Genomic DNA, 113,540 nt, shown 5'->3' with positions numbered 1-113,540 from the left:
AGCGCGTCCAGCACCTTGGCCAGGCTCCCGTTGAGCTGCTTCAGCTTGTCCAGGTATGTCTCCAGCTGGAGGGCCAGCGCCTTCTCGGCGGCCTCGCGGCGGTGGGCGAGGTAGGCCCGGGCGTACGCGCCGGCGCCGGCGGCGGCGCTGTTGGGGTCGGCCGCGGTGTAGGAGATCTGCAGGACCGAGGTGTTGGGCGGCACGGAGACGTCGACCGGGCCGGGGGCGCTCTTGAGCACGTCCTGGGCCTTCTTCGCGACCACGGCGGACTGGGCGATCTGCGCCTCGGTGTCGAGGTTGAGGGCCTCGCGCTGCCTGCTGGTCACCTGGTTGGTCTGCTCCTGGACGCCGGTCGGGGTCACCAGGACGTAGGCGGTGGAGGTGTAGGACGGCGGGGTGGTCCAGAGCAGGGCGCCGCCGCCGCCGGTCCCGGCGGCGAGGCACAGCAGGATGGTCGGCCAGCGGCGGCGGAACAGCGACGCGTAGTCCGCCAGGTCTCCGCCGGTATGGCGGGCAGGGGGATCCGGCGACAGGCTCATGCGGTGTGGAGTCCCTCTCGGGCTGGGCCTCTCGGGGGGAGGCCGACGCTGGGAACCCTCAGGACTATAGGCCGGAATGCTATTTTCCTGACCGCATACCCAAGATTTTCTTCGCGCAGGCGGTGCCAATCACGCCAAGATAACGACGGTTCATCCGATATTTCCTCGATGCTGTACCGGGGAGGCGGCATGGTCCGGCAAAATCTGCGACGCAGCACGTCCGGCGGGTGGGATGGTGTGACCCGCGGAAGGTAAAGAAATGCGCGGACGGATCATCTGTGAGGGACCGTTGTATCGGACAAAAGCCGATTTAAGGCGAACTTTGAGGATGCCCGTAATCGCCGGTGCCGGTATGGCCCTCGTCCTGGGGGTGAGCGCGTGCGGCCAGGCCGCGGGGGTCTCCTGGGAGACGACGCGGCAGAGCGCGGTCCGCAGCGGCGGGCTGCTGGACCTCGACGCGCCCTCGATGTCGGCCTGCGAGGCCAGCGCCAAGCTCATCCCCTCCTGCGGGGCCTGGTGGGGGGTGGCGCCGGAGGTGTTCACCGGCAGGCGGCCCGACCGGGCGCTGGCGCGAGCCGAGCGGCGCATGGGCCGCAGGGCCGACATCGTGCACGTCTACCACCGCGAGGACGAGCTCTTCCCCACCCCGCAGGAGCTGGCCGCGGCCCGCGACCCCGCCGGGCGCAGGCTGCTGCTGGTCAACTGGAAGCCCTCCTTCGGGCACACCTGGGCGCAGATCGCCGCCGGCGCCCTGGACCAGCGGATCGACCGGCTGGCCGCGCACATCCGCACGACCTTCCCCGAGCGCTTCTTCCTGACCGTGCACCACGAGCCGGAGAACGACGTGCGCCCGGATCCCGGCTCGGGGATGACCGCCCGGGACTACGCGGCGATGTTCCGGCACGTGGTCGAGCGGCTGCGCGCCGGAGGGGTGCGCAACGCGGTCACCGTCATGACCTACATGGGCGCGCCGAACTGGGCCTCGAAGCCCTGGTTCGAGGAGCTCTACCCGGGCGACGACGTGGTCGACTGGGTCGCCATGGACCCGTACGTCGACGACAGGGTGCAGACCTTCGACGGGCTGATCAACAAGACCCGCACGGAGTTCCCCGACTGGCCGGGGTTCTACCGCTGGATGCAATGGCGCTTCCCCGGCAAGCCCATCATGGTCGCCGAGTGGGGCGTGTTCGAGCGGCCGGAGCAGCCGTGGTTCAAGTCGTCCTTCTACGCCTCGGTCCGCCAGGAGCTGCGGCGCTACCCGCAGATCAAGGCGCTGGTCTACTTCGACTCACCGGCCGCCCCGCGCGGAGACACCCGCTTCGACACCACTCCCGGCGGGCGCCGCGCCTTCCGGGAGCTCGCCGGCGACCCCTACCTGCGCGCCACCGCGGTTCCGCAGAAGTGACCAGCCCGCCGCCCCGGCGGCCGTCGCGCCGCCCAGGATCCACAGGGTGGCGGTGTTGCCCACACCGAGCAGCTTGAGCGCCGAGGCGAGCAGCACGACGGCGAGCAGCGCGCGGATGACGCCGCCGGGGGCGCGCGAGGAGATGCGCGCGCCGAGGTAGACGCCGGGGATCGAGCCGACGAGCAGCGAGGTGGTGAGGTCCAGCTGGAAGTCGCCGAAGAGCAGGTGGCCGAGGGCGGCCGAGGCGACCAGCGGGACGGCCTGGACCAGGTCGGTGCCGACGAGCTGGTTGGCGCGCAGGGCGGGGTAGAGCGCGAGCAGCGCCACGATGATGAGCGAGCCGGAGCCGACCGAGGAGATGCCGACCACGACGCCTCCGACCATACCGACCAGTAACGTCGGGATGGGGCGCACGTCGATCTCGTCGAGACCCGCCGAAGAGGGCCCCTCGTGCCGGGCGATCCACGCCTTGGCGACCAGTCCCGCCACGGCCAGCAGCAGCGCGACGCCCAGGGCGTACTTGACCACCTGCTGGACCTGCTCGCCGTCGCCGAAGGCGCGGGCGACGAGCACCCCGCTGAAGGCGGCGGGCACCGAGCCGGCGCACAGCCACCCGACCAGCCGCAGGTTCACCGTGCCCCGGCGCATGTGCACGATCCCGCCCACCGGCTTCATCACCGCCGAGGCGACCAGGTCGCTGGAGACCGCCGCGAGCGGCGGCACGTTGAAGAACAGCATCATCATGGGCGTCATCAGCGCGCCGCCGCCCATGCCGGTCAGGCCGACGACGACCGCGACCAGGAACGACCCCGCGACCAGGGGGAGATCGATGCTCATCAGGCGTTCACCATCCCTCATCCGCCGCGCGGGCGGTCCGTCTCCGGCCGGACGTGCCGCTCACCGCACCCAGCCCCCCGCCACGAGCGGGTCCAGCACGGCGGCCACGGCGCTCTCGACGGAGATTCCCGTCGTGTCGATCACCAGGTCGGCGTCGTCGGGCTCCTCGTAGGGGGAGGAGACGCCGGTGAACTCGGGGATCAGCCCGGCCCGGGCCTTGGCGTACAGGCCCTTGCGGTCGCGCCGCTCGCACTCGGCCAGCGGGGTGGCCACGTGCACGAGCAGGAAGTCGGCGCCCACGGCCTCGACCATCGCCCGGACCTCGGCGCGGGTGGCGGCGAACGGCGCGATGGGGGCGCAGATCGCCAGCCCGCCGTGCCGGGCCGCCTCCGCGGCGACGAAGCCGATCCGCCGGATGTTGAGGTCGCGGTCGGCGCGGGAGAAGCCCAGCCCGGCCGAGAGCAGGTGGCGGACCACGTCGCCGTCGAGGTAGGTCACCGTACGGCCGCCGCGCTCCAGGAGCGCGTCCCGCAGGCCCCGCGCGACGGTGGACTTGCCCGAGCCGGACAGACCGGTGAAGAAGACCACCAGGCCCCGCCGGTGGGGCGGGCCGGGGATGACGACGGGCTCCGGGCCGGCCAGGTGCTCGGCGGCGCCGTAGGCCTCGGCCACCCGCTCGCGCAGCTCCAGGTCGACGGCGTGGTCCTCGCGGGGGGCGAGCGGCACCACGGCGACCGCGGCGCCCGCCGCGGAGGTCTCCGCCAGGCGGTCGCGGGCCCTCAGCGCGGCGCGGACCACCGCGGGCCCGGACTCGCCGAAGGCCAGCGGGAGCAGCAGGACGGCGGCGTCCAGCTCGGCGGCGGTCGCCTCGATCTCGGCCAGGTCGTCGAGGGGGCCGCGCATGGTGACGGCGAGGACCGGTCGGCCGGCCAGCTCCTTGCGGACGTCGGCGGGGGCGCGGCGGAGCCGGGCGAACGGCCCGTGCTCGGGTGCGCCCAGCGCCTCCACCGGCCCGGCGGCCAGGCCCTGCGCGCGTTCGGTGACGGTCAGCACGGCCAGCGGGGCGCCCTCGGGGTCGCGGAGCGTGACGCGGTCGCCCGGCGCGGCCGGGTGGTCGCCGGGCAGGGCGAGCGTGACCGGGGCCGGCCACGGCGTGCCGTCGGCGAGCGTGCCGTGCTCGGCGACCGCGTGCGCGTCGGCCGGGCCCATGAAGCCGGTCAGCGGGTGGTACGCGCCGGAGAGCAGCAGCTCCAGGTCGGCCAGCTCACGGGCGTCGGGGGTCCACTCCAAGGGCTCCGTCATCTGCTCCACAATCCCGATCGAATTAGTCGGATATCGTAACTGTAGCCACCCCGGTTCTCTCATATCAACCGGGCCGGCTCAGAGCAGACGGGTGAAATAGTCCTCCGGCTTCCGGATGATCATTGTGATCTCGTCGTGCGAGTCGGGGATCCGGCCGCGGGAGACGGCCGCGATCACCGAGCACGCGGCGCGCACCAGCGGCCGGTCCGCGGCGGGGCTGCTGGTGCCCAGGAACTCGTCGGTGACCACCAGCCCCCGGGTCAGGCAGTAGGCGCGGATGCCCTCCCGTGAGATGGACGGGCCGTACACCTTGGGCAGCGGTCCCGGCGTGCCGTCCGGGACGAGCCTGTGCCACAGCAGCCGCCGCAGGGGGCGTGGGGTCAGCCGGGCGCACGTGCCGTAGGCCGACTCCCGGTCGCGCATCCGCAGCAGCAGCAGCCCGTTCGTGCGGAGCCCGGCGAGCAGCCGGTCCAGCACGAGCTCGGGGTGCTCCAGGCGCTCCAGCAGGAACGGGACGTAGACGACGTCGAAGGCGCGGGGCGGCACCGGCACCGCGCGCAGGTCGCCCAGCGCCCACGAGGTGAGGTCCCCCCGGGCCGAGGTGGTCGCGCGCACCGCCGGGTGGTCCTCGTCGATCCCGACGACCCTGCTCTCCATCTCCAGGTTCAGCGGGTCGGGCCAGCCGCACCCGGCGATCAGGACGTCGAGCCGGCGCCCGCGCCGCTCGGTCCACTGCTCCAGGATCCGGCGCTCGAAGAGGTCGCCTCGGGTGGCGACCGTTCGCATTCCTCTCATGTAACGCAGAGTAGTCGATTTGTTGCCATACGTCACGCACCTGTCATCCGTTCCCGCGCGCCGCTCCGGGCCAAGTAGGCTTGACGGGCAACCCCCGTGTCATCGCCGTCCGGGGGCCTTATCTGTTTGCCGTCGTGGGGCAGTGGGCGATTCTGTTGAGCCTTTCAGGACTTCTTGACCTTGTGATGGCCGAGCCTGCGCTGGCCTCCGCGCTGGAGGACGCGCGCCTGGGCGCCGCCTCCGACACCGCGCTCGTCGGGCCGCCCGCGCTGCGGCCCTTCGCGGTGGCCGCGCTGGCGCGCGCGGGCTCCGCAGGCGGCGCGCCCGCCGGAGACGCGACCGCGCCGCGGACCGTGCTCGCGGTCACCGCGACCGAGCGCGAGGCCGAGGACCTGGCCGCCGCCGTCTCCAGCCTCCTGGACGAGCACGCGGTCGCCGTCTTCCCCGCCTGGGAGACCCTCCCGCACGAGCGCCTGTCACCGCGCAGCGACACCGTCGGCAAGCGCCTGGCCGTGCTGCGCCGGCTGGCCCACCCCGTCGCGGGCGACCCCGCCGCCGGCCCGCTCCGCGTCGTCGTCGCCCCGGTCCGCGCGGTGCTCCAGCCGATCGTGCGCGGCCTCGGCGACCTGGAGCCGGTACGGCTGCGCGCCGGGGACGACGCCGACCTCGACGACGTCGTGCACGCGCTGGTGGCCGCCGGCTACCACCGGGTGGACATGGTGGAGAAACGCGGCGAGGTCGCGGTCCGGGGCGGTCTGCTGGACGTCTTCCCGCCCACCGAGGAGCACCCGCTCCGGCTGGAGTTCTGGGGCGACACGGTCGAGGAGGTCCGCTGGTTCAAGGTGGCCGACCAGCGCTCGCTGGAGGTCGCCGAGGGCGGATTGTTCGCCCCGCCCTGCCGGGAGCTGCTGCTGTCCGGCGAGGTCCGGGCCAGGGCCGCGGAGCTGGCCGCCGAGCACCCGGCGCTGGCCGAGGTCCTCCAGCAGCTGGCCGAGGGCGTCCCGGTCGAGGGCATGGAGGCGTTCGCGCCCGTGCTGGCCGGGGAGATGGACCTGCTCGTCGACCACCTGCCCGCGCGCGCGGCGGTCTTCGTCTGCGACCCCGAGCGCATCCGCAGCCGCGCCGACGAGCTGGTGCGGACCAGCCAGGAGTTCCTGGAGGCCTCCTGGATCACCGCCGCGGCCGGCGGGCAGGCCCCGATCGACCTGGGGGCGGCGGCCTTCCGCACGCTGGAGGAGGTCCGCGAGCACGCCGGCAAGCTCGGGCAGCCGTGGTGGTCGATCGCGCCGTTCGGCGGCGGCGACGACGGGCTCGGCGCCCGCGACGGCGCGCTGGTCCTGGACGCCCGCGAGGCGGAGGCCTACCGGGGCGACACCCAGCGGGCGCTGGCCGACATCAAGGGCTGGCTGGAGGGCGGCAGGGCCGTCGTGCTGGTCAGCGAGGGCCACGGCCCGGCCGAGCGCATGGTCGAGCTGCTCAAGGGCGTCGACCTGCCCGCCCGCCTGGTCCCCGGCGTCGACCGGGCGCCCGACCCGCACGTCGTGCACGTCACCACGGGCCTGGTCGAGCACGGCTTCGTCAGCCCGTCGCTGGCCGTGCTGACCCACCTCGACCTGGTCGGCCAGAAGGCCTCCACCAAGGACATGCGCCGGCTGCCCAGCCGCCGCCGCAACATGGTGGACCCGCTCCAGCTCAAGGTCGGCGACCACGTGGTGCACGAGCAGCACGGCGTGGGCCGCTACGTCGAGATGGTGCAGCGGACCGTGCAGGGCGCCACCCGCGAGTACCTCGTGATCGAGTACGCCAAGGGCGACCGCCTCTACGTGCCGACCGACCAGCTCGACGAGGTCACCCGCTACGTCGGCGGCGAGGCGCCCACGCTCAACCGGATGGGCGGCGCCGACTGGGCCAAGACCAAGACCCGGGCGAAGAAGGCGGTCAAGGAGATCGCCGGGGAGCTCATCCGACTCTACAGCGCGCGCATGGCCTCGCCGGGGCACGCCTTCGGCCCGGACACGCCGTGGCAGCGGGAGATGGAGGACGCCTTCCCGTACGCCGAGACCGGCGACCAGCTGGCGGCCATCGAGGAGGTCAAGCGCGACATGGAGCGCCCGATCCCGATGGACCGGCTGATCTGCGGCGACGTCGGCTACGGCAAGACCGAGATCGCGGTGCGGGCGGCGTTCAAGGCCGTGCAGGACGGCAAGCAGGTCGCGGTGCTGGTGCCCACCACGCTCCTGGTCCAGCAGCACCTGTCCACCTTCACCGAGCGCTTCTCCGGCTTCCCGCTGAACGTGCGGCCGATGTCGCGCTTCCAGAGCGACGCCGAGGTCGCCGAGACCCTGCGCGGCCTGGCCGACGGCTCGGTGGACGTGGTGATCGGCACCCACCGGCTGCTCTCCCCGGAGACCAGGTTCAAGAGCCTCGGGCTGATCATCATCGACGAGGAGCAGCGCTTCGGCGTCGAGCACAAGGAGGCCATGAAGCGCCTGCGCACGCAGGTCGACGTGCTGGCCATGTCCGCCACGCCGATCCCGCGCACGCTGGAGATGGGCCTGACCGGCATCCGCGAGATGTCGACGATCCTCACCCCGCCGGAGGAGCGCCACCCCATCCTCACCTTCGTCGGCCCCTACGACGAGAACCAGATCGCCGCCGCGATCCGCCGCGAGCTGATGCGCGACGGCCAGGTCTTCTTCGTCCACAACCGGGTCGCGAGCATCAACAAGGTGGCGGCCCGCCTGCACGAGCTGGTCCCCGAGGCGCGCATCGCCGTCGCGCACGGCCAGATGAACGAGCAGCAGCTCGAGAAGATCATGGTGGGCTTCTGGGAGCGGGAGTTCGACGTGCTCGTCTCCACCACGATCGTCGAGTCGGGCCTCGACGTGCCGAACGCCAACACGCTGATCGTGGACCGGGCCGACAACTACGGCCTGTCCCAGCTGCACCAGCTCCGCGGCCGGGTGGGCCGGGGCCGCGAGCGCGGCTACGCCTACTTCCTCTACCCGCCGGAGAAGCCGCTCACCGAGACCGCCCACGAGCGGCTGGCCACCATCGCCCAGCACACCGAGATGGGCGCCGGCATGTACGTCGCGATGAAGGACCTGGAGATCCGCGGCGCCGGCAACATCCTGGGCGCCGAGCAGTCGGGCTTCATCGCGGGCGTCGGCTTCGACCTGTACGTGCGGATGATGAGCGAGGCCGTGCAGGAGCAGAAGGCCAAGCTGGACGGGGGCGAGGTCGAGGAGCGGCCGGAGGTCAAGGTCGAGCTGCCCGTCAACGCGCACATCCCGCACGACTACGTCACCTCCGAGCGGCTCCGCCTGGAGGCCTACAAGCGCGTCGCGGCCGTCTGCACCGACGACGACATCGCGGCGGTCCGCGACGAGCTCACCGACCGGTACGGCAGGCCGCCGGTGGAGGTGGAGAACCTGCTGGCCGTGGCGCGCTTCCGGATCCGCGCGCGCAAGGCCGGCCTCACCGACGTCACCCTGCAGGGCCAGCACATCCGCTTCGCCCCGGTGCAGCTGCGCGACTCCCAGCAGGTCAGGCTCCAGCGGCTCTACCCGAAGGCGCTGCTGAAGCAGGCGACCGGTACGTTGCTGGTGCCCGTGCCCAAGACCAAGCCGCTCGGCGGCCAGCCGCTGCGCGACCTGGAGCTGCTCAGGTGGTGCGGCGACCTGGTCGAGGCGATGTTCCTCGAGAGCGTGCCGGTAAAGTGAATCGGCGTTTGTCGTGAAGGGATCGCAAGTGAAGTCGACTCGAGTGCGCGTCATCCTGGCGGCCGTGGCCGCGGGTGCCGCGCTGACCGCCTGCTCCCCGGCGCAGGCGGGAGCCGTCGCCATCGTGGGCGGCGAGAGGATCAGTGCCGGCGAGCTGGACGCCGGCGTCAAGGAGTTCGAGGCGGCGCGGGCCAGGACCGGCGGCGACACGAGCGGGCTGCGCGGCTCGGTCCCGCAGGCCGTGCTGTCGAACCTGATCTCCATCGAGCAGGTCGGCCAGCTCAGCGAGCGCAACGGCGTCACGGTCACCGAGTCGGAGATCGACGGCTTCCTCGCCCAGTACCGCTCCCAGGCCGGTCAGCAGGTCACGGACGAGCAGATCGCCGTCTCCGTGGGCGCGCCCCCGTCGAAGCTGCGCGACCTGGTCCGCATCACCCTCGCCGAGCAGAAGCTGCTGCAGCGCTTCGGCGCCGGGCAGGACGACGCGTCCCGGCAGGCCGCCTCCCAGAAGCTGGCCAAGGAGGCCGAGACCATCAAGATCGTGCGCAACCCCCGCTACGGCGTGGTCAACCCGCAGGCGCAGAGCGGGGCCGACTACTACGTCGACGCCGGCCGCTTCGGCAGGCTCCAGGCCGCCTCCTAGCACCCGCCCGGCATGGCGCTGATCGTCGTCACCACCTCGCCCCGGGTCGCCCCGGGCCTGCTCGGCCACCGCGCCTGGCAGGTCCTGGCGGCCGGCCCGGTGCGCACGGCCTCGCCGGACCACCCGCACCTGCCGTTCCTGGCCGAGGCCGGGATCGGGGTCGAGGTCGCCGAGCCGGACCCGGCCGCCCTGGTCCGCGAGGCCCGGGAGCGGGACGTGGTCTGGCTGGAGGCCGACGAGGCGCTGATGCGCGCGATCGGCCACGCGGCGCTGGCCCTCGAGGACCCGCCGGTGATCGAGGTCGTGCCCGGCTCGTACGACCTGCCCGGCGCGCGCCTGCTCGACCTGGTGGCGGTGATGGACCGGCTCCGCACCCGCTGCCCGTGGGACGCGGAGCAGACCCACGAGTCGCTGGCGCCGTACCTCATCGAGGAGGCCTACGAGGTGCTGGAGACGATCGAGGAGGGCGACCGGGGCGCGCTCCGCGAGGAGCTCGGCGACCTGCTGCTGCAGGTGGCGTTCCACGCGCGCGTCGCGGCCGAGCGCCCCGCCGAGGAGGGCGGGTTCGACGTCGACGACGTGGCGGCGGGCATCGTGGACAAGCTGGTCCGCCGCCACCCGCACGTGTTCGCCTCCGTCGAGGTGGACGGCGCCGAGCAGGTCAGCGACAACTGGGAGGCCATCAAGGCGGCCGAGCGGGCGGCCAAGAGCGGCGGCGACGCCGGGTCCGCCGTGGACGGCGTGCCGATGGGCCAGCCCGCGCTCTCCCTCACCGCGCAGCTGCTGCGCCGCGCCGCCCGGGTGGGCGCCCCCACCGGCCTGCCGGAGGACGTGCCCGCCGACGGCATCGGCGCGCGGCTGTTCGAGCTGGTACGGCAGGCGCAGGCCGAGGGGCTCGACCCGGAGGCCGAACTGCGGGCGGTGGCGCGCGCCTACCGCGACCGGGTCCGCCGGCACGCCTGATCCGGGAGACCGGACACGCCGGAGCGATCACCCGGTGGGGCGGTAGCCGTACTGAGAAGTAAGGGTCGATAGGCTTTTTCAGCAAACTGTCCTGCGACCTTAGGAGCGCTTCGTGGCTTCCATCGAGGGTGTGCACGCCCGCGAGATCCTTGACTCCCGGGGTAACCCGACGGTCGAGGTCGACATCCTGCTGGACGACGGCAGCGAGGGCCGCGCCGCGGTGCCGAGCGGGGCCTCCACCGGCCAGTTCGAGGCCGTCGAGCTGCGCGACGGGGAGGGCCGCTACGGCGGCAAGGGCGTGGAGAAGGCCGTCCTCGGGGTGACCGACGAGATCGCCGACGAGATCCTCGGCTTCGACGCCGCCGAGCAGCGCAGCATCGACCAGGTCATGATCGACCTCGACGGCACGCCGAACAAGGGTCGGCTGGGCGCCAACGCGATCCTGGGCGTCTCGCTGGCCGTCGCCAAGGCCGCCGCCGAGAGCGCCGAGCTGCCGCTCTTCCGCTACCTCGGCGGGCCGAACGCGCACGTGCTCCCGGTCCCGATGATGAACATCCTGAACGGCGGCGCGCACGCCGACACCAACGTCGACATCCAGGAGTTCATGATCGCACCCGTAGGCGCGGAGACGTTCCGCGAGGCGGTGCGGATGGGCACCGAGGTCTACCACGCCCTCAAGTCCGTGCTCAAGGAGAAGGGCTACGCCACCGGCCTGGGCGACGAGGGCGGCTTCGCGCCGAACCTGCCGTCCAACCGCGACGCCCTCGACCTGATCCTGGTCGCGATCGAGAAGGCCGGCTACACGCCGGGCCAGGACGTGGCGCTCGCCCTCGACGTGGCCGCCTCCGAGTTCCACGGCGACGGCGTCTACACCATCGACGGCAAGGGCCTGTCCTCCACCGAGCTGATCTCCTTCTACGAGGACCTGGTCGCGAACTACCCGCTGGTCTCCATCGAGGACCCGCTGGACGAGAGCGACTGGGAGGGCTGGAACGCCATCACCCGCGCCCTCGGCGACAAGGTCCAGCTCGTCGGCGACGACCTGTTCGTGACCAACCCCGAGCGGCTGGCCCGCGGCATCGCCGAGGGCACCGCCAACGCGCTGCTGGTCAAGGTCAACCAGATCGGCACCCTGACCGAGACCCTCGACGCGGTGGACCTGGCCCACCGCAACGGCTACCGCTGCATGATGAGCCACCGCTCCGGCGAGACCGAGGACACCACCATCGCCGACCTCGCCGTGGCCACCAACTGCGGCCAGATCAAGACCGGCGCCCCGGCCCGCTCCGACCGCGTGGCCAAGTACAACCAGCTGCTGCGCATCGAGGAGCTCCTCGACGACGCCGCCCGTTACGCGGGCCGCGCCGCGTTCCCCCGCTTCACGCGGTAGCTTCGCACCTACGGCCCGCGCCCCCGCCGGGCGCGGGCCGTACGGCGGAGCCGCGACGCGCGGCGCCGCCGTCGACCCGAAGGACCCGCGAGGCGGAGCGTCGTCATGAACAGAGTGAAGCGGCCGCAGCTGACGGGCCGGGCCGCGGTGCTCGCGGTCGTGGTGTGCGCGATCGCGATGAGTCTCGCCTACCCGATCAGGGAGTACATCACGCAGCGCCGCAACATCGCCCAGCTGGAGCAGGAGAAGGCCCGGGAGCTGGCGGCGATCAAGGAGCTGGAGGACCGGCGCAGGCAGCTGCAGGACCCCGGTTACATCAAGCGGCAGGCCCGGGAGCGGCTGTTCTACTGCGACCCCGGTCAGAAGTGCTACGTCGTCATGGACGACGAGCCCGCCGGCGGGACGGGCACGGCCGCGCCGAAGAGGACCGCCACGCCGCCGTGGTACCAGACGCTGTGGGAGTCGGTCGAGGCGGCCGACACCGGAACGGGGCGCAGGGCCCGGACCGGCGACGCCGCCGGGAGGGCCGGTGCGCCGCGGCCCGCGGGCTGAGACCGGCGCGGCTCCCGCGCCGCGCGTGGCGGGGCGGGCGGCCGATAGCCTGGTAGCCGTTCTTCCGTGGGGGTGGTGTGATGGTTGACGACCGCGACGTGGCGGCGGTGGCACAGCAGCTCGGCCGGACGCCGAGAGGGCTGCGGGCGGTGGCGCACCGCTGCCCGTGCGGGCTGCCCGACGTGGTGGAGACCGCGCCGCGCCTGCCGGACGGCTCGCCCTTCCCGACGCTGTTCTACCTGACCTGCCCCCGGGCCAACTCCGCCATCGGCACCCTGGAGAGCACGGGGATGATGCGGGAGATGCGCGCCCGCCTCGCCGAGGATCCGGAGCTGGCCGCGGCCTACCGGGCCGCCCACGAGGACTACGTGGCGCGCCGGGACAAGGCGGCCGCCGAGGAAGGACTGGAGCCGCTGCCCCGGGGCATGCAGAGCAGCGGTGGGATGCCGGACCGGGTCAAGTGCCTGCACGCGCTGGTCGCCCACGAGCTGGCGGCGCCGGGGACCAACCCCTTCGGGCGCGAGGCGCTCGACGCGCTCGGCGCGTGGTGGGCCGACGGGCCGTGCTGCCGCGTGGACGGGCCCGGCACGACCGCCACGACCGACACGACCGTTTCCGAGGAGGGCTCCCGGTGACCCGCGTCGCCGCGATCGACTGTGGCACCAACTCCGTCCGCCTGCTGGTCGCGGACGTCCACTCCGACTCGCTGCACGAGGTGGAGCGGCGGATGGAGATCGTCCGGCTCGGGCAGGGCGTGGACGAGACGGGCAGGCTCGCGCCGGAGGCGCTGGAGCGCACCTTCGCCGCGATGCGGGGCTACGCCGCCCTGATCGAGGGCCACGGGGCCACCGCGGTCCGGGTGGTGGCCACCAGCGCGACCCGGGACGCCGCCAACCGGCAGGACTTCGCCGACGGGGTGCGGGAGATCTTCGGGGTCGAGCCGGAGGTGGTGACCGGCGCGGAGGAGGCGGAGCTGTCGTTCACCGGGGCCACCGGAGACCTGGTGAGCCTGTCTCCCGAGACCGGCCTGCCCACTCCCGTCGGCACCCGCCCGCCGTACCTCGTGGTCGACATCGGCGGGGGCTCCACCGAGTTCGTGATCGGCTCGACGCACGCGGAGGCGGCGCTCTCGGTCGACATCGGCTGCGTCCGGCTGACCGAGCGGCATCTGCGCGGAGCGGGCGACCCGCCCGCGGCCGCGGCCGTCGAGGCGATGGCCGCCGACATCGACGACGCGCTCGACCGGGTCGCGGAGGAGGTGCCGGTGGAGCGGGCGCTGACCATGGTCGGCCTCGCGGGCTCGGTGACCACGGTCGCCGGAATCGTTCTTGAACTGGACGAATACGACCCTGAGCAAATCCATCACGCGCGGATTCCGGCGAATCGGGTGCATGAAATATCGCACCGTTTGCTAGAAATGTCCCATTCTGAGCGGGCGGCCATCCCGGTCATGCATCCCGGCCGCGTCGACGTCATCGGGGCCGGTGCGCTCATTCTCGACCGGATTCTGCAGCGGTACGGCTTCGCCGAGGTCGTCGTCAGCGAGTGCGACATCCTCGACGGGATCGCGTGGTCGCTCGGCAAATCATGACAACATCTGGACAAAAGCACCTCTGTTGTCGTATTGAATGATCCATCCGTTTTATGGTTAGGTAAAGAAGCTTTAGCGAGGCTTTGCCGTGGGGCCCGGCACAGCTGGTGTCGGGGCGGCAACCGTCTCCGGAGCGCAACCGCTTCCTAACGAAACGGAGCATCCCCTCATGAAGTCCGGTCTAGCGAGCAAGCTGGCCGCCGTCGGAGCCGGTGCGGCCATGCTGGCGACGATGACGGCGGGTCTGCTGGCCACGCCCGCAGCGGCGGCCAGCGGTCCGAAGACCCACAAGGCGAAGGCCGCCGTATCGGTGGGCACGCCCAAGGTCTCCCTCTCGAACTACCGCGGCGACTGCCCGGTGAAGGTCACGTTCACCACCAAGATCAAGGTGAAGGTCGCCGACGGCAAGACCAAGGTCGCCTACCGGTGGCTGCGTGGCAACGGTTCCGCGAGCTCGGTCAAGAGCTTCACCGTGGGCAAGGGCGTCAAGTACGTCACGGTGAAGGAGACCCACAAGATCGGCAGCGACACCAAGGGCTGGGAGGCGCTGCAGGTCCTGGCCCCGTACAAGAAGACCTCGCAGAAGTCCTACTTCAAGGTCTCCTGTGACGACGGCTACAAGCACGAGATCGAGGACCCGCGCGTCTACACCAAGGCGTGGGTGGACGAGGGCAACTGCAAGGCCCGCCTCGTGGGCCGCATCAGCACCTCCGGCCACCGCTGGGTGCACTACCGCTGGCTCGTCAACGGCCACGTCGTCGACCGCGGCACGGTGAAGGTGCACGGCTCCACCACGGTCAGCCACCTGATCCGCACCCGCGACAGCCTGCGCGGCTGGGCGGTCCTGCAGGTCGTGGACCCGTACCACACCTCCTCCAACAAGGTCGGCTTCAAGATCTGGTGCAAGGACTGGCACAAGCCGGGCAGGGACTGGCACAAGCCGGGCAAGGACTGGCACAGGCCGGGCAAGCCCCACGCGCCGAAGCCTGACGCCCTGGTCAAGGTCGGCCACGTGTCCGTGAACCACACTGCGGCCGAGTGCCCGCAGGCGAACGTGACCGCCGCCGGCAGCATCTACTCCAGCGGCCCGGCCAAGGTCCGCTACGAGTGGGTCGTCAACGGCAAGGCCGTCGGTGGCGGCCACCTGACCTTCGACGGCTCCGGCACCAAGACCGTCTCGTACAGCGGGGCGTCGGACGGCCTGAAGGGTGGCGTCGTCGAGCTGCGGGTCGACGGCGACTCCAAGTCGGGCAGCTACGGCGCGGCCTGCGCCGCGCCCGAGAAGCCCGCGGACAAGACCGAGGACAAGCCGGCTCCGGCCCCGGAGGCCTCCGAGACCAAGGCGCCCGGCGCCTGAGTCCCGCGGGGACGCCTCGGCTGAGGGAGACCTGAGCCGGGGGAGAACGTGAAGGAGGCGGCGCCCGCTCCGTGCGGGCGCCGCCTTCTGCCGTTCCCGGGGCCCTGCGTGCCGTCCTCCGGGGACCCGTCGCCCCGGTCCGCCCGGATCCGCGGCTCCGGCGGTGCGGCGGCGGTGGGGAGCGGCGGCCGGCCGGGACGCGGCCACGCCTGGGAAGCGGGACGGGTCCCGGCCGGGCGGTGGCACGATCGGAGGCATGACCTTCGTTCCTCCGGGGTCCGGCTGGCCGGACGATCCCGCACGGCCCGACACCCCCGTCGCGCACGATCCCGCGCAGGTGCGGGAGCTCGCCGCCGCGAGCCGCACACTCGCCGACCTCACCGCCCGGCAGTCGGTCTGCCGGGCCTGTCCGCGCCTGGTGGAGTGGCGCGAGGAGGTCGCCACGGTCAGGCGGCGGGCGTTCGCCGAGGAGACCTACTGGGGCAGGCCCATCGCCGGCTGGGGGGAGGAGAGGCCGGAGGTGCTGATCGTGGGGCTGGCCCCGGCCGCGCACGGCGGCAACCGCACCGGCCGGATCTTCACCGGCGACCGGAGCGGGGACTGGCTGTTCGCCTCGCTGTACCGGACCGGCCTCGCCGCGCAGGAGACCAGCGTGCGGGCGGGGGACGGGCAGCGGCTGGTCGGCGCGCGGATGGCCGCGGCGGTGCGGTGCGCACCGCCCGCCAACAAGCCGACGCCGCAGGAGCGGGCCGCCTGCTTCCCCTGGCTGGCCCGGGAGATCCGGCTCGTCGCGGAGAGCCTGCGGGTGGTGGTGGCCCTGGGCGGATTCGCCTGGCAGGCCGTCTGGCCCGCGCTGGGGGAGGCGGGGTACGTCCTGCCGCGGCCCCGGCCCGCCTTCGGGCACGGCGCCGAGGTCGAGCTCTCCCGCGACGGAAGTTCGGCGCATCTTCTGGGGTGTTACCACCCCAGCCAGCAGAACACCTTCACCGGCCGGGTGACCGCCGCGATGCTCGACGAGGTCTTCACCAGGGCCAATACGCTGCGTGGCCTGTGAGGTCTATCACAAAAGGGAACAAATCTCGAATTTTCCTCTGTAATGACGATCAAATAGTGCTCTTTACGTAAATTTGGGCGAAGTTGCCAGGGAGGCTCCTGGCGTCCTCGCGACGGCGGACGTATGCTTGTGAAAGCTTTCACAAACCCCCCGACCTAAGGATGGCGCCGAAGTGAATCCCGACTCCAAGCACATCGTGGTCGTCGGTGGGGGCTACGTCGGCCTCTACACCGTGCTGCGGCTGCAGCGCACGCTCCGCCGGGAGCTGCGCGAGGGCCGTGTGCGCATCACCGTCCTGACCCCCGAGTCGCACATGACCTACCAGCCGTTCCTCCCGGAGGCCGCGGCCGGCAACCTCTCGCCCCGCCACGTGGTGGTCCCGCTCCGGCGGGTCCTGCGCAAGGCGACGATCCTCAACGGCAAGGTCGCCAAGGTCGACCACGCCTCCCGCAAGGTGCTCTTCGAGCCGAACGTCGGCACTCCTTACGAGATCGGCTACGACATCGTGGTGATGGCGGCGGGCTCGGTCTCCCGCACGCTGCCCGTCCCGGGGCTGGCGGACTCCGCGATCGGCTTCAAGACGGTGGGGGAGGCGATCGCCCTGCGCAACCGGGTGCTCGGCCTGCTCGACCGGGCGGAGACCAACGAGGACGAGGCCCTGCGCCGCCGGGCGCTGACGTTCGTCGTGGTCGGGGGCGGCTTCGCGGGCATCGAGGCGCTGGCCGAGCTGGAGGACATGGCGCTCGACGCGGTCCGCTACTACCACAACGTCAAGCGTGAGGACCTGCGCTGGGTCCTGGTCGAGGCCACCGACCGGATCCTGCCCGAGGTCGGGCCGGAGATGGGCCGGTGGACCGCCGAGCAGCTCCGGGAGCGTGGCATCGAGGTCAAGATGAACACCCGCCTGGAGTCCTGCGTGGGCGGCCACGTCAAGCTCTCCGACGGCGACGAGTTCGAGGCGGCCACCATCGTGTGGACCGCCGGCGTCAAGCCCAGCCCGGTGGTGAACGCGGGCGACCTGCCGCTCGACGAGCGCGGCCGGATCAAGACGACCACGCGGCTGACCGTGGCAGGGACCACCGGCGCGTTCGCCGCGGGCGACGTGGCCGGGGTGCCCGACGTGACCAACCCGGGCCAGTACTGCGCGCCCAACGCCCAGCACGCGGTCCGCCAGGCCAAGGTGCTGGCCGACAACATCACCCGCCACCTGCGCGGTGAGGAGCTGGCCGACTACCGGCACAAGTACGTCGGATCGGTCGCCGGCCTGGGCCTGCACAAGGGCGTCGCCAACGTCTACGGCGTCAAGCTGCGCGGCCTGCCCGCGTGGTTCATGCACCGCACCTACCACCTGTCGCGGGTGCCGACCCTCAACCGGAAGGTCCGTGTGATGGCGGACTGGACGCTGGCGCTGTTCTTCAAGCGCGAGACGGTCTCGCTCGGGGAGCTGGAGGAGCCGCGCGCCGAGTTCAAGGCCGCCGCGGCGGCCTGAGCCTCCCGCGCCGGGGCCCGCGGCCCGGCCCGGACCTTCCGGGCCGGGCCGCGGGCCCGGCCGGCGGTGAGAGGTGCGACGGATGGGAAGAACGGTTACGCCCGGGTGGTCCGTTACGTATGATTGCGGCGCCCCCGTAGCCCAATGGCAGAGGCACACCCCTTAAAAGGGTCGAGGTGCGGGTTCGAGTCCCGCCGGGGGCACTCGTGCCGGCCGTCCTCCGAGCGCGCGCGGCGCCGCCCTCCCCGGCGGGCCGCAGGCTCCTGTGAGATCGCCGGCGAGGCGGGAACTCGGGAGGGGCACCGGTCGTTGAGAGTGACGGCGGTAGCCGTACGGCCACTCGCGCATGATGATATAAGCACGATACGGCTGTGTGACGACCGATCTAATACGCTGATCGCGTAGGTCGCAGCGTGGAGGCAGCGATGGAGAGCAAGAACCCCGTATTCAAGCGGCAGCCCCAGGGCCACCAGGCCTGGGGCGCGCCGACCCCGACCCCCGAGCAGCTGCAGGGCATGTACGACGCCCCGGCGTACGCGCAGCACGCTCCGCCCGCCTACCGGGCGATGACGATCGACGACGTGGTCGTGCGGGGCTTCATGACCCTCGGCACGCTGGTCGTCGCGGCCGCCGCGGCCTGGGTGCTCAACCTCGGCTGGGGCGCGGCGATCGCCGGTGTGATCGTCGGCCTGATCCTGGCGCTGGTCATCTCGTTCAAGCAGAGCACCAACCCGGCGCTGATCCTCGGCTACTCGGTCGCCTACGGCGTCGCCGTCGGCGTGGTCAGCCACCTGATGGAGAACTTCTTCCCGGGCATCGTCATCCAGGCGGTCCTCGGCACGGCCCTGGCCTTCGGCGCCATGCTGACGGTCTACGCGCTGCGCATCGTCCGGGTGACGCCGAAGTTCACCAAGTTCGTCGTGGCGGCCTCCCTCGGCCTCCTCGGCGCGCTGCTGGTCAACTGGGTCGCGAGCTTCTTCGTCGAGGGCGGCCTCGGCCTCCGCGAGGCCGGCCCGATCGGTTACGCGGTCAGCGCCGCGGCGATCCTGCTGGGCTGCTTCTTCCTGCTCCTCGACTTCAACCAGGTCGAGGAGGGCGTCCGGGCGGGCGTCCCGGCGAAGTACTCCTGGCTGATGGCCTTCGGCCTGACGGTGACCCTGGTCTGGATCTACATGGAGGTCCTGCGCCTGCTGAGCTACTTCAGCAGCAGCGACTGACCGCCGCTCCGTAATAAACGGATAAACCCCGCCGGACAACCTCCGGCGGGGTTTTTTCATGACAAAACGGGCATAACCTGCGTAAAACGCAGTCGGAGGTCGACGGCGTGCAACAGGAGACCCTCCCCAGGTCTTGTAATCCCGGGTGTCGTGAGGCACTGTCAAGCAAAGGAGGCCTTACCCGTGGAGGAATCCATGCCGCTGAACCACTCGATGGAGACGCACCACAAGCTGATCGCCAGGGTCCCGGACATCACGGGGCGTGCGCTCCCCGAGTGGTTCCAAGCTCTCGACAACGGCCCGTCGTTCCTCCGCTGTGAGGAGCGCGCCAACTGGCTCGCCGCCGAGCACGGGCTGACCCACGGCTACGCCGCCGCCATCGTGCACGAGCACGAGCGGCACCGCCGCCAGCACCTGTAAACCATCGGTCCCCGCCCCAGGACTCCGCCGCCACCGGTGGCGGAGTCCTCCCACGCGCGGCGATGATGGGCCCATGGATCTCGACAGGGCACGTGAGTTCATCCGGAGCAACCACCGGGCGGTGATGCTGACCCGGCACGCCGACGGCCGGCCCCAGCTGTCCCCCGTCACGGTGGGGCTGGACGCCCAGGGGCGCCCCGTGATCAGCACGAGGGAGACGGCGGCGAAGGTCCGCAACCTCCGCAGGGACCCGCGGGTGGCGCTCTGCGTGATGACGGACGCCTTCTTCGGCGAGTGGATCCAGATCGAGGGCACGGCCGAGATCGTCTCGCTGCCGGAGGCGATGGACCTCCTGGTCTCCTACTACCGCGACATCTCCGGCGAGCACCCCGACTGGGACGACTACCGGGCGGCGATGGAGCGGGACCGGCGGGTGATCGTGAGGATCGACCTCACCCGCGCCGGTCCCGACGCCCACGGCTGACCGCCTCGGCGGGGGAGGCGGCCGGCGGCGCTTAGGAGAGGCGCTCCAGGACCATGGCCATGCCCTGGCCGCCGCCGACGCACATGGTCTCCAGGCCGATGGTCTTGTCGTGGAAGCGGAGGCTGTTGATCAGCGTGGAGGTGATCCGGGCGCCGGTCATGCCGAACGGGTGGCCCACCGCGATCGCGCCGCCGTTGACGTTGAGCCGGTCGATGTCGACGCCCAGTTCGCGGTAGGACGGGATGACCTGGGCGGCGAAGGCCTCGTTGATCTCCACGAGGTCCACGTCGTCGATGGACATGCCCGCCCGGGCCAGGGCCTGCCTGCTGGCCTCGATCGGGCCCAGGCCCATGATCTCGGGGGACAGGCCGCTCACGCCGGTGGACACGACCCGGGCGAGCGGGGTGATGCCCAGCTCGGCCGCCTTGGTGTCGCTCATCACGATCACGGCGGCGGCGCCGTCGTTCAGCGGGCAGCAGTTGCCCGCGGTGACCGTGCCGTCGGGGCGGAAGACCGGCTTGAGCTGGGAGACCGCCTCGTAGGTGGTGCCGGGGCGGGGGCCGTCGTCCTTGCTGACCACGGTGCCGTCGGGCAGGGTCACCGGCGTGATGTCCTTCTCCCAGAAGCCGTTGGCGAGGGCCTTCTCGGCGAGGTTCTGGGAGCGGACGCCGAACTCGTCCTGCTCGGCGCGGGAGACGCCCTTGAGCGCGGCCACGTTCTCCGCGGTCTGCCCCATCGCGATGTAGATGTCGGGCACCCGCCCGTCCTCGCGGGGGTCGCGCCAGACCGGGGCGCCGCCCTCGGCGGCCTTGGCCGTACGGGCCGTCGCCTCGTCGAACACCGGGTTCTGCGTGCCGGACACCCCGTCGGCGCTGCCCTTGGCGAGGCGGGAGACGCACTCCACGCCCGCCGAGATGAACACGTCGCCCTCGCCCGCCTTGATCGCGTGCAGGGCCATCCGGGTGGTCTGCAGCGAGGACGAGCAGTAGCGGTTGACGGTGGTGCCGGGCACGCCGTCCAGGCCGAGCAGGGTGGAGACGACCTTGGCGATGTTGTAGCCCTGCTCGCCGGCGGGCTGGCCGCAGCCCAGCATCAGGTCGTCGATGGTGGTGGGGTCGAGCTGGGGGACCTTGTCCAGCGCGGCCCTGATGATCTGCGCGGTCAGGTCGTCGGGGCGGATGTCCTTGAGCGACCCCTTGAACGCGCGTCCGATGGGCGAGCGCGCGGTTGCGACGATGACTGCCTCGGGCATGTGGGCTCCCTGTGTCCATGGCGACGCGGCGCGTCGCGGCGAGACGGCCGCCACCGCCCTCCCCCGGCGCGCTCCGTCGCGCTCCGCGGTCCGGCGGCGGACCCTCTCGCGGGTTCTGCAAATCGCTCCTTGAGCGGAGGTTACCCTGCGGTACGCCGGGGGCCACGACCCGGGGTGGCAAGAAACAGAACTTTGTTACGGAATGCCAAACGGGTCCGTTGTTCGAGGGATCCGGGCACAGTCGGCCCGGCCGCCCGCTAGCCGTACATGCCGGGAGCGGTGGCGGTGGCGTCCTGTACGGCGTGCAGGCCGCCCTTCTCGTCCCGCCAGATCCGCCAGCCGTTCTGGCTGCCGGTGAACCATCCGGGAGGGGCTCCGGCGCCGGACGTCCGCTTCCCGGTGGCCAGGTCGAACTGGCACAGCGAGGCCACCGAGTAGAACCCCGGGCTCTGGCCCTTGAGCGCCAGCGGCTTGGGGTCGGTGACGCAGAAGGACCAGCCGCGCTCCTCCTCGACCTCGGCCGGCCGACCGGTGGCCAGGTCGAAGGCGGTGCCGCGCTTGTCGTGCCGGAGGAAGCCGATCCGGTCCATCCGGGCGGGGAAGGCCAGCCACCAGCCCGCGCCGGGCACGTCGGTCGCGGGGATCTGGCCGAGGACCCGGCCGCTCTCGGGGTCCAGCCGGGCGAAGCCGCCGTACTGGCCCTGCTGGTCGACCGGGCGGACCACCGGGGCGACCCCGGGGTTGCCGCTGGGGTAGACGCGCACGACCGAGGGGCGGATCCAGTTGACGGAGCCGTCGGAGAGCTTCACGGAGAAGAGCCCGAAGGAGGAGACCTTCTTGGTCCGGGGGTCGGTGTAGGGGGCGACGTAGCCGACGAGGTTCTCGGCCGTCGCCCCGAACGACCAGCCGCCCGACATGGTGACGCCGGGGCCGAGCGCCTGCTCGATGGGCTGCTGCCAGACGACCTTCCCGGTCCGCAGGTCGTAGGCCTCCAGCAGGGGGTTGCGGGCCAGGCGCAGGAAGACCACGCGGGAGGCGTTCGACCACTCGACCTCGGCGATGCCGGGCAGGCGCCACAGCACCTTCCCGGTGGCCGGGTCGAGCACGACGACCCGGGCGCTGGAGAGCGCGGTGTTCTCCGCCACGCACACGAGGGTCCCGCACTTCTGCGGGCCGAAGGTCGAGTGGACCGGACGGGTCCACCGCGCGGCCCCGGTCCGCGCGTCCCGGCCGACGAGGGCGGCGTTCCACCGCCGCCGCGTGGGCGGGTCGACGGTCACGGCGACGGTCCGGTCCTTGCCGGTCTCGACGACCGCCGGCGCCGGGACGCCCATCCCCGGCAGGCGGCCCGCCATGGTCGCGGGGGCGGCCCACAGCCTCTTGCCCGACTCCAGGTCGAGGGCCACCGTCTCCAGCGTCCCGTCGGGCTTCAGCGACGTCGTCGCGGCCACGCCGCCGGCGATGGTGGTGCGGCTGACCGCGTTCACCTGGGCGTTGTGCCAGGTGGGGTAGCTGGGGGTGGCCGCCTGGCTGCCGGCGCAGCCGGCGGCCAGGGTCAGGGCTCCGGCGAGCACCACGGCTGGTTTCGCGTGAGGCCGGGTCACGGGCATCCACTCCAAAAGGGGGCGAGGCGTGACGACATCGCCGCGGAGGGTGATCGCGCTCAGGCGTCGTGGGGCAGCGCCCCGGGGCGTCGGCGGAGCAGTGTCACCCACCGCCCGTGGGGACCCGTGGCTCGGCCGGCGACCCGGGTCGCGGACACCTCGGCGCCGGGCTCCTCCGCGGCCTTAGCCGCCGCAAGGTAAACCGACTGACCGCGCACGGGCTGCGGCTCGGGCCACAGCTCCAACGCAGTGCAAACAGACGGTAGCACCGCGTAAGCGACTTGGGCGTAGCCTCGGCGAGATGGATGGTAACGGTCGGGTCCGAACATTTCGTGGGGGTTTTTGGCGAACTCCTCCCCCAGGAGGTCGGCGAAGGCCACCGTCCGCCCCCCCGCCTCGATGACCGCGACGGTCTGCGCCGCGGCGAGCTGGCGGCTCCAGCGCCGCGTCACCCACCGCAGCGGCTGGGGGAGCGGCCGGACCGTGCCGAGGTCCGGGCAGGTGCCCACGACCACCTCGGCCCCCGCCTCGCGCAACCGCCGCACGGCCTTCTGCAGATGCCGTACGGCCTGCGCCGGGAACGTCTGGGTGGTGATGTCGTTGGCGCCGATGAAGACGACCGCGATCTCCGGCCGCGCCTCCAGGGCCCGGTCCACCTGCTCGGCGAGGTCGGCGGAGGCCGCACCCGACACGCCCGCCACCGTGAGCCGCACCGGGCGCTCGGCGACGGCGGCCAGGCCGCACGCGATCAGCACGCCGGGGGTGTCGGCGGGGTCGGTCATGCCCAGGCCGACGGAGGTGGAGTCGCCGAGCATCACCATCCGGATCGGCTCGCCGGAGAACGCGCCGTAGACCCCGTCCGAGGGCGGCCCCTCCATGCCGTGCGGGCGGCCGACGATCTTCCGGGCCAGCACGGCCTCGGCGAAGAGGATCCCGTAGGTCGCCGCGCCGAGCAGCGTCAGCCCGCCTCCTCCCACGGCCGCGGCGGCCGCGATGCGCCGTGCGGCCCGCGCCGCTCCGGGTGTCCAGTTCACACGTCCGGGTGTCCAGCTCACGCGCCCTCCGTCCTCCCTGCGCCCGCCGGAGCGCGGGACCGCGGCCGGTGCGCCCCCGCCCGCCCGGGTACGGCGTGCCCGGACCGGAGGAGGGCACCGGCGGCGTCCGCGCGGCCGGTGGTGACCGGTGACCCCGTCGTACCCGCCACGACACGGCGCGTCGCCGCGCGACGGTAGCGTTTGAGGTGAGACACCGGGTCCCGGTCACCCTCTGGGATCTCGGTACCCGACAGAGCAAGCTGACAAAGCTTCGGTATTTCGAGGTGATCATCGCGATGCGCGTACATGACTCGCTTGTGGAGCTGATGGGCGACACCCCGCTCGTCAGGCTGCACAAGGTGACGGCGGGCCTGCCGGCCCAGGTGCTCGCCAAGGTCGAGTACTTCAACCCCGGCGGCTCGGTGAAGGACCGCATCGCGGTGCGCATGGTCGAGGCCGCCGAGAGGTCGGGCGAGCTGCGGCCCGGCGGCACGATCGTGGAACCCACCTCGGGCAACACCGGCGTCGGCCTGGCGATCGTGGCCCAGCAGCGCGGCTACAAGTGCCTGTTCGTGGTGCCGGACAAGGTCGCCCAGGACAAGATCTCGGTGCTGCGGGCCTACGGCGCGGAGGTCGTCGTCTGCCCGACCGCCGTCGCGCCGGACCACCCCGACTCCTACTACTCGGTCTCCGACCGGCTGGCCCGGGAGATCCCGGGCGCCTGGAAGCCCGACCAGTACTCCAACCCCAACAACCCGGACAGCCACTACCACTCCACCGGTCCGGAGATCTGGGAGCAGACCGAGGGCCGGATCACCCACTTCGTCGCGGGCGTCGGCACGGGCGGCACGATCAGCGGCACCGGCCGCTACCTCAAGGAGGTCTCCGGCGGCCGGGTGAAGGTCATCGGAGCCGACCCCGAGGGCTCGGTCTACTCCGGCGGCACCGGCCGGCCGTACCTGGTGGAGGGCGTCGGCGAGGACATCTGGCCGGCGACCTACGACACCACGATCTGCGACGAGATCATCGCGGTCTCCGACAAGGACTCCTTCGGCATGACCCGCCGCCTGGCCCGGGAGGAGGCCCTGCTGGTGGGCGGCTCCTGCGGCATGGCCACGGTCGCGGCGCTGCGCGTGGCCGCCACGGCCGGGCCGGACGACGTGGTCGTCGTGCTGCTGCCCGACGGCGGCCGCGGCTACCTGTCGAAGATCTTCAACGACGAGTGGATGGCCGACTACGGCTTCCTGACCACCTCCTCGGAGGAGGGCCTGGTCAAGGACGTGCTGAACCGCAAGGGCACCAGCCTGCCGGAGTTCGTGCACACGCACCCGCACGAGTCGGTGGACACCGCCATCTCCATCATGCGGGAGTACGGCGTCTCGCAGCTGCCGGTGATGAAGGAGGAGCCGCCGGTCATGGCCGCCGAGGTGGTCGGCTCGATCGTGGAGCGCGACCTGCTGGACGCCCTCTACCGGGGGCGGGTGCGCCCGCAGGACCCGCTGGCCGCCCACATGTCCCCGCCGCTGCCCATGATCGGCGCCGGTGAGCCCGTCTCGCACGCGGTTGACGCCCTGGAGAAGGCCGACGCCGCCGTGGTCCTCGACGACGGCAAGCCCGTCGGCCTGCTCACCCGCCAGGACCTGCTGGCCTTCCTGGTCAACTGACCGCGAACTCCACGAACACCTCCCAGGCCCCCTCGGGGGTGGGGCCGGCGTACATGCGGCCGCCGAGCGCCTCGACGCGCTCGGCCATGCCGACCAGGCCGAAGCCGCCGCCGAGGCGGGAGATCTTGGAGTCGGAGGCCGAGCCGTAGTTCCGCACGCGGAGCCGTACGGCCCCGTCCGCGAGCCGCAGGTCGGCCTCCACCCAGCCGGTGCCGGGCGCGTGGCGGCGGACGTTCGTGAGGGACTCCTGCAGCACGCGGTGGAGGGTGGTCATCACCTCCGGCGGCAGCGTCTCGTCGGTGATGTCCTTGCCGATCTCGAACGCCACCTGGGGGCCGTGGGCCGAGAACCGCTCCACCAGCAGGCGCATGTCGGCCAGGCGGGTGCCGGGGGAGCGGGCGGCCTCGTCCGCCCGCAGGACGCCGACCAGGCGGCGCATCGAGGTCAGCGCGTCGGCGCCGGCGCCCGCGATCGCGTCGAGCGCGGGGGCCACCGCCTCCGGCTTGGCCTCGGCGACGACCTTGGCCGCCTGCGCCTGGACCACGATCCCGGTGATGTGGTGGGCGACGAGGTCGTGCAGCTCCCGGGCGAGCTCCAGGCGCTCGGCCCGCCGTACGGCGTGCACGGCCTCGCGGCGGCGCTCCATCTGGAAGCGGAGGTAGGCACCGATGCCGGCGGCCGTGGACCAGGCGACGAAGAGCATGAACCCCGCGGCCAGGGAGGCCGCGCCCTGCCCGGTCCGGCCGGCGGAGGCCTCCAGCACGAGCATCGCGGCCACGGCGAAGAACGCCGCGTTCCTGACCGGCTCGATCCAGCGCAGCCCGCCGATGGTGAGGATGAGCAGCGCGCCGGTCTCGGCGAAGCCCGGGGTGGAGTCGTCGGACGGCGTCGCCCCGGCGAAGACGGTGGCGGTGAAGGACAGCACCATCAGGATCACGAAGGGGCGGACGCGGTTCCTGCGCCGCCGCCACACGGCGTAGATCCCGTAGCCGCCGGTGCCGAGGACCAGCAGGTGCGTCGGCTCGGTCGAGCTCACCACCACCGCCACGTCCAGCAGGAGCAGCAGGCCCAGCCAGCAGTACATCGCGATCTCGCTGAGCCGCCGGATCCAGTAGACGATGCGATGCGTTTCGCGATGCGTGTCCCCCACGGCCGTCGAGCCTAATCCCGATGACCGATCGGACATATCAGCCGTTCGGCCGAGTCGTCCGGTGCGGGACCGGCTCTTCAGCGGAGGCGGGGGCCCGGGTCCCTGGCGGATGCTTGAAGCGTCGAAGGGGAGAGGGAAATGACCATCATCGGGATCGTGCTGCTGGCCGTCGGACTGGTCGCCGTGGCGTCCCTGGTGCTCGCCGACCCGGTCCTGCTGTCCCGCATCGGCGGGGAGCCCGCCGAGGGGGCGAGCGGCCGCCACGTCCAGGCACCGCCGATCACCAGGGGGGCGGAGGAGCCGTCACCGGTCGCCGGGCGGGTCCCGGCCGGGACGGCACGGGCGGTCGCGGAGCCGGCTCCCGCCGCCGGGCCGGTGCCGGGCGCGGCCGTGGTGCCGCTCCCGCGCCGCCCGGGCGACCACGAGCCGCAGGCCGCGTAGCCGCCCCCGGACGCCCCCGGGCATGCGGGGGCGCCCGGGGTTCCGGGGACGGGCCGGCGGGCGGCGGAGGGGACCGCCGCCCGCGGGCGCCTGCCGGGCCGCGCTCCGGGCGGGCTGCCGGGCCGCGCTCCGGGAGAGCCGCGGGAGGGCGCTCCGGGAGCGCGGCGCTGCGCCGTTCGGGGGGCGGGGCGCGGGCGGAGTAGCGTGTGCCGTATGAGTGAAGGATTCGAGACCCTGGCCATCCACGCCGGTCAGGAGGCCGACCCCCAGACCGGGGCCGTCGTGCCGCCCATCTACGCGGTGTCCACCTACAAGCAGGACGGCGTGGGGGGACTGCGCTCCGGATACGAGTACAGCAGGTCGGCCAACCCGACCAGGACCGCCCTGGAGGAGGCCATGGCCGCCGTCGAGGGCGGCGCCCGCGGTCTGGCCTTCGCCTCCGGGCTGGCGGCCGAGGACACCCTGCTCCGCACGGTCTGCAGGCCCGGCGACCACGTGATCATCCCGAACGACGCCTACGGCGGCACCTACCGGCTCTTCGCCAAGGTGCACGAGCTCTGGGGGCTGCACTACGACCCCGTGCCGCTCGGCGACCTGGCCGCCGTGGCGGCCGCCGTCACCCAGAAGACCAAGGTCATCTGGGTCGAGACGCCCACCAACCCGCTGCTGACCGTGGCCGACATCGCCGCCCTGGCGCAGCTCGCGCACGACTGCGGCGCGCTGCTCGTGGTGGACAACACCTTCGCCTCGCCGTACCTGCAGCAGCCGCTGGCACTGGGCGCGGACGTCGTGGTGCACTCCACCACCAAGTACGTCGGCGGCCACTCCGACGTGGTCGGCGGCGCGCTCGTCGCCCGGGACGCCGAGCTGGGCGAGCGGCTCGCCTACCACCAGAACGCGATGGGCGCGGTGGCCGGGCCGTTCGACGCGTGGCTGACGCTGCGCGGCCTCAAGACGCTCGCGGTGCGGATGGACCGCCACTGCGACAACGCCGAGCGGGTGGTGGACCTGCTGCTGGCGCACCCGCGGGTGACCTCGGTGCTCTACCCGGGCCTGCCCGAGCACCCCGGCCACGAGGTGGCGGCCAAGCAGATGAGGCGCTTCGGCGGCATGGTCTCCTTCCGGGTCGCCGGCGGCGAGGAGGAGGCGGTCGAGGTGTGCAACCGGGCCAGGCTGTTCACCCTGGGCGAGTCGCTGGGCGGCGTGGAGTCGCTGATCGAGCACCCGGGCCGGATGACCCACGCCTCCGCCGCGGGCTCGCCGCTGGAGGTCCCCGGAGACCTCGTCCGCCTCTCGGTCGGCATCGAGACGATCGACGACCTGCTGGCCGACCTCTCCCAGGCCCTGGGCTAGGCGGCGGCACGCGGCGGCCCTGGGCTGGCCGGCCTCTCCCAGGCCCTGGGCTGGGGCGGCGGCACGCGGTGCCGCGCGTGGCGGGGGCCGAGCCCCCGCGGGTCTCCGCGGAGGTCTAAGGGTTGCCCCAGACCATCAGCACCAGGATGACCATCCAGATCAGCGTGATCAGGCCGGAGAGCGTGGCGATCCGGCCGGTCTGCACCTTGGCGTCGTCCTGCGGGTCCTCATTGCTCAGGGCGCGCAGGGCGGCGCGCTGGTCCCGCTCCACGACGGCCAGGAGTACGGCGGCGACGATGAAGAGCGTCATGGAGACCGTCAGGTACGGCCTGCCGAGATACTCCAGGCCGACCAGCACGCCGAACAGGAAGACGCCGACGGAGGCGATGGCGTAGACGCGTGTCGTCGTGTGCAGGTAGCGCAGGACGCCGACGTTCCGCGCGCGGATGAACCGGGGGGTGGACATGGTCACGGCGACGACCGGCCCCAGGGTGAAGATCGCGAAACCGATGTGCAGCCAGAGCAGCAGATCTGTCATACGCCGACATTAACCGTCGGCGATCTCGTCCGGGCGCGGCTCCGGCGCCTTCCGCGGTCCGGGCCGCGCCGCCCTCCGGCGCCGCGGCCCGGGCACCCCCGGGCGGCCCCGCCGGAGTCCCCGCCCGGCGGGAGGACGGCGGCGGATCGTCCCGATTCCGCCCTGAGCACACCGGAGCAGTGAGTAGGATCACTCCGGGCCTGTTTCCCGTGGGAGGCCGGCGGCGCCGAGGCCGCGGCCGTGCCGGGCGGGCGCCGGACCTGATCGTGCACGAAGGCACAAGGGAGTGCCCGCTGTGACTGTGAAGCATGTCGAGCCGTACACCGAGGAGTGGCGGCACCAGCCCGTCTTCTACCTCCGCCAGGTCGTCGAGGCCCTGGGCGCGCAGGTCGAGACCTGGTGGGCGGGGCCCTGCGACCCCCGGGCCGGGACCGTCCGCCTGACCGGCGGGGACGCGCTGGTGTGGGACGAGGAGAGCGGCTGGTGCTGGGGCCGCTTCGTCTCCGGCGGCCCGGGCCGCTGCACCGTGCTGGCGGACCACCGCTATCTCGGCGGCGGCCTGCTGCTCCGCCCCGAGCGGGTGCCCGGCGCCGTCGCCGAGGCCCGGGCGGGTGTGGGCAACAGCACGGCCTGGCGCCCCTGCTACCGCTCCTACCGGCACTACCGCGACGGCTTCGACCTCGCCCTGGACCACTACGCGGCCTCCGCCTGACCCCGGCCGGGCCTGGCCGGGGTCGTCCGCGGCACCGGCCCGGCCGGGCGGCCTCCGTCCGATCCCGGCCGGCCCCGTCCGCCCTTCCCGGCCGCCGGGCCGGGACCGCGGGGTCAGCGCTTGCGGCGGGTGCGCAGGAAGTCGCTGACGACGTACTCGCCGAGGCGGTCGGCGCTGGAGGAGAAGACCCGGCCGCCGTTGCGCCGGGCGACCTCGTCCACGAACTCCTTCAGCCGCTCGTCCTCGGCGAGCATGAACACGTTGAGCGTCGCCCGGCGCCGCGTCATCTTGTCCACCTCGGCGAGCGTCAGCTCCAGCGTCTCGCGGGTGGGCGGCCACTCGAAGGCGTAGGTGCCGTTCCGGCGCAGGTGCGAGGTGGGCTCGCCGTCGGTGACCACGAGCACGACCGGCTCGAAGTCGGGGTGGCGGTCCAGGTGGCGGCCCGCGATCAGCAGGGCGTGGTGCAGGTTCGTGCCCTGGACCATGTCCCACTCCAGCCCGGCCAGCTCGTCCGGCTGCAGCACCCGGGCGTAGTTGGAGAAGCCGATGATCTGCACCGCGTCCTGGGGGAACTTGGAGCTGACCAGCGCCTGCAGGGCCAGCGCCGTCTGCTTGGCCGCCGCCCAGGTGCCGCGCAGGGCCATCGAGTAGGACAGGTCCACCAGCAGGCACACCGCCGCCGCGGTGCGCCGCTCGGTCTCGGCCACCTCGAAGTCGTCCACGGACAGGGCGACGGCGCCCCCGCCGTGACCCCCGCGGCGGACCCCGCCCCGCCGTACGCCGTTGACGACCGTGCGGACCACGTCGATCGGCTGCTCGTCGCCGAACCGCCAGGGCCGGGTGGAGCCGGTGAGCTCCCCGGCGGCGCCCGCGTCGGTCTGGTCGTGGTCGCCGCGGCGGCCCGAGTCGAGGGAGGAGAAGACGCGGCGCAGGGCGGTCTCGCCGAGGCGGCGCACGGCCTTGGGGGTGAGCTCCAGCCGGCCGCGCCTGCGCTGCAGGTAGCCCTGGCGCTCCAGCTCGCGCTCGATCCGCCGGAGCGCGTCGAGGTCGTCGACGGCCGAGCGGCCCAGTGCCCGGCGGATCGCCGCCTCGTCGACGTCGTCCAGCCGGGCGCCCGGATAGTCCTGCCGGAGCGCGGCCTCCAGCCGGGTCAGGTCGGCGAGCTCGTCCAGCGCGGTCACCGCGTCGGCCATGCCCATCGGCGCCTCGCCGGTGAGCCGCTCGGGGGTGTTCCAGGCGAGGTCGGGGCGGCGGGCCCGGAGGGACTCGCCCAGGCGGCGCATCTGCTCGGCCAGCCCGGCGTCCTCCAGCGTCTGGTTGACGAGGTTCGCCAGCTCCTCCCGCTGGGCCGGGGTGAGCGAGGCCAGCAGGCGCGCCGTCGCGGCGGCCCGGCGGGCGAGGGTGTCGACCAGCTCCTCCAGGTTCCGCGGCGACTCGGGGAACATGTCCCCGTACTCCGCCATGAAGCGGTCGAAGTCCTCCTGGGTGTGCTCGCCGCGCGCGTCCCGGTCGAGCATGCCGTTGAGGTCGGCCATCATCCTGCGGACCCGCTCCATCGCGGCCGGGTCGGGGTCGGCCAGCGCCTGCCGCATGCCCCGGAACTGGCTGTCGAGCACCTCCCGGCGGAGCAGGTCGCGCAGCTCGTCGAAGGTCCGCCGGGCCGCGGCCGACCGCCAGTCGTAGGTGCCCAGCGACTGGATCGCGCCGGCCGGGTCGTCCGGCACGCCGTCCAGCAGCGACAGACGCAGTCGCGTCTCGTCGTCGGACGGGTCGGGACTGCGCCCACCCGGGGGAGGACCCCCGGCCCCCCCCAGGAGCTCGGCCCGCTCCTGGCCGATCGCCTTGTCCAGCAGCGCCCGGGCCCGCTCCAGCGTGCCGTCCAGGCGACCGCGCTCGCGCAGCTCGCGGCGGCGGCGCCGTACCTCCCGGAGCAGGTCGTCCAGGCCGCGGCGGTTCTCGGCACCGGGCAGGCCCTGGCGGAGCAGGTCGCGCAGGGCGTGGTCGGGGTTGGAGCCGGACAGCACGGCGTCGCCCATCCGGTCGAGCGCGGCGCGCACGTCGTACGGCGGGGCGAGCGGGTCGGGCCCGTCGCGGTACTCGCCGTAGCGGTAGCCGCTCACCGCCCGCCCCCCGTACGGCGGGCGGGCCGCGGCGGGCGCCGCGGGAGCGCGGAACGGTCGGACATGGGGGTCTCCTCGATCCTGGCGGGCGGAGGCGTGCGGTGCGGGCGGCGTGCCGCTAGGTGCGGTAGACCGCCGTGCCGTCCACCTCCTCCTTGGACAGCCTGCGCAGCAGGTAGAGCCCCTCCAGGGTGAACTCCAGCGCAGCGGCGGCGTGCCCGGGCGACTCGTCGCCGATGCCGAGCCGGGACATGATCCTGGCCAGGCCGTCCACCGGGCCGATCCCGCGCAGCAGCTCGGCGGCGGGCACCAGCGGGCCGGACTCGACCTGGACGCCCTCGGAGAAGCGCTCCAGCAGCGCCGACAGGTCCATGCCGCCGAGGCTGCCGCGGAACGTCTCGGCGACGGCCCGGCGGAGCAGGTGCGCCAGGACCTCGATCTCCCGGCCCTCCTCGCTGACCTCGAACTCCACCTTGCCCCGGAGCGTGTGCACGATGCCCGGCAGGTCGGCCACCCGCGCCACCGCGCGCTCCTCGCCGGTCAGCGCGGCCCGCCGCAGCGCGGAGGCGGCGGCGGTCTCGGCCGCGGCGATGGAGAAGCGGGCCGAGACGCCGGAGCGGGAGTCCACCGCGGTGGACTCGCGGACCAGCCGGGTGAAGCGGGCGATCACCTCGACCAGGTGGCCCGGGAGGTCGGCCCCCACGTCACCGAGGGCGGCCTCCTGGCGGATGAGCTCCAGCTCGGTCTCGATCGTGAGCGGGTAGTGGGTGCGGATCTCCGCGCCGAAGCGGTCCTTCAGCGGGGTGATGATCCGGCCGCGGTTGGTGTAGTCCTCGGGGTTGGCGCTGGCGATCAGCAGGATGTCCAGCGGGAGGCGCAGGTTGTATCCCCGGACCTGGATGTCGCGCTCCTCCAGCACGTTGAGCAGCGAGACCTGGATACGCTCGGCCAGGTCGGGCAGCTCGTTGACGGAGAAGACGCCCCGGTTGCTCCGCGGGACCAGGCCGTAGTGCACGGTCTCCGGGTCGCCGAGCGTGCGCCCCTCGGCGATCTTGATCGGGTCGACGTCGCCGATCAGGTCGCCGACGGAGGTGTCGGGGGTGGCGAGCTTCTCGCCGTAGCGCTCGTCGCGGTGCCGCCAGGAGACCGGCAGCTCCTCCCCCGCGGACTCCGCCAGGCGGCGGCAGCGCACGCAGGAGGGCGCGTAGGGGTGGTCGTTGATCTCGCAGCCCTCCACGACCGGGGTCCACTCGTCGAGCAGACCGGCGACGGTGCGGATGAGCCGGGTCTTGCCCTGGCCGCGCTCACCGAGCAGGACCAGGTCGTGGCCGGCGAGCAGGGCGCGCTCCAGCTGGGGCAGGACCGTGTCGTCGAAGCCCACGATGCCGGGGAAGCGCGGCTGCCCGGACCGGAGGCGGGCCAGGAGGTTCTCGCGGATCTCGGCCTTCACCGTGCGGTGGACGTGGCCGCTCGCGCGCAGCTCGCGGAGTGTACGTGGCTCTGGGAATGCAGGCACGGGATCGAGACTACGTCGCCGGAGCCGAAACCGGCAGTCTCGCCCCGGCCGGGAGTCCCGGCCCATTGCCCGGCGGCGGGGCGCGTGCCTGCTGTCTCAGTGGGGAGAATCGCTCAAAGGAAGCCTTGCACGGCCCGGAAAAGACTTCGGGCGCCGAAGGCTTCGGATGAGAGAGGGAGGCGAGACGAGTGGCTCTGTTGACCAGCCGCTTCGCCGACGGTCTCGCCGTGGGCTCCGATCTGGTCGCGGCGGCGGAGTCCGCGGTGAACCAGGCCCTGCGCGGGCTGGACAAACCGCCGGACCTGGTGTGTTTCTTCGTCTGCGGTGACGACCCCGACGACGTCTCCCGCGCGGGCATGCGCGCGATGAGCATGGCCGCGGGCGCCGCGGTGATCGGTTGCAGTGCCACAGGGGTGATCGGCGACGGCCAGGGGGTCGAGCTCACCTCCGCGGTGAGCGCCTGGGCCGCCACCCTCGACGGCGCCCGGCTGACGACCTTCGCCCTGGACAGCCTCCGCACGGAGGAGCAGTTCGTCGTCGTCGGCCTGCCCGAGCCCGGCCCCGACGACAAGGCGGCGGTCCTGCTGGCCGACCCCTACAGCTTCCCGGCCGACGGCTTCGTGGAGCGCTCGGGGGAGGTGCTCGGGGACCTCCCGCTGGTCGGCGGCCTGGCCAACGCGCTGGAGGGCCGGGGCGCGGTGCGGCTGTTCGCCGACGGGAAGGTCTACACCGAGGGCGCCGTCGGCGTGCTCCTCGGCGGCGACCTCGACGTCAGCGCGGTGGTCAGCCAGGGCTGCCGCCCGATCGGCCCCTCCATGACCGTCACCGGGGTGGAGGAGAACCTCCTGCTGGAGCTGGCCGGGCAGCCCGCCCTGGCCCGGCTCGAGGAGATCGTCAGCGCGCTGGACGAGGACGACCGCGAGCTGGTCGCCTCCGGGCTGCAGATCGGCATCGCCATCGACGAGTACGCCGAACGGCACGAGCGCGGCGACTTCCTGATCCGGGGGGTGCTCGGCATCGATCCCGACCGCGAGGCCGTGGCCATCGGGGACATCGTCGAGATCGGCCGTACCGTCCGCTTCCAGGTGCGCGACGCGGCCACCGCCGACGAGGACCTCTACGAGCTGCTCGACGCGCACCGCGAGGAGTTCGGCCGGGTGGAGGGCGCCCTGCTGTTCTCCTGCAACGGCCGGGGCTCGGCCATGTTCGGCAGCGCCGACCACGACACGGCGGCGGTCAACGACATCCTGGGTCCGGGCGGTGTGGCCGGGTTCTTCGCGGCGGGGGAGATCGGCCCGGTCGGGAACCAGAACCACGTGCACGGCTTCACCGCCAGCCTGCTGGTGTTCTCCTCCCGTTAGCCCGCGGACCGGCCGTATGATCGCGCAATGCCCGGTTCCGTGCTTGCCGTCGACATCGGCGGGACGAAGTTCGCCGCCGCGCTGGTGGATCCCGACGGGGACGTCCAGGCGGCCCGCAGGGTCGCGACGCCTCCCGGAGGCGACGCGCACACCCTGTGGAAGACCCTCGACGCACTGGTCTCCGCCGTCGTGGGGGACACCCCGGTCGCCGGCGTGGGCATCGGCTGCGGCGGCCCGATGACCTGGCCCGACGGGGCCGTCTCGCCGCTGAACATGCCCGGCTGGCGGGCCTTCCCGCTCCGGGAGCGGCTGGCCGCGCGCTTCCCCGGCGTCCCGGTCCGCATCCACAACGACGCCGTCTGCGTGGCCGCCGCCGAGCACTGGCGGGGCGCCGGTCAGGGCAGCGCCAACATGCTCGGCATGGTCGTGTCCACCGGGGTGGGCGGCGGGCTGATCCTCGGCGGGCGGCTGATCGACGGCGGTACCGGCAACGCCGGGCACATCGGGCACGTCGTGGTCGACCCGGACGGGCCCGCCTGCGGGTGCGGCGGGCGCGGCTGCCTGGAGGCCGTCGCCCGGGGGCCGGGCCTGGCGGCCTGGGCGGTGGAGCAGGGCTGGGTCCCCGGCAGGGCCGCCGATCCCGGCGGCGCCTACGCGGAGGCCACGGCGGCGACCGGCAGGCAGCTGGCGCTCGACGCCGCCGCCGGGGACGGGATCGCCCTGGCGGCCATGCGCCGGGCCGGCAGGGCGGTGGGGCTGGCGATCGCCTCCGCCGCGCACCTGTGCGACCTCGACGTCGTCACCATCGGCGGCGGCCTGTCCCAGGCGGGCCCGCTGCTGTTCGAGCCGCTGGAGGAGGCCCTGCGGGCGCACGTCCGGCTGGAGTTCGCCCGCCGGGTCCGGGTCGTCCCCGCCGCCCTCGGCCAGGACGCCGGCCTCGTCGGCGCCGCCGCCCTGATCCTGGCCGCCGACCGCTACTGGTCGCCGGGGAGCTGACCGGGGCCCGGCTCCGGCGGGCGTTCCCACAGGCGTCTCCGGCCCGGCGGCCGCCGTACGGCTAGCGGAGGGCGTCGACGGGCTCCATGCGGGCGGCCCGCAGCGAGGGGTGGAGGCCGGCGAGCAGCCCCACCGCGGCCCCGGCCAGGGGCGCGGCCAGGGCCAGGCGGACGTCGAGGACGGGCGTCCAGTCCCGCACGGCGGAGACGGCCACGACGGTGACGACGCCGAGCCCGCTCCCGACCACGCCGCCGGCCAGTCCGATCAGGGTGGACTCCAGGAGGAACTGCGCGGCGACGTGGCGGCGTGCGGCGCCCAGGGCGCGGCGCAGGCCGATCTCGGCGACCCGCTCCATCACGGTGACGAGGGTCACGTTGGCGATGCCGACCGCGCCCACCACCAGGGAGACCAGGCCGAGGATCAGGAACAGGCCGTCGACGTCGTCCTGCACGGCGTCGCGGGCGCGCTTGGGCGTGGGCGGCGCGATCACCTGGAGCTCGGTGGCGTGGCCGGGGCTCAGCGCGAGGGGGGCCTGGCGGGCGATCAGCTCGGCGGCGCCGAGGGTGGTGTTGACCAGGACGCGGCTGACGTGCTTCAGACCGAGCTGCGCGCCCGCGGTGGGCGGCACGATCACGGCCGTCGACAGGGCCTGCTCACGGCGGAGGCCGCCCAGCACGCCGATCACCGTGTAGGCGCGTCCCTCGACGAACACGGCCGGGGCGCTCTCCATCCGGGCGACGCCGAGCATCTCGGCGGCCTGCTCGCCGAGGACCGCCACGCGGTCACCCCGCCGGACGTGGCCCGCGTCGAAGAAACGGCCCCGGGTCATCCGGCCGAGCACGGCGCCGGGCAGCTCCGGGGTGGCGGCCACCACGGCCAGGGTCTGGCCGGTGACCCGGGTGGGGTCGACCAGGGTGTTGGAGGTGACCCGGAGGTTGGAGCTCGCGTCGGTCTGGGCGACCGCCGCGGCCGAGACGACCCCGCGCAGCCGCAGCAGTCCGGCGTGGGAGTCCCAGCCGACGGCCGGGCCGAGCCTGCCGGGGACGTCCACGGTGATCGCCGTGGCGGTGAGCTCGTCGAACCGGCCGACGATCTGGTTCCCGGCGGTGGCGGCGACGCCCAGGGTGACGACGAGGGTGGTGATGCCCAGGACGGTGCCGAGCGTGGTCAGCGCCGAGCGCACGGGCCGGGCGAGCACGCCCGCGAGGGCCTCGGACCACAGGTCGCGGATGTCCACGTCACTCCTCGGTGAGCAGGCCGTCGCTGATGCGGACACGGCGGCCGGCGCGGGCGCTCACCGCGTCCTCGTGGGTGATGACCAGGAGGGTGAGCCCTTGGCCGTGCAGTGCGTCGAACAGGTCGAGCACCATCTCGGTGTTGCCGCTGTCGAGGTTTCCGGTGGGCTCGTCGCACAGCAGCAGGGACGGCTCGCCCAGCAGCGCCCGGGCGATGGCCACCCGCTGGCGCTCGCCGCCGGACAGGCGTCCGGGCGGGAAGCCGGCGCGGTGCGCCATGCCCACCTTCTCCAGCATCGCCATCGCCCGCTCACGCCGGCCCCGGCGGGGCGGTCCGCCGTACACCTCGGCGAGCATGACGTTCTCGGCGACGGTGCGGTGCGGCAGCAGGTGGAAGGACTGGAAGACGAACCCGATCCGGCGGCCGCGCAGCCGGGTCCTCGCGCCGTCCCCGAGGGCGGTCGTCTCGATCCCGTCGAGGAGGTAGGAGCCGGAGCTGGGCCGGTCGAGCAGGCCCAGCGTGTTGAGCAGGGTCGACTTGCCGGATCCCGACGGGCCGACGACGGCCAGGTAGTCGCCCCGCTCGACGCGGAGGCAGACCCCGCGCAGCGCGTGCACGGGCGGGTCCGCCGGGAACACCCGGCCCACGTCGCGCAGGAGGATCACCGGGGGACCGTCTCCGGACGGCTCGCGGCGGCCGGGCGCGGCTCCGGACCCGGGGACGGACCCCGGGACGGACCCCGGGGCGGGCCCGGGCGCGGTGGAGGGCGCGGTCTCAGGCACCGCCCACCACCACGCGGTCGCCCTCCTTCAGGGCGCCCGGCTCGACCGGGCTCACCTGGACGCTGCCGTCGGCGGCCAGGCCGGTCCTGACGGGGACGTCCCTGGTCCGGTCGCCGGGCAGCTCGACCTGGACGCGCGGCCTGCCGTCGGCGGAGGTGACGACCGCGGCGACCGGCACGGTGAGCACCTCGCCCTCCGTCGCGCCGACGGCGATCTTCGCGGTGACCGGGTCGCCGACCAGCTCGCGCAGGCCCTTGGCGGGCCGGGGGGTGAGCAGGACGGGCACCGCGCCGGGTCTCTTCCCGGCCGTGCCGTCCCCGGTGGACCGGCCGGGGCCCGCGGACCCTCCGGAGGGGGTCTCCTCCTGCGCCGCCGGCCGGGCCGCGGCGCCGGTCGCGGTGAGCACGGCGGTGAACCGTCTGCCGTCACCGGTCTCCAGGGTCGCCCGCATGCCCTTGCGCAGCAGTCGTGCCTCGGCGGCGTCGACCGATCCGGCGACCACGAGAGTGGAGGCGGTCACGGTGGCGACCTCGCCGTCCACGACGTCGCCGGGCTTGACCGCGGCCCTGTCCAGCCGGGCGGGCAGCCGGGACAGGAAGACGACCTCCCCCGGCGGCACGCTGGTGCCGTAGGTCCTCAGGTAGTCGGCCAGGATCGCCTTCGCGCCCGCCACGTTCCGCCTGCTGTGGGCGACCTTCGTCTCCAGCAGCCGCCTGCTGTCCCGGGGGGTGACCCGGGCGAGGGCGTGCCGGGCGGCGAGCAGGTCCTCCTCGGCGGTCTGCACCGCCTGGCGGAGGGTCTCCAGCTCCCGGCGCGCGGCCAGGTCGGGTTCCTGGGCGGTGTAGCCGCGCCTGCCGTACCACGTCCGGACGGCCGCGGCGGTGGCGGCGTCGAAGACGCCCGTGGCCGGGACGGCCACCCCCAGGCGGCGCAGGGCGGCCTGGAGCTGCTCGACGTCGCGCCCGCGGGTGCCGGGGGTCATGGTGCGGTGCATGGGGACCCTGCCCTTCAGGGCGAAGACCGGCCGGCCGTTGACCTCCATCAGCACCGACCCCTCCCGGATCGTGCCCGGACGGGGGGCCCGGGTGACCCGCTGGACCTCGGCGCCGCCGCCGACCACCCCGGCGAGGGTGACCGGCAGCGGCGAGCCGTACTCCAGGGTGCCGCCGGCGGTGACCGTGCTGGTCAGCTTCCGCCGGACGACAGGTGAGGTCACCAGTGACGGCTCGGGGGGCCGGCGGAGGGCGGCCTCGTCGGCGGGGGAGCGGAGCCGCGTGCCGACGGCCCAGCCCGCACCGGTGATCACGGCGAGTCCGGCCAGGACGCCGGCCAGCAGCCTCTTCGGGGATCTCGCGGTGCCGCGGGGGCTCACGGCAGCACCGCCGCCGCGGTCACGACCACTGGATCGCTCCGTATCCGAACTCCGCGTAGACATCGGGCATGGTGTTCAACTTGGCGAAGAAGGCGGGGTAGAACTCCTTGCCGCACTCCAGGTCGTCGAGAGCGCCCTTGATCTCCTTCTCCAGGTACGGCCGGGCCTGCTCGGCGGTCAGCTCCGGCACGTACCGGCCCTCGCCTTCCGCGACGGGGTTCTCGGCCTGGGACCTGCCGATGCGGTCCGCCTCCTTCTGGAAGGTCTTGGCCCCGGCCTCCCGCATGTCGGTGGGGCGCAGGGAGGCGACCTCGTACCCCTTGCCCTTGAGGCAGTCGCCGAAGGAGCGGGCGAGCTCGACCAGCCGGGGGTCGCCGTCGAGCTCCCGGTCGAGCTGCTCGGAGCGCCGGCCGAGCTGCTCGTAGTAGTCCTCCATCGTGGTCACGGTCTTGCCGAGGATCTTCTTGACGGTCTCGGTGCGGCAGGCGTCGTTCGCCTCCTCCCAGGCGACGGCCTGGGTCTCGGAGAGCTCGCTGATGATGTCGTCGTTGGTGCCCCACGGGTGGACGAAGTAGGGCTCGGCGTTGGGGTCGCCGGGGTAGACGTACCGGGAGAAGATCTTGAAGCCGTACTTCTGGCGGATCCTCCGCATCGCCTCGTAGTCCCCGCGGTCGGCGGCGCGCTGGTCGTCGCTGATCTTCCGGGGCGGCGGGACGTGCACGTTGTAGCGGAAGCCCCGTTTCTTCATGCAGTCGGCGCGGGCCGTCTCGATCTGGCGGCGCAGGTCAGGGGTGGGTGAGGGGGAGGGCTGCGCGGCGGTCTGGGCCTGCGCGCCGCAGCCGGTCAGCACGGCGAGGGCCAGGGCGGCCGCGGGCATGGTGGTGCGAACTCGTGACATGGGATGACCTCGTTCTCCGTGTGTTCTCCGGGCGGAGGCATGCGGACATCGCCCCGGGGCGGTGGCCGCCCCGGGTTCCGGGCGAGGATGGCGGGCCGAGCCGGTCGGCTCGGGAGGCGGGGCCCGCGCGGACCCGGCGGGGACGCCGGGCGGGCCCGCGGGGCGCTACAGGAGCGCGTGCTGCCGCGCGTGGTACGGCAGGCCCGCGGCCAGCGCGGTCAGCAGGACGAGTACGGCCAGGTGGGCCAGGTCCTGGACGGGGTGGGCGCCGAGGTTCTCGGCGTAGACGGCGCAGACCGGGACGAGATAGATGCCGGCGGCCGCGGCCCAGCGCGGGTCGCGCGCCACGCGGCCGGCGTGGGCCGCCAGGCAGAGGAGGCCGATCTCCACGGCGACCCGGGCGGCGGTGAGGGCGCCGGGGCCGTCCGCGAAGTCGAGGCCGGCGGGGTCGGCGCCGGCGAGCGCCGGGACCGCCGCCCACCACAGCCACGACCGCGGTCGCGGCCGGGGCGCGCGGACGGCCAGCACGAGCAGGCCGCCGGCGACCAGGGCGTAGCCGAGCATCGGCGCGACCGGGCCGCCCGCGCCGTAGAGCGTGCCGCCGCCCGCGCCGTAGAGCACGTCGCCGTGCTCACCGCTCCAGACGGGGTCGCGGCGGACGGGCAGCAGGGTCGCGTCCAGCCAGGGCCGTCCCAGGGTGATCGCGCCGATCTTGGTGGCGACCAGCAGCGTCACGGGCAGCGCGAGCCGTACCCGCCCGCGCATGACGAGCAGGACGGCCAGTGCCGACAACCCGACCCAGAGCGGGACCGAGGTCGCGTACGGCACCAGCACCGCGAGGTGGGCGACCGAGACCGCCAGGATCCCCAGGTGGAGCGCGTCGGCCCAGGCGGGCCCGCGGGCCGCGTGGGCCACCCGGGCGCGGAACCCGGCGGCCACCAGGGACAGGGACTCGCGCGGCGAGGGCAGGGCCCGTCCCGGTTCGGCGGTCTCCAGCAGGGTGGCGACGATCTCGTCGCCGTGCCCGTTCCGGTAATCACGGGGATAGCTGCGCAGCAGCCACCGGTACCACCGCTCGAGAGCGCTCGCACCGGCCCCTGTGACGGTGGGAGATCTCGTAGCGACGGTCATGAGAACGCCGATCCGGGACGGAGGATCCGGCTGGTGACGACGGCGGCGGCCTGCTGCATGCGCAGGGCCTCGGCGGAGACCAGGTTCCTGCCCGGGTCGGTCAGGCGGAAGTAGCGGCGGGGCCGGCCGTCGACGGTCTCCTCGCGGTCCACGGTGATGAGCCCGTTGGCCGCGAGCCGGTCGAGCGCGCCGTACAGCGTGCCGACCGGGAGCCGCACCCGCCCCTCCGAGAGGGCCAGGGTCTGCTTGATGATCCCGTGCCCGTGCAGGGGGCCGTCGAGCAGCGAGGCCAGGATGAAGTAGGTCGGCTCGCTGACCGATGGTGATCCTTTAGCCATGCGGGAGACCATACTTCGCCGGGCGAAGTATGGTCAAGCGCGGATCTCCGGCGGACGACCGGCCGCGGCGGCCGGCGCCGTGGTGGGAGGATGGCCCGCATGTCGATGCCCCAGGTCGCCTTCGAGGACGTGCTCGCCGCCCGCGACCTCCTGGACGGCGTCGCGCTGCGCACCCCGGTCCTCCACTCGCACGTGCTGTCCGGCCTGCTCGGCGGGCCCGTCCACCTCAAGTGCGAGCACCTGCAGCGCTCGGGCTCGTTCAAGGTGCGCGGCGCCTACGTCAGGATCGCCCGGCTGGGCCCCGAGGAGCTGCGGCGGGGCGTGGTGGCGGCCAGCGCGGGCAACCACGCCCAGGGCGTGGCGCTCAGCTCGGGGCTGCTGGGCACGGAGGCGACGGTCTACATGCCGGAGGGGGCGCCGCTGCCCAAGGTGGCCGCCACCCGCTCCTACGGCGCCGACGTGGTCTTCGCCGGGCACACCGTGGACGCCGCGCTGAACAGCGCGAAGGAGCACGCCGAGCGGACCGGCGCGGTGTTCATCCACCCGTTCGACCATCCCGACGTGGTCGCCGGGCAGGGCACGATCGGCCTGGAGATCCTGGAGCAGCTCCCGGAGACCGCCACGATCGCGGTCTCGATCGGCGGCGGCGGGCTGGCCGCCGGGGTCGCGCTGGCGGCCAAGTCCCTGCGGCCGGGCGTGCGGGTCGTCGGCGTGCAGGCGGAGCGGGCCGCCGCCTACCCGGCCTCGCTGGCGGCCGGGCACCCCGTGGCGGTACGGCCCGCCACCACGATGGCCGACGGCATCGCGGTCGGCCGGCCGGGGGACCTGCCCTTCGAACTGATCCACTATCTGGTCGACACCGTGGTCACGGTCACCGAGCAGGAGATCTCCCGGGCGCTGGTGCTCTGCGCGGAGCGGGCCAAGCAGGTCGTCGAGCCGGCCGGGGCCGCGGGCGTGGCGGCGGTCATGGCGCATCCGGAGGTCTTCGAGCCGCCGGTGGCGGTGGTGCTGTCCGGCGGCAACATCGACCCGCTGCTGCTGGTGAAGGTGCTGCGGCACGGCCTGGCCGCGGCGGGGCGCTATCTGACGCTGCGCCTGGCGCTGCCCGACCGGCCGGGCACGCTGGCGGCGCTGATGGCCGAGATCGCGGGGATGGGCGCCAACGTGCTGGACATCGCGCACGAGCGGGTCGGGGTGGACCTCGGCGAGGTGGAGGTCCAGCTCCACCTGGAGACGCGCGGGCCGGACCACGCCGAGGAGGTCCTCGGCTCCCTCAGGAAGCGGGGATACCGGCCCGTCGCGGGGTGAGCGGCACGCCGCCGCGCCCGCGCCCGCCCGACGCGGCCCGGCGGGCGATCCCCGCTGCGCCCGCGCCTGCCGTGCACCGCCCGCCGTACGCGGTCCGACGGGCCGTATCCGCCGGGCCGCCCGCCGCCTCCGCGGCGCGGCCACCGGTGCCCCGGTCACCAGGAGGTCGGCTTCTTCTCCGCGAACAGCCAGGCGTCGAAGAGCGCGTCGAGCTCCTCGCCGGAGACCTTCTCGGCCAGCGCCGTGAAGTCCTCCGTGGTGACGTGCCCGTACTTGTGCTCGGAGCTCCAGGTGCGCAGCAGCTCGAAGAAGTCCTCGTCCCCGATCTTCTGCCGGAGGGCGTGCAGGGCCATGCCGCCCCGGGTGTAGACCGAGTTGTTGAACAGGTCGTCCGGGCGGGCGCGGCCCGGGGCGTACTTCCAGATGGCGTCGCCGGGCCCGGCGGAGTAGTGCAGGCGGAAGGACTGCTCGGCGGTGGCGTCGCCCTGGTGCTCCTGCCAGAGCCACTCGGCGTAGGTGGCGAAGCCCTCGTTGAGCCAGAGGTCCTTCCAGCGCTTGATGCTGAGGCTGTTGCCGAACCACTGGTGGGCCAGCTCGTGGGCGATGATGTCCTCGTCCGGGGCGAAGCCGCCGTACATCGGCTTGGTCTGGTTCTCCAGGGCGTAGCCGGTGGAGAAGTCGTCCACCACGCCGCCGGTCGAGGAGAACGGGTAGGGGCCGAAGACGGTCGCCCAGTAGTCGGTGATCTTCCCGGAGAGCGTGTAGAGCCTGTCCAGCGAGTCGCGGAAGCGCGGGTCCGCCGCGGCGAGGTTCTTGATGCCCGAGGCGGTCCTGCCCTCCCGCAGGACGAACTTCCCCAGCGTCATGGTGGCCAGGTAGGTCACCATCGGGTGGTCCTCCCGCCAGAGGTAGGTCGTCTTCCCGCCCTCCGTCTTCGGCTCTGCGGCCAGCTCTCCGTTGGCCAGCGCGGTGATCCCCTCGGGGACGGTGATCTGGAACTCGTAGCGCGCCTTGTCGGCCGGGTGGTCGTTGCCGGGGAACCAGGTCTTGGCGCCGTTGGGCTCGCAGGTGACGAAGGCGCCGTCCTTGGTCGGGATGAAGCCGTAGGTGCCCAGGTTGGACGAGTCCGTGACGGGCCTGGGCCGGCCGGCGTAGGCGACCTCGACGGTGAACGCCGCCCGGCTCGCGACCGGCCGGGCGGGGATGACGGTGAGCTCGGTCCCGGTGCGCTCGAACCGCGCCCGCGCGCCGTCCACGGTGACCCGCTCGACCGTGAAGCCGGACAGGTCGAGGTTGAAGCGGGTCAGCCCCTGCGTGGCGGTCGCCTCGATGGCGGCCGTACCGGACAGGTGCCGTCGGCCGGGGTCGTAGTCGAGGTCGAGCCGGTACCGGCCGACGTCGTAGCCGCCGTTGCCGTCGTCGGGGAAGTCGGGGTCGCCGATGCCGGGTGCGCCGGGCCCGGGCGCGGTCTGGGACGTGCCGGGCCCGGGCGCGGTCTGGGAGGCGGTGGCGCCGGACGGCACCGTGCTCCCGGCCTCCGGGGTGGCCCCGCCCTGCGTGCCGGGGGCGGAGCAGGCGGCCGCACCGGTGGTCGCGCAGAGCAGGACGGTGGCGGCCGCGACGGCCGGCCGGCGTGACGCCATGGTCTCGGTCTCCCCCTTCCGACCCCGGACCGCGCCGGGGCGCGTTCGCAGACTACGCGAGCGGCCCCGGCCAGGTCAGGACATCGCGGGGAGCCGGCGCCCTACAGGTTGCCGCGGCGCTCCTGCTCGCGCTCGATGGCCTCGAACAGGGCCTTGAAGTTGCCCTTTCCGAAGCCGAGCGAGCCGTGCCGCTCGATGAGCTCGAAGAACACCGTCGGACGGTCCTGCACCGGCTTGGTGAAGATCTGCAGCAGGTAGCCGTCCTCGTCGCGGTCGACCAGGATGCGGCGCTTCTTCAGCTCCTCGATCGGGGCGCGGACCTCGCCGATGCGGGCGCGCAGCTCCGGGTCGTCGTAGTAGGAGTCGGGCGTGTCGAGGAACTGCACGCCGGCCGCGCGCATGTGGTCGACGGCGGCGAGGATGTCGTTGGTGGCCAGCGCGATGTGCTGCACGCCGGGACCGCCGTAGAACTCGAGATACTCGTCGATCTGCGACTTCTTCTTGGCGATGGCCGGCTCGTTGAGCGGGAACTTCACCTTGCGGGTGCCGTCCGCGACGACCTTGGACATCAGCGCCGAGTACTCGGTGGCGATGTCGTCGCCGATGAACTCGGCCATGTTGGTGAAGCCCATGACCCGCTTGTAGAACTCCACCCACTCGTCCATCTTGCCGAGTTCCACGTTGCCGACGCAGTGGTCGACCGCCTGGAAGAACCGGCCGTTCCTGGTGTCCGGCGGGGCGACGAGCGGCTCGGCCGCGACATAGCCGGGCAGGTACGGCCCGGCGTAGTTCGAGCGGTCGACCAGGGTGTGCCGGGTCTCGCCGTAGGTGGCGATGGCCGCGACCACCACCTTGCCGTGCTCGTCCTCCATCGTGTGCGGCTCCACCAGGCCGCGGGCGCCCTGGGCCACCGCGTGGGCGTAGGCCGCCTCCACGTCCGGGACGTCCAGGGCCAGGTCGATCACACCGTCGCTGTGCTCGGCGACGTGCCGGGCGATGTCGGTGCCCGGGCGCAGCGAGCCGCGGAACTCGAAGCGGGCGCCGCCGGAGGTCAGCACGTAGGCCACCTCGTCCCGGCTGCCGTTCTCCGGGCCCTTGTAGGCCACCAGCCGCATGCCGAACGCGGTGGAGTAGTAGTGCGCGGCCTGCTTGGCGTTGCCGACCGCGAAGACCACGGCGTCCATGCCGTTCACAGGAAAGATGTCGCTCATGCGGACACTGTCGGTATTGATGGACGGTCTGTGCAAGAGTTACATATTTTGATGGGCAATCTGTACAGTTACCGGCTGGTAAGCAAGGAGTTGCTGGACATCATGACGATCGACCGGCTCGACGCCCGGCTCATCGCGCTGATGGCCGCCGAACCCCGGATCGGCGTGCTGGAGTGCTCGCGCCGGCTGGGGGTGGCGCGGGGGACCGTCCAGGCGCGCCTCGACCGCCTGACCGCCCGCGGGGTGATCACCGGGTTCGGCCCCGAGATCGACCCCGCCGCGCTCGGCTACGACGTGACCGCCTTCGTCACCCTGCAGATCCGCCAGGTCAGCGGGCACGACCCGGTCGCCGTCCAGCTCGCCGAGATCCCCGAGGTCCTGGAGGTGCACACCATCACCGGCGGCGACGACATGCACTGCCGCGTGGTGGCGCGCAGCAACGCCGACCTGCAGCGGGTCATCGACCGGATCGTCGACGTGCGGGGGGTGGTCAGGACCTCGTCGGTCATCGCCTTGGACACTCCTGTGCCGTATCGGGTGATGCCTTTGGTGTCGGATGCCCCGCATCGGGCAGAGAGGTAGCCGTACCATCCCAAGAGGGAATCAGGCACCGTTATCCACCGTTTACCCTTAACGGTTCGTTCGGCTGACGGGGGTCGGCCGCGCGCCGGATCTGGGGGGCAGGTTGAAGGGCGCAGGGAAGGGCGGGTCCGGCAGACGGCGGCTCCTGCGGATCGCGCTGGCCGTCCTCGGGGCCGGGATCATCGCGGCGATCGGCCTGTTCGCCGTGGCGTGGGCGATGACCCCGATCCCGGACAGCACGCAGCCCGGCGCCACCGCGCAGGGATCGGTGATCTACTACCGCGACGGCAGGACGGTGCTCGCCAAGCAGGGCGTCAACCGCAGGCCCGTCGGGCTCGACCGCGTCCCGGAGAGCCTCAGGAACGCCGTCATCGCCGCCGAGAACCGCTCGTTCTACTCCGACCAGGGCGTCTCCCTGCGGGGCACCGCCCGCGCCGTGTGGTCGACGGTCAGCGGGCAGCAGATCCAGGGCGGCTCGACGATCACCCAGCAGATGGTCCGCAACTACTACAGCGGCCTCAGCCAGGAGCGCTCCGCCGTCCGCAAGCTCAAGGAGATCATGATCTCCCTGAAGGTGGACCGGTCGAAGTCCAAGGACTGGGTGCTGGAGCAGTACCTCAACACGATCTACTTCGGCCGGGGCGCGTACGGCGTGCAGGCCGCGGCCGACGCCTACTTCCGCAAGGACGTCTCCAAGCTGACCGTGGCCGAGAGCGCCTACCTCGCCGCGGTGATCCAGCAGCCCACCCGGTTCGCCGACCCCCGGGGCGAGGACCTGGCGGCGGCCCGCGCCCGCTGGCGCTGGGTGGTCGACGGCATGGTGAAGACCGGGGCGCTCACCCCGGAGGAGGCCGCGGAGGCGGAGTTCCCCAAGCTGAAGAAGCCCCGGGAGGTCTTCGAGCCCGAGGGCCAGGAAGGCTACATGCTCGACCAGGTCAGGGCCGAGCTGCGCCGCCGCGGCTACACCGACGAGGACGTCAACCAGGGCGGCCTGAAGATCGTCACCACCTTCGACGGGAAGCTGATGGAGGCCGCCGAGCGGGCCGTCACCTCGGTCCTGCCGGAGGGCACCCCGAAGAAGGTCCGCACCGGCCTGGCCGCGGTCGACCCCGCGACCGGCGAGGTCGTCGCCTTCTACGGCGGCCGCGACTACGACGCCAACAAGTTCGACAACGCCTTCTCCGCCGAGGTGCAGGCCGGGTCCACCTTCAAGGCCTACGTGCTGGCCGCGGCGCTGGAGAACGACCACGGCCTCGGCACCCGGGTCGACGGCGACTCGCCGATGCGCGTCGCCTCCGCGCGGATCCCCAACGCGGGCGGCGCCTCCTACGGCCGGGTCGACCTGGTGCAGGCCATGCGGCACTCGGTGAACACCGCCTTCGTCGACCTCGGGCAGAAGGTCGGCCTCGACGAGGTGGTCGAGGCCGCCGCGGCCGCGGGCATCCCGGTCGACCAGCTCACCCCGCACCGGGACGCGGCGACCCTGCCGCTGGGCGTGGCCTCGGTGAGCGCGGTGCAGAACGCCTCCGGCTTCGCGACCTTCGCGGCGGGCGGCGTGCACCGCGACGTCCACGTGATCCGCTCGATCACCACCGCCGAGGGCAAGATCAAGATCACCGAGAAGGGCGAGCGGGTCTTCTCCGAGCGGACCGCCGCCGACGTCAGCTACGCCCTCACCCAGGTCGTCACGGGCGGCACCGGGACCGCCGCCCGCCTCTACGACCGCCCGGCGGCCGGCAAGACCGGCACCACCGACAAGTCGGCGGCCGCCTGGTTCGCCGGCTACACCCCGCAGCTCTCGGTCGCGGTGAACATGTTCCGCGACGACAACAAGCCGGTGGCCGTGGGCGGCGTGGTCCAGTACGGCGGGCAGTACCCCGCGCAGATCTGGCGCGCGTTCATGGCCGAGGCGATGTCCGGCAAGCCCGTGAAGGAGTTCCCCGAGCCGTCCTCCTACGGGTACACCCCGTCCTACGCCGACGACGCCCCCGCCGCGGACCCGGACGGGGAGGGCGGCCACGACCCCGGCCCCGACGCCGGGCCCGCCCCGGAGGAGACGCCCGCCGCGCCCACGCCGGACCCCGCGCCGACGGGCGGGCCCGCCCCGGAGGAGACGGCCGTCCCGGACGGCGGCGAGCCGACCGCGCCCCCGCCTCCGCAGGAGACGGCGGTCCCCGTCCCCGAGGACCCCGGCACCGGCACCGAGCAGGGCGGGGACGTCGGGACCGCCGACCGCGGCTCCGCTCCGGCGGGCGCGGTCCAGGCGCCCGCGGGCTGACCCGCCGGCCCGCGGGCGCGCGAAGGGTCGTCGGAGGGCTTCCCAAGGACTCCCGGAGGGCTCTCCAGCGGTTCTGAAGGGCGGCGGGGCGCACGGGCACCCCCGGAGGCGAGACCGGGGACGGCGCCGCTCCCGGAGGGGGACGGCAGGGAGCGGTTCCCGCAGGAGGCGGCCGGGAGCGGTGCCTCAGGAGTCCTGGGTCGCCCCGCCCAGCTCCGCCTTCAACGCGGCCGGGGTGGTGACCGGCATGCGGCAGGTGAAACCGCGGCAGACGTAGGCGGCCGGGGAGCCGCCGACCAGGCCGCGGCCCTCCAGCAGCGGCACCGGCGCGGCCCCGTCGGCGCCGGGCTCCCCGAGCGCGACCACCAGGCCCGGCACGGTGGACGTCAGCGCGGCCCGGTGCAGGGCGGCGGTGGCCGGGTCGTCCGGCGGGCCCACGACGGCCACCTCGACCGGGCCGGAGAGGGCGGCCCGGGCGACGGCCAGCCCCCAGCCGGCGAACCTGGCGTGCTGGGCGGCCAGCACGCTGACCGTGCCGAGGGCCTCCTGCGCGGCCTGGCGGTGCCGCGCGGAGCCGGTCAGCGCCGCGTAGGTGAGCAGGGCCCCGGCCGCGGCGAACCGGCCCGAGGGGGTGGCGTTGTCGGTGGGGTCCTGGGGGCGCTGGAACAGGCGCTCGGCGTCGTCGGCGGTGTCGTAGAAGCCGCCGGAGCCGTCGGAGAAGCGGTCGAGCACCGTCTCCAGCAGCGTCCCGGCGTGCCGGAACCAGCGGGCCTCCCCGGTCACCGAGTAGAGCGCGAGCAGCCCCTCCGCCACGTCCGCGTAGTCCTCCAGGACCCCCGCGTTGGCGCCGGCCCGGCCGTCGCGCGAGGTGCGCAGCAGCCGGTCGCCGTCGAGGTGAACCTCCTCCAGCAGGACGGCCGCGTCCCGGGCCGCGGCCACCAGGTCGGGCCGGTCGAACAGCGCCCCGGCCTCGGCGAGCGCGGCGACGGCCAGGCCGTTCCAGGCGGCGACCACCTTGTCGTCCCGGCCGGGCCGCACCCGCCGGGCGCGGGCGTCCAGCAGGGCGGCGCGCACGCGCGCGAAGCGCTCGGGGTCGTCGGGGTCGTCGAGGAGCTGGAGCACCGAGGTGCCGTGCTCGAACGTCCCGGTCACCTCGAAGGTCCGGACCGCCCAGTCGCCGTCGTCGGCGCCGAGGACCTCGCGCAGCTGCTCGGGCGTCCAGACGTAGAACCTGCCCTCCACGCCCTCGCTGTCGGCGTCCAGGGCCGAGGCGAAGCCGCCCTGCGGGGTGCGCATCTCGGACAGCAGCCAGTCCGCGGTCTCCAGCGCCACGCGCCTGCCCAGCACCGAGCCCGTGGCGCGCCACCAGTGCGCGTAGACCCGCAGCAGCAGCGCGTTGTCGTAGAGCATCTTCTCGAAGTGCGGCACGACCCACGCGGCGTCCACGCTGTAGCGGGCGAAGCCCCCGGCGAGCTGGTCGTAGATCCCGCCTCTGGCCATGGCCTCCAGCGTGCGCCCGGCCATGTCGAGGGCCTGGCGCCCGCCGTGCCGGAGCAGGAACTCCAGCACCATCGACGGCGGGAACTTGGGCGCCCCGCCGAACCCGCCGCGGACCGGGTCGAAGGACTCCGCCAGGTTGCGCACCGCCGCGTCCAGGGTCTCGGCCGAGGGGACCGGCCCGGTGGGGAAGGCCGCGCGCTCGTTCAGTGCCTCGACGATCTTCGCCCCCTGGGTGAGCACGGCCTCGCGGTCGTTCTTCCAGGCGTTGGAGACCCCGACGAGCAGGCGCTGGAACTGCGGCCGGGGGAAGTAGGTGCCGGTGTAGAAGGGGTGGCCCTCCGGCGTGGCGAAGACCGTCATCGGCCACCCGCCCTGGCCGGTCATCGCCTGCGTGGCCGTCATGTAGACGGCGTCGACGTCCGGCCGCTCCTCGCGGTCGACCTTCACGTTGACGAAGAGCTCGTTCATCAGCTCGGCGGTGCCGGGGTCCTCGAACGACTCGTGCGCCATGACGTGGCACCAGTGGCAGGCGGAGTAGCCCACGCTGACCAGCAGCGGCACGTCCCTCCGCCGAGCCTCGGCGAAGGCGTCCGGGCCCCACTCGAACCAGTGGACCGGATTGTCGGCGTGCTGGAGCAGATAGGGACTGGTGGCGTCCTTCAGCCGGTTCATGGCGACCCCTCCCGCGAGCGAGGCGCGGGCCCTGTCCGCCCGCGTGCACGGGGTCCTACCCGCACGTCCACCCACCCTAGACCGGTGCGGCCGTCCGGCGCGGTCGCGGGGCGGTGGTTCCGCCCGGCGGCAGGTCGCGCGGGCGGCCGCTTACGCGGCGCACGGTGCGCGGGCGGTCGGTTACGCGGTGCGCGGGCGCGCGGGTGGGCGGGCGCTGCGGCCACCGCGTGGTCCGGCGGGGCCGCGGGACGATCCCCGCCTGTCCCTCCCGGCGGAGGGACGATCCCCGCCTGTCCCTCCCGGTGGAGGAGAGACAGGCGTAGGCTGGCGAGACGTGGACCTCGACTTCGTCTGTGTGCACGCCGGCCGCCCGGCCGCCGGGCTGACCCGGCGCGACGTCGCCCGCGCGCTGCTCGCCGTGCCCTCGGGGGTGGCGCTGGTGGCCCTCGCCGACCTGCGGCGCGCGATGCTGGCGGCGGGCAACCCGCTGTCGGCGCCCTTCTGGGAGTCCGCCCGCACGACGCTGAGCGCGATCGAGTCGGGGAACGCGACGATCGGCGACGTGCAGCGGTGGCTGGAGTCCACCGGCACCGAGCCGCTGCTGCTGACCCGGAGCCTGTTCGTCTGGCCGGAGGAGGACGAGCGGGGCCCGGTCGCCGCGGAGATGTACGGCCGGCTGGTCTCCCACCTGGAGGAGCAGATCGCCGCCGGGGTGATCGACCCGGACGCGCTCGCCCGCGGCGACTCCGGAGCCCGCAGGGCCTACGAGGAGCTGCAGGAGCACTGGCTGGCCGGCCCGCTGCCGGACGGCAGGGTCCCGGCGGCGGCGGTCGACGAGGAGCAGGACGAGGAGCTGTTCGCCGCCTGGGACGAGGAGGAGGCCTTCGCCCTCGACGAGCTGCGGCGCATCCTCGCCGAGCTGCCCGACCCGGTGCGGCCGGAGGCCGAGCTGCGGGCCGCGGGCGCGCGGCTGCGCCGGGTGCTGTCCGAGCCCGGATACCCGGGGAACGTGCTGCGGGCGTGCGCCGGCTACTGCGACGGGCCGCTGCCCGGCGACGACGAGGAGCTCTGGCTGTCCGTCACGGCGGGCGTCGCCGGACCGGTCGCCGACCTGCCGGAGGACGACGACACGGTCGAGGAGTTCACCGACCTCGAAGCGGGGCTGAGCCCCGAGGACTCCGCGCTGGCCTCGCTGTGCGCGATCCACCACGCGGACTGGCTGGCCGCGGTGGCCGCCCTGGCCAGGCGCGGCCCCGGGGTGCTGGCCTCGCCGGAGCGGATCGCCCGGTTCATCGCCGAGTCCGACGACATCGACGTGGACATGGACGAGCCGGAGGACCTGGCGGCGACCGAGACGCTGTTCGGCTCGGTCGCGCCGCTCTGGAAGACGCTGGGGATCGTCGACGGCAGCGGGATCCTCACCCCGCTGGGCCACTGGGGCCTGCCCCGGGCGCTGGAGCGCGCCTGGTCGGCGACGGACGCGCTCGGCGACTGAGCGCGGTCTCGGTGCGCGGGCCTACTTGGCCCGGGCGGCGCCGTCCGGCTTCCTGTCCCGCCCGGCCTGCTCGGTCTCGGAGGGAAGTTCGATTCTCGAGATCTGCTTCCTCATCGACTTGACGAGCAGGAAGAGCGCGAGCCCTATCGCCGCCACGACGAGGAAGCCCAGCAGGCCCGGGCTGACGTCGGCCGGGTCGAAGGTGTCGAGAGCAATCACGCTTCCAGTCTGCCACCGCGGACCCGTGGTCGTGTCAGTGGCAGGCCGGGGTCACCTCGTCGGCGTGGATCCCGGCGAACAGGTCGTCCTCGGGAAGCTCGGTGTCCACCAGGGAGCGCGCCAGGTGGTAGTCCTCGGTCGGCCAGACCTCCTGCTGGAGCTCGCGCGGGCAGACGAACCAGAAGCCGTCCGGGTCCACCTGGGTGGCGTGCGCGAGCAGCGCCCGGTCGCGGACCTCGAAGTAGTCGGCGCAGGGGATGCGGCTGGTCACCGGCCACTTCTGCGGGCGGTCCTCCCAGCGGGCGATCCAGTCGGCGTACGGCGAGCCCATGCCGCGCGCGGTCATGGCCTCGTGCAGCGCCTCGAACCGCTCCTTGGTGAAGCCCATGTGGTAGTAGAGCTTCAGCGGCTGCCAGGGCTCGCCGGCCTCGGGGTAGCGGTCGGGGTCGCCCGCCGCCTCGAAGGCCTCCACGGAGACGCGGTTGGTCATGATGTGGTCCGGGTGCGGGTAGCCGCCGTCGTCGTCGTAGGTGAGGATGACGTGCGGCCTGAACTCGCGCACCGCCGCGACCAGGGGGGCCGCGGCGACCTCCAGCGGCTGGAGGGCGAAGCACCCCTCGGGCAGCGGCTCGCTCTCGTCCTCCGGCAGACCGGAGTCGACGAAGCCGAGGAAGCGCTGCTCCACCCCGAGGATCTCCCGCGCCCGCTCCATCTCCTGGCGGCGGACCTCGCCGATGTTCTCCAGGATCTCCGGCCGGTCCATCTTGGGGTTCAGGATCGAGCCGCGCTCCCCTCCGGTGAGGGTGCACACGAGCACGTCCACGCCTTCGGCCACGTAACGCGCCATCGTGGCGGCGCCCTTGCTCGACTCGTCGTCAGGATGCGCGTGAACGGCCATCAGCCTCAGCGGTGCACTCACGGGCTCGACGTCTCCTCTTCAACGTTCAACGGTGCCGCTCGGATCCCCGCGCCTCGCGGGTTGGCCTGGATCACTCCAGGGAGAGGCTAGTTTCTCTATGGCGGTCGCGGGGGCGGGGCCCCCGCGAGGGACAATTGTCTCGGATAACGCCGAGGTAGTGCAGGGAGATTCCGTCATGGCCACCAGTGAGGCCGACCAGGGCCGGTTCGAGGGCCCCGTCCTCGGCACCCCCGGTGACGTCCCCGACCGCCCGGAGCGCGGGGGGCGCTTCGTGGTGCACGTGGTGATCGCGATCCTGTGCGCGGTCACCGCGGGAGGCTGGGGTTACGTGATGTGGGCGGCCAAGGGCGAGACCGAGGTCATCAACCAGGTCATCGCCTTCGACGTCGACCACGGGGAGTACGCGGAGATCACCTTCGAGGTGATCAAGCCTGACGACCGCGCGGCGGTCTGCCGGCTGCACGCCATGGACGTCGGCCATGCGGAGGTCGGGAGCCGCGAGGTGGAAATACCCGCTGGTGAGGGGTATGTCAGGCTTACTGAACGGCTACAGATCAGTGCTCCGGCGACCTCCGCCGATGTCGAGTACTGCTATCTCGTATAGTGAGACATTTGGGGAAGCGTTCGAGCGGTTAACTTGTTAGCCTTTCGAGATTCGATCGTCCGCTACCCAAGCACGATGCCCCACAGAGGAAGCACAAGGAGAACCCGTGGCCGACTCCCACACCGAGAGCGTCACCTGGCTGACTCAGGAGGCGTACGACCGCCTCAAGCAGGAGTACGAATACCTCTCGGGGCGCGGGCGCGTCGAAATCGCCAAGAAGATCGAGGCCGCCCGGGAGGAAGGCGATCTGAGGGAGAACGGCGGCTACCACGCCGCCAAGGACGAGCAGGGCAAGATGGAGGCCCGCATCTTCCACCTCCGCCAGATCCTGGACACCGCCAAGGTCGGCGAGGCGCCGCGCACCGAGGGTGTCGTCGGCCCGGGCATGACCGTCACCGTGCGCTTCGAGGGCGACGACGAGGAGGTCACCTTCCTGCTGGCCTCCCGCGAGGAGAGCGGCGCCCCGATCGACGTCTACTCGCCCAAGTCCCCGCTCGGTGCGGCGATCAACGGCAAGAAGGTCGGCGAGAAGGCCTCCTACACGATGCCGAACGGCCGCTCCAACACCGTGGAGATCCTGGAGGCCGTGCCGTACAACGGCGGCAACTGACCCGCGGGCGACCACCGATCCGCCGGGGCCCGGGCCCCGGCGGATCGCCATGTCCGCCAGGCCTTTCCCATCCCCTCATGTGACCATGATGCGGGTACGGAGTGTTTTGACGTCTTCGCCTGCATCCAGGCGTGATGTACGGCAGGCTCGTAGGGCTGGACTCCCGCGGGGGAGCGCCACCGGGTGGAAGGGGAGGCCGACGTGTTCGAGCGGCGGGCGCGTGTCCCCGCGGTGATCCGGGAGGTCCGCGGCGACCTCGCCTACGGCCCCCCGCTCAGCCTCAGGCACGGCCGGCGGAGCATCGGCATGCTGGGGCAGGTGGTCCCGGCCCTGGCGGTCCTCGTGGTCGCCGTGCTGACGGCGGACATCGTGGTGCTGGGCCAGATGGCGGGGGAGCGGGGCCCGGAGACCGTCGCCGTGCGCCGGCCCGCGGAGCGGGCCCCGGCGGGCCGGGCCGTGCCGACCGGGGTGCCGACCGGGGTGCCGGCCGTCCCGCCCACCGCCGTGCCGGCGGCGCCCCCGGCCGTCGCCCCGCTCACCGGGACGCGCGAGGCCAGCCTGTTCGTGGTCGCGCACCGTCCGCTGAGCTCGGCCGTGGTGGCGAGGGCGGCCCGGATCAAGGGGGTCCGCGCGATCGAGCGCGCCGACGCGGCCGAGGTCGTCCTGGACGGCAAGCGGGTGCACGCCCTGGGGGTGGACCCCTCGACGTTCCGCGCGTACACGCCCCGGCCGACCGCCAGGTCCGACAGGCTCTGGCAGAACGTCGCGGCCGGTGAGATCGCCGTCTCCTTCGTCCTCGGCAACGACGGGGGCATGGAGCTGGGCAAGGTCGTCACCAGCGGCGGGCGCAGCCTGCGGGTGGGCGCCTATGCGACGATGGGCATGGGCGCGGTCGACGCCGTGGTCTCCCGGCGGACGGCCCGCGAGCTCGGCATCCCGGAGAACAACGCCCTGGTGATCAGCGCCCCGCGCGCCGACCCGGCCCGGATCCGCGCCGCCCTGCTCGAGATCCTGCCCTCCGGCAGCCAGGTCGTCCCGGTCGACCCGGTCTACGCGCCCTCCTCGGGCGGGGCCGGGTCCTCCCCGGCGTTCCTGACCGCCGCCCAGGTGCGGACCGCGCTCACCGCGGCGGCCGGCAAGATCGGCCGGCCGTACGTCTGGGGAGCCGAGGGGCCGGACGCCTTCGACTGCTCCGGCCTGGTCCAGTGGGCCTACGCGCAGGCGGGCGTGCGGCTGCCCCGGGTGACGCACCAGCAGTTCGTCGCCGGCCCGCAGGTCCCGCTCGCCGAGGCGCAACCGGGTGACCTGCTGTTCTGGCGCCACGATCCGACCAACCCCGGATACGTCTCGCACGTGGCGATCTACTGGGGCGACGGGAAGATGCTGCACGCGCCGCGGACCGGTGACGTAGTCAAGCTGGTCCCCGTCACCACGAGGAACTTCGCCGGGGCCGTGCGGGTCAGCCCGCAGGCCGCAGCCCTGGTCCCCTGAGCTCCGGGGCCGTGCGGGCCGGCCCGCACGGCCGCCGCTGGTCCGCTGAGCGCCGGGGCCCGGGAGCGGGCGGTGACGGAGGCGGGCCGGGGAGCGGCCGCCGAGGAGGATCATCCACCGACGCCTCTCCTGGTGTCCTTCTTCCAAGCGATGTAATCTTCATTACATGGAAAGCAGAGAAGCAGAGGCGGTGCTGCGCGGGTGGTTCGCGGGACGGCTGCCCGACGACTGGTTCCAGGAGGCGCCGGAGATCACCCTGGACCGGGAGGAGATCGCGGTGGTGGGCGTCCTGCGCCCGCCCGCGGTGGGTGAGGAGGCGACCGCCGCCGAACGGGCCGCCGCGCTGGAGGGGGCCGCGCAGCGCTTCCGGGAGGAGACCCGGGAGCGGCGCATCGAGATCGCCCGGGAGGCCGAGCACAGGTTCCGGCGGAAGGTGTCCTGGGGCGTCCGGGTGGGCGACCGGAAAGTGATGTTCACCACACTTTCCGTCCCTGTCATGACCCGGCTCCGCCAGTCCGAGCGCCTGGTCCTGGACACCCTGGTGGCCGCGGGCGTGGCGCGCAGCCGCAGTGACGCGCTCGCCTGGTGCGTGCGGCTGGTGGGCAGGCACGCCGACTCCTGGCTGGCCGATCTGAGGGAGGCGCTGCAGCAGGTCGACCGGATCCGCGCCGCGGGGCCCGACACCGCTTCCTGAGCCCGGCCAGGGAAAAGGGCGCGGTAAGTGGTCTGAACCTCTGCGGGAATTGGTTTAGACCTCCCCGAGTGGCCTATACCAATTGCGGAAGCGGTTTATTTAAACACGCTTCGAGTGGGTAGGGAAAAGCAATCATCACGGCCCCTGCCAGCTCATACGCCTGTCGATGGGACCGGAGGCGGGGCCTGGAGGAAGGGTCCGGAGCGAATTAACTGGTCTACGCCAATTGGATCGCTTCCGGTTTCTTCCTCATGATGATTTCGCCCTGAGAAGCGTAAGGAGCCGCCACAGTGACCGCAACGGTTGACGTATCCGCCCCCAGCCCGACCACCCACAAGGAGCTGATCGCCTGGGTCAAGGAGATCGCCGAGCTGACCCGCCCGGACCGGATCGAATGGTGCGACGGCTCCGAGGCGGAGTGGACGCGCCTGACGAACCTGCTGGTCGAGCAGGGCACGTTCAAGCGCCTGGCCAAGCGGCAGAACAGCTTCTACGCGGCCTCCGACCCCACCGACGTCGCCCGGGTCGAGGACCGCACCTACATCTGCTCCGAGAAGGAGGAGGACGCCGGGCCGACCAACAACTGGATCGCCCCCGCCGAGATGCGCGCGACCTTCGGCGAGCTGTTCGCCGGATGCATGCGCGGGCGCACCATGTACGTGGTCCCGTTCTGCATGGGCCCGCTCGGCGGGGAGATCTCCCAGCTCGGGGTCGAGATCACCGACTCGCCCTACGTCGTCGTGTCGATGCGGATCATGACCCGGATGGGCGAGCCCGCGCTCCGGCTCATCGAGGAGCGCGGCGACTTCGTCAAGGCCGTGCACTCGGTCGGCGCGCCCCTGGAGCCCGGCCAGGCCGACGTGCCGTGGCCGTGCAACTCCACCAAGTACATCAGCCACTTCCCCGAGACCCGCGAGATCTGGTCGTACGGCTCCGGCTACGGCGGCAACGCCCTGCTCGGCAAGAAGTGCTACGCGCTGCGCATCGCCAGCACCATGGCCCGCGACGAGGGCTGGCTGGCCGAGCACATGCTCATCCTCAAGCTCACCCCGCCGGAGGGGGAGACCCGCTACATCGCGGCGGCCTTCCCGTCCGCGTGCGGCAAGACCAACCTGGCCATGCTCCAGCCGACGATCCCCGGCTGGAAGGTCGAGACGATCGGCGACGACATCGCCTGGATGCGCTTCGGCGAGGACGGCCGGCTGTACGCGATCAACCCGGAGGCGGGCTTCTTCGGGGTCGCGCCCGGCACCGGCGAGTCCACCAACGCCAACGCGATCAAGACGCTCTGGGGCAACAGCATCTTCACCAACGTCGCCCTCACCGACGACGGCGACGTGTGGTGGGAGGGCCTGACCGACGAGCCCCCGGCGCACCTGACCGACTGGAAGGGCCGCGACTGGACGCCGGACAGCGACGAGCCGGCCGCCCACCCCAACGCCCGGTTCACCACCCCCGCGGGCCAGTGCCCGACCATCGCCCCCGAGTGGCAGGACCCCGAGGGCGTGCCGATCTCGGCCATCCTCTTCGGCGGGCGCCGCGCCACGGCCGTCCCGCTCGTCACCGAGGCGCGCAGCTGGAACCACGGCGTCTTCATCGGGGCGAACATCGCCTCCGAGAAGACCGCCGCCGCCGAGGGCAAGGTCGGCGAGCTGCGCCGCGACCCCTTCGCGATGCTGCCGTTCTGCGGCTACAACATGGGCGACTACTTCGGCCACTGGATCGAGATCGGCAGGCGCGAGGGCGCGCGGCTGCCGCGCATCTACTACGTGAACTGGTTCCGCAAGAACGCCGAGGGCGAGTTCATCTGGCCCGGCTTCGGTGAGAACAGCCGCGTGCTCAAGTGGATCGTGGACCGCCTCAACGGCCGCGCCGAGGCCGTCGAGACGCCCATCGGCCTGCTCCCGGCCGAGCTGGACACCGAGGGCCTCGACCTGTCCGCCGACGACCTGAGGACGCTCCTGTCGGTGGACGAGGAGGTCTGGAAGGAGGAGGCGAAGCTCATCCCGTCCTTCTTCGAGACCTTCGGCGACCACCTGCCCAAGGAGCTCTGGGACGAGTACAACGCCCTGGTCGAGCGCCTGGGCTGAGCACGGCCCGCGGGCGGGGGCCTCGCCCCGCCCACCCGCCGGCAGGGCCGGGAGCCGCGATCCCGCCGGCGGAGCGACCGAACCGAGACCTGCGGCGCGAAACTTCCGCGCGGCCCCGGACGTCTACCTGACAAACGGGGCACCCGCCCCTTCCCCCTTCGAGGAGGCGGACGTGGGAGTCGCACTGGTCGTCATCGCCTTCGTCCTGCTCGGGGCCGTGATCGTCACGGCCGCCATCGCGAGCGGCCGGCAGGGAGCCGTCCGCTCGGCCGCCGGCCGCCACCACGGTCAGGCGATCACCCCCTACCATCTGGCCTACCTGTCCGGCGGGCCGCGCCGTACGGTCAACACCGCCCTGGCCATGCTGGCCAGGGGCGGCGGCATCCGGGTCGCGCGCGGCGGGCGGATCGGCCTGGTGGCCGGGGCGCCGCCGTCCCCGGACGGCATCGAGCAGGCGGTCCTGTCGTTCCTCGCCGACCGCTCCGGCAACTGCACGGTGGGGGAGGTGCGTCGGGGGGTGGCCGAGGGGCCCGCGATGGCGTCCCTGCGCGACCACCTGACGGACATGGGCCTGCTGGTGCCCGACGGCGCGCTGGCCGGGGCGCACAGGGCGCTGCGGCTCCTCCTGGCCCTGTCACTGGCCGCGCTCCTGCTGGTGCCCGTCTCCTTCGTCCTGCTCGCCGTGGGCGCCGCCGGAGCAGCGGGCGGCGTCGCGGTGGCGGTCGGCGCGTCGGCGGCCCTGGCCGGCCTGATCGCCTACGGCGTGCAGCGCGCCTCCCTGCGCAACGTGCTCACCCGCGCCGGGCGCGGTGTGCTCGACTCCGCCCGGCGCGTGCACGTCCGCGGCGCCCGCCCGGCCCAGGCCGACCTGGCCTTCGCGGTCGGCGCCCCGGTCGCCCTGTACGGCCTGAGCGAGATCGGCGACCCCTCCGTCGAGGAGGAGCTGAAGAAGGACGACGGCGGCGCCTCCGCCGTGGTGGGCGGCGCGTGCGGCGGCGGCTCGGGAGGCTCCGGAGACGTCTCCTACGGCGGCGGGGACTTCGGCTCCGGCTGGGGAGGCGGTGACTCGGGCGGCGGTTCCGGCTGCGGCGGTGGCGGCGGAGGGTGCGGCGGTGGCGGCTGCGGGGGCGGCTGATGACGCGCGACCCCCGTACGGCCCGGCGTGACCCCCGTGCGGCCACGCGACACCCCGCGCGACCCCGCGCGACCCGGAACCGGCGCGGCGCCGGGACGTCCCGGACGCCGCGCCCCGCGGCCCTGGAGGACCTGTGGAATCCCTCATCGGAATCGTGATCATCGGCGGAGTCCTCGTCGCCCTGCTGGTGCTCGCGGTGAGCGCGCGGCGTGGCAGGCCGCCCGCCGGACCGCGGCGCGGCGGCTCCGGCGCCCGCAGGCCGCGGCGCGGCGGGTCCGCGCACTCGTCCGACGGCGGCTGGAGCTGGGGAGGCGACTCCGGCGGTGACTCGGGCGGCGGTGGCGGCGGTGAGTGAGCGGCTCGGCGTCGGGATCGGCTGGCGGCCAGAGATCGACCTGACCGTGGAGCGGCTGCCCGGCGTCGACTTCGTCGAGGTCATCGCGGAGAACGTGCGCCCGGACCGGTTGCCGGAGTCGCTGCGGGTGCTCCGCGCCCGGGGCGTGCCGGTGATCCCGCACGGGGTCGGGCTGGGGCTGGGCGGCGCCGAGCCGCCCGAGCCGGACCGGCTGGCGCACCTGGCGGCGTGCGCGGAGGTGCTCGGCGCGCCGCTGGTCAGCGAGCACGTGGCCTTCGTGCGGGCGGGCGGGCTGGAGGCGGGCCACCTGCTCCCGGTCCCGCGCACCCGCAGGGCCCTTGCGGTGTTGGCGGAGAACGTACGGCGGGCGCAGGACGCCCTCCCGGTCCCGCTGGCCCTGGAGAACGTCGCGGCCCTGTTCGGCTGGCCGGAGGACGAGATGACCGAGGCGGAGTTCCTCGGCGAGCTGGTGGACAGGACCGGCGTCAAGCTCCTGGTCGACGTGGCCAACCTCTACACCAACCAGGTCAACCTGGGCCTGCCGGCGGTCGGCGCGCTGGACGCCCTGCCGCTGTCCGAGCTCGCCTACGTCCACGTCGCCGGCGGCCACGAGCACGGCGGAGTCTGGCACGACACGCACACCGCGCACGTCCCCGACGAGGTCCTCGCGGTCCTGTCGGAGCTGTGCGCCCGGGTGGACCCGCCCGGGGTGCTGCTGGAGTGGGACGCCGACTACCCGAGCGACGAGGCCCTGGCCGCCGAGCTCGGCCGCATCCGCGGGGCGATGGCCCGTGGCTGAGGGCGGGCCGCGCCCCGCGGCGGCGGCCGGGCCCGGGACGGGGGGTGCTGAGCCGCCCGGGACCGAAGAAGGGCGTCCCCGGCCGCCGGGGACGGATGAGGACCGCAGGGAGCTCGCGAGGGCGCAGGCGGAGCTGCTGGCCGCCCTGGTGGCGGGGGCGGGGGCGCCGGCGGGCTTCGACGCCGGTCGGCTGCGGATCCAGACGGCGAGCCTGATCGCCAAGCGGAGGAGCGTGGTGGCCCGGCTCCGTCCGGACCTCGCCGCGGCCCTCGCCGGAGACTTCGCGGAGGAGTTCGCCGCCTACGCCCGCAGCCGTCCCAAGCCGCCGGGCGGCTACCGGGCCGACGCCGGGGAGTTCGCCGAGCACCTCAGGCGGACCGGGCGGATCGCCGCGGGACCCGCTGAGCCGACCGGGCCCGCCGTGCCCTCCGCGGGCCGCCCGCCGACCGCGGACCGGCCGGACCGGCGGCCCCGTCCCCCCGGCCGGTGGGCCCGGCTGACCTGGTGGCTGGGCGGCGGCCGGTGATGAAGGGGACGTTTTGCCGGGCCGGGGAAGGATACGCTCCCTGACGTGGGGCAACTTCGCTGCGTTGATGGATCATGCCTGACCGTCACGCCGGTGGCGTGCCTGGACAGCGTCGGCGAGCCGTACGAGGTCACGCTGGAGCTGCGCCGCGACGGCGTGCCGTACGGGACGGTGGGGGAGCGGTGCGGCTGGTTCCTCGCCCGGCTGGCGGGGCGGGTCGCCGAGGCCCGCGCCGACCGGCAGGAGCGGTGGCCCGACCCGGACGACCGCTTCCCCGAGCCGCCGGGCCGCTCGGAGGACGGAGAACTGTTCGTCTTTCGTTACCGGAGCCGGAAGTCCGTGCTCGGCGGGGGCGAGCTCCGCTGCCGGCTGCGCACGGCCCCCATCTGGACGCCCGGCGAGCGCGGGGGCCCGGGCACATGGCGGCTGACCCGTCGGGCGCTGCTGGAGGCGTGGGGGAGCGGCGGGGCGGGGATGCGGGCCGTGCTGACCTCCGCCGAACTGGGCGTCTTCGTGGAGGGGCTCGTCGAGGAGGCCGAGGAGTGCCTGCGGTCGCGGGTGCCGGGCGGCGCCGCCCGCACCTGAGCGGGTGGCGGCGGGACGGGAACGCCCGGCGCCGCGGCGGGACGGGGGCGTACGGCGCCGCGGCGGTCCGGCCGTATGAGCCGAGAGGTGCCGGAAGCGGGCGATAATTGCCTGTCGGCGTCCGCAGGCGACGGGCGCTCCCGGGAAGGAATCCACCACATGGGCGTGCGTGATCTCGTCTACCGGCTGTACGAGCGCCGGCTGGAAGCCAAGCTGTCCCGCAACCCCGACATGATCCCCCGTCATGTCGGCGTCATCGTGGACGGCAACCGCCGCTGGGCCCGCGCGATGGGCATCGACGACGTCAGCCGGGGGCACCGCAAGGGCGCGGACAAGATCTCCGAGCTGCTCTGCTGGTGCCGCGAGGCGGGTGTCGAGGTCGTCACCGTGTGGCTGCTGTCCAGCGAGAACATCAACCGCTCCAAGGACGAGCTCGAGCCCCTCATGAAGATCATCGAGGATGTGGTCCAGGAGCTCGTGGCGGCGGGCTGGCACATCAAGCCGATGGGGGCGCTCGATCTGCTGCCCGATCACACGGCGCGTGTCCTCAAAGAGGCAAAAGAAGCCACATCGCACCGTCCAGGTTTGATTGTGAACGTTGCGGTTGGGTATGGAGGAAGGCGTGAGATCGCTGATGCGGTGCGCTCCCTCCTCGTGGAGCACGCCAGCAAGGGCGCGACCATCGAGGAGCTGGTCGAGGTCCTCGACGTGGAGCACATCGCGGAGCATCTCTACACGCGCGGCCAGCCCGACCCGGACCTGGTCATCCGGACCTCGGGAGAGCAGCGGCTCTCCGGATTCCTGCTCTGGCAGAGTGCCCACTCCGAGTTCTACTTCTGCGAGGCCTACTGGCCTGACTTCCGCAGAATCGACTTCCTGCGGGCCCTCCGCTCCTACGCCGCGCGGCACCGTCGGTACGGCACCTGAAACACAACGTGAAACCTGTCTTTCGGTCATGTTCGACCCATTGGACGGGGGGTATTCAGGACGTACCGTAAGAAGTAGGCAAGCGCAGCTCGCCTACTCCGGAGAGGGCCCGCCTTTGCGTCACGATCTGCCGAGGGGGGCCGGTCACCGGTGCCCGCTCGGCATGCCGCGAGCGCGGGTCCGGGTCCGGTCCGCATCCCAGCTCATGGCAGGGTGCCCACCAGGGCGCCCGGGGGAGAACGCGTGGCACACCCTTCGTCCGCATCCACGTCACCGGCCGGCGACCGGAAGACGTACGTCCTGGACACCTCGGTCCTGCTGGCCGACCCGGCGGCGATAAGCCGGTTCGCCGAGCACGAGGTCGTCCTCCCGATCGTCGTCATCACCGAGTTGGAGGCCAAGCGCCACCACCCCGAGCTCGGCTACTTCGCGCGCAAGGCGCTGAGGCTCCTCGACGACCTGAGGGTGACCCACGGACGTCTGGACGAGCCCATGCCGATCGGCGAGGGCACCATCCGGGTCGAGCTCAACCACAGCGACCCGTCCATCCTGCCCGCCGGATTCAGGCTCGGCGACAACGACACCCGCATCCTGACCGTCGCGCGCTCCCTGGCCGCCGAGGGGCACGACGTGGTGCTCGTCTCCAAGGACCTCCCGATGCGGATCAAGGCCGCCTCCGTCGGGCTGGCAGCCGAGGAGTACCGCGCGGAGCTCGTCATGGAGTCCGGCTGGACGGGCATGGCCGAGCTGCAGGTGCCGGAGGAGGACGTCGAGGCGCTCTTCGAGCGCGGCACCGCCGACGTGGCCGAGGCCCGCGACCTGCCGACGCACACCGGCCTGCGGCTGCTGTCGGCCCGGGGCTCGGCGCTGGGCCGGGTGCTGCCGGACAAGTCCGTCCGGCTGGTCCGCGGCGACCGCGAGGTGTTCGGCGTGCACGGCCGCTCCGCCGAGCAGCGCATCGCCCTCGACCTGCTCATGGACCCCGAGGTCGGCATCGTCTCGCTGGGCGGCCGGGCGGGCACCGGCAAGTCCGCGCTGGCGCTCTGCGCGGGCCTGGAGGCGGTGCTGGAGCGCCGCCAGCACCGCAAGGTCATCGTCTTCCGCCCGCTGTACGCCGTGGGCGGCCAGGAGCTGGGCTACCTGCCCGGCTCCGAGAACGAGAAGATGGGCCCGTGGGCGCAGGCCGTCTACGACACCCTGGGCGCGGTCACCACGCCCGAGGTGATCGAGGAGGTCATCGACCGGGGCATGCTGGAGGTGCTCCCGCTCACCCACATCCGCGGCCGCTCGCTGCACGACGCCTTCGTGATCGTCGATGAGGCGCAGTCGCTGGAGCGCGGGGTGCTGCTGACGGTGCTGAGCCGGATCGGCGCCAACTCCCGGGTCGTGCTCACCCACGACGTCGCGCAGCGCGACAACCTGCGGGTGGGCCGGCACGACGGCGTGGTCGCGGTGGTGGAGAAGCTCAAGGGCCATCCGCTGTTCGCGCACGTCACGCTGACCCGCTCGGAGCGCTCGCCGATCGCCGCGCTGGTCACCGAGATGCTGGAGGACTTCACGCTGTAGGCCCGGCGGGCCCTCGCCGCCGCTCTGCGCCGGGACCGCCCCGGCGCAGAGCCGGGGCGCCCGGCGGGCGGGGGCGGCGGGCCGTGCCGTACGGCTCCCGCCCGGCCCCGTCACGGGGGCAGGCGCACCCCCCTGCCCGCCAGGTCCTGATACTCGAAGCAGGTGTGCTCCCCCAGCGACTCCGGGGCGCCGGGGAAGAGCCGGGTGATCTCGACGCTCCAGATGCTGGCCTGCTTGTTCTGCCGGACGGTGCAGGTGATCTGGGCGAGCCCCAGCCGGTTGGGCCTGCCGTCGCCCGTGATGATCACGTTCAGCCGGTAGCCGAGGTCGCCCTTGGGCGCGCCGGGCTGACCGCCCTCGGTGTAGCGGGTGGTCTTGATGTCGTAGTAGTCGAACTCGGTCAGCGCGCTGGTGAGGTGGGGCCGGGGAGGCTGCCTGCCGGCGCGGAAGAGGGTCTTGACGATGTTCTCGGTCGAGTCCGAGGTCACCGGGACCTGCGCGGGTTCCAGTTTCCCGTCGCGGACGAGGTACACCGTCACCCAGGTCGGGCTGTAACTGATCACCGGAGGGCGGCCCAGGTCCCGCACCCCGGTGGGGGTGATGCCGCATCCCGCGGCCACCGCCAGCACGGCCGCCGTCAGCAGGACCGCGAGGAACGCCGCGCGGGCGGCGGGGCGGTGCGCGGGCGGAGGGTCGCAGGCGCTCATGCGGGCGGCAGCCAGACCGTGAAGAGCGTGCCCGGCCGCTGCGGGCGCACCGAGATCGTGCCGCCGTGCAACTGGGCGTTGGAGCGGGCGATGGACAGGCCGAGACCGCTGCCGTCCCCCCTCGTGCCGGCCTTGTAGAAGCGGTTGAACACGTACGGCAGGTCGGCCGGGGGGATGCCCTTGCCGTGGTCGCGCACCTTCACCTCCAGACCGTGGGCGGTGGTGCGGGCGGTCACCACGACGGGCCGCTCACCGTGGCGCAGGGCGTTGCCGACCAGGTTGGCGACGATGACGTCGAAGCGCCGGGGGTCGGCGGTGAACGCCAGTCCCTCGGGGACGTTCACCTCCACCTGCTCCGTCCAGCCGCGCATCTCCAGGCAGTCGCGGACCGCGTCGGCGATGCTCACGGTCTCCAGGCTGAGCACGGCCGTGCCCGAGTCGAACCGGCTCGCCTCGATGAGCTGCTCCACCAGGGTGCGGAGCCGTTCGATCTCGCGCAGCACCAGCCGGACGGCGGTGGCCGGCTCGGGGGGCAGCCGCTCGGCCTCCTCGGAGAGCATGTCGGTCACCGCGGTCATCGCGGTCAGCGGGGTTCGCAGTTCGTGGGAGACGTCGGCCACGAACCGGCGGGACATCGCCTCCAGCGCGCGCAGCTCCGACACGCTCCGCTCCAGCGCGGCGGCGGTGTCGTTGAACGTCGCGGTGAGCTCGGCGAGCTCGTCCCGGCCGCGCACCGGGAGCCGGGTGTCCAGGTGCCCGGCGCCGAGCGCGCGGGCGGCCGAGCCGAGCCGCCGGACCGGCAGCAGCACGCGCCGGGCCGAGACCAGCGCCACGGCGAGCGCGATGGCGAACATGATGGCCCCGGCCGTCGCCATCGGCTGGCGCATGCCGGCCAGCAGCCGCTCCTCCTCGTGGAGGGGGACGAACACGAAGACGCTCATGCCGGTCGGCTGGGGGAGGTGGACGGGCTCCACCCGCCACACGGGGGTGCCGATGACCAGCCACATGCCGCCCCGCATCTCCTGCCGCTTGATCACCATGCGGTCGCCGGCCCGGACCCGGAGATCGGCGGGGACGTCGCCGAGGCCGAAATCCCCGTCCGGGTACAGGTACTCCTCGTAGGTGACCACCACCGCCCGGTTCCGCGCGCGCAGGCTCCGCTGCAGGGCGGAGATCTCCTGGTCGGTCGGGGGGCTGTCGCCCGGCCAGAGCGCGCCGATGGGCAGGCGGGCGCCGGCGAGGGTGTCGCGCACGTCGGCCACCGCGGTCTCCTCGGCCCGCTCGATCACCCGGTTCTTGACGAGTTCGTAGCCGATGCCCGCGACCAGGGAGGAGGCGGTGACGGCGATCAGTGTGAAGGCGGTGACCAGCCGGCCGCGGAGCCCGGTGGACAGGCGCTTCACGGCGGGCTGAACCGGTACCCGAACCCCCGCACGGTGTGGATGAACCTCGGCTCGGCGGGTACGGTCTCGATCTTGGCGCGGATCCGCTGCACGCAGGCGTCCACCAGCCGGGAGTCCCCGGCGTGGGTGTGGTCCCAGACGGCGCGGAGCAGGTATCTGCGGTTGAGCACCTGGCCGGGATGGCGGACCAGCTCCAGCAGGAGCCGGAGCTCGGTGGGGGTCAGGTGGACCTCCCGCCCGGCCAGCGTCACCTTCAGCGCGCCCTTGTCGATCACCAGGTCGCCGAAGGCGACGCGGTCGGAGGAGACGGACTCGGCGCGGCGCAGGACCGCCCGGATCCGGGCGTCCAGCACGCGCGGCTCCACGGGTTTGACCACGTAGTCGTCGGCCCCCGCCTCCAGGCCCACGACCACGTCGAGGTCGTCGCCCCGGGCGGTGAGGAGGATCACCGGCAGCTGGTCCATCTTCCGGATCCGGCGGCACACCTCGACGCCGTCGATCCCGGGCAGCATGACGTCCAGCACGGCGATCTCCGGGCGGCGCGAGCGGAGGTGGTCAAGCGCCTCCTCGCCGGTGGCGTAGGAGGTCACGGAGTGCCCCTGGCGGGCCAGGGCCAGTTCGAGCCCGGTCCGGACCGAGGGGTCGTCTTCGACGAGAAGGATGCCGGCCACCTGGTCATTATTCTTCCAATGCCTCATAACGCCCTCTCCGTCACGAAAATGTGACATCTGGCGCGCAGGGGGCCGGGAAGGCGTAAGGCCTTCTCCCGGGCCGCCTGAGGGGTCCTCGGGGTCGGCCAGGCTGATTCGTGAAGATGTGGCGAAAATCACAATTCGTGGGTCATGTGAAGGAAAAGGCCGGGTAATCAGGTGATCGGTCACGGGCCGGTCGCCGGGGTGCCGAGGGAAAACCTGCCGGATCCTCCGTTCCGGTTGCGGAGCACCCCCCAGGTCAGGGCAAGCTCATAGGTCGTGAGTCCAGGATCGTCGTCCCCCGAGGGAGAGCGCCCGCCGGGCAGAGACCGCCAGGCCGGCCGCTCCCGCCGCGCGTCCAGGAAGCCGGCGAGGAGCGCACCCGAGCAGGAGGCGCCCGTCCCCGGTGCGGCCCCCCGCAGGCGCGGCGGGCTGACGCCCAAGCGCGTGCTCGTCATCGGCGCGGTCACGGTGGTCCTCGTCGGCGGCGGCGCCTACACCGCGCACACCGCGATCCAGAACGCCTCCGCGCCCGCCGCGGAGACGCTCTCCCTGGAGGAGTTCGCCAGGGCGTTCGGCGGCGACCCGTTCGCGCCCGACCCCGAGGCCGACGCGCTCAAGGCCCAGGCCGCCCAGGCGCTCCGCGAGGACGAGCTGAAGCGCGAGCGTGAGGGGCGCAAGCCGCTCAGCCACATCAAGATCGTCAAGGTGGCGCCCGGCGGCGGCGGGTTCGACCCGCAGCAGCTCCCGCCCGGCACCGCCAACCCGACCGGCAACAAGGCCATCGGCAAGCAGATGGTGGAGGAGCGCGGCTGGGGCGGCGAGTGGGGCTGCCTGGAGAAGCTCTGGATGAAGGAGAGCGGCTGGAACGAGCGGGCGATGAACCGCTCCAGCGGCGCCTACGGCATCCCGCAGTCGCTGCCCGGCCACAAGATGGCCAGCGCCGGCGCCGACTGGCAGACCAATCCGGCCACCCAGATCAAGTGGGGGCTCGACTACATCAAGGGCCGGTACGGCTCCCCCTGCGGAGCATGGGCTCATTCCCAGGCCAAGGGCTGGTACTGACCCGCGGGTCCATTCCCCGCCCAAGGGGCGGTACGGAAAGGCCAGGAAGCGGCAGGTCTGCCCGGCCGGGAGTGGTTAGCGCCGCATCCTGGCCGCATGGGCGTGAAGGTCAGCGTGGTGGTGCCGGTCCGGAATCCGGGGGATACGGCCAACGCGTGCATCCACTCGGTGGTCGAGCAGTCGATGTCCTCGGAGGAGTACGAGGTCATCTTCGCCGACGACGGATCGGACGACGGCACCCGGCAGCGCCTGGGCATGGTCGCCGGGGCCTGGCCGAACGTCCGGGTGCTCCACCTGCCGCCCACCGGCTCGCCCATGCGCGGCCGCAACGCGGCCCTGGAGGTCGCCAAGGGCGAGTACGTGTTCCTGATGGGCCAGACCGACCGCCTGGAGCACACCGCCCTGGAGCGGATGTACGAGCGCGCGATGGCGACCGACGCCGACATCCTCGTCGGGCGGCTGGCGGGCGGTGACGGCCCGCCCCCGCGGGCGTTCGAGACCGACCGGGAGCGCGCCGACATCCTCACCGACGGCCTGCTCTCCCTGCTCACCCCGCACAAGCTCTACCGCAGGGCCTTCCTCGCCGACGAGCGGCTCACCTTCCCCGACCCCGGCGGGCGCCTGTCCGAGCAGGCCTTCGTGGTCCGGGCCTACCTGCGGGCGCGCACCATCACCGTCATGGCAGGGGAGGTCTGCTGCCACCTCGGCGAGCCGGTGGAGCCGCCGGTCCCGCCCGCCGTACAGGCGGCGGAGCTGCGCGCGCTGCTCGACGCGGTCGACGAGGCCGTGCCCGACGGGCGCAGGCGCGACCGCATGTACGCGCACTGGTTCCGCACCGCGATCCTGCCGCAGCTCGGCGGGGACGTCTTCAGCCTCTCCTCGCGGGAGCGGTCGGCCACCTTCACGGCCCTGCGCGAGCTGGTCCTGCAGCGCTTCCCCGAGCGGCTCGACCACCGCCTCCCCGTCCACCTGCGCCTGCGCGCCGCGCTGCTGCGCGCCGGCCGCCCCGATCAGCTCGTCATGCTCTCGCAGGCCACCCGCGACACCCACCTGAAGGCCGAGCTGAAGGAGATCACCTGGGAGGGCGGGGTGCTCCGGCTCGGCATCACCATGGAGCTGATGTGGGTCGGCGACACCCCCACCTGCTTCGTCCCGCACGGCGACCGGCTGCTGTGGAAGCCGCCGATCCCGCTGGAGGGGATCCCCTCCCTCGAACGGGTGGCCGACGTCACCGAGGCGGTGGAGCACGCCGGCTTCGACGCCTACCTGCGGCACCGCGACACCGGGATCGTGCACATGCTCCCGGTGACGTCCGCGCCGGTGCGCGTCCCGCACGGCGACCGGGTCCGGGTGCAGGTCACCGGCACCGCCTCGTTCGACGTCTCCGCGACCTTCCTCGGCCAGCCGCTGCCGTCGGGGTTCTGGGAGATCCACGTCCGCATGCACGGCGGGCCGCACCGGGCCCGCGCCCGGGTGACGGGCGAGCCCTTCGCGCACTCCGGCGCGCTGGCCGACTACCCGGAGCGGCCGGTCGTGCCCTGGTGGTGCGAGGAAGGGCTGCCGGGCGTCTGCGTGGAGCCCCCGACGCTCTGCGAGGCCATCGCCCTCGTCTCGCAGGACACCACGACCGTGCGCCGCCGCGACCACGTCTTCTTCGTCGTGCCCGTGCCGTACCTGCCGAAGGACGGCGGCGGCCCCGGCGAGCTGGTGCTGCGCCGGGCGGGCGGGCGGCGGGAGATCTCCGCGCCCGCCCTGGTCGAGCCCGGTGAGCCCGGCGTGCTCGGCGGCCGGCTGGTGGCCAAGGTGCCGACCCGGAAGCTGCCCCAGCGCGACCTGCTGGTCCCCGGCCGATGGACGCCCTTCCTGCGGATGGACGGCCAGGAGACCGGCCTCCGCTTCCGCGTGCGGATGCGCCGCCTGGGCCGGGTGGAGGTCCATCCGGCCCAGGCGGCCCGCCTCCCCGAGCGGCGCTACCCGCTGCTGCGCCGCATCACGCGGCGCATCCCGGGCTCCCGCGCCGTGGCGTGGGCCGTCCAGGCCCTGCAGCGGCGCTACCTGCCCAGCTGACAGTCGTTGGCCAGGTCCTCGGCGTCCCCCGCCGGGCGGGGCAGCGTCGCGCTCGGCGGCGGGCTCTGCCGCCGCTCCACCCAGCTCTCCAGCGCGGCGAAGGCGCTGCGGAAGCACGGCAGGATCGGGCGGAGCCGGTCGGGATGGGTCCCGTACAGGCCGTCGACGTGGTTGCCGTCCTCGATCCGGTAGTAGCGGAAGGGGCGGCGGCCGCCGACCATGTCCGCGTAGACGTCCCCGGAGCGGGAGATCGGCAGCAGGGTGTCCAGCGTGCCGTGCAGCGTGATCAGCGGCTTGCCGATCCTGCCGGTCAGCGCGATCTTCCTGACCGCCGCGTACGGCCTGCGCGCGGCGTAGTCGTAGTCCGCGTCGCAGGCCGGGGTGCCCGGGGCGCAGTACGGCGTGCCCGCCTCGGCGTCGCCGTCGTAGCCCGGGTCGATCTCCTCCCGGTAGATCCGCTGGGTGAGGTCCCAGTAGACCTGGGCGTGGTACGGCCACAGGAACTCCGAGCCGCGCGCGAAGCCCGCGGCGTACATCGCCTCGGCGTCGCCGGCCGGGTAGGCCCGCAGCGCCGGCGGGAGGAAGGTGAGCAGGTTGTCGCCCTCGACCCGCCAGAGCGTGCCCTCCCAGTCCACCCCGCCGTCGTACAGCCACGGCCGGTTCTCCAGCTGCCAGCGGACCAGGTAGCCGCCGTTGGAGACGCCCGCGGCGTAGGTGCGCCGCGGGGCGGTGCCGTACCGCTGCCGGACGGCGGCCTTGGCCGCGACGGTGAGCTGCGTGACGCGCTCGTTCCACTCGGCGATCGCGTCCCCCGGCGCCCGGCCGTCCTGGTAGAAGGCCAGGCCGGTGTTGCCCTTGTCGGTCGCGGCGTAGGCGTAGCCGCGGGCCAGCGCCCAGTCGGAGACCGTGAAGTCGTTGGCGTACTGCTCGCGGTTGCCGGGGGTGCCCGCGACGACCAGCCCGCCGTTCCACCGGTCCGGCAGGCGGAGCACGAACTGCGCGTCGTGCTTCCAGCCGTGGTTGGTGTTGGTGGCGGAGGTGTCGGGGAAGTAGCCGTCGATCTGGATGCCGGGCACGCCGGCCGGGTTGACGGCCCCGGGCGGGTGGAGACCCGCCCAGTCGGCGGGGTCGGTGTGCCCGCTCGCGACCGTGCCGGCCGTGGTCAGATCGTCCAGGCAGGCCGCGACCTGGTGCTCGGCGCCGGGGACGCGGAGGCGGTCCTGGCGGGCGCAGTGCCGGCCGGCGGGCTCGCCCGCGGGCCCGCCCCCCGCCTGCGCGGCCGGGGCGCCCGCCGTGAGCGCGGCGGCCGCGGCCAGCGCGAGCCCGGGGGCGAGCAGGGTGCGGAGTCTCATCGGATGGCCCTCCTGCCGGGGCTCAGCCGCGCGCGGCGGGCTTGGCGGGCGCGTCGGCGGGGGCGCCGGGGACACCGCCGCTCCCCGCGGCGTCGGAGAGGGTGACGAGGTCGCGGCCCCGGGTCTCCCGGGCGGCGAAGACGGTCACCAGGGTGAGTACGGCACCGCCGGCGACGTAGAGCATGACCGGCAGCGCCGAGCCGTAGGACTGCAGCAGCGCCACCGCGATCAGCGGGGCCAGGCCGCCGGCCACGATCGAGGAGAGCTGGGCGCCCACCGACACGCCCGAGTAGCGCATCCGGGTGGCGAACAGCTCGGAGAAGAACGCCGCCTGCGGGCCGTACATCGCGCCGTGCAGGACCAGGCCGACGGTGACCGCGAGGGTGATCGCGGCGAAGTTCCCGGTGTCGACCAGCGGGAAGAAGGGGAAGGTCCACAGGCCCACTCCCGCGGCGCCGAGCAGGTAGACCGGGCGCCGGCCGAGCCGGTCGGACAGCGCGCCCCACATCGGGATCGAGGCGAAGTGCACGGCCGAGCCGATCAGCACCGCGTTGAGCACGAAGCCCTTCTCCAGCTTCGCCGCCTCCGTCGCGTAGACCAGCACGAACGCGGTGATCACGTAGTAGGAGACGTTCTCGGCGAAGCGGGCGCCGATGGCGGTGAGCACGTCCCGCCAGTGGTGGCGGAAGACGTCCACGATCGGCACGGTCTTCTTCGGCTCGGCGTTCGCCACGGCCGCCTGGAAGACCGGTGACTCGCTGATGCTCAGCCGGATCCACAGGCCCAGCAGGACCAGCACGCCGGACAGCAGGAACGGGATGCGCCAGCCCCAGCTCAGGAAGGCCTCGTCGGACTGGACCGCGGCCAGCAGCGCGAGCACCGCGGTGGCCAGCAGGTTGCCGCCGGGGGCGCCGGCCTGCGGCCAGGAGGCCCAGTAGCCGCGCCGGCGCGCGTCGCCGTGCTCGGAGACGATGAGCACCGCGCCGCCCCACTCGCCGCCGAGCGCGAAGCCCTGCACGAGCCGCAGGAAGGTCAGCAGCAGCGGGGCCGCCGCGCCGACCGCCGCGTGAGTGGGCAGGCAGCCGATCAGGAACGTCGCCCCGCCCATCAGCAGCAGGCTGAGGACCAGGAGCTTCTTGCGGCCCAATCGGTCGCCGTAGTGGCCGAAGACCACCGCGCCCAGCGGGCGGGCGACGAAGCCGATCGCGTAGGTGAGGAAGGCCAGCAGGGTGCCGGTGAGCGGGTCGGACTCGGGGAAGAACAGCGTGTTGAAGACCAGCGCGGCGGCGGAGCCGTAGAGGAAGAAGTCGTACCACTCGATCGTGGTGCCGATGAGGCTGGCACCGACGATCTTGCCGATGGGGGTGTTTTTCTCTGTCATCTTCACTCACCAGAAGGAGACGCCGTTGGGGGATGTCGGCTCACCGTACGTAGTGACCGGCGTCACTCCTATGGGGTGCGTCACCATACCCCGCGGGCGGCCTATGTGAGACTCCGCGGGTGCGGTGCGGACCGCCCTGGCCTGGGCGGACAGGCGCCGGGGCGTTCAGGAGCCGGCGGCGCCCAGGCGGTGGAGGCGCAGGGCGAGCTGGATCTCCAGAGCGCGCTCCGGGTCCTGCCAGTCCGCCCCCAGCAGGCGGCCGATCCGCTCCAGGCGCTGGGTCACGGTGTTGACGTGGATGTGCAGCGCCTCCGCCGTGCGCGAGAGCGAACAGCCCGTGCCGAAGTAGGCGGTGAGCGTGCCGACCAGCGAGGTCCCCCGGCGGGCGTCGTAGTCGATCACCGGGCCGAGGGCCGAGTCGAGGAACGTCGCGATGTCGCGCCCCTCGCCGACCAGCAGCCCGACGAAGCCCAGCTCGGCCGCGCTCGCGCCCTCCCCGGACCGGCCCAGCGCCCGCAGCGCGTCGGCGCAGCGCCGTGCCTCGCGGTGCGCGGCGGCCACTCCGGCGATGCCGCGCACCGGGCCGCAGGCGCCGGCGGTGGCCGGCTGACCGAGGGAGGCGCTCAGCTCGGCCGCCACCCGCTTGGCGGTCAGGCCGGGATCGTCCCCGGGGAGCAGCAGCACCACCTCGTCCCCGCGCGGGGCGGCGAGCCCGCGCTCCACCGCGGCCCGGGAGGAGGCCCAGAAGGCCGCGCGCTCGCGCCCGCCGTCGTGGCGGACCACGACCACCACGTGGTCGCGGTCGAGGTCCACGCCCACCCGGCGGGCCCGCTCGACCAGCCCGCCGAGGCCGGGCCGGGAGATCAGGTCGTCGAGCAGTTCGCCGCGGACCCGTCCCTCCGCCTCGGCCACCGTGCGGCGGAACAGCAGCAGCAGCGCGGTGACCAGCGCGGCCCGCTCCAGGATGCGCTGGTCGGTGTCGGCGACCGGGCCGCCGGTCCGCAGCACGAGCGTGCACAGCGGCTCGCCGCCGACGTCCACCGAGGCGACGAGCAGGTCGCCGCGCCGGACGGTGCGGCCCAGCGCCCGGGACGACTGCGCGGCCTCGGCGAGCGCGGCGGCGTCCAGACCGCCTCCGGTGCCGCCGGGCCCGCCGGACATGCCCGGCCCGCCCGGCCGGTCCGGACCGCTTGGCGCGCCCGGCCCGCCGAGGTCGCCGGTGATCGGCCGGCCGGTGTCGTCCAGCACCGCCAGCGAGCCGCCGAGCACCTCGGTGACCACGGCGGCCACGTCCTCGACCCCGCCGCCGCGCAGCACCAGCCCGGTCATCCGGTCGTGCGCGAGCGCGGCCCGCTCCACGGCCTCGCTGTGCGCGTTGAGGCTCCGGTTGGCCTGGCTGAGCTCCTCGAGGGCGTTGCGGGTCTCCTGCAGCAACCGGGCGTTGTCGATGGCCACCGCGGCGTGCGCGGCCAGCGAGCCGAGCAGCACCACCTCGTCCTGGGTGAACGGGCGCACGCTCCGGTTGGCGGCGAACAGCACCCCGATGACCCGGGCGCCCAGCTTGAGCGGGACGCCGAGGATGGCGACCAGCCCCTCCTCCTGCACCGCGTCGTCGATGTGGTGCATATGGCGGAAGCGCTCGTCGGCGAAGTAGTCGGCCGTGGAGTACGGCGTGGCGGTCTGCGCCACCAGCCCGCCCAGCCCGGCGCCCATGGGCAGCCGGAGCGCGCGGAACTTGGCCGAGACGGAGCCGTCGGTGACGCGCATCCAGGTGTCGCCCCGGTCGGGGTCGTGCAGGGTCATGTAGGCGGCGTCGGTGCCGAGCAGCTGCCGGGCCCGGCGCACGATGGCCTCCAGCACGGCGTCCAGGTCGCGCAGCGCGGCCAGGTCGCCCGCGGTGTCGAACAGCGCCGACAGCTCCGCCTCGCGCCTGGCCCGGCGGCGCAGCAGCGTGCGGACCTTCAGCGCGGCGAGCTTGGCCTCCTCCAGCTCGGCGAGGGCCGCGGCGTCGGCCCCGGCGGTCCTGGCCGCCAGCACGGGGCCCTCGAACTCGACCGCCGACGCCTCCCTGGCCAGTAGTTCGAGGAAGACCCGCGCGCTCATACCGTTCATTGTGGCCGGGCTCAGCGGGCGGTCCAGCCGCCGTCCACCGGCAGGGAGACCCCCGTCATGAAGGAACCGTTCGGGCCGCACACGTAGGCGACCAGCTCGGCGACCTCCTCGGGCTCGATCAGCCGCTTGACCGCGGCGGGCGCCAGCATGATCCGCTCGACGACCTCGTCCGGGCCGATCCCGTGCGCCTCGGCCTGGGCGGCGATCTGCTTCTCCACCAGCGGGGTGCGCACGTAGGCGGGGTTCACGCAGACGGAGGTGACCCCGTGCGCGGCGCCCTCCAGGGCGATGACCTTCGACAGGCCCTCCAGTCCGTGCTTGGCCGCGACGTAGGCGGCCTTGTACGGCGAGGCGCGCAGGCCGTGGACCGAGGAGACGTTGACGATCCGGCCCCACCCCCGGGCGTACATGCCGGGCAGGACCGCCCGCGCCAGCAGGAACGGCGCCTCGACCATGACCTTGAGGACCGCGGAGAAGACCTCCGGGGGGAACTCCTCGACGGGCGCCACGTGCTGGAACCCGGCGTTGTTCACCACGATGTCCGTCCCGGCGAGCAGGCCGGGCGGGAAGGCGCCGGTGAAGTCCGGCGCCGTCAGGTCCGCGGTCACCGGGGTCCCGCCGACCTCGGCGGCCACCTTCCCGGCGGACTCGGCGTCCACGTCGACCACCACCACGTGCGCCCCCGCGGCGGCCAGCCGCCGCGCGCAGGCGCGCCCGATCCCGCTGCCCGCTCCGGTCACCACGGCCCGCCGCCCCGTCAGGTCTGTCATGTCGGCGAATCTAGGCAATCGCCCCGCCCCCTCCCATGTCCCTCGCCGACATACCCTCCCCCCGGCTTGTGTACGGCGGGCACGCACCCGCCGGGCGGGCGGGCGCGCGTCCGCGGGACGGCCGGGGCGCATACCCCGCCGGGCGGCCGGGGCGCGCACCCGCCGGGCGGCCGGGCGCCGGAAATGTCGTAGTGCTGATCTAGGGTCGGAGGGTCCGGCGCGACCCCGCCGGCGGAGGATGCGAGCCGAGGGCCCCGGTCCCGGAGGCCGGGCCCACACTGGAGGCGATCGATGACCGCGAGCCCGTTGCGCCTGATGGCCGTGCACGCCCATCCGGACGACGAGTCGAGCAAGGGTGCGGCCACCCTGGCCCGTTACGTCGCCGAGGGCGTGGACGTGCTGGTGTGCACCTGCACCGGGGGAGAGCGCGGCGACGTGCTCAACCCGGCGATGGACCGGCCGGGGGTGAAGGAGAACATCGCGGAGATCCGGCGCAAGGAGATGGCCGAGGCCGCCGCGATCCTCGGCGTCGGCCACCGCTGGCTGGGCTTCGTCGACTCCGGTCTGCCGGGGGAGGGAGAGCCGCTGCCGGAGGGGTGCTTCGCCCTGCAGGACCCGGCGGTGGCCGCGGAGCCGCTGGTGGCGGCGGTGCGCGAGTTCCGGCCGCACGTGATCGTCACCTACGACGAGAGCGGGGGCTATCCGCACCCCGACCACATCATGACCAACCGGGTCGCGGTCGAGGCGTTCGAGGCGGCCGGGGACCCGGACCGCTACCCCGGGACCGGGGAGCCGTGGCAGCCGCTCAAGCTCTACTACATCGTGTCCTTCACCCGCGAGTGGTTCACCGCGATCCACGAGGGCATGCGCGCCCGCGGGCTCTCCCACCCGCTGGCCGAGGAGGTGACGGACGACTGGTTCGACGGCATGCCGGAACTGACCGTGACCACCCGGGTGACCTGCGACGAGCACTTCGAGACGCGGGACCGGGCGGTCAAGGCGCACGCCACCCAGATCGACCCCGACGGCCCCTGGTTCGCCACCCCGCGCGACCTGGAGCGGGAGGTCTGGCCCACCGAGGACTACCAGCTGGCCCGGTCCCTGGTCGAGACGGAGCTGCCGGAGACGGACCTGTTCGCCGGGATCCGGCGGTGACCGGGGCGGCGCGGAGCCGGGGTCCCCGGTTCCGCGCCGCCCCGTGCTCGCGCGGGAGGCGCCGCCGGTTCCGTGCCGGCCGGCGCGCCCGCGGAAGGCGCCCTGCGGAGGCCGGGCGGGCGGCCGGGAGCGGTCCCGGCGGGGGCGGCGTGCGGGCCGCGGGCACCGGGCGCCCGCCCGGTCATCCGGCGGAACCGCCCGCCGGGCCGAGCCTGGCCTGGAGGCCGTCGAGGACGCGCTCCAGCCCGTAGCCGAAGCCCTCCTCGCGGACGCGCTCCGGGTCGCCGCCGTGCTGGGCGGCGTGCGCCTCGCGCAGGCGGGGATGGTCCCGCATGGCCTGCTCGACGACCGGACGCAGGCTCTCGGCCCACTCCTGCTCGGTCCGCCCGCTGCGGGCGAGCATCGACAGGTAGGCCGCCTCGCTGGTGGCCATGCCGATGACGTAGGCGATGAGCGTGTTCATGGCCTGGTCGGCCTCGCCCGGCGGGAACCCCGCGGCCCGGAACAGGGTGATCATGCGCTCCGACTGCCGCATCAGGTTCGGCCCGAGCGTGGCGAGGCCGGCCTGGCCGAGCATCGGGGCGATCCAGGGATGGCGCAGGATCATCGCCCGCAGGCTGCGGGCGCCCTCGGCGAGGGCGCCCCGCCAGTCGCCGGGGGGGTCGGCCTCGGGCACCCGCACCTCGCCGTAGGCCTCGTCCACGACCAGCTCGATCAGCTCGTCCTTGCCGGCGACGTGCCGGTAGAGCGAGGTGGCCCCGGCGCCCAGGCGGGTGCCGAGGTTGCGCATGTTCAGGGCCTCGGCCCCCTCCTCGTCGAGGAGCCGTACGGCCTCGGCGACGATCCGCTCCCGGCTCAGCGCGGGACGCTCCCGGGTGGCGCGCGGGCGGGTCCACACCGAGGGGACGGGCGGCTTGTCTGCGGGCACGGGCGACCTCCTTCGCGGTCACCGTAGCGCACGATGTGCGCTTGTGCGTACGTCTGTGCACGCCCCGTCCGCGCGGGTGACGTCCCGGTGGAAGGCCGGGACGCCGGGAGCGGGGTGCCGTCACGCGATCCGGCCGGGCCCGGTCCGGCCCCTCGCCGGGCGCCCTCTTCGGATGAGTGCAGCCATCACGTTGCGTACGCCCGACTCTTTGCGTACATTGTTCGCAAGACGAGTACAGCGTTCTCCCGGCCCGGGTCCTCCGGGGCGGGCGAACGCCGGGACGGCGCGGTGCGCGCCCGTTCCGACCGCGGACCGCCGGCCCCGGCGCCCCGCGCACCGCGCACAGGAGGAGGAGACATGTCCGAGCAGCCGGACCGGAGCAACGGCGGAGACCGGGGAGGGCGGGGCCGGGACTTCCGGGCCGCCCACTGGCAGGCGCGACTGGACGAACTGCGCGCCGCCCACCACGTGCCGGGGGCGTCGCTGGCCGTACTGGTCGGCGGGCGGGTCCACGAACTGGCCGCCGGGGTGCTGCACCGCGGCACCGGCGTGGCGACGACGACCGACTCGGTGTTCCTGTCCGGCTCGATCGCCAAGGTCTACACCGCCACGCTCGTCCTGCGGCTGATCGACGAGGGCCGGATCGGCCTGGACACCCGGGTCGCCGACGTGCTGCCGGAGTTCGCCACCCCCGACCCCGAGGCCACCCGGGCCATCACCGTCCGGCGGCTGCTGTCCCACACCGGGGGGGTGACCAACGACTTCAACCACGACAGCGGCCGCGGTGACGACTGCCTGGCCAAGTACGTCGAGGCCGCGCGCGGAGTGCCGCTGGACTGCCCGCCGGGCACCGTGATCTCCTACGGCGGTCTCGGATACGTCGTGCTCGGCCGCCTCGTCGAGGTGCTGACCGGCATGACCTGGGACCGGGCGCTCAAGGAGATGGTCTTCGCCCCGCTCGGGCTGGAGCGCTCGGTGACGCTGCCGGAGGAGGCGCTGCGCTTCCGGGTGGCCATGAGCCACCTGGGCGAGCCGGGCGCGGACCCCGACCCGGCGCCCGAGTGGGACCTGATGCCGCGCTCCGCCGGCCCGTACGGCCGCGTCATCACCTCCGCGGGGGACATGGTGCGCTTCGCGCGGATGCACCTGGACGGCGGCCTGGCCCCCGACGGCACCCGCGTCCTGTCCGCCGGGGCCGTCGCCGCCATGCAGCGCAGGGAGGCGGACGTGCCGGACAAGTGGACCGTCAGCGCCGACGGCTGGGGCCTGGGCTGGACCCTGTACGACTGGGACGGCGTCCCCGGCTACGGCCACGACGGCGCCGCCGTCGGCCAGTACGCCTACCTGCGGGTCGTCCCGCACGCGGGCGTGGCCGTGGCCCTGATGACCAACGGAGGCAGCGCCCGCCTGCTCTACGCCGACCTGTTCCGCGAGCTCCTGGCCGAACTCGCCGGGGTGACGATGCCCGCGCCCTTCGGCCCGCCCCCGCGGCCGCCCGTCGTCGACGCCACCCCGTTCCTCGGCACCTACCGGCGCGAGGGCGTGGTCATCACCGTCACCCGGAAGGAGGACGGGACGCCGCACCTGCGCTACGAGTTCGTCGACGGCATGAAGGACCTGTCACCGCCCCTGGAGGCGGACCTGGTCCCGGTCTCGGAGACCGTCTTCGCCGCCTCCGGCGCCGGTCCCTCCTTCAGCGAGGACCACATGCCCGTGGTCTTCGCCACGCTGGCCGACGGAACGCCCTGCTGCTACGTCGGCATGCGGGCGACGCCCAAGGTCGGGTGAGCCCGGTCCCGGCCGGTCCCGGCCGGTCCTGACCGTCCGCCCCGGCCGGGCGGATCCCGGTCGCCGGGTCAGACGTCGACGGGGTAGGGCAGCGCGAGCTCGTCACCGGGCACGCCGCGGATGCCCCAGTTCACCTGGGGCGACTCGATGATGACGACCTCCAGGTCGTCGGTGCGCAGGCCGAGCGCCTCCGCGGTCCGGGCGTACAGGGTCCGGATCAGCTCCCGCTTGGCCCCCTCCGAGCGGCCCGTGAAGCAGACGATCTCCACGATCAGGTAGCGCTCGCTCCGCTCCGGGCAGACGAGGTCCTCGGCGTCCAGCAGCAGGAAGCGGTGGAACCGCTTGCCCGCGGGGAGCTTCCACGCCTCGACCAGGCAGCCGTGCACGACGTCGGAGAGCTCCCGGCGGAGCGGGGCCCACACGTCGCGCCGGCCGTAGAACTTGATCTGCGCCATGGCGCCGAGTCTCCCAGACCACCGGGACCGGCGGGTGCCCGGGGTGCGGCCGGCGGCCGGTGGCGCCGCCGGCCGCGGCCGGATGGGTCAGGTGAGCTCCAGGCCCCCGTCGACGGTGAGGACCTGGCCGGTGATCCAGGTGGCCGCAGGCGCGGACAGGCGCACGATCCACTCGGCCACCTCCTCGGGCGTGCCTCGGCGGCCGAGCGGGATGCGGGCGGCCTCGTCCCGTTTGATCTGCTCCACCACGGCGTCGGGCAGGCCCGCGGCGGCCAGGGCCTCGCTCTCGGTGGGGCCGGGGGCCAGCGCGTTGACCCGGACGCCGTCGGCGGCCAGTTCCAGCGCCCAGCTGCGGGTCAGCTGCTCCAAGGCGGCCTTGGAGGCGGCGTAGTGGGCGGCGCCGGGCAGCGGGCGGTGGCCGTAGGTGCTGGAGACGTTGACGATCGCGCCCTTGGCGGCGCGCAGGTGCGGCAGCGCGGCGTGAGCCAGCAGGCTGGGCGCGGTGACGTTGAGGGCGAGGAGACGGCCGATGCGCCCGGCGTCGGCGTCGGCGAGGGGCATGGCGGCGGTGGCGCCGGCGTTGTTGACCAGGACGTCCAGCCGTCCCCAGAGCCCGACCGCCGTGTCGATCACGGTCTGCGGCGCGCCCTCGGCGGTGATGTCGGCGGCCAGGACGGTGATGGCCGGATGCCCGGCGGCGGTCCGGCGCAGGGCGTCGACGCGGCGGCCGACGCCGAGCACGCGCGCTCCGGCGCGAGCGAAGGCGAGCGCGGCGGCGCGGCCGATGCCGGATCCGGCTCCGGTCACGATCACGGCATGGTCCTGCAGGCGGTCGTCGGGTCGGCCGGTCACTCCCCATCCTCTCGTTCGATGTTCGTGAAACATCGAACAAATTACCATGGCAGGTATGAGACGGGCGCACCATCCCGAGGTGGACGAGATCGCGCTGACCGGGGTGATGGCCGCGCTCAGCGACCCGATCCGGATCGGGCTGGTGCGCGTGCTGGCCGACGGCCGGGAGCGCGGCTGGGGGGAGCTGCGCGCGCCGGTGGCCAAGTCGACGCTCAGCCACCATCTGCGGGTGCTGCGCGATGCCGGGTTGACCCGTACCCGGCAGGAGGGCACCCGCTGTTTCGTGCTCCTGCGCCGGCAGGATCTGCAGGCCCGCTTCCCCGGGCTGCTGGAGGCGGTGCTCGCCGCCGCCGAGGACGAGGACGTGGGTCGTCAGGTGAGCGTGAAGGACGGCCCGCACCCCGCGTGAGGCCGTGCGGCGCTCCGCGGGGTCCGTGGGATCCGTGCCCGTCCGGGCCGGAGGGACGCGGTCGGCGGGTGCGGAGGCCGCCCGCCGCCCGGCCCTCCGCCGCACGTGAGCACCGGCCCGGCCCGGCCGGGACCGGCTAGTGCTGTGACCGGCAATGATCACCGGGTTGGCGCGTAAGCCGTTCCTGCCAGTCGGATGGTGCTGATCACTTTCGGGATCGGCACTCAGGAGGCCAGGTGACGCAACCGGTCAAGGTCCGCAGGCTCACCGGCCCCGAAGGACAGGAGCTGCAGCGGATCGTGCGGCGCGACGCGATGAGCACGGTGCGTTATCGGCGGGCGATGATCCTGCTGGCCTCGGCCGGCGGCAACACCGTCCCGGTCATCGCCCGCCTGGTCCAGGCCGACGAGGACACTGCCCGCGATGTGATCCATCGCTTCAACGAGATCGCCCTGGCCAACTCCAGCCATTCCGGCCACACCGTCCGGACCCGGGCGCTACACGCCTACCTGCGCTGGCGCAGCGCCCGCGCCCGCCACCCCGACGTGCTGGCCGTCCAACGACGCGAACGCGCCCGCGCCCGCAGCGAGAAGGGCATCCGCTGGGGCGGACGGCCGCTTGCGACCGCGGCTTGAACCCTCACCCAACCCGGCGATCGTTTCCGGTCACAGCACTAGACAGCTCCGTGACGTCTTTGCGGCACGTGGGAAACCGGCGCGTCCGGATCGGGGTCCGGCCGGGCGGGTACACGGCGGCGTGCGTCGGCGAGCAGGGTGTGCATGGCGCTGCGGAAGATCTCCGCCTGTAGCGGGCCGATGAAGGCGGTGTGCCCAAACACCTCCAGGACCACGAGGCCGTGCAGGTGGCCCCAAAGGCTGATGAAGAGGGCGGCGGCTTGCGGCGGAAGCCCGCCGACCGCTTCGGGCGGCAACTGTGCGAGGTGAGCGCGTAGCTCGGGGCTCAGCGGCGGCAGCTCGGTGCGGGCCAGTTGCTCTTGCGTGAACGCTCCGAACAGCTCGCGGATGAAGAGCGCCGCGATCCTGCGGGGGCCGGCGGTCGTGCGGCCATCGGCGGGTGCCTGATAGTGGAGGAGCGGCGTTCCGTAGATGAGCTGGAAGCGCGCGGGGTGGTCGAGCCCCCAGCGCCGGAATGCCTCCGCGGCGATGACGAACCTCGGCAGGTCGCCATCCGGTGGTGCCGTGTCGAGCGCCGATGCGACGGCGTCGGCGAGGTCGTGGTAGGCCTCGCTGATCAACACTGTGATCAGCTCGTCGCGGCTGGGGAAGTAGTGGTAGAGCGCCTGCACCGTCATGTCGAGGCTGCGCGCGACCGATCGCAGGGACAGGCCGGAGGGGCCGTGCAGCGCGATTTGCTCCTGCGCCGCGTCGAGGATCTCGCGGATCGCGGCGGCCCGCCGGCGCCGGCGGAGCGGTGACAGGCCGGTGGCAGAGGCCGCGGGGTCGTCCGTCATGGAGACACCCTACTGTTCGCCTGACACTGTTAAATAAGTTTGGCACTGCCAAGCCCGGACGGATGTCGTTAGCGTCTGGTCCCGGCCGCTTCCGGACAGCCGCCAGCTGCGCCGCGCGGTCCGTGACCGAGAACCGAGATCACTAGTCATTCCGGAGAAAACTGTGCTTCTGAGCGTTGTCAAGTTCACCGTGCGCCCCGAGCAGGACGCGGCCTGGCTCTCGCTGATCGAGGACTTCACCAAGGCCACCCGGGCGGAGCCGGGCAATGTCCTGATCGAATGGTCCAAGAGCGTGGACGACCCGCACCGCTATGTGGTGATCGAGGGCTACACCGACCCCGAGGCGTTGGCCGCGCACACGGACTCCGAGCACTTCAGGACGACGATGGCCGCACTGCCGGACATGACCGCCGGGGCTCCGGAGATGCTCAGCGCCCACAGCGAGCACGACGGCTGGAGCCCGATACCGGCCGACCCGCACCAGCGGTGAGCAGCCGAAGCTCCCCGGCCGCGCCCGATACGGTGTTCTCGGCGGCACCCGGGTTCCGAGGTCGCGGACAGGGCCGGGCGTGAGGTCGGACATGGACAAGGTGGAGGCGCCGTGGATGACCATGGTGCGGGCGGTCGTGCTCCTGCCGCGCACGGGGAAACGCTGACCATCCGAGCCGGACATGGTCCCGCCGCCGAACACCTTGGCCGGCTCCAGGCCGTAGTGGTGATTGACGATCGCGGTGTTGGCCTCGCGCGGCGTCTCCTCCCGGACGTACCGCTCCAGCGTCCAGGCCAGCACGTGGTAGGACACGCCGCAAGCCTCCGACATCCGTGCCAGGCCCCAATTCGCGGCCGACGCGATGAGCACGGTGCGTTATCGGCGGGCGATGATCCTGCTGGCCTCGGCCGGCGGCAACACCGTCCCGGTCATCGCCCGCCTGGTCCAGGCCGACGAGGACACTGCCCGCGATGTGATCCATCGCTTCAACGAGATCGCCCTGGCCAACTCCAGCCATTCCGGCCACACCGTCCGGACCCGGGCGCTACACGCCTACCTGCGCTGGCGCAGCGCCCGCGCCCGCCACCCCGACGTGCTGGCCGTCCAACGACGCGAACGCGCCCGCGCCCGCAGCGAGAAGGGCATCCGCTGGGGCGGACGGCCGCTTGCGACCGCGGCTTGAACCCTCACCCAACCCGGCGATCGTTTCCGGTCACGGCACTAGGCGGGCGGGCGGGTCATGGAGAGCACGTCGAGCACCGCGTCGAGCTGCTCCTCGGTGATGGTGCCGCTGGCGACGTGCCCGCGCTCGATGACCACCTCGCGGATGGTCTTCCGCTCGGCCAGCGACTGCTTGGCGATCTTCGCGGCCTCCTCGTAGCCGACGTACCGGTTGAGCGGGGTGACGATGGACGGCGACGACTCGGCGTACTCGCGCAGCCGTTCGGCGTTGGCCGTGATGCCGTGCACGCAGCGGTCGGCCAGCAGCCGGGAGGCGTTGGCCAGCAGCCGGATGGACTCCAGGATGTTGCGGGCGATGACCGGCAGGGCCACGTTGAGCTCGAAGCTGCCGGAGGCGCCGGCGAAGGCGATGGCGGCGTCGTTCCCGACGACCTGGGCGGCGACCATGCAGACGGCCTCGGGGATGACCGGGTTGACCTTGCCCGGCATGATCGAGGAGCCCGGCTGGAGGTCGGGCAGATTGATCTCGCCGAGCCCGGCGCGCGGGCCCGACCCCATCCAGCGGAGGTCGTTGGCGATCTTGTTGAGGGAGACCGCGACCGTCCGGAGCTGGCCGGACAGCTCCACGATCGCGTCCCGGGCGCCCTGGGCCTCGAAGTGGTCGGGGGCCTCGCAGAAGGGCAGGTCGGTGGCCTCGCGGAGCTTGGCGATGACCTTCACGGCGAATCCCGGCGGGGTGTTGATCCCGGTCCCGACGGCGGTGCCGCCCAGGGGGAGCTGGGCCAGGTGCGGCAGCGCGCTCCGCACGCGGGCGACGGCGTTGTCCACCTGGGTGGCGTATCCGCCGAACTCCTGCCCGAGCGTGACCGGGGTGGCGTCCATCAGGTGCGTACGGCCCGCCTTGACGACCTGGTCGAACTCCAGCGACTTCTCGCGCAGCGCGGTGGCCAGGTGCCGCAGGGAGGGGATGAGGTGGTAGGTCACCTCCGTCAGCGCGGCGACGTGGATGGAGGTGGGGAAGACGTCGTTGGACGACTGCGAGGCGTTGACGTGGTCGTTGGGGTGGACCGGCCGGCCCAGCCGCTCCTCGGCGAGGGTGGCGATGACCTCGTTGGCGTTCATGTTGGAGGAGGTGCCGGAGCCGGTCTGGAAGACGTCGACCGGGAACTCGGCGTCCCACTCGTTCTCCGCGACGTCGGTGGCGGCCTCGGCGATCGCCTGGGCCAGCTCCTTGTCGAGCACTCCCAGCTCGGCGTTGACCTCGGCGGCGACCGCCTTGATCAGGCCGAGCGCCGCGATGTGGGCGCTGTCCAGCCCCCGTCCCGAGACGGGGAAGTTCTCCACCGCCCGCTGGGTCTGCGCCCGCCACTTGGCGCCGGCGGGGACGTGGACCTCGCCCATCGAGTCATGTTCGATCCGGTACTCGCTCATGGACCCAGTCTGCAACGCGGAGGACGAGGCGGTCGTGCCGGATCGGTCCGGCCGCCTCGTCCCGTGTCGCCGTCAGGCGGACAGGATCGCCAGGACCAGGATGATGACGAACACCAGCGCGGCGGTCGCCACCCCCATCAGCAGCAGCGCGCTGCTGCGCTTCTTCTGCTGTACGGCGGGCGGCTCGTTCCGCCCCACGACCGAGAACAGCTCCGTGCCCAGGCCGGGCCTGTCCTCGTCGCCCGGTACGGGACCCGGAGGGAACGGCTGGTTCGGGCCCTGCGGTCCCGGTCCGGGGAACCGGCCCGGACCGGCGGGGCCGCCGGACGGGTGGAGCCCGCCCGGGCCCTCGGGCCGGTCGAACCCGCCGGGGCCGCCGAACGCGCCCTGACCTCCCTGGCCTCCCGGCCCGCCGAACGCGCCCTGGCCTTCCGGCCCGCCGGGGCCGGGGAGGGCTCCGGGCGTCACCACGCCGTGGGGGCCGCCGGGGTACGGGGAACCGCCGGGACCGCCCTGCCGGTCGAATCCGGGACCGGCCTGCCGGTCGAATCCGCCGGTGCCGCCGGGTGCTCCCGGGCCGTGCGGTCCGCCGGGCGTGCCCGGTCCGGGGAATCCGCCGGGAGCCCCGGAGGGGGGCAGCGCGCCGGTCCGCGTCGGGGTGTCGTCCGGGGAGGGCGCTCCGGAGCCCCGCGGCGGCGGGAAACCCGTCCCCGCGGCGGGCCGGCCCCCTCCGGCGACCCACCGCCCCGGCTCGGGGACGCCGGAGGCGTCCCGCGGCGGAGTCGTGGAGCCGCCCGCAGGGCCGGGCCCGGCGCCCTGTGCCGGGCCGGTCGGGGCCGGTCCGGGGGCCGCCGGGGCGCCCGGGGCCGGGACGGCTCCGGTCCCGCCATGGGGCGCGGCGGGGGAGGCGTCCGTCCGGGGGAGGGGACGCCCCAGCGTGGGCCGGGCGACGATCATGGTGCGGTTGGCGTCGAAGTCGTCCTCGGGTCCGGGCCCGCCGGGGGTGCCCGCGGGCCCGCTCTCCGGCCGGTTCCGGAAGCCCGGTTCCGCGGCGCCGCCCGCCCGGGAAGCGGGCGGCGCCTGGGCGGCGAACTCCTGGGAGGTCGCGGAGGACAGCGGGGTGTCGGCCACGGCCCGGAGCATGGCGATCGCCTGGGAGGCCGTCAGCCGCGCCGTGTGGTCCTTCTCCAGCAGCTGCTCGAGCACCGGGCGGAGCGGACCGGCCTGGACCGGCGGGTCGACGCTCTCCGTCATCAGCGCGGCGAGCGTCTCGGCCATCGTGGAGCGCTCGTAGGCCGGGCGCCCCTCGACCGCGAAGTACAGCGTGGCGCCGAGCGACCAGAGATCCGACTCGGGGCCGGTGTGCTCCCCGCGCGCCCGCTCGGGCGCGGTGTACCCGGGGGATCCGATCACCATGCCGGTCTGGGTGAGGCTCGTGTCCCCCTCGGCCTTGGCGATGCCGAAGTCGGTCAGCACCACCCGGCCGCTCTCCGTGATCAGCACGTTGCCGGGCTTCACGTCGCGGTGCAGGATCCCCTGGGCGTGCGCGGCGCGCAGCGCGTCCAGCAGGTCGACCCCGATCGCGGCCACCAGCCGAGGGGGGAGCGGGCCCTCCTCCTCGACCACCTGCTCCAGCGAGCGCGCCTGGACCAGCTCCATGATGATCCACGGGCTGCCGTCCTCGATGATCGCGTCGTGGACGGTGGCGACGGACGGGTGGCTGATGCGGGCTGCGGTACGACCCTCGCGGATCATGCGCTCCCGCAGTTCGGTGCGCTGCGCCTCGCTGAGCCCGGGCTCCTGACGGATCTCCTTGATCGCCACCTCGCGGCCCAGGGAACGGTCATAGGCACGCCAGACGGTGCCCATCGTTCCCCGGCCGAGCGGGGTGATCAGCTCATAACGGCCAGCGAGCACGCGCGTCTGCTGTTCCGGCATGAGAAGAAGATAGCGATTACTCCTTGAAGAACGCTTTAGCCGCGCTTGCGGAGCTCGCGGGGCCAGAGGCTGCGGGGGAGCACCAACCGGATGACCGGCGACATGAAGCGCACGAAGGGACGCGGCGCCGGCCGGGCACCGGCCGGTTTGCGGTGGTTGCCCTCCGCGGGCCGCCGGTGCGGGCGCGGCTGCGGCACCGGGGCCGGGGCGGGCCCGGGCTCGGGGGCGGGCGCCGCGCTCGCCCGGTGCAGGCCCCGGTGCGGCGGCCTGCGGTTGAACGAGGGCACGGGGAGCGCCGCGGGAGGCCGTACGGCCTTGCCCGCGATGCGGATGGGCTGCTCCTCGGCCACCCCGCCCGCCGCCACCCGGGCGAGCATCAGCGAGGCGCGCACCGGGTCGAGCCGCTGGGCCGGGTCGATCGTGAGCAGGCCGCGGAGCACCGGGGCGAGCGGCCCGGCCTTCTCCATGGGGATCGGCTCGCCGCTGGTCAGGGCGGCCAGCGCGGCGGCGGCCGTGCGGCGGCCGTGCAGGCCGCGGCCCTCGACGGCGGTGTAGAGGGTCGCGCCGAGCGACCACAGGTCGGCGGCCGGGCTCGCCTTGGAGCCCAGCACCCGCTCGGGGGCGATGTAGCCGGCCGAGCCGAGCACGATGCCGGCCTGCGTGATCGAGACCTCGCCCTCGAGCGCGGCCAGGCCGAAGTCGGTGAGGACCGCGCGCTCCGCGGTCACCAGGACGTTGCTGGGCTTCACGTCGCGGTGCAGGATGCCCTTGGCGTGCACGGCGCGCAGCGCGCCCAGCACCTGCCGCCCGATCTCGGCGGCCTGGCGGGGCGGGAGCGGGCCCTCCTGCTGGACGAGCTGCTCCAGGGATCTCGCCTTGAGCAGCTCCATCACGATCCACGGGCGGTCGTCCTCGGTGACGACGTCGTAGACGGTGATCACCGAGGGGTGCGCGACCATCGCGGTCGCCCGGCCCTCCCGCTCGGTCCTCGCGCACAGCTCCTCGCGGAGCTCCTCGTCCAGGACCAGGGGGAGCCGCACCTCCTTGACCGCCACCTCGCGGTCGAGCAGCTCGTCGCGCGCCCGCCAGACGGTGCCCATGCCGCCGCGTCCGACCGGCTCCGCAAGCCGGTAGCGCGCGGCGAGAAGGTATCCGGAAGGCGCACGCATGATGGGCAGCTTACCGATTTGCGTAGTGCGACCAGTAGAGACAGGGCCGAAAGTTCTTGCCTGATGCGGTCAGATTCTCTCGCATGTGACTGTTCGGAGACGGAGGGTGACGGTGTGGGATTCTAGCGGACCACCGGTCCGCGCGGGCGGCGCCCGGACGGCCGGACCCCGGGTCCGTCCTCCCTGTCCCCGCCGTCCCCGCCGTCTCCGCGGTCGGCGGTCGCGCGGACCCCGCGGAGCACCCGCGCGACCTCGCCGGGACGGGTGAGCTGCGGGTAGTGCCCGGTGCCGGGAATCACCTCCGCCGCCCGGTCGGCCGGCAGCGGATCCTCCGACCCGGCGACGAGCACGACCGGGACCTCGACGCGGTCGAGCAGCAGCCGCAGCTCCTCCCGGTCCGTGTGGCCCGCGCGCAGCGCCCCGGCCGCCCGCCGCGCCGCCCCCGGCCGCGCCAGGTCCGCGAGCGCGCCGGCCGGGACGCCCAGCCTGTCCGCGAGCCGCCGCCGCGGCATGCGGCGCAGTACGGGGACCGCCGCCCTCGACCGCAGGAACCGGCCGGCGGGCGCCTGGAGGAACGCCGGTGCGACCAGTACGAGCGCGGCGACCCGGTCCGGGTGGGCGGCGGCGTACCGCAGCGCGGGGCCGCAGCCGAGCGAGTGGCCCACGAGCACCGGCCGGGTGGTGACGGGCGCGAGCAGCGCGGCCGTCCAGGAGTCCGGCACCCCGCAGGCGGAGCCCGCGCGGCCCGCCCGGCCGGGGCCGGGCGGAACGGCCGCCGCCGGAGCGGAGCGGCCGAGGCCGGGCAGGTCGGGGGCGAGGACCGGGCCGTCCAGCAGGCCGGCCGTCCCCGCCCACGAGTCCGCGTCCAGCGGCAGCCCGTGGAAGAGCACGTACGCGGGCTCCTCCGGCTCGCCGGTCACCCAGGTCCTGACGCCCGCGACGTCGCGGAAGCCGTACGGGCGCGTCCGCGGGCCTCCCCCCGGGCCCGGCACCCCGCCGCCGGCTCCCCCGGCCCCGGCGGCGGCGTCCCCGGGCGCCGTGCTCCGGCCGGACGCAGGTCCGTCACCGAACCGCGCGGCGACCAGGTCGTCGGCCCAGTGCCGCAGGGCCCGGCCGACCGGCGGCATGCGCAGTCCCGCGCGCTCGGCGAACTCCCGCGCGGGGCCGGTGTCGTACCGCTCGGCCGACAGGAACGTCAGCGTCTCGGGGTCGGCGCCGGTCAGCGCCCGGGGCAGCCGCCGCAGCAGCCCGACGGGGAGCGAGCGGCGCGGGGCGGGCACGCCCAGGTGCTCCGCGAGCAGCGCGACCAGCTCCGGCAGCTCGGGCGTCGCGTCGTCGAGCACCCAGTAGGACCCGCCCGCGGTCTCCGCGTGCTCGGGCAGCGCGGCCATGAAGCGGGCCAGGTGGCCGCCGTCGACGACGGGGACGAAGACGCCGCGCCCGCCGGGGAGGACCGGCAGCCGCCCGTACCAGAGGTCGCGCACCAGCGACGCCAGGCCGATGAACTGCCCGGGGCCGATCACCGTGGCGGGATTGACCACGGTCAGCGGGACGCCCAGCTCGGCGGCCCGCGCGCGCACGGCCGCGTCGCCCTCCTTCTTGGATGCCTCGTAGGCACCCTCGCGCCTGTAGTCGGGCCGCCCGCCGCCCACCCGGTAGCCGCTGACGTGGACCAGGCGGCGCAGGCCGGGCCGGGTGGCGGCCCAGTCGGTCACGTGGAGCGCACCGGTGACGTTGACGGAGCGCGCCTCCGGCACGGTCAGCCCGAAGGCGAAGCGGGCGGCGGTGTTGTAGACGTCGCGCACCTCCGCCAGCCCTCCGGTCTCCGCTAGGCCGAGGCCGGGCGCGGTGACGTCGCCGGTGACGACGGTCAGCCCCGCCGTGTCCACCTCCTGCCCGGCGAGCCAGGAGGTCAGCCGGTCCCCGGGGCCGCGTACGGCGGCGGCGACGCGGCGGCCGCGGCGGAGCAGCTCGGCCACCAGGGTGCGGCCGACGAATCCGGCGGCGCCGAAGACGATGGAGTCGGGGGTCATGCGACCACTCCTAAAAGTAGATCGGTCTACATATTCTTTGGCCGGACGAAACCCGTGAAGACACGGTCTCCACGGGTGGCCGCCGCCGGGCCGTCCGCGGGTTACCGGACGATCCGGGGCGCCGCGGGGCGGGGCGGCCGGGGGAGGGGCGGTCCGGGGTGGACCGGCGCGGGAAGCGGGCCGGCGCGGGAAGCGGAGCGGCGCGCAAGCGGTCCGGAGCGGCTCAGAGCAGGGCGGCGATCCGGCGGGCGACGCGGTCCAGGGGCTCCCGGCTCCGGTGCGCCCTGGCCAGCAGCAGCGCGCCCTCCACCAGGGCGAGGACGGTGACCGCGGTGTCGTCGGGTTCGGGATGGCCGTCGGCGGCCAGGCGGTCGCGCAGCGCCGCCTCCCAGTCGCGGTAGACCTCCGAGCAGGCCTCGTGCAGCGGGTCGTTCACCGCGGCCATCTCCAGCGCCACCGTCGCCACCGGGCAGCCCTTGCGCCACCCGGACTCCTCCAGGCGGTCGCCCAGGAACCGGAGCACCGCCGTGACCAGGCCCGGGGCGTCGGGCTCGTGCTCCGCCAGCGCGCCGAGCTCCGCGCCGACCTCCCGGCCGGCGCGCCGTACCGACTCGCCGACCAGCTGGTCCTTGCCGCCGGGGAAGTGGAAGTACAGCGAGCCCCGGGGCGCCCCGCTGGCCGCCACCACCTGGTTCAGGCCCGCGCCGAAGTAGCCGCCGGTCTCGATCAGGTCGCGCGTCGTGTCCAGCAGGCGCCTGCGCGTCTCCTCGCCCTTCTGTCCCATGACGAAAATATAGACCGGTCTTCATATTTTCGGCAAGTCCGGGCGGGTACGGGATCCGCTCCGGCGGCCGCCAGGACGGCGCCGGGCGTACCGCCGGGGCGGTACGGCCGGCGCCCCCGCGGGTCAGGCGCGGCGGCCGATCGACAGGACCGGGCCGGTGGTGTCGGCGAAGAAGTCGTTGCCCTTGTCGTCGACGACGATGAAGGCGGGGAAGTCCTCGACCTCGATCTTCCAGACGGCCTCCATGCCGAGCTCCGGATACTCCAGCACCTCGACCTTCTTGATGCAGTCCTGGGCCAGGCGGGCGGCGGGGCCGCCGATGGAGCCCAGGTAGAAGCCGCCGTACTTCTTGCACGCCTCGGTGACCTGCGCGGAGCGGTTGCCCTTGGCGAGCATCACCATGGAGCCGCCCGCGGCCTGGAAGCGCTCGACGTAGGAGTCCATGCGCCCGGCGGTGGTCGGGCCGAAGGAGCCGGAGGCGTAGCCCTCGGGGGTCTTGGCCGGCCCGGCGTAGTAGACCGCGTGGTCCTTCATGTACTGCGGCATCTCGCCGCCCGCGTCGAGCAGCTCGCCGATCTTGGCGTGCGCGATGTCGCGGGCGACCACCAGCGGGCCGGTCAGCGACAGGCGGGTCTTGACCGGGTACTTGCCCAGCTCGGCGAGGATCTCCGGCATCGGCCGGTTCAGGTCGATCTTCACGACCTCGTCGGAGAGCTGGTCGTCGGTGGTGTCCGGCAGGAACCGGGCCGGGTCGGTCTCCAGCTTCTCCAGGAAGATCCCCTCAGGGGTGATCTTCGCGAGGGCCTGGCGGTCGGCGCTGCAGGAGACGGCGATGGCGACCGGGCAGGAGGCGCCGTGCCGGGGCAGGCGGATCACCCGCACGTCGTGGCAGAAGTACTTGCCGCCGAACTGGGCGCCGATGCCGAGCTTCTGGGTGAGCTCGAAGACCTTCGCCTCCAGCTCGGTATCGCGGAAGCCGTGCCCGCTGGGGGAGCCTTCGGTGGGCAGGGAGTCCAGGTAGCGGGCGCTGGCGTACTTGGCCGTCTTCAGCGCGAACTCCGCGGAGGTGCCGCCCACCACGATCGCCAGGTGGTACGGCGGGCACGCGGCCGTGCCCAGGGAGCGGATCTTCTCCTCCAGGAAGGCCAGCATGCGCTTCTCGTTGAGGACGGCCTTGGTCTCCTGGTACAGGAACGACTTGTTGGCGCTGCCGCCGCCCTTGGCCATGAACAGGAACTTGTACTCGTCCGCATGCCCGCCCGGGTCCTCGGCGTACAGCTCGATCTGGGCCGGGAGGTTGGTGCCGGTGTTCTTCTCCTCCCACATGGTGATCGGGGCCATCTGGGAGTAGCGCAGGTTCAGCCGGGTGTAGGCGTCGTAGACGCCGCGGGAGAGGTGCTCGGCGTCGGCGCCGTCGGTCAGGACGTGCCGGCCGCGCTTGCCCATCACGATGGCGGTGCCGGTGTCCTGGCACATCGGGAGGACGCCGCCGGCCGAGATGGAGGCGTTCTTGAGCAGGTCGAGGGCGACGAAGCGGTCGTTCCCGCTGGCCTCGGGGTCGTCGATGATCTTGCGGAGCTGGGCGAGGTGCGAGGAGCGGAGGTAGTGGGAGATGTCGTGGATCGCGGTCTCGGTGAGCAGGCGCAGCGCCTCGGGCTCGACCTCCAGGAACCTGCGGCCCGCGGCCTCGACGACGCGCACCCCCTCCCTGCTGACCAGACGGTACTCCGTCTCGTCCGGTCCGAGGGGAAGCAGGTCGGTGTAGTCGAACTCGGGCATCGTCTCTCGATCCTCCGTGCCGGGGGCCTTCCGGTTCTCGCCGGTTCCTGCTAGAGGGTACGGCCTGCCGCCGGGCGCTCCACCGGGGACACCACCGGTCCGGGGGCCGGTCCGGGCGACGGGGCGAGCCCGACGGCGATGCCCGTGACGACCAGGGCCGCCCCGGCCAGCTCGGCGGCCGAGGGCGCGCCGAACCCGAGCGCCGCGCCCGTCACCATCGCGCCGACCGGGATCAGCCCGGCGAACAGCCCCGCCGTCTGCGCCCCGAGCCGGGGCAGCGCGTCGTACCAGAGGAAGAACGCCACGGCGGTCACCACGACCGCCTGGTAGCCGAGGCCCGCCGCTTCGGCCGGGGTCGGCACGCGCAGCGCGGCGGCGCCGTCCGCCACCAGCCCGAACACGCCCAGCAGCGGAACGGCCAGCACCGCCGTGTAGGCGGAGACCCGCAGCGCGCCGAACCGGGGTAGCAGCGGCAGGGCCAGCAGGGAGAAGCAGACCTCGCAGGCCAGCGCGCCCAGCGACCAGAGCAGGGCGACCGGTCCGCCGCCGCCGAGACCCGTGGCCACGGTCGCCCCGGCCACCACGACGGCCGCGGCCCCCGCCAGCCGGGGGGAGGGGCGGCCGCCGGACAGGGCGAGGACCAGCGGGACGGTGCCGAGCACGGTGCCGACCAGGGCGGGGCCGGCGTGCCGGGTCGCCTCGATCACGCAGACGTTGAAGAGCGCCAGCCCGGTGAGGGAGAGCGCGACCAGCAGGGCGGCCTCGCGGGGCGCCGGCCGCAGGAAGCGGAGACCGGCGAGCCGGGCGGCGGCCAGCAGGATGGCGGCGGCGAGCAGGTAGCGCAGCGCCTGGCCGCCGTGGACGGGGTAGTCCTGGATCAGCCCGGAGACCCCGGCCAGGGTGCCGACCAGGAACATCGCCCCGGCCGCCTGGCCCGGACCCCGCAGCAGGGACGTGCGGGTGATGACAGCATCGCTCATGCCGGGAATGCTAGGGAGCCAATGGCTTTCCCCCTCAGTCCAATCCGTGAGCATTGCAGAGGACCAATTGGCCGACCTCCATCTGGACATCGACCGGGCCGCGGGCGGCATCGCCGGGCAGATCACCCGAGAGCTCCGCGAGGCCGTACGGCGGGGCAGGCTGGCGGCCGGGGCGCGGCTGCCCGCGAGCCGGGAGCTGGCCAGGGACCTCGGCCTGTCGCGGGGCGTGGTCGTGGAGGCGTACGAACAGCTGGTCGCCGAGGGGTTCCTGGTGGCGAAGGTCGGCTCCGGCACCCGGGTGGCCCCCGCCGCGGCCCGGACCGCGGCTCCCCCGGCCGGAGCCCGGACGGCGGCACCGCCGGCCGCCGGGCCCGGTCCGGTGACGCGAGGATCCGCCGGGCCCGTCTCCGCCGCGCGGCCGCAGGGTTCCGGGTCCGCCGGCGCCGAATGCGGCTACAACCGCCGCCCCACCTCGCCCGATCTGGGGACCTTCCCCCGCCGGCAGTGGCTGGCCGCGACCCGGCGGGTGCTCGCCGTGCTCCCCTCCGAGGCGCTGGACTACGGCGATCCCGGCGGCGTCCGGGAACTGCGCGAGGAACTGGCCGCCTACCTGCGCCGGGTCCGCGGTGCCGACGTCACCCCGGACGACCTGGTGATCGTGGGCGGGGTCGCCCAGGGGCTCAGCCTCACGGTCCAGGTGCTGGCCGGGCGTTCGGCCCGGGGGCGCCCGGGCGGCGACCTGGGCTGGTTCCACGGCCGGGCGGCGGATCCGGTCCCCGCGCGCGGCGTGCGGCTCGCGGTCGAGGACCCGACCGGCCTGCGCCAGCTCCCGCTGCTGCGGGCCGCGGGCGCCGAACCGGTCGCGGTCCCGGCGGACGGGGAGGGCGTCGACGTGGCGGCCCTGGCGGCGGCGGGGGTGCGGGCGGTGCTGCTCACCCCGGCCCACCACTATCCGACCGGCGTCGTGCTCTCCCCGCGCCGCCGCGCCGGGCTGATCGAGTGGGCCTCCGCCACCGGCGCGGTGGTCCTGGAGGACGACTACGACGCGGAGTTCCGCTTCGACCGCGACCCGGTGGGCTGCCTGCAGGGCCTCGCACCGGACCGCGTGGTCCTGGCCGGGAGCGTCAGCAAGTCCCTGGCACCCGGGCTGCGGCTCGGCTGGGTGGCGGCCCCGCCGCACATCGCCGCGGCGGTACGGCGGGCGCGGGCGGAGCTGGACATGGGCTCCCCGGTGCTGGAGCAGCACGTGCTGGCGGAGCTGCTGCGGACCGGTGCCTACGACCGGCATCTGCGGCGGATGCGCCGGGAGTACCGGGCCCGCAGGGACGCCCTGGTCCGGGCGCTGGCCGGGCACCTGCCGCAGGTCGCGGTGTGGGGCGTCTCCGCGGGACTGCACCTGTTCGCCGAGCTGCCCGCGGGCTGGGACGAGGAAGCCGTGGCGGCGGCGGCCCGGGCGCGCGGCCTGGCGGCCGAGCCGGTGGCCCCGATGCGCCACCGGCCGGGTCCTCCCGCGCTGGTCCTGGGCTTCGCCCGGCTCCCGGTCCACCGCGCGGCCGAGGTCGTCGGCGCCCTGGCCGGGGACCTGGCCGCCGGGCGCGCCGGCTGACGGGCGAGCCGGGGAGGGGACACGCCGGCTGACGGGCCCGGCGGGGCCGGGGGACGGGTACGGCGGCCCGGAGCGGGGCGGGCGCTACGGGGTCGCGGGGGAGGCCGGGGCCGACGGGGAGGCCGGAGCGGCCGGGACCTTCGGGCGGAAGCCCCCGGCCAGCGGCACGATCAGCGCGACCAGGACCACGGCGGGCACGAACGCCGCGCGCACGTCCAGGGTGCCGTTGAGCGTGCCGACCACGGCGGCGCCGACGACGAACCCGACGTAGTTGAACATGTTGACCCGGGCGATCGCCGTCTCCGCCCCGGCGCCGAGGCGGCCCGCCGCAGAGAACGACTGCGGGGCGATCACGGACAGGCCCACCCCGGCCAGGCCGAACGACAGGACGGCGACCACCGCGCCGGGGGCGGCGACGACGCCGAGCACGCCCAGCGCCGCGACCACCGCGCCCGCGCGGACCACGGGGGCCGGGCCGTACCGGCGCACGGCGAGGTCCCCGGGGACCCGGGCGGCCAGCATGGCGGCCTGGTAGGCGAGGTAGGCCAGCGGCACGACCCAGCCGCTCGCGGCCAGCGCCTGCTCCATGTAGACCGTGCTGTAGTTGGAGATCGCCGCGTCGCCGACGTAGAGGAACGCCATCGCCAGGCAGAGCGGGACGATCGGGCGCCACGGCACCCGGGCGGCGGACCCGGCCGCGGGCTCCGCGCCGGTCCGCCCGGCCCGCTCCTCGCCCGCGCCGTACAGGCGGGGGAGCACGGCCAGCGAGACGACCGCGCCGAGCACCATCGGGGCGGTGAACGACCAGGCGAGGTCCACCTCCAGAGCGCTGGCGGCGGAGTTGATCCCCGCCCCCAGCATGGAGCCGACGCTCCACACGGCGTGGAAGCCGGTCAGCACGCTCATGCCGTACCGGCGCTCGACCGCCACCGCCTGCATGTTCATCGCCGCGTCGACCGCTCCGACGGCGAGGCCGAAGGCGGCGCTCAGCACGTACAGCGCGGCGAGCCCGTCGTTCCAGCCCACCAGGACCACGACGGCGCAGACGGCGAGCTGGGCGGTGCGCAGGACAGGGGCGCTGCCGTACCGGGTGGCGAGCAGCCCGGCGAGACCGCTCCCCACCCCCGCGATCACCGGCACGAGCAGCAGGACGAGGGTGAGGTCGCCGTCGCTCAGGCCGAATCCGCGCTGCAGGTCGGCCACGTGGGTGAGCAGGGTGGCGAAGCACAGGCCCTGCACGAAGAACGCGGCCCAGGTCGCCACCCGGGCCTGCCGGTCACGCGGGGTCGGCATCGCGACCTCCCGAGAACATGAGGGGGGTTCAAGTTCTCGTCAGCGTAAGGGCGCGCTTGCGCCCGGTCAACGGTCGCCGGCCCGCCCGTCCCGGGCCCGCGCGAGGGGCCGTCCCGAGCCGGGCGCGCCGGGCGCCGCCAGGGACTATGGTCGGATCGTGGACGATTCCCGACCCCCTGCGCTCCGCGGGAAAGAGCCGGCGCCGCGCCCCGGTGACCTGCGGGCGGGAGACGCCGACCGCGAGCGGGTGGCCGCGGTGCTGACCGAGGCGCTGGCCGACGGGCGGCTGGACCAGGTGGAGCACGCCGAGCGGCTGGAGGCGGTCTACCGGTCCCGCACGCTGGGCGAGCTCGCCGCACTCACCACCGACCTGCTCCCGCCGGAGGAGCAGCCGCTGCGCACCGACGTCCGGCCCGTGACCGCCTTCTTCGGCTCGGAGAAGCGGGAGGGCCGCTGGGTGGTGCCCAACCGCTTCACCGCCACCGCGATCTGCTCCAACGTCACCCTCGACCTGTGCGAGGCGCTGCTGCAGTCCAGCCACGTGACCCTCCAGGTCACCGTGATCGGCGGCACGCTCACCCTGATCGTCCCGGAGGGCGTGCGGATCGAGATGCCCGCCTCGGCCGTCATGGGCGGGAAGAAGAACCAGGTCCGCCCCTCTCCGGACGGTCCGCTCATCGAGATCACCGGCCTGGTCTCCATGGGCACCATCGTCGCCAAGTCGCCCAAGCGCCCCCGCCGCTCCTGGTTCCGCCGCTGACGGGGGCGGCCGGACCGGAGCGGGGGACGGTCACCCGGCGGTCTCCCGGCGGGCGGTCAGGTCCCAGGTCCGCACCGCCGCGTCGTACCCGCCGGAGACGGCGACCGGCCGGTCGCCGAACTGCGCCGCCGCGACGGAGAGGACCGATCCCGTGTGGCCGGTGAGCGGCCCGCCGAGCTGCTCGCGGGTGGTCAGGTCCCAGATCCGCACGGTGCCGTCCCGGCCGCCGGAGACGGCGACCGGCCGCTCGTCCAGCTGCGTCACCGCGACCGAGGTGACCGGTTCGGTGTGGCCGGTGAGCGGCCCGCCGAGCTGCTCGCGGGTCTCCAGGTCCCATACGCGCAGCGTGCCGTCCCAGCCGCCGGAGACGGCGACCGGCCGGTCGCCGAGCCGCGCCACCGCGACCGCGCCGACGCCCTCGGTGTGGCCGATGAACGGCGCGCCGAGCTGCCTGCCGGTGGCCAGGTCCCACACCCGCACCGCCGTGTCCCAGCCACCGGAGCCGGCGCTGCCGGAGATGACGACGTGCCGGCCGTCGAGCTGCGCCGCCGTGACGGAGACGGATCCGCCGATGTGGCCGGTGGCCAGCTCGCCGAGCCGCTCGCGGGTGGTCAGGTCCCATACGCGCAGTGTGCCGTCCCGGCCGCCGGAGACGGCGACGCGCCGGTCGTCCAGTTGGGTCACCGCGACCGAGACGACCGGTTCGCGCTGGTCGATGAAGGGCCCGCCGATCTGTTCGCGGGTGGTCAGGTCCCACGCGCGCAGCGTGCCGTCCCAGCCGCCGGAGAGGGCGACCTGCCGGTCGCCGAGCTGGGTCACCGCGATCGAGGCGACCGGAGCGGTGTGGCCGGTGAGCGGCCCGCCGAGCTGCTCGCGGGTGACCGGGTCCCACAGGCGCAGCGTGCCGTCGTCTCCGCCGGAGACGACGACCTGCCGGTCGCCGAGCCGCGCCACCGCGACGGACGTGACCGGAGCGGTGTGGCCGGTCAGCACCCCGTCGGAAGGCGCGGAGGCGCCGGAGAGGGCGGAGACGAGCGACCGGACGCCGAATCCGGCGGCGGCGATCACCACGACGGCGACCAGCACCAGAACCGGGATCCGCCGGTACGCCCGCACCGCGGGGGCGGAGGCGCCGGGTTCCGGGGTCCCGGGATCGGACGCTCCGAGGTCCCAAGTCCCGGAATCGGACGCTCCGGGTTCCGGGGTCCCGGGGGCGGAGGCGTCAGGATCCGAGGTCACGGGAGCGGGCGCCTCGGAACCCGGTGACCCGGGGACCGTTCCCGGTGGGCTCCCGCCCGGCTCCCGGCTCCCGTCCGGCTCCCGGCCGCCCCGCTCCCCGGCGACCGGCGGGGAGGCGGAGGCGCGGCCGGTGAGCTCGGCCAGCACGTCACCGGCCCCGGGCCGGGCGGAGGGGTCCTTCGCCAGGCAGGCCGCCAGCAGAGGGCGGAGCCGCTCCGGCACGCCCTCCAGGTCCGGCTCCCGCCCCAGGACGGCGCCCATCACCGCCGCGGGGTGCTCACCGGGGAAGGCCGGGTGCCCGGTCGCCGCGTACACCATGGCGGCGGCCCAGGCGAACACGTCGGAGGCCGGGCCCGCGGGCTCCCCGGCGAACTGCTCGGGCGCCATGTAGGCGGGCGTGCCCACGAGCACCGACTGGGTGGTGGCGGTGGCGTCCAGGATGCGGGCGATGCCGAAGTCGATGACCACCGGCCCCTCCGGCCCCATGATCACGTTTCCCGGCTTGAAGTCGCGGTGGACGATGCCGACCCGGTGGATGGCCTCCAGCGCCGTCATGGTGGCGATCGCCAGCCGCTCCAGCCCGCCGCCGGTGCGCGGACCGTCGGAGAGCACCAGATCGCGCAGGGAGGGGCCGGGGACGTACTCGCTGACCAGGTAGGGACGCCCGTCCGAGATGCCGGCGTCCAGCACCTGGGCGGTGCAGAACGCCGCCACCCGGCGGGCGAGCCGCGCCTCCCGCTCGAACCGCTCCCGGGACACCGCGTCGGCGGCCACCCGGGCGTGCAGCACCTTGACGGCCACCGGGCGCCCCGAGGCGGCCCGGCCGAGATAGACCTTGCCCTGGCCGCCCTCGCCCAGCACGCCGGTCAGCCGGTGACCGCCGATCCGCTCGGGGTCGTCCGCACCCAGTCCGGCGGGATCGGGCACCGCGCACCTCCTTCTCACCCGCGGCCGGCCTCCGCGCCGGCGGCGGTCGGGAAGATCCCGATGTGGACTCTGCCACAACCGGACGGTCTGGGCGCGGCCCGGGCCGCGCCCGGGATCACCCGGTCCGGCACCCGGGATCCACCCGGGTGCCGGACCCCGGACGGACCCCGGCCGGAGCCGCGCTGGACGGCGGTGCCGACGCTCAGACGGCGGTGTCGAAGTTGATCGCGCTGTAGGCGCGCAGCTTCCAGAGCTGGTGCTCGCTCTCGATCTTGCGGATCGTGCCGGACCGGCCGCGCATGACGAGGGAGCTGGTCACGGCGTGGCCGCCCCGGTAGCGCACGCCCTGCATGATCTCGCCGTCGGTGATGCCGGTGGCGGCGAAGAACACGTCGTCGGACTTGACCAGGTCGTCGGTGGTCAGCGTGGCGTCCAGGTCCAGGCCCGCGTCCAGCGCCTTGCGCCGCTCGGCGTCGTCGCGCGGCCAGAGCCTGCCCTGGATCACCCCGCCCAGGCACTTGAGCGCGCAGGCCGCGATGATGCCCTCCGGGGTGCCGCCGATGCCGAGCATCAGGTCGACGCCGGTGCCCGTGCGGGCCGCCATGATCGCACCGGCCACGTCTCCGTCGGTGATGAGCTTGATCCGCGCGCCGGTCTCCCGGACCTCACGGATGATCTTCTCGTGGCGGGGCCGGTCCAGGATGACCACCGTCACGTCGGAGGACGCGCAGCCCTTGGCCCGGGCCACCGCGGCGATGTTGTCGGCCACCGGCGCGTTGATGTCCACCGACGAGGCGGCCTCGGGGCCGGTCACCAGCTTGTCCATGTAGAAGACGGCCGACGGGTCGTACATCGAGCCGCGCTCGCTGACCGCGATGACCGAGATGGCGTTGGGCATGCCGAGGGAGGTCAGGCGGGTGCCGTCGATCGGGTCCACGGCCACGTCGCACTCCGCGCCGGTGCCGTCGCCCACGGACTCGCCGTTGTAGAGCATCGGCGCGTTGTCCTTCTCACCCTCGCCGATCACCACCACGCCGTTCATCGAGACCGTGTTGATCAACTGGCGCATCGCGTTGACGGCCGCGCCGTCGGCGCCGTTCTTGTCACCCCGGCCCACCCAGCGGGCGGCGGCCATCGCGGCGGCCTCGGTCACCCGGACCAGTTCCAGGGCGAGGTTGCGGTCAGGCGCGTGTTCGCCCGTGGCGAGGGCGGCGGGAACTGACGTCTGCTCGGACATGGCGAAAGGCCCCTCTCGTGGATTACTGCAACGATCGTAGTTGTCCCCCTCTCACCGGCCCGTGAAGGGATAACCTGCCGACCATGAGCAGCGACACGGAGCGGTCGGCGTCGGGCGTGGCCGCGCGGACCTCTGAGCGGGGCGCGGCCACCCGCGGCGCACTCCTGGCGGCGGCCCGGGAGGTCTTCGTCACGAGCGGCTTCGCCGAGGCGGGCGTGACCGACGTCGTCGCGCGCGCGGGCGCCAGCGTGGGAAGCCTCTACCACCACTTCTCCGGCAAGGCCGACCTCTACCTGACGCTCTTCGACGAGTTCCAGGCCCGGCAGACCCAGCGCACCAAGCACGCGGTCCAGGCCGCCAAGGCCGAGGGCGAGACCGACCCGATGCGGCTGTTCATCGCCGGGGCCCGCGCCTACCTGGAGGGCTCCCTGGACGAACGCGAGCTCTCCGCGCTGTTCCTGCGCGGCGACGGCCCGCCCGGTTTCGAGATCATCATGCGCGACCGGCTGCGCCAGTGGGCCAAGCGCAACGCCGCCCTGTTCGAGGGCGACGAGGGGGCCCTGGTCGTGGTCGTCACCGGCGCGCTGGCCGCCGCGGTCCAGGAGGTGGTGCTCTCCCCGGACGAGGAGGCCTCCCGGCGGCTCGCCGAGGACGTGCTGGCCATCATCGGGCAGATGCGCAGCCCGCAGAGCGCCGGATGAGCCCTCTGGACGGGACCGGCCCGTCCGGCGGGTAGTCTCGCCAGTCGTGCAACGGTTCACTGAGGGTTTCCGCGGCTACGTCGCCGCGATGCTCATCTGCCTCCTCGGCGTCTTCGTCTTCCTGCTCGTCACCCCGCAGAGCCGGGAGGAGCGCATCCCGCGCATCGACTACTCCATGGACGTCGCCGCCATGCGGCGTGAGGCGCCGTACCAGGTCTGGGCACCCGGAACCGTACCGGAGGGCTGGATCCCCACCAGTTCCCGCAAGACCCCCGAGACGGGCGCGAAGAGGTCCGGGAAGGAGCCGGTGACCTGGCGTCTCGGCTTCGCCACCACGGTGGATCCGGAGATCGGCCGACGCCGCCACGCGATGCTCGCGCAGAGCGACGAGAAGCCCGCCGCGGAGTTCGCCAACCGGATGGCCAACAGCGACAAGGTCGTCGGCACCGTGCAGATCGCCGGGGCGACCTGGGAGAAGCGCCACCGCGAGGACAAGGACCAGCGCTCGCTGGTGCGCTTCCTGCCCGGCTCCACCCTCGTCGTCACCGGCACCGCGGGGTGGGACGAGCTCACGGCCTTCGCCGCCGTGCTGAAGGAGCAGGACCGGCCCGCGGACGCCCCGGCCGCCGACCCGTCCGCCACGGCGGCCCCCGCTCCGGCCTCCAGCCCCTCCGCCACGGGCTGACCCGGCCGAACGGGGCCGTCAGAAGGGCGACTCCGCGCCGGGGTCGGGCTGCCGGCGCTGCGCCATGGCCGCCGCGAGCTTCACCCGGGCGCCCTGCAACCACTCCTCGCAGAGCGCGGCCAGCTTCTCGCCGCGCTCCCACAGCTCGATCGACTGCTCCAGGGTGAGCCCGCCCGCCTCCAGGCGGCGGACCACCTCGGTCAGCTCCTCGCGTGCCTGCTCATACGACGGTGTCTTCTCCTCGGCCACGCCTCACACCCTAGGGGCTCGGCGCGGCGGACGGGTTGGAAGACTGGGACGGTGAACGTACGCGATGCGACCCCCGACGACATCTCCGAGCTGGTCCGCCTCCGCGAGATCCTGACCGACCGCATGGCCCGGGACGGCACGCCGGTCTTCGAACACTGGCAGGAGGCCTACGCCGAGAGCCTCGCGGAGCGGCTCGGCAGCCCCGACACGGCCGTCTACGTCGTGGACGCCCCGGAGGGCGGCCTCGCCGCCTGCGGCGTCGGCCTGATCTTCGACCGCCTCCCGGGGCCGACGCTCCCCGACGGCCGCTACGGCTACGTCCAGGGCATGACCACCGACCCGCGCCACCGGCGCAGGGGACACGGCAGGGCCGTCATGGGGGCGCTGATGGACTGGTACCGGGCGCAGGGCGTGCGCAAGGTGGACCTGCACGCGACCTCCGACGGGGAGCCGCTCTACCGGGAGTTCGGCTTCGTCGAGGACGGCTATCCCTCGCTCACGTGGCGGGATCCTTCCGGGCGGCGATGACCGTGACGCGGTCGTCGGGGAAGCGGACCGTCAGCTCCTCGCCGCCGGCGACGCCGGCCGCCCGCCGTACGACCTCGCCCCCGGGACGCTGCACGATCGCGTAGCCGCGCTCCAGCGTGGCGGCGGGGGAGAGCGCGACCAGGCGGGCGCGGAGGTGGCCCAGGGAGTCCTGCGCGCGGTCCAGGGAGCCCGACAGCGCCCGCCGGGCCCGGTCCCGCAGCTGCTCGGCCTGCTCGGCGCGGCGCTCGATCTCGCGGACCGGGTCGGCCAGGGCGGGCCGGGAGCGGACCGCCGCCAGCCAGGCCGTCTCGCGGTCCAGCCAGCCGCCGACCACCCGGCGGCCCCGGTCGCGGAGCTGGCGCACCAGCGCGAGCTGCTCGCCGACGTCGGGCACGACCTTCTTGGCCGCGTCGGTGGGCGTGGAGGCCCGCACGTCGGCGACCAGGTCGAGCAGCGGGCTGTCCTGCTCGTGGCCGATCGCGCTGACCACCGGGGTGCGGCAGGCCGCCACCGCCCGGACCAGCGCCTCGTCGGAGAAGGGCAGCAGGTCCTCCATCGACCCGCCGCCCCGGGCGATCACGACGACCTCGACCTCGGCGTCCGCGTCGAGCCGCCGCAGCGCCTCGGTGACCTCGCCGACGGCGTACGGCCCCTGCACCGCCACCTGCTCGACCTTGAACCGGACCGCGGGCCATCGCCGCCGGGCGTTCTCCAGCACGTCGCGCTCGGCCGCCGAGTCGCGTCCGCAGATCAGCCCGACCGTGCCCGGCAGGAACGGCAGGCGGCGCTTGCGGTCGGCGGCGAAGAGCCCCTCGGCGGCGAGCACCTGGCGCAGCCGCTCCAGGCGGGCCAGCAGCTCGCCGACGCCGACCGGGCGCATCTCCAGCGCGGTGAACGCGAACGAGCCCCGGTTGACCCAGAAGTCGGGCTTCAGGTTCATGACGACCCGGGCGCCGTCCACCGGGCGGGGGGAGGTCGCCTCGTAGACCCCGCGCGGGCAGGTCACCCGGGCGGAGACGTTGGCCACCGGGTCGCGCAGCGTCAGGAACACCGTGCCGCCCCGCGCGGTCAGCTCGGTGATCTGCCCCTCGACCCAGACGGTGCCGAGCTTGCCGATCCAGCCGCCCACCATCTGGAGCACGGTGCGGACCGGCAGCGGCTGCTCCGGAGAGGTCTTCGACGTCATGGCGGGCAGCCTACGCGCCGGACGCGGCGGCCGGGCGGGCCTACTCGCCGGCCTCCAGCTTGGCCAGGCGGTTCTCGAACATCCTCACGACCTCGGGCCGGGCCGTGGTGGCCTGCTCGTAGGCGATCATGTCCTTGATCTGCTGGACGCTCTTGCCGCGCATGCGGGCGCGCAGGGAGGCGACGGTCAGCCCGGAGTAGCCGGGCAGCGGCTCGGCGGGCACGTCCCCGTCCGCGGTCCGGCCCCCGTTCTCCCCGGCTCCGGCGACCGGCGCGGCCTTGCCCGCCTTCGGCGCCGCGCTCTTCGACGCGGACCTCCTCGGTGCCGCGCTCTTCGGCGCCGCGGCCTTCTCCGCCCCGGCCTTCGCGGCCCTGGCCCGGGTGGCCCTGGACCTGGCGAGCTCGGGCTCGGCGGGCTTGGTCTTCACGACCTCGACCTCGGCCTCGACCGGGGTGGCGCCGGTCGAGTCGGGCTTGTCGACCTCCACGTCGACCTCGGCCACCTCGACCTTCACCGCGGGCGGCACGGGCACCGCGGCCTCGGGCTCGGGAGCCTTGGCCGTGGGGATCCTGGGGGCGACGGGGGCGAGGGTGACCGGCTCGGCCTCGGCCGTGCCGGCCCCGGAGGCCGCGGCCTTCCCGACGGCGGGCTCGGCCTTCGCGGACGCCGCGGTCCCGGCGGCGGGCGCGGCGGGCTTCTCGGCGACGGCCTCGGCGCTCCCGACGGCCTCGGCGGTCCCGGCCTCGGCGGTCCCGGCCTCGGCGGTCCCGGCCCCGGCGGTCCCGGCCCCGGCGGTCTCGGTCTCGGCGGTCCCGGCCCCGGCGGTCTTCGGCTTGGCCGGGGCGAAGATGACCGGCTCGCGGCGGGCGGGCCTCTCCGCCGCCTCCTCCGCGGCCCCGGCCTTCTCCTCGGCTCCGGACGGCTGCCCGGAGGCCTCCGGCCGCTCCTCGCGGAGGTCGCCGTCCGCGCCGGCCGCGCGCTTGATCCTGCTCCGGACCCGGTCGCCGAGCAGCAGCGCCTGCCCGACCCCGCTCAGGGCGGTCTGAAGCACGTAGAGCGGTAGTTCCTTCGCCTTCCCGGCGACGTTGCGGAAGAGATCCGGGACTGACATTTCGTCTCCTGGAGAACGGTATTGGACGGCTGATCCGGCAATAGGGTGCTTTGTGAGGTCAAGAGGCGCGGGAACGGGCCTCATGGATACTCCACGTAGCATAAGAACATGACTTCTAAGACCGGCGCGACTCGACGCGTGCTTGTGGCGAAGCCCCGTGGATACTGCGCGGGGGTCGACCGTGCGGTCCAGGCCGTCGAGAAGGCCCTGGAGCAGTACGGCGCGCCGATCTACGTGCGCAAGCAGATCGTCCACAACACGCACGTGGTCAAGACCCTGGAGGAGCGCGGAGCGATCTTCGTCGAGGAGACCGACGAGGTCCCCGAGGGCGCCATCGTCGTCTTCTCCGCCCACGGCGTCTCCCCGGCCGTCCACGCAGAGGCAGCCCAGCGCAACCTGAAGACCATCGACGCCACCTGCCCGCTGGTCACCAAGGTCCACAACGAGGCCCGGCGGTTCGCCGCCCAGGACTACGACATCCTGCTGATCGGCCACGCGGGCCACGAGGAGGTCGAGGGCACCGCCGGCGAGGCGCCCGACCACATCCAGCTCGTGGACGGCCTCGACGCGGTCGGCTCCGTCCAGGTGAAGGACCCCGAGCGGCTGGTGTGGCTCTCCCAGACCACGCTCTCGGTGGACGAGACCACCGAGACGGTCGCCCGGCTCAAGGAGCGCTTCCCCAACCTCATCGACCCGCCGAGCGACGACATCTGCTACGCCACCCAGAACCGCCAGGTCGCGGTGAAGGAGATCGCCGCCCGGGCCGAGCTGGTCATCGTCGTCGGCTCGGAGAACTCCTCCAACTCCAAGCGCCTGGTCGAGGTCGCCCTCGACCACGGGGCCGACGCCGCCCACCTGGTCGACGACGCCTCGTTCATCCGGGACGAGTGGCTGGAGGGCGTCACCACGGTCGGCGTGACCAGCGGCGCCTCGGTGCCCGACGAGCTCGTCGCCGGCGTCCTGGAGCGCCTGGCCTCGCACGGCTTCCACGACGTGGAGGAGGTCCGCTCCGTCGAGGAGAGCGTGCGCTTCGCGCTCCCGCACGAGCTCCGCAAGGACCTGCGCGCCGGAGTCTGACCCGCCGGAGCGGCACGCCCCGCGGGGGTTACTGGCCCTCGCGGGGCGTGCCGTACATCCGGGGCTCGAAATAGCCCTCGGGCTCGGGGGCGAAGCCCGCCGACCCGCCCGAGCGCGGGCGGGGCACGGCGGCCCCCGAGGCGCGCAGCTCCTCGCGCAGCTCACGGACGCAGTCGGGCAGGCCGCGCCGCCAGGCGACGACCAGGACCAGCGCCGAGCCGGCGAACAGCCACGGCGCCCCCCGGGACAGCGAGCTGTAGACGCCGAGACTGAACGCCGCGGCCGGCGAGGCCGCGGACGCCGCCCGCACCGCCTCGGCGACCAGCACGGCGGCGAAGAACGCCAGAGGCGGGGAGACCACCAGCGAGAGCAGGTCGCGCGGGTTCACCAGCCACACCGCGGCGAGGCAGCCGGCCACGAACGCCACGCCGACCACGGCCGGCAGGCCGGACAGGGAGCTCAGCAGGCTGCCCAGCAGCGTGGACGCCAGCACTGCCGCCACCGCGCCCCGCGCGGTCAGCCGGATACCGGATTCCGGGTTCCGCTCACCCACCTGTGACCACCTCGCCCGTCGCCCCCTCGCACCGCCTGCCGTGGTCTCCAGTCTCCGACTTCCCCCGGCTTCTGGAAACGGGTCTCAAAGCGGCTCGTCGGCCAACTTACCGTTCAACCGGGGGACGGGGGACGCGCTTGGCGTCTCTTCTTCCAGCAGTTCGGGGGAGGCCAGCGCGCGCGGCAGGTCCTCCACCGTCTGCGGCCGGTCCAGGTCGCCGTCGACCAGGCCCAGGTCGTTCAGCTTGCGCGCGCTCACCAGGACCCGGGTCTCCAGGGACCCGACCGTCCGGTTGTAGGCGTCCACCGACCGGCTCAGCGAGCGGCCCAGCGCGTCCAGGTTCCGCCCCATGCTGCTCAGCCGCTCGTAGAGCTCCTTGCCCAGCTCGAAGACCGCGCGGGCGTTCTCGCTGAGCGCGGCCTGCTGCCAGGCGTAGTGCGCGGTGCGGAGCATGGTGACCAGCGTGGTGGGGGTGGCGATGTGCACCCGCCGGCGCATGGCGTACTCCAGCAGACCGGGGTCGCGCTCCAGCGCCGGGGCCAGGAACGCCTCCCCGGGGATGAAGAGCACCATGAACTCCGGCGCGGGGGCGAAGGCCTGCCAGTAGGCCTTGGCGGCCAGCCGGTCCACGTGCTCGCGCACGTGCCGGGCGTGGTCGTCGAGCCGGGCGGCGCGCAGGTCGGGGTCGGCGGCCTCGGCGGCCTCCAGGTAGGCGGCGAGCGAGACCTTGGCGTCGACCACGATGTTCTTGCCGCCCGCCAGCCGCACGACCATGTCGGGCCGGAGGGCGCCGTCGGCGGTGGCCGCGCTCGCCTGCTCCTCGAAGTCGCAGTGGCGCTGCATGCCGGCGATCTCGGCGACCCTGCGCAGCTGCAGCTCGCCCCAGCGGCCCCCGCCCTCGGGCCGCTGCAGGGCGCGGACCAGGGCGTTGGTCTGGGCGCGGAGCCGGTCGTTGCTCTCCCTGATGATCTCGATGTGCCGGGTCAGCTCGGCGTGCGCCGCCCGCTGGCCCGACTCGGTGTCGCGCAGCTGGGCCTCGACCCGGGCCAGGGTGTCCTTCAGCGGCTCGATCAGGTGCTCGACGGCCTGCTTGCGCTGCTCCAGCTCTCCCGCGGCCGCGGCGCGGTCGGTGGCCAGGCGTGACTCGGCCAGTTCCAGGAAGCGGAGGTTGTTGACGTCGAGCGCGCGGGCCGACAGGGCACGGAAGCGCTCGGCGAGCTGCTCCTCGACGTAGACGACCTTCTCCTCGGCCGCCCTGGCCCGGGCCTCGGCGTCCGCCAGGCGGGCGGCGTCGCCGGCGGCCCCGGCGGAGGCGCGCGCCCTGCCGAGCAGGAACCCGATGGCGAGTCCCGCCGCGAGCCCCACGGCGAGCTGGAAGGCGAGTGCCATGACGTCCATGCCGGGATGATCCCAGGTCCGGCGGGCGGGGGCGGCCCGACACGCCTAGCGGACCGACCGCGCCGTTCCGCTTGTGCACACGCCTTCCATCACTCAAAGTTTCTCAAGGAACACGTAAGGTGAGGGGGCTCTGTGAGGACGGACGGCTCACGCCCGAGGACGGCGCCGGTGCTGGGGGTCGCGCTCGCCGTCGTCGCCACCGTCGGCGCCGCGGCGATCGGGCTCATCGCGGGGCGGGGCGACGCCGAGCAGGCGGCGGAGCGGGCGGCGGACGCCCGCCGGGCGGCTCCGGCCCCGCTCATCTGGGACGAGGGGGCCTGTGTCGACCGGGTGGGCGCCAGGTTCGAGCTGACCTCCTGCGGTGACGCCGACGGCAGGGTGCTGTCCGTGGTGGGCGCCCGCTCGCCCGGCTGCCCCGCCGAGACCGACGAGCTGGTCGGGATCCCCGCCGCGGCGGGGGAACCGGGGGAGGTGGCCGTGCACGGCACGCAGGCCCGCCGTACGGCGTGCGTGCGCAGCCTGAGAGGGTCGCACGCCGGAGACCCGGGGCGGGGCGGCGGGATGCTGCGCGCGGGCGACTGCCTGGCGCTGCGCGGCGGGGAGCGGCCCTGCTCCGCCGAGGGCTGGTACGGCAGGGTGCTGGCCGTGGTGGACCGGTCCGGCACCTGCCCGGACGGCACGCTGGACGCGCTGGCGGTCGGCGAGCGGTCGGTCGCGTGCCTGGGCGAGGGAGGCGGGGTGCTGGCCGTGGGGGACTGCGTGGTCGATCCCGGCCGCCGCCTGGTCAGCCGCAGGGCGCTGGCCAAGATCCCGTGCGGCTCCCCGCGGGCGTGGGCGCGGGTGACGGCCAGGAGCGACTCCCGCGCGGGCTGCCCCGCCGGTTCGGACCGCTATCTGAGGGTGCGCGGGCCCGGGGTTCCCCATCCTGTGACCTGCCTGCGGCGAGTGGCACTGCACGGCTCCCCGTAGACTCGGGTCACGTGAGCCTGAGCATCGGCATCGTCGGACTGCCCAACGTCGGCAAGTCCACGCTTTTCAACGCGCTGACCAAGACCGCCAACGCCCTGGCGGCGAACTACCCGTTCGCCACCATCGAGCCCAACGTGGGCATCGTCGGCGTGCCCGACCCGCGTCTGGAGAAGCTGGCCGAGATCTTCGGCTCCGCCCGGATCCTGCCCGCGAAGGTCGAGTTCGTCGACATCGCCGGCCTGGTCAGGGGTGCCTCGGAGGGGCAGGGCCGGGGCAACCAGTTCCTCGCCAACATCCGAGAGACCGACGCGATCTGCCAGGTCATCCGGGTCTTCTCCGACCCGGACGTGACCCACGTGGACGGCGAGGTCTCCCCGCAGCGCGACATCGAGACCATCAACACCGAGCTGATCCTCGCCGACCTGCAGACGCTGGAGAAGGCCGTCCCGCGCCTGCAGAAGGAGGCCAGGAACAACAAGGACCGCAAGGCCGCCCTGGACGCGGCCGAGGCGGCCGCCAAGCTCCTGGACGGCGGCACGACCCTGTACGCCGGGGCCAAGGGCGCCGGGATCGACCTGGCGGACCTGCGGGACCTGCACCTGCTGACCGCCAAGCCGTTCCTGTACGTCTTCAACCTCGACGCCGACGAGTTGACCGACGTGGAGCTGCGGGGCAGGCTCTCGGCGCTGGTCGCCCCCGCCGAGGCCGTCTTCCTGGACGCCAAGATCGAGTCCGAGCTGGTCGAGCTGGACGACGAGGAGGCGCTGGAGCTGCTGCAGTCCGTCGGCCAGGAGGAGTCCGGCCTGGCGCAGCTCGCCCGCGTCGGCTTCGAGACCCTGGGCCTGCAGACCTATCTGACGGCGGGCCCGAAGGAGGCGCGGGCCTGGACGATCCGCAAGGGCGCGACCGCCCCCGAGGCGGCGGGGGTCATCCACACCGACTTCCAGCGCGGCTTCATCAAGGCGGAGGTCGTCTCCTTCGACGACCTGGTGGAGGCGGGCTCCATCGCGGCGGCGCGGCAGGCGGGCAAGGCCCGCATCGAGGGCAAGGACTACGTGATGCGCGACGGCGACGTCGTGGAGTTCCGCTTCAACGTCTGAGCCGGTCCGGGGCCCCTCCGGCTCCAGGCGCGTCCGGAGCCCTCCGTGACGCGCCTGACGGGTCCCGCCGCGGGAGCCGCGGCGGGGCCCGCCCCGGCTCCCGGCGCGGATCCCGCCATGGACCCCGCCCCGGCTCCGTCCTCCCACAGGGCGGGCGCGGTCACCGACCGCGCCCGCCCTGTGCCGTGTCACGTTCCGTCACGGCGTGTCCGCAGAACACGCAGGTCGGGACAGTCGGTGTGCTTTTCGGATAGCAATGGGTGGCCTTTCGGTAATCGAGACGGGCGGTGGCCAGGGGTAACGCGCCCTTTCCCGCGCGGTGGGACGGCGCCGGAGGCCCGGACGGCGCCAGACCCGGTTTGCTCAGTCGACGTGATGACTGCAGCATGGGCGTGGTTTTCCTGGAAGAATCGGCAAGGCGGTTAAGGTAATCGCTTCACCATGGCTAACGGGGTCCGGAGTAATACGACACCGCGCCGGCCGGGGGGACGGCGCGAGCGGAGGCGTGATGGCTCGAAGGTCAACCGTCCAGCGGGATCCTGAGATCGCTGGTGACCCGGAGCTGTCGGCATACCCGGAGGCGTTCGACGACTCCGGGCCCGCGCGGGGGCGGCGGGCGCCGCGCCGCGGCGGCTGGGCCGGGGGCGGCGGACGGTGGCTGGTGTGGACCGGACGCGCCATCCTCTGGGCGTTAATTATCGTTATCGTGGTAAATGGGGTTCGTGCACCTTTTGAGAGGTTCACGAATCAGGGGGCGACCACGAGCGGGGCCCCGGTCTCCCCCGACGCCGGATTCCCCACGACCAAGGCGACCTCTTTCGCCAGCCAGTTCGCGGCCGTCTACCTCAATTTCGACGCCGTGCGGACGGAGGAGCGGGCCAGGCGGCTGGCGCCCTTCCTGCCCGACGGCGCCGACCCCCAGTTCGGCTGGGACGGCCTCGGCCGGATGAGCGCCGGAGCGATCCAGCCCTACGGGATCGAGGTCGTCGACGCGCAGAACGCCGTCGTGACCCTGGCGTTCCAGTCGGACGACCGCCGCAGGCTGCTGTCCGTCCCGGTCTTCCACGACGGCGCGACCGGGAGGTTCGTGGTCTCCGGGCACCCGGGCATCCTGCCGGCGCCGGCGCCGGCGACCCTGCCCGCCGTCCGCGACCCCGACCGCGACGAGGCGGCCGAGCAGGAGCTCCGCACGCCCATGGCCAACTTCTTCAAGGCCTACGCCGCCAGCGACACCGCCTCCCTGCAGCAGTACGCCGCCGAGGGGGCCGTCCTGGAGGGGTTCGGCGGGACCTTGACCTTCCTGGAGCTCAAGGAGCTCCTGGTGCCGCTCACCGGAGGCGCCACCAGGGAGGTGACCGCGACGGTCGTGTGGGGGGTGCCCACGGGGGCGACGCCGCAGGCCGGCGCCACCGCCGATCCGGGGGAGATGAGCGGGAGGCTGGAGCAGGCCTACGTCCTCACCGTGGTCAAGCAGGGCGACAAGTGGTTCGTCCAGAGCATCCGCGGTGCGGGGCGGTCCGTGGGGTGACGCATGATCGAATGGTGCCAGTCCGCAGTGAACAGATCCCCCCTGGCCGGCGATCCGGTGACGAGGCGGGCGGCGTGTGCGCGCCGTGCGACCCTCCGGCGCGCGTGGTCATGAAGCACGGAGGACGATAAGTGACTCTGAAGACCATCCTGCTGAGCGTGATCGACCTCGCTCAGCAGCCGACCGGCCAGCCGACCGCTCCCCCGGCGGGCGTGGACACCGAGGGGCTGGCGGACTTCCTCCGGCAGTTCTTCGCCCCGCTCTTCCTCGTCATCGTCTCCGTGGTGGCGCTGTTCTTCCTGTTCACCCGGGAGATCACCAGGTTCGTCCAGTTCATCATCCTCGCCATCGCCATCGGCGTGATCTTCTACGTGCCCAACATCATCGAGGTGACGGCCAAGGCGATCGCGGGCGCTCTGGGCATCACCGGAGGCTGAGGCCGCGCCCTGGCGGCCGGACGGAGAGAGCGGAGAGGAGGAGCGGGTGGACCTGCCCACGTATACCAATATCTGGCGAATCGAGAAGCGGCTCTACAAGCTGTACGACCTACGGTTGCCGATGCCGCTTCCGATCGTCTGGATCGGTGTGTTCGTGGGCGTGACGGCTCCGTGGTCGTTCCTGCTCGCGGTGCTCGGCGTGCCCTTCGACGCGCCCTGGCACGTGCTCTACCTCGTCCCGCCGGGCGTGGTGACGTGGCTGTCCACCCGGCCGGTGATCGAGGGCAAGCGGCTCACCGAGCTGCTCCAGTCGCAGGCGCGCTACCTGGGCGAGCCCCGCACCTGGTGCCGGATGGCACCCTCGACCGAGCCGTCGGAGATCACGCTCGTCGGCAGGGTCTGGCGGACGCTCCCGGAGCAGGCCGCGACCGTCCGGGTCAAGGCCGGGCGGAAGGCGGAGCGGACGGCCGGAGGGGAGGCGGGAGCGGAGAGCGCGGGGAAGGCCGCCGCGGGCAGGACTTCGCGCAGGGCCCGCCACGCCGCCCCCAAACGCGCCGCCGCGCCGACCCGGGCCGCCGTCCGCCCCGCGGTGGCGGC

General features: G+C 73.7%; 103 protein-coding genes, 1 tRNA gene and 1 pseudogene (1 of these 105 running past the window's edge). 56 read left to right on the top strand and 49 right to left on the bottom strand.

Annotated features, from left to right (window positions below):
* On the bottom strand, positions 1 to 539 hold the start of the coding sequence (locus ABD823_RS08200; protein WP_344857449.1) for a Wzz/FepE/Etk N-terminal domain-containing protein. Its footprint begins 985 nt before the window's first position; 539 of the gene's 1,524 nt are visible here — the first part of the coding sequence; the start codon lies at positions 537 to 539; the stop codon falls past the left edge of the window.
* Positions 540 to 891: 352 nt separating this feature from the next.
* Between ABD823_RS08200 and ABD823_RS08195 the strand changes: the two genes are divergently transcribed.
* The gene (locus ABD823_RS08195; protein WP_344857447.1) at positions 892 to 1,944 is read left to right on the top strand and encodes a glycoside hydrolase family 26 protein; all 1,053 of its coding nucleotides are present in this window, start codon (positions 892 to 894) and stop codon (positions 1,942 to 1,944) included.
* Here the strand turns inward: ABD823_RS08195 and ABD823_RS08190 are convergent.
* The 3 genes from ABD823_RS08190 to ABD823_RS08180 form a co-directional block, all read right to left on the bottom strand.
* Positions 1,828 to 2,781, bottom strand: a complete 954-nt coding sequence (locus tag ABD823_RS08190) for a sulfite exporter TauE/SafE family protein (RefSeq protein WP_344857446.1) — start codon at positions 2,779 to 2,781, stop codon at positions 1,828 to 1,830. The genes ABD823_RS08195 and ABD823_RS08190 overlap by 117 nt on opposite strands.
* A 60-nt stretch (positions 2,782 to 2,841) precedes the next feature.
* Positions 2,842 to 4,083 (bottom strand): adenylyl-sulfate kinase, encoded by a 1,242-nt coding sequence (gene cysC / locus ABD823_RS08185; RefSeq protein WP_344857444.1) that lies wholly within the window; start codon positions 4,081 to 4,083, stop codon positions 2,842 to 2,844.
* A 78-nt stretch (positions 4,084 to 4,161) separates the two neighbouring features.
* Positions 4,162 to 4,878 (bottom strand): class I SAM-dependent methyltransferase, encoded by a 717-nt coding sequence (locus ABD823_RS08180; RefSeq protein WP_344857442.1) that lies wholly within the window; start codon positions 4,876 to 4,878, stop codon positions 4,162 to 4,164.
* 185 nt (positions 4,879 to 5,063) lie between these two features.
* On the opposite strand from ABD823_RS08180, the gene mfd reads away from it, so the two are divergent.
* The 14 genes from mfd (at position 5,064) to ABD823_RS08110 (ending at position 19,760) form a co-directional block, all read left to right on the top strand.
* The gene (gene mfd / locus ABD823_RS08175; protein WP_344857440.1) at positions 5,064 to 8,600 is read left to right on the top strand and encodes a transcription-repair coupling factor; all 3,537 of its coding nucleotides are present in this window, start codon (positions 5,064 to 5,066) and stop codon (positions 8,598 to 8,600) included.
* A gap of 28 nt (positions 8,601 to 8,628) precedes the next feature.
* The gene (locus ABD823_RS08170; protein WP_344857438.1) at positions 8,629 to 9,243 is read left to right on the top strand and encodes a SurA N-terminal domain-containing protein; all 615 of its coding nucleotides are present in this window, start codon (positions 8,629 to 8,631) and stop codon (positions 9,241 to 9,243) included.
* A gap of 12 nt (positions 9,244 to 9,255) precedes the next feature.
* The gene (locus ABD823_RS08165; RefSeq protein WP_344857436.1) at positions 9,256 to 10,206 is read left to right on the top strand and encodes a nucleoside triphosphate pyrophosphohydrolase; all 951 of its coding nucleotides are present in this window, start codon (positions 9,256 to 9,258) and stop codon (positions 10,204 to 10,206) included.
* Positions 10,207 to 10,318: 112 nt separating this feature from the next.
* A complete protein-coding gene (eno, locus tag ABD823_RS08160; protein WP_344857434.1) occupies positions 10,319 to 11,596 on the top strand; it encodes a phosphopyruvate hydratase in 1,278 nt (425 codons plus the stop codon).
* Positions 11,597 to 11,701: 105 nt separating this feature from the next.
* Positions 11,702 to 12,148 carry an FtsB family cell division protein gene (locus ABD823_RS08155; RefSeq protein ID WP_344857432.1) on the top strand — a complete coding sequence of 149 codons (447 nt, stop codon included), beginning with the start codon at positions 11,702 to 11,704 and terminating at the stop codon, positions 12,146 to 12,148.
* An 80-nt stretch (positions 12,149 to 12,228) separates the two neighbouring features.
* On the top strand, positions 12,229 to 12,783 hold the full coding sequence (locus tag ABD823_RS08150) for a DUF501 domain-containing protein (protein ID WP_344857430.1): 555 nt from the start codon (positions 12,229 to 12,231) through the stop codon (positions 12,781 to 12,783).
* Entirely contained in the window at positions 12,780 to 13,739 is a 960-nt protein-coding gene (locus ABD823_RS08145) for a Ppx/GppA phosphatase family protein (protein WP_344857428.1), read from the top strand. Before ABD823_RS08150 ends, ABD823_RS08145 begins: the two co-directional genes overlap by 4 nt.
* A gap of 169 nt (positions 13,740 to 13,908) precedes the next feature.
* A complete protein-coding gene (locus tag ABD823_RS08140; RefSeq protein WP_344857426.1) occupies positions 13,909 to 15,096 on the top strand; it encodes a hypothetical protein in 1,188 nt (395 codons plus the stop codon).
* A gap of 256 nt (positions 15,097 to 15,352) precedes the next feature.
* Positions 15,353 to 16,150, top strand: a complete 798-nt coding sequence (locus ABD823_RS08135; RefSeq protein WP_344857424.1) for a uracil-DNA glycosylase — start codon at positions 15,353 to 15,355, stop codon at positions 16,148 to 16,150.
* A 172-nt stretch (positions 16,151 to 16,322) separates the two neighbouring features.
* A complete protein-coding gene (locus tag ABD823_RS08130; protein WP_344857422.1) occupies positions 16,323 to 17,639 on the top strand; it encodes an NAD(P)/FAD-dependent oxidoreductase in 1,317 nt (438 codons plus the stop codon).
* 130 nt (positions 17,640 to 17,769) lie between these two features.
* A tRNA-Leu gene (locus ABD823_RS08125) sits at positions 17,770 to 17,842 on the top strand.
* A gap of 222 nt (positions 17,843 to 18,064) precedes the next feature.
* On the top strand, positions 18,065 to 18,856 hold the full coding sequence (locus ABD823_RS08120) for a Bax inhibitor-1/YccA family protein (RefSeq protein WP_344857420.1): 792 nt from the start codon (positions 18,065 to 18,067) through the stop codon (positions 18,854 to 18,856).
* Positions 18,857 to 19,039: 183 nt separating this feature from the next.
* Positions 19,040 to 19,276 (top strand): DUF4287 domain-containing protein, encoded by a 237-nt coding sequence (locus ABD823_RS08115; RefSeq protein ID WP_425566579.1) that lies wholly within the window; start codon positions 19,040 to 19,042, stop codon positions 19,274 to 19,276.
* Between the two features lie 73 nt (positions 19,277 to 19,349).
* Positions 19,350 to 19,760, top strand: coding sequence for a PPOX class F420-dependent oxidoreductase (locus tag ABD823_RS08110; protein WP_344857418.1), 411 nt, complete (start codon positions 19,350 to 19,352; stop codon positions 19,758 to 19,760).
* Between the two features lie 31 nt (positions 19,761 to 19,791).
* Here ABD823_RS08110 and ABD823_RS08105 read toward each other — a convergent pair whose 3' ends face one another.
* The 3 genes from ABD823_RS08105 to ABD823_RS08095 all read right to left on the bottom strand — a co-directional run bounded on the left by ABD823_RS08105 (position 19,792) and on the right by ABD823_RS08095 (position 23,650).
* Positions 19,792 to 21,012: an acetyl-CoA C-acetyltransferase gene (locus ABD823_RS08105; protein WP_344857416.1), complete on the bottom strand. Its 1,221-nt coding sequence runs from the start codon at positions 21,010 to 21,012 to the stop codon at positions 19,792 to 19,794.
* 257 nt (positions 21,013 to 21,269) lie between these two features.
* Complete coding sequence (locus ABD823_RS08100) at positions 21,270 to 22,622, bottom strand: PQQ-binding-like beta-propeller repeat protein (protein WP_344857414.1); 1,353 nt, start codon at positions 22,620 to 22,622, stop codon at positions 21,270 to 21,272.
* Positions 22,623 to 22,675: 53 nt separating this feature from the next.
* A complete protein-coding gene (locus ABD823_RS08095; protein WP_344857412.1) occupies positions 22,676 to 23,650 on the bottom strand; it encodes an SGNH/GDSL hydrolase family protein in 975 nt (324 codons plus the stop codon).
* A gap of 296 nt (positions 23,651 to 23,946) precedes the next feature.
* Between ABD823_RS08095 and ABD823_RS08090 the strand changes: the two genes are divergently transcribed.
* Positions 23,947 to 25,314, top strand: a complete 1,368-nt coding sequence (locus ABD823_RS08090) for a cystathionine beta-synthase (protein ID WP_344857410.1) — start codon at positions 23,947 to 23,949, stop codon at positions 25,312 to 25,314.
* On the opposite strand, the gene ABD823_RS08085 is transcribed toward ABD823_RS08090, so the two are convergent.
* The gene (locus ABD823_RS08085) at positions 25,307 to 26,464 is read right to left on the bottom strand and encodes a sensor histidine kinase (RefSeq protein WP_344857408.1); all 1,158 of its coding nucleotides are present in this window, start codon (positions 26,462 to 26,464) and stop codon (positions 25,307 to 25,309) included. The genes ABD823_RS08090 and ABD823_RS08085 overlap by 8 nt on opposite strands.
* Before the next feature lie 138 nt (positions 26,465 to 26,602).
* Between ABD823_RS08085 and ABD823_RS08080 the strand changes: the two genes are divergently transcribed.
* A complete protein-coding gene (locus tag ABD823_RS08080) occupies positions 26,603 to 26,905 on the top strand; it encodes a hypothetical protein (protein WP_344857406.1) in 303 nt (100 codons plus the stop codon).
* Between the two features lie 213 nt (positions 26,906 to 27,118).
* Entirely contained in the window at positions 27,119 to 28,258 is a 1,140-nt protein-coding gene (locus tag ABD823_RS08075) for a cystathionine gamma-synthase (protein WP_344857404.1), read from the top strand.
* Positions 28,259 to 28,373: 115 nt separating this feature from the next.
* On the opposite strand, the gene ABD823_RS08070 is transcribed toward ABD823_RS08075, so the two are convergent.
* Complete coding sequence (locus tag ABD823_RS08070; RefSeq protein ID WP_344857402.1) at positions 28,374 to 28,796, bottom strand: hypothetical protein; 423 nt, start codon at positions 28,794 to 28,796, stop codon at positions 28,374 to 28,376.
* Between the two features lie 295 nt (positions 28,797 to 29,091).
* On the opposite strand from ABD823_RS08070, the gene ABD823_RS08065 reads away from it, so the two are divergent.
* The gene (locus ABD823_RS08065) at positions 29,092 to 29,508 is read left to right on the top strand and encodes a DUF6292 family protein (protein WP_344857400.1); all 417 of its coding nucleotides are present in this window, start codon (positions 29,092 to 29,094) and stop codon (positions 29,506 to 29,508) included.
* Positions 29,509 to 29,621: 113 nt separating this feature from the next.
* Here the strand turns inward: ABD823_RS08065 and ABD823_RS08060 are convergent, their stop codons facing one another.
* The gene (locus ABD823_RS08060) at positions 29,622 to 31,628 is read right to left on the bottom strand and encodes a vWA domain-containing protein (RefSeq protein ID WP_344857398.1); all 2,007 of its coding nucleotides are present in this window, start codon (positions 31,626 to 31,628) and stop codon (positions 29,622 to 29,624) included.
* Positions 31,629 to 31,746: 118 nt separating this feature from the next.
* The gene (locus ABD823_RS08055; RefSeq protein WP_344857396.1) at positions 31,747 to 33,144 is read right to left on the bottom strand and encodes a sigma 54-interacting transcriptional regulator; all 1,398 of its coding nucleotides are present in this window, start codon (positions 33,142 to 33,144) and stop codon (positions 31,747 to 31,749) included.
* 188 nt (positions 33,145 to 33,332) lie between these two features.
* Between ABD823_RS08055 and ABD823_RS08050 the strand changes: the two genes are divergently transcribed.
* Positions 33,333 to 34,505: an FIST signal transduction protein gene (locus ABD823_RS08050; protein ID WP_344857394.1), complete on the top strand. Its 1,173-nt coding sequence runs from the start codon at positions 33,333 to 33,335 to the stop codon at positions 34,503 to 34,505.
* 27 nt (positions 34,506 to 34,532) lie between these two features.
* A complete protein-coding gene (locus ABD823_RS08045; protein ID WP_344857392.1) occupies positions 34,533 to 35,501 on the top strand; it encodes an ROK family protein in 969 nt (322 codons plus the stop codon).
* A 61-nt stretch (positions 35,502 to 35,562) separates the two neighbouring features.
* On the opposite strand, the gene ABD823_RS08040 is transcribed toward ABD823_RS08045, so the two are convergent.
* From ABD823_RS08040 to ABD823_RS08015, 6 genes are all read right to left on the bottom strand, one after another.
* Complete coding sequence (locus ABD823_RS08040; protein WP_344857390.1) at positions 35,563 to 36,738, bottom strand: ABC transporter permease; 1,176 nt, start codon at positions 36,736 to 36,738, stop codon at positions 35,563 to 35,565.
* Position 36,739: 1 nt separating this feature from the next.
* On the bottom strand, positions 36,740 to 37,402 hold the full coding sequence (locus ABD823_RS08035) for an ABC transporter ATP-binding protein (protein ID WP_344857388.1): 663 nt from the start codon (positions 37,400 to 37,402) through the stop codon (positions 36,740 to 36,742).
* A gap of 109 nt (positions 37,403 to 37,511) precedes the next feature.
* Complete coding sequence (locus tag ABD823_RS08030; protein WP_344857386.1) at positions 37,512 to 38,891, bottom strand: peptidoglycan-binding protein; 1,380 nt, start codon at positions 38,889 to 38,891, stop codon at positions 37,512 to 37,514.
* A 19-nt stretch (positions 38,892 to 38,910) separates the two neighbouring features.
* Positions 38,911 to 39,789: a hypothetical protein gene (locus ABD823_RS08025; protein ID WP_344857384.1), complete on the bottom strand. Its 879-nt coding sequence runs from the start codon at positions 39,787 to 39,789 to the stop codon at positions 38,911 to 38,913.
* 165 nt (positions 39,790 to 39,954) lie between these two features.
* Positions 39,955 to 40,920: a hypothetical protein gene (locus ABD823_RS08020; protein WP_344857382.1), complete on the bottom strand. Its 966-nt coding sequence runs from the start codon at positions 40,918 to 40,920 to the stop codon at positions 39,955 to 39,957.
* Positions 40,917 to 41,258, bottom strand: coding sequence for a PadR family transcriptional regulator (locus ABD823_RS08015; RefSeq protein ID WP_344857380.1), 342 nt, complete (start codon positions 41,256 to 41,258; stop codon positions 40,917 to 40,919). The genes ABD823_RS08020 and ABD823_RS08015 overlap by 4 nt, the downstream gene beginning before the upstream one ends.
* 99 nt (positions 41,259 to 41,357) lie before the next feature.
* Between ABD823_RS08015 and ilvA the strand changes: the two genes are divergently transcribed.
* The gene (gene ilvA / locus ABD823_RS08010) at positions 41,358 to 42,566 is read left to right on the top strand and encodes a threonine ammonia-lyase (protein ID WP_344857378.1); all 1,209 of its coding nucleotides are present in this window, start codon (positions 41,358 to 41,360) and stop codon (positions 42,564 to 42,566) included.
* 155 nt (positions 42,567 to 42,721) lie between these two features.
* On the opposite strand, the gene ABD823_RS08005 is transcribed toward ilvA, so the two are convergent.
* Complete coding sequence (locus ABD823_RS08005) at positions 42,722 to 44,209, bottom strand: M1 family metallopeptidase (RefSeq protein WP_344857376.1); 1,488 nt, start codon at positions 44,207 to 44,209, stop codon at positions 42,722 to 42,724.
* A 101-nt stretch (positions 44,210 to 44,310) separates the two neighbouring features.
* A complete protein-coding gene (gene hppD, locus ABD823_RS08000; protein WP_344857374.1) occupies positions 44,311 to 45,420 on the bottom strand; it encodes a 4-hydroxyphenylpyruvate dioxygenase in 1,110 nt (369 codons plus the stop codon).
* A 102-nt stretch (positions 45,421 to 45,522) separates the two neighbouring features.
* On the opposite strand from hppD, the gene ABD823_RS07995 reads away from it, so the two are divergent.
* Both ABD823_RS07995 and ABD823_RS07990 read left to right on the top strand, forming a co-directional pair.
* Positions 45,523 to 46,002, top strand: a complete 480-nt coding sequence (locus tag ABD823_RS07995) for an Lrp/AsnC family transcriptional regulator (RefSeq protein ID WP_344857519.1) — start codon at positions 45,523 to 45,525, stop codon at positions 46,000 to 46,002.
* Positions 46,003 to 46,105: 103 nt separating this feature from the next.
* Complete coding sequence (locus ABD823_RS07990; protein ID WP_344857372.1) at positions 46,106 to 48,280, top strand: transglycosylase domain-containing protein; 2,175 nt, start codon at positions 46,106 to 46,108, stop codon at positions 48,278 to 48,280.
* A 186-nt stretch (positions 48,281 to 48,466) separates the two neighbouring features.
* On the opposite strand, the gene ABD823_RS07985 is transcribed toward ABD823_RS07990, so the two are convergent.
* A complete protein-coding gene (locus ABD823_RS07985) occupies positions 48,467 to 50,452 on the bottom strand; it encodes a thioredoxin domain-containing protein (RefSeq protein ID WP_344857370.1) in 1,986 nt (661 codons plus the stop codon).
* A 334-nt stretch (positions 50,453 to 50,786) separates the two neighbouring features.
* On the opposite strand from ABD823_RS07985, the gene ABD823_RS07980 reads away from it, so the two are divergent.
* Positions 50,787 to 51,947: a hypothetical protein gene (locus ABD823_RS07980; protein WP_344857368.1), complete on the top strand. Its 1,161-nt coding sequence runs from the start codon at positions 50,787 to 50,789 to the stop codon at positions 51,945 to 51,947.
* Positions 51,948 to 51,968: 21 nt separating this feature from the next.
* Here ABD823_RS07980 and ABD823_RS07975 read toward each other — a convergent pair whose 3' ends face one another.
* The gene (locus tag ABD823_RS07975; protein ID WP_344857366.1) at positions 51,969 to 52,166 is read right to left on the bottom strand and encodes a hypothetical protein; all 198 of its coding nucleotides are present in this window, start codon (positions 52,164 to 52,166) and stop codon (positions 51,969 to 51,971) included.
* 34 nt (positions 52,167 to 52,200) lie between these two features.
* Positions 52,201 to 53,085: a mycothiol conjugate amidase Mca gene (gene mca, locus ABD823_RS07970; RefSeq protein ID WP_344857364.1), complete on the bottom strand. Its 885-nt coding sequence runs from the start codon at positions 53,083 to 53,085 to the stop codon at positions 52,201 to 52,203.
* Between the two features lie 175 nt (positions 53,086 to 53,260).
* Here mca (ABD823_RS07970) and ABD823_RS07965 point away from each other — a divergent pair, with 175 nt between their 5' ends.
* The 12 genes from ABD823_RS07965 to phoH2 all read left to right on the top strand — a co-directional run bounded on the left by ABD823_RS07965 (position 53,261) and on the right by phoH2 (position 64,467).
* Positions 53,261 to 53,689, top strand: a complete 429-nt coding sequence (locus ABD823_RS07965; protein ID WP_344857362.1) for a DUF4307 domain-containing protein — start codon at positions 53,261 to 53,263, stop codon at positions 53,687 to 53,689.
* 106 nt (positions 53,690 to 53,795) lie between these two features.
* Positions 53,796 to 54,299, top strand: coding sequence for a transcription elongation factor GreA (gene greA / locus ABD823_RS07960; RefSeq protein ID WP_344857360.1), 504 nt, complete (start codon positions 53,796 to 53,798; stop codon positions 54,297 to 54,299).
* A gap of 183 nt (positions 54,300 to 54,482) precedes the next feature.
* Positions 54,483 to 55,790 carry a C40 family peptidase gene (locus ABD823_RS07955; RefSeq protein WP_344857358.1) on the top strand — a complete coding sequence of 436 codons (1,308 nt, stop codon included), beginning with the start codon at positions 54,483 to 54,485 and terminating at the stop codon, positions 55,788 to 55,790.
* 166 nt (positions 55,791 to 55,956) lie between these two features.
* Entirely contained in the window at positions 55,957 to 56,484 is a 528-nt protein-coding gene (locus ABD823_RS07950; protein WP_344857356.1) for a hypothetical protein, read from the top strand.
* A gap of 290 nt (positions 56,485 to 56,774) precedes the next feature.
* Positions 56,775 to 58,574, top strand: coding sequence for a phosphoenolpyruvate carboxykinase (GTP) (locus ABD823_RS07945; RefSeq protein ID WP_344857354.1), 1,800 nt, complete (start codon positions 56,775 to 56,777; stop codon positions 58,572 to 58,574).
* Between the two features lie 172 nt (positions 58,575 to 58,746).
* Entirely contained in the window at positions 58,747 to 59,709 is a 963-nt protein-coding gene (locus ABD823_RS07940) for a TIGR04222 domain-containing membrane protein (protein WP_344857352.1), read from the top strand.
* Between the two features lie 133 nt (positions 59,710 to 59,842).
* On the top strand, positions 59,843 to 60,064 hold the full coding sequence (locus ABD823_RS07935; protein WP_344857350.1) for a hypothetical protein: 222 nt from the start codon (positions 59,843 to 59,845) through the stop codon (positions 60,062 to 60,064).
* Complete coding sequence (locus ABD823_RS07930) at positions 60,057 to 60,863, top strand: MbnB/TglH/ChrH family RiPP precursor modification enzyme (RefSeq protein WP_344857348.1); 807 nt, start codon at positions 60,057 to 60,059, stop codon at positions 60,861 to 60,863. Before ABD823_RS07935 ends, ABD823_RS07930 begins: the two co-directional genes overlap by 8 nt.
* Positions 60,856 to 61,389 carry an SCO6045 C-terminal-like domain-containing protein gene (locus ABD823_RS07925; RefSeq protein WP_344857346.1) on the top strand — a complete coding sequence of 178 codons (534 nt, stop codon included), beginning with the start codon at positions 60,856 to 60,858 and terminating at the stop codon, positions 61,387 to 61,389. Before ABD823_RS07930 ends, ABD823_RS07925 begins: the two co-directional genes overlap by 8 nt.
* Positions 61,390 to 61,482: 93 nt before the next feature.
* Complete coding sequence (locus ABD823_RS07920) at positions 61,483 to 61,974, top strand: hypothetical protein (protein ID WP_344857344.1); 492 nt, start codon at positions 61,483 to 61,485, stop codon at positions 61,972 to 61,974.
* Positions 61,975 to 62,133: 159 nt separating this feature from the next.
* Positions 62,134 to 62,901, top strand: coding sequence for an isoprenyl transferase (locus ABD823_RS07915; protein WP_344857342.1), 768 nt, complete (start codon positions 62,134 to 62,136; stop codon positions 62,899 to 62,901).
* A 243-nt stretch (positions 62,902 to 63,144) separates the two neighbouring features.
* Positions 63,145 to 64,467 (top strand): RNA 5'-3' helicase PhoH2, encoded by a 1,323-nt coding sequence (gene phoH2, locus ABD823_RS07910; protein WP_344857340.1) that lies wholly within the window; start codon positions 63,145 to 63,147, stop codon positions 64,465 to 64,467.
* A 110-nt stretch (positions 64,468 to 64,577) separates the two neighbouring features.
* Here phoH2 and ABD823_RS07905 read toward each other — a convergent pair whose 3' ends face one another.
* The 3 genes from ABD823_RS07905 to ABD823_RS07895 are packed head-to-tail and all read right to left on the bottom strand — an operon-like array spanning position 64,578 to position 67,248.
* A complete protein-coding gene (locus ABD823_RS07905; protein WP_344857338.1) occupies positions 64,578 to 65,174 on the bottom strand; it encodes a hypothetical protein in 597 nt (198 codons plus the stop codon).
* Entirely contained in the window at positions 65,171 to 66,577 is a 1,407-nt protein-coding gene (locus ABD823_RS07900; RefSeq protein WP_344857336.1) for an ATP-binding protein, read from the bottom strand. The genes ABD823_RS07905 and ABD823_RS07900 overlap by 4 nt, the downstream gene beginning before the upstream one ends.
* A complete protein-coding gene (locus ABD823_RS07895) occupies positions 66,574 to 67,248 on the bottom strand; it encodes a response regulator (RefSeq protein WP_344857334.1) in 675 nt (224 codons plus the stop codon). The genes ABD823_RS07900 and ABD823_RS07895 overlap by 4 nt, the downstream gene beginning before the upstream one ends.
* Positions 67,249 to 67,548: 300 nt before the next feature.
* Between ABD823_RS07895 and ABD823_RS07890 the strand changes: the two genes are divergently transcribed.
* Together ABD823_RS07890 and ABD823_RS07885 are read left to right on the top strand one after the other, a co-directional pair.
* Positions 67,549 to 68,334 (top strand): aggregation-promoting factor C-terminal-like domain-containing protein, encoded by a 786-nt coding sequence (locus tag ABD823_RS07890; protein ID WP_344857333.1) that lies wholly within the window; start codon positions 67,549 to 67,551, stop codon positions 68,332 to 68,334.
* Between the two features lie 96 nt (positions 68,335 to 68,430).
* Positions 68,431 to 70,401, top strand: a complete 1,971-nt coding sequence (locus tag ABD823_RS07885) for a glycosyltransferase family 2 protein (protein WP_344857332.1) — start codon at positions 68,431 to 68,433, stop codon at positions 70,399 to 70,401.
* Here the strand turns inward: ABD823_RS07885 and ABD823_RS07880 are convergent.
* From ABD823_RS07880 to ABD823_RS07865, 4 genes are all read right to left on the bottom strand, one after another.
* Positions 70,386 to 71,753: an alpha/beta hydrolase family protein gene (locus ABD823_RS07880; RefSeq protein WP_344857331.1), complete on the bottom strand. Its 1,368-nt coding sequence runs from the start codon at positions 71,751 to 71,753 to the stop codon at positions 70,386 to 70,388. The genes ABD823_RS07885 and ABD823_RS07880 overlap by 16 nt on opposite strands.
* 22 nt (positions 71,754 to 71,775) lie before the next feature.
* On the bottom strand, positions 71,776 to 73,134 hold the full coding sequence (locus tag ABD823_RS07875; RefSeq protein ID WP_344857330.1) for an MFS transporter: 1,359 nt from the start codon (positions 73,132 to 73,134) through the stop codon (positions 71,776 to 71,778).
* A gap of 165 nt (positions 73,135 to 73,299) precedes the next feature.
* On the bottom strand, positions 73,300 to 75,237 hold the full coding sequence (locus ABD823_RS07870) for a helix-turn-helix domain-containing protein (RefSeq protein ID WP_344857329.1): 1,938 nt from the start codon (positions 75,235 to 75,237) through the stop codon (positions 73,300 to 73,302).
* Positions 75,238 to 75,257: 20 nt separating this feature from the next.
* A complete protein-coding gene (locus tag ABD823_RS07865) occupies positions 75,258 to 76,016 on the bottom strand; it encodes a 3-hydroxybutyrate dehydrogenase (RefSeq protein ID WP_344857328.1) in 759 nt (252 codons plus the stop codon).
* A gap of 291 nt (positions 76,017 to 76,307) precedes the next feature.
* Between ABD823_RS07865 and mca (ABD823_RS07860) the strand changes: the two genes are divergently transcribed.
* Entirely contained in the window at positions 76,308 to 77,171 is an 864-nt protein-coding gene (gene mca / locus ABD823_RS07860) for a mycothiol conjugate amidase Mca (RefSeq protein ID WP_344857327.1), read from the top strand.
* A gap of 181 nt (positions 77,172 to 77,352) precedes the next feature.
* On the opposite strand, the gene ABD823_RS07855 is transcribed toward mca (ABD823_RS07860), so the two are convergent.
* Positions 77,353 to 78,099, bottom strand: coding sequence for a TetR/AcrR family transcriptional regulator (locus ABD823_RS07855; protein ID WP_344857326.1), 747 nt, complete (start codon positions 78,097 to 78,099; stop codon positions 77,353 to 77,355).
* Between the two features lie 357 nt (positions 78,100 to 78,456).
* On the opposite strand from ABD823_RS07855, the gene ABD823_RS07850 reads away from it, so the two are divergent.
* Positions 78,457 to 79,887, top strand: a complete 1,431-nt coding sequence (locus ABD823_RS07850; protein ID WP_344857325.1) for a serine hydrolase domain-containing protein — start codon at positions 78,457 to 78,459, stop codon at positions 79,885 to 79,887.
* A gap of 68 nt (positions 79,888 to 79,955) precedes the next feature.
* Here the strand turns inward: ABD823_RS07850 and ABD823_RS07845 are convergent, their stop codons facing one another.
* Together ABD823_RS07845 and ABD823_RS07840 are read right to left on the bottom strand one after the other, a co-directional pair.
* Positions 79,956 to 80,342: a tautomerase family protein gene (locus tag ABD823_RS07845; RefSeq protein ID WP_344857324.1), complete on the bottom strand. Its 387-nt coding sequence runs from the start codon at positions 80,340 to 80,342 to the stop codon at positions 79,956 to 79,958.
* Positions 80,343 to 80,429: 87 nt separating this feature from the next.
* Complete coding sequence (locus tag ABD823_RS07840; protein ID WP_344857323.1) at positions 80,430 to 81,194, bottom strand: SDR family NAD(P)-dependent oxidoreductase; 765 nt, start codon at positions 81,192 to 81,194, stop codon at positions 80,430 to 80,432.
* Positions 81,195 to 81,249: 55 nt separating this feature from the next.
* On the opposite strand from ABD823_RS07840, the gene ABD823_RS07835 reads away from it, so the two are divergent.
* The gene (locus ABD823_RS07835) at positions 81,250 to 81,603 is read left to right on the top strand and encodes an ArsR/SmtB family transcription factor (protein ID WP_344857322.1); all 354 of its coding nucleotides are present in this window, start codon (positions 81,250 to 81,252) and stop codon (positions 81,601 to 81,603) included.
* Positions 81,604 to 81,917: 314 nt separating this feature from the next.
* Complete coding sequence (locus ABD823_RS07830) at positions 81,918 to 82,238, top strand: helix-turn-helix domain-containing protein (RefSeq protein WP_425566578.1); 321 nt, start codon at positions 81,918 to 81,920, stop codon at positions 82,236 to 82,238.
* 38 nt (positions 82,239 to 82,276) lie between these two features.
* On the opposite strand, the gene ABD823_RS07825 is transcribed toward ABD823_RS07830, so the two are convergent.
* A complete protein-coding gene (locus tag ABD823_RS07825; RefSeq protein ID WP_344857320.1) occupies positions 82,277 to 83,074 on the bottom strand; it encodes a TetR/AcrR family transcriptional regulator in 798 nt (265 codons plus the stop codon).
* 163 nt (positions 83,075 to 83,237) lie between these two features.
* On the opposite strand from ABD823_RS07825, the gene ABD823_RS07820 reads away from it, so the two are divergent.
* On the top strand, positions 83,238 to 83,564 hold the full coding sequence (locus ABD823_RS07820; RefSeq protein WP_344857319.1) for a putative quinol monooxygenase: 327 nt from the start codon (positions 83,238 to 83,240) through the stop codon (positions 83,562 to 83,564).
* A gap of 183 nt (positions 83,565 to 83,747) precedes the next feature.
* On the opposite strand, the pseudogene ABD823_RS34585 reads toward ABD823_RS07820, so the two are convergent.
* Positions 83,748 to 83,894, bottom strand: a pseudogene (locus ABD823_RS34585) (Tn3 family transposase); the annotation flags it as partial.
* A gap of 31 nt (positions 83,895 to 83,925) precedes the next feature.
* On the opposite strand from ABD823_RS34585, the gene ABD823_RS34580 reads away from it, so the two are divergent.
* Positions 83,926 to 84,246, top strand: a complete 321-nt coding sequence (locus ABD823_RS34580; protein WP_425566578.1) for a helix-turn-helix domain-containing protein — start codon at positions 83,926 to 83,928, stop codon at positions 84,244 to 84,246.
* Positions 84,247 to 84,284: 38 nt separating this feature from the next.
* On the opposite strand, the gene ABD823_RS07805 is transcribed toward ABD823_RS34580, so the two are convergent.
* The 7 genes from ABD823_RS07805 to ABD823_RS07775 form a co-directional block, all read right to left on the bottom strand.
* Positions 84,285 to 85,676: a class II fumarate hydratase gene (locus tag ABD823_RS07805; RefSeq protein WP_344857318.1), complete on the bottom strand. Its 1,392-nt coding sequence runs from the start codon at positions 85,674 to 85,676 to the stop codon at positions 84,285 to 84,287.
* Between the two features lie 72 nt (positions 85,677 to 85,748).
* Positions 85,749 to 87,614 carry a serine/threonine-protein kinase gene (locus tag ABD823_RS07800; RefSeq protein ID WP_344857317.1) on the bottom strand — a complete coding sequence of 622 codons (1,866 nt, stop codon included), beginning with the start codon at positions 87,612 to 87,614 and terminating at the stop codon, positions 85,749 to 85,751.
* A gap of 35 nt (positions 87,615 to 87,649) precedes the next feature.
* On the bottom strand, positions 87,650 to 88,783 hold the full coding sequence (locus ABD823_RS07795; protein ID WP_344857316.1) for a serine/threonine-protein kinase: 1,134 nt from the start codon (positions 88,781 to 88,783) through the stop codon (positions 87,650 to 87,652).
* Between the two features lie 122 nt (positions 88,784 to 88,905).
* Positions 88,906 to 90,816, bottom strand: coding sequence for an alpha/beta fold hydrolase (locus tag ABD823_RS07790; protein ID WP_344857315.1), 1,911 nt, complete (start codon positions 90,814 to 90,816; stop codon positions 88,906 to 88,908).
* A gap of 223 nt (positions 90,817 to 91,039) precedes the next feature.
* Positions 91,040 to 91,600, bottom strand: a complete 561-nt coding sequence (locus ABD823_RS07785) for a TetR/AcrR family transcriptional regulator (RefSeq protein WP_344857314.1) — start codon at positions 91,598 to 91,600, stop codon at positions 91,040 to 91,042.
* A gap of 123 nt (positions 91,601 to 91,723) precedes the next feature.
* On the bottom strand, positions 91,724 to 93,379 hold the full coding sequence (locus ABD823_RS07780; RefSeq protein ID WP_344857313.1) for a fumarate hydratase: 1,656 nt from the start codon (positions 93,377 to 93,379) through the stop codon (positions 91,724 to 91,726).
* Positions 93,380 to 93,429: 50 nt separating this feature from the next.
* On the bottom strand, positions 93,430 to 94,359 hold the full coding sequence (locus tag ABD823_RS07775) for a DMT family transporter (protein ID WP_344857312.1): 930 nt from the start codon (positions 94,357 to 94,359) through the stop codon (positions 93,430 to 93,432).
* 46 nt (positions 94,360 to 94,405) lie between these two features.
* Between ABD823_RS07775 and pdxR the strand changes: the two genes are divergently transcribed.
* Positions 94,406 to 95,965 (top strand): MocR-like pyridoxine biosynthesis transcription factor PdxR, encoded by a 1,560-nt coding sequence (gene pdxR, locus ABD823_RS07770; RefSeq protein ID WP_344857311.1) that lies wholly within the window; start codon positions 94,406 to 94,408, stop codon positions 95,963 to 95,965.
* An 84-nt stretch (positions 95,966 to 96,049) separates the two neighbouring features.
* Here pdxR and ABD823_RS07765 read toward each other — a convergent pair whose 3' ends face one another.
* Positions 96,050 to 97,258, bottom strand: coding sequence for an MFS transporter (locus ABD823_RS07765; RefSeq protein WP_344857310.1), 1,209 nt, complete (start codon positions 97,256 to 97,258; stop codon positions 96,050 to 96,052).
* Between the two features lie 157 nt (positions 97,259 to 97,415).
* On the opposite strand from ABD823_RS07765, the gene ABD823_RS07760 reads away from it, so the two are divergent.
* Positions 97,416 to 98,018, top strand: a complete 603-nt coding sequence (locus tag ABD823_RS07760) for a DUF1707 SHOCT-like domain-containing protein (protein WP_344857309.1) — start codon at positions 97,416 to 97,418, stop codon at positions 98,016 to 98,018.
* A gap of 30 nt (positions 98,019 to 98,048) precedes the next feature.
* Here ABD823_RS07760 and ABD823_RS07755 read toward each other — a convergent pair whose 3' ends face one another.
* Together ABD823_RS07755 and glpX are read right to left on the bottom strand one after the other, a co-directional pair.
* Entirely contained in the window at positions 98,049 to 100,184 is a 2,136-nt protein-coding gene (locus ABD823_RS07755; protein ID WP_344857308.1) for a serine/threonine-protein kinase, read from the bottom strand.
* A 202-nt stretch (positions 100,185 to 100,386) separates the two neighbouring features.
* Positions 100,387 to 101,421, bottom strand: coding sequence for a class II fructose-bisphosphatase (gene glpX, locus ABD823_RS07750; RefSeq protein WP_344857307.1), 1,035 nt, complete (start codon positions 101,419 to 101,421; stop codon positions 100,387 to 100,389).
* 83 nt (positions 101,422 to 101,504) lie between these two features.
* Between glpX and ABD823_RS07745 the strand changes: the two genes are divergently transcribed.
* Both ABD823_RS07745 and ABD823_RS07740 read left to right on the top strand, forming a co-directional pair.
* Positions 101,505 to 102,122 (top strand): TetR/AcrR family transcriptional regulator, encoded by a 618-nt coding sequence (locus ABD823_RS07745; protein WP_344857306.1) that lies wholly within the window; start codon positions 101,505 to 101,507, stop codon positions 102,120 to 102,122.
* A 46-nt stretch (positions 102,123 to 102,168) separates the two neighbouring features.
* The gene (locus tag ABD823_RS07740; RefSeq protein WP_344857304.1) at positions 102,169 to 102,807 is read left to right on the top strand and encodes a DUF4245 domain-containing protein; all 639 of its coding nucleotides are present in this window, start codon (positions 102,169 to 102,171) and stop codon (positions 102,805 to 102,807) included.
* Positions 102,808 to 102,825: 18 nt separating this feature from the next.
* Here ABD823_RS07740 and ABD823_RS07735 read toward each other — a convergent pair whose 3' ends face one another.
* Positions 102,826 to 103,056 (bottom strand): exodeoxyribonuclease VII small subunit, encoded by a 231-nt coding sequence (locus tag ABD823_RS07735; protein ID WP_344857302.1) that lies wholly within the window; start codon positions 103,054 to 103,056, stop codon positions 102,826 to 102,828.
* Here ABD823_RS07735 and ABD823_RS07730 point away from each other — a divergent pair.
* On the top strand, positions 102,961 to 103,584 hold the full coding sequence (locus ABD823_RS07730; RefSeq protein WP_344857517.1) for a GNAT family N-acetyltransferase: 624 nt from the start codon (positions 102,961 to 102,963) through the stop codon (positions 103,582 to 103,584). The genes ABD823_RS07735 and ABD823_RS07730 overlap by 96 nt on opposite strands.
* On the opposite strand, the gene xseA is transcribed toward ABD823_RS07730, so the two are convergent.
* Both xseA and ABD823_RS07720 read right to left on the bottom strand, forming a co-directional pair.
* The gene (gene xseA / locus ABD823_RS07725) at positions 103,553 to 104,770 is read right to left on the bottom strand and encodes an exodeoxyribonuclease VII large subunit (protein WP_344857301.1); all 1,218 of its coding nucleotides are present in this window, start codon (positions 104,768 to 104,770) and stop codon (positions 103,553 to 103,555) included. The two genes, ABD823_RS07730 and xseA, sit on opposite strands and share 32 nt — an antisense overlap.
* A gap of 40 nt (positions 104,771 to 104,810) precedes the next feature.
* The gene (locus tag ABD823_RS07720; RefSeq protein ID WP_344857299.1) at positions 104,811 to 105,881 is read right to left on the bottom strand and encodes a hypothetical protein; all 1,071 of its coding nucleotides are present in this window, start codon (positions 105,879 to 105,881) and stop codon (positions 104,811 to 104,813) included.
* Positions 105,882 to 105,989: 108 nt separating this feature from the next.
* Here ABD823_RS07720 and ABD823_RS07715 point away from each other — a divergent pair, with 108 nt between their 5' ends.
* Positions 105,990 to 106,958 carry a 4-hydroxy-3-methylbut-2-enyl diphosphate reductase gene (locus tag ABD823_RS07715; protein ID WP_344857297.1) on the top strand — a complete coding sequence of 323 codons (969 nt, stop codon included), beginning with the start codon at positions 105,990 to 105,992 and terminating at the stop codon, positions 106,956 to 106,958.
* Positions 106,959 to 106,986: 28 nt separating this feature from the next.
* Here the strand turns inward: ABD823_RS07715 and ABD823_RS07710 are convergent, their stop codons facing one another.
* Entirely contained in the window at positions 106,987 to 107,511 is a 525-nt protein-coding gene (locus tag ABD823_RS07710; protein ID WP_344857295.1) for a DUF6542 domain-containing protein, read from the bottom strand.
* Positions 107,512 to 107,595: 84 nt separating this feature from the next.
* Positions 107,596 to 108,909: a DNA recombination protein RmuC gene (locus ABD823_RS07705; RefSeq protein WP_344857294.1), complete on the bottom strand. Its 1,314-nt coding sequence runs from the start codon at positions 108,907 to 108,909 to the stop codon at positions 107,596 to 107,598.
* Positions 108,910 to 109,077: 168 nt separating this feature from the next.
* Here ABD823_RS07705 and ABD823_RS07700 point away from each other — a divergent pair, with 168 nt between their 5' ends.
* The 5 genes from ABD823_RS07700 to ABD823_RS07680 form a co-directional block, all read left to right on the top strand.
* Positions 109,078 to 109,878, top strand: coding sequence for an LppU/SCO3897 family protein (locus ABD823_RS07700; protein ID WP_344857293.1), 801 nt, complete (start codon positions 109,078 to 109,080; stop codon positions 109,876 to 109,878).
* Positions 109,879 to 109,889: 11 nt separating this feature from the next.
* Entirely contained in the window at positions 109,890 to 110,978 is a 1,089-nt protein-coding gene (gene ychF, locus ABD823_RS07695; protein ID WP_344857291.1) for a redox-regulated ATPase YchF, read from the top strand.
* A gap of 706 nt (positions 110,979 to 111,684) precedes the next feature.
* Positions 111,685 to 112,506 carry a conjugal transfer protein gene (locus ABD823_RS07690; protein ID WP_344857289.1) on the top strand — a complete coding sequence of 274 codons (822 nt, stop codon included), beginning with the start codon at positions 111,685 to 111,687 and terminating at the stop codon, positions 112,504 to 112,506.
* Positions 112,507 to 112,664: 158 nt separating this feature from the next.
* Positions 112,665 to 112,943, top strand: coding sequence for a hypothetical protein (locus ABD823_RS07685; RefSeq protein ID WP_344857515.1), 279 nt, complete (start codon positions 112,665 to 112,667; stop codon positions 112,941 to 112,943).
* Positions 112,944 to 112,989: 46 nt separating this feature from the next.
* On the top strand, positions 112,990 to 113,540 hold a 551-nt coding region (locus tag ABD823_RS07680), incomplete at its 3' end, for a conjugal transfer protein (protein ID WP_344857288.1).

Origin of the sequence: Planomonospora alba (genome assembly GCF_039534085.1) — a bacterium.
GTDB lineage: Bacteria > Actinomycetota > Actinomycetes > Streptosporangiales > Streptosporangiaceae > Planomonospora_B > Planomonospora_B alba.
The sequence above is the reverse complement of the archived record's forward strand: the minus strand, read 5'-3'. Positions and strand labels throughout refer to the sequence as shown.

Bases quoted from the DNA above. Each gene is read 5' to 3' on its own strand.
- hppD (WP_344857374.1), bottom strand. From the start codon at position 45,420: ATGAGCGACATCTTTCCTGTGAACGGCATGGACGCCGTGGTCTTCGCG.
- ABD823_RS07785 (WP_344857314.1), bottom strand. From the start codon at position 91,600: ATGGGACAGAAGGGCGAGGAGACGCGCAGGCGCCTGCTGGACACGACG.
- ABD823_RS07765 (WP_344857310.1), bottom strand. From the start codon at position 97,258: ATGCCGACCCCGCGTGACCGGCAGGCCCGGGTGGCGACCTGGGCCGCG.
- ABD823_RS34580 (WP_425566578.1), top strand. From the start codon at position 83,926: ATGAGCACGGTGCGTTATCGGCGGGCGATGATCCTGCTGGCCTCGGCC.
- ABD823_RS07825 (WP_344857320.1), bottom strand. From the start codon at position 83,074: ATGACGGACGACCCCGCGGCCTCTGCCACCGGCCTGTCACCGCTCCGC.
- ABD823_RS07915 (WP_344857342.1), top strand. From the start codon at position 62,134: ATGGGCGTGCGTGATCTCGTCTACCGGCTGTACGAGCGCCGGCTGGAA.
- ABD823_RS07775 (WP_344857312.1), bottom strand. From the start codon at position 94,359: ATGAGCGATGCTGTCATCACCCGCACGTCCCTGCTGCGGGGTCCGGGC.
- ABD823_RS08195 (WP_344857447.1), top strand. From the start codon at position 892: ATGGCCCTCGTCCTGGGGGTGAGCGCGTGCGGCCAGGCCGCGGGGGTC.
- ABD823_RS07905 (WP_344857338.1), bottom strand. From the start codon at position 65,174: ATGAGCGCCTGCGACCCTCCGCCCGCGCACCGCCCCGCCGCCCGCGCG.
- ABD823_RS07885 (WP_344857332.1), top strand. From the start codon at position 68,431: ATGGGCGTGAAGGTCAGCGTGGTGGTGCCGGTCCGGAATCCGGGGGAT.
- ABD823_RS08090 (WP_344857410.1), top strand. From the start codon at position 23,947: ATGCGCGTACATGACTCGCTTGTGGAGCTGATGGGCGACACCCCGCTC.
- ABD823_RS08180 (WP_344857442.1), bottom strand. From the start codon at position 4,878: ATGAGAGGAATGCGAACGGTCGCCACCCGAGGCGACCTCTTCGAGCGC.
- ABD823_RS07780 (WP_344857313.1), bottom strand. From the start codon at position 93,379: ATGCCCGAGTTCGACTACACCGACCTGCTTCCCCTCGGACCGGACGAG.
- ABD823_RS07720 (WP_344857299.1), bottom strand. From the start codon at position 105,881: ATGTCAGTCCCGGATCTCTTCCGCAACGTCGCCGGGAAGGCGAAGGAA.
- ABD823_RS07715 (WP_344857297.1), top strand. From the start codon at position 105,990: ATGACTTCTAAGACCGGCGCGACTCGACGCGTGCTTGTGGCGAAGCCC.
- ABD823_RS08005 (WP_344857376.1), bottom strand. From the start codon at position 44,209: ATGGCGTCACGCCGGCCGGCCGTCGCGGCCGCCACCGTCCTGCTCTGC.
- ABD823_RS07795 (WP_344857316.1), bottom strand. From the start codon at position 88,783: ATGCGTGCGCCTTCCGGATACCTTCTCGCCGCGCGCTACCGGCTTGCG.
- ABD823_RS08155 (WP_344857432.1), top strand. From the start codon at position 11,702: ATGAACAGAGTGAAGCGGCCGCAGCTGACGGGCCGGGCCGCGGTGCTC.
- ABD823_RS08100 (WP_344857414.1), bottom strand. From the start codon at position 22,622: ATGCCCGTGACCCGGCCTCACGCGAAACCAGCCGTGGTGCTCGCCGGA.
- ABD823_RS07790 (WP_344857315.1), bottom strand. From the start codon at position 90,816: ATGACCCCCGACTCCATCGTCTTCGGCGCCGCCGGATTCGTCGGCCGC.
- xseA (WP_344857301.1), bottom strand. From the start codon at position 104,770: ATGACGTCGAAGACCTCTCCGGAGCAGCCGCTGCCGGTCCGCACCGTG.
- mca (WP_344857327.1), top strand. From the start codon at position 76,308: ATGACCGCGAGCCCGTTGCGCCTGATGGCCGTGCACGCCCATCCGGAC.
- ABD823_RS07830 (WP_425566578.1), top strand. From the start codon at position 81,918: ATGAGCACGGTGCGTTATCGGCGGGCGATGATCCTGCTGGCCTCGGCC.
- ABD823_RS08020 (WP_344857382.1), bottom strand. From the start codon at position 40,920: ATGACCGTCGCTACGAGATCTCCCACCGTCACAGGGGCCGGTGCGAGC.
- ABD823_RS07965 (WP_344857362.1), top strand. From the start codon at position 53,261: ATGGCCACCAGTGAGGCCGACCAGGGCCGGTTCGAGGGCCCCGTCCTC.
- glpX (WP_344857307.1), bottom strand. From the start codon at position 101,421: ATGTCCGAGCAGACGTCAGTTCCCGCCGCCCTCGCCACGGGCGAACAC.
- ABD823_RS07985 (WP_344857370.1), bottom strand. From the start codon at position 50,452: ATGAACCGGCTGAAGGACGCCACCAGTCCCTATCTGCTCCAGCACGCC.
- ilvA (WP_344857378.1), top strand. From the start codon at position 41,358: ATGTCGATGCCCCAGGTCGCCTTCGAGGACGTGCTCGCCGCCCGCGAC.
- ABD823_RS08025 (WP_344857384.1), bottom strand. From the start codon at position 39,789: ATGTCACGAGTTCGCACCACCATGCCCGCGGCCGCCCTGGCCCTCGCC.
- ABD823_RS08105 (WP_344857416.1), bottom strand. From the start codon at position 21,012: ATGCCCGAGGCAGTCATCGTCGCAACCGCGCGCTCGCCCATCGGACGC.
- ABD823_RS08080 (WP_344857406.1), top strand. From the start codon at position 26,603: ATGACCATCATCGGGATCGTGCTGCTGGCCGTCGGACTGGTCGCCGTG.
- ABD823_RS08150 (WP_344857430.1), top strand. From the start codon at position 12,229: ATGGTTGACGACCGCGACGTGGCGGCGGTGGCACAGCAGCTCGGCCGG.
- cysC (WP_344857444.1), bottom strand. From the start codon at position 4,083: ATGACGGAGCCCTTGGAGTGGACCCCCGACGCCCGTGAGCTGGCCGAC.
- ABD823_RS07870 (WP_344857329.1), bottom strand. From the start codon at position 75,237: ATGAGCGCGCGGGTCTTCCTCGAACTACTGGCCAGGGAGGCGTCGGCG.
- ABD823_RS08110 (WP_344857418.1), top strand. From the start codon at position 19,350: ATGGATCTCGACAGGGCACGTGAGTTCATCCGGAGCAACCACCGGGCG.
- ABD823_RS08120 (WP_344857420.1), top strand. From the start codon at position 18,065: ATGGAGAGCAAGAACCCCGTATTCAAGCGGCAGCCCCAGGGCCACCAG.
- ABD823_RS07835 (WP_344857322.1), top strand. From the start codon at position 81,250: ATGAGACGGGCGCACCATCCCGAGGTGGACGAGATCGCGCTGACCGGG.
- ABD823_RS08015 (WP_344857380.1), bottom strand. From the start codon at position 41,258: ATGGCTAAAGGATCACCATCGGTCAGCGAGCCGACCTACTTCATCCTG.
- ABD823_RS08135 (WP_344857424.1), top strand. From the start codon at position 15,353: ATGACCTTCGTTCCTCCGGGGTCCGGCTGGCCGGACGATCCCGCACGG.
- ABD823_RS08165 (WP_344857436.1), top strand. From the start codon at position 9,256: ATGGCGCTGATCGTCGTCACCACCTCGCCCCGGGTCGCCCCGGGCCTG.
- ABD823_RS08045 (WP_344857392.1), top strand. From the start codon at position 34,533: ATGCCCGGTTCCGTGCTTGCCGTCGACATCGGCGGGACGAAGTTCGCC.
- ABD823_RS07995 (WP_344857519.1), top strand. From the start codon at position 45,523: ATGACGATCGACCGGCTCGACGCCCGGCTCATCGCGCTGATGGCCGCC.
- mfd (WP_344857440.1), top strand. From the start codon at position 5,064: ATGGCCGAGCCTGCGCTGGCCTCCGCGCTGGAGGACGCGCGCCTGGGC.
- ABD823_RS07875 (WP_344857330.1), bottom strand. From the start codon at position 73,134: ATGACAGAGAAAAACACCCCCATCGGCAAGATCGTCGGTGCCAGCCTC.
- ABD823_RS07745 (WP_344857306.1), top strand. From the start codon at position 101,505: ATGAGCAGCGACACGGAGCGGTCGGCGTCGGGCGTGGCCGCGCGGACC.
- ABD823_RS07865 (WP_344857328.1), bottom strand. From the start codon at position 76,016: ATGACAGACCTGACGGGGCGGCGGGCCGTGGTGACCGGAGCGGGCAGC.
- ABD823_RS08140 (WP_344857426.1), top strand. From the start codon at position 13,909: ATGAAGTCCGGTCTAGCGAGCAAGCTGGCCGCCGTCGGAGCCGGTGCG.
- ABD823_RS07705 (WP_344857294.1), bottom strand. From the start codon at position 108,909: ATGGACGTCATGGCACTCGCCTTCCAGCTCGCCGTGGGGCTCGCGGCG.
- ABD823_RS07805 (WP_344857318.1), bottom strand. From the start codon at position 85,676: ATGAGCGAGTACCGGATCGAACATGACTCGATGGGCGAGGTCCACGTC.
- ABD823_RS07850 (WP_344857325.1), top strand. From the start codon at position 78,457: ATGTCCGAGCAGCCGGACCGGAGCAACGGCGGAGACCGGGGAGGGCGG.
- ABD823_RS08075 (WP_344857404.1), top strand. From the start codon at position 27,119: ATGAGTGAAGGATTCGAGACCCTGGCCATCCACGCCGGTCAGGAGGCC.
- ABD823_RS08190 (WP_344857446.1), bottom strand. From the start codon at position 2,781: ATGAGCATCGATCTCCCCCTGGTCGCGGGGTCGTTCCTGGTCGCGGTC.
- ABD823_RS08070 (WP_344857402.1), bottom strand. From the start codon at position 28,796: ATGACAGATCTGCTGCTCTGGCTGCACATCGGTTTCGCGATCTTCACC.
- ABD823_RS07800 (WP_344857317.1), bottom strand. From the start codon at position 87,614: ATGCCGGAACAGCAGACGCGCGTGCTCGCTGGCCGTTATGAGCTGATC.
- ABD823_RS07880 (WP_344857331.1), bottom strand. From the start codon at position 71,753: ATGAGACTCCGCACCCTGCTCGCCCCCGGGCTCGCGCTGGCCGCGGCC.
- ABD823_RS07950 (WP_344857356.1), top strand. From the start codon at position 55,957: ATGGAAAGCAGAGAAGCAGAGGCGGTGCTGCGCGGGTGGTTCGCGGGA.
- ABD823_RS07845 (WP_344857324.1), bottom strand. From the start codon at position 80,342: ATGGCGCAGATCAAGTTCTACGGCCGGCGCGACGTGTGGGCCCCGCTC.